The 104,814-nt window shown below is 70.6% G+C and carries 87 protein-coding genes; 55 read left to right on the top strand and 32 right to left on the bottom strand.

Annotated features, from left to right (window positions below; all coding sequences use genetic code 11):
* From ACZ55A_RS34340 to ACZ55A_RS34325, 4 genes are all read left to right on the top strand, one after another.
* Positions 1 to 1,077 (top strand): FGGY family carbohydrate kinase (locus tag ACZ55A_RS34340; RefSeq protein WP_468848654.1); only part of this gene is annotated, 1,077 nt, incomplete at its 5' end.
* Between the two features lie 7 nt (positions 1,078 to 1,084).
* Entirely contained in the window at positions 1,085 to 2,677 is a 1,593-nt protein-coding gene (locus tag ACZ55A_RS34335) for a glycerol-3-phosphate dehydrogenase/oxidase (protein ID WP_468848653.1), read from the top strand.
* Positions 2,678 to 2,681: 4 nt separating this feature from the next.
* A complete protein-coding gene (locus tag ACZ55A_RS34330; RefSeq protein WP_468848652.1) occupies positions 2,682 to 3,359 on the top strand; it encodes a zinc ribbon domain-containing protein in 678 nt (225 codons plus the stop codon).
* Positions 3,360 to 3,599: 240 nt separating this feature from the next.
* Positions 3,600 to 3,986 (top strand): ATP-binding protein, encoded by a 387-nt coding sequence (locus tag ACZ55A_RS34325; protein WP_468848651.1) that lies wholly within the window; start codon positions 3,600 to 3,602, stop codon positions 3,984 to 3,986.
* Positions 3,987 to 4,085: 99 nt separating this feature from the next.
* On the opposite strand, the gene ACZ55A_RS34320 is transcribed toward ACZ55A_RS34325, so the two are convergent.
* The 4 genes from ACZ55A_RS34320 to ACZ55A_RS34305 all read right to left on the bottom strand — a co-directional run bounded on the left by ACZ55A_RS34320 (position 4,086) and on the right by ACZ55A_RS34305 (position 10,229).
* On the bottom strand, positions 4,086 to 5,984 hold the full coding sequence (locus tag ACZ55A_RS34320; protein WP_468848650.1) for an ArnT family glycosyltransferase: 1,899 nt from the start codon (positions 5,982 to 5,984) through the stop codon (positions 4,086 to 4,088).
* 84 nt (positions 5,985 to 6,068) lie between these two features.
* Entirely contained in the window at positions 6,069 to 6,551 is a 483-nt protein-coding gene (locus tag ACZ55A_RS34315; protein ID WP_042158699.1) for a poly-gamma-glutamate biosynthesis protein PgsC/CapC, read from the bottom strand.
* On the bottom strand, positions 6,548 to 7,885 hold the full coding sequence (gene pgsB / locus ACZ55A_RS34310; RefSeq protein ID WP_468848649.1) for a poly-gamma-glutamate synthase PgsB: 1,338 nt from the start codon (positions 7,883 to 7,885) through the stop codon (positions 6,548 to 6,550). The genes ACZ55A_RS34315 and pgsB overlap by 4 nt, the downstream gene beginning before the upstream one ends.
* 13 nt (positions 7,886 to 7,898) lie before the next feature.
* Entirely contained in the window at positions 7,899 to 10,229 is a 2,331-nt protein-coding gene (locus ACZ55A_RS34305; RefSeq protein ID WP_468848647.1) for a HAMP domain-containing protein, read from the bottom strand.
* Positions 10,230 to 11,247: 1,018 nt separating this feature from the next.
* On the opposite strand from ACZ55A_RS34305, the gene ACZ55A_RS34300 reads away from it, so the two are divergent.
* Both ACZ55A_RS34300 and ACZ55A_RS34295 read left to right on the top strand, forming a co-directional pair.
* A complete protein-coding gene (locus tag ACZ55A_RS34300) occupies positions 11,248 to 12,558 on the top strand; it encodes an alpha/beta hydrolase family protein (RefSeq protein WP_468848646.1) in 1,311 nt (436 codons plus the stop codon).
* A 209-nt stretch (positions 12,559 to 12,767) separates the two neighbouring features.
* Positions 12,768 to 14,339: a DUF5722 domain-containing protein gene (locus ACZ55A_RS34295; RefSeq protein WP_468848644.1), complete on the top strand. Its 1,572-nt coding sequence runs from the start codon at positions 12,768 to 12,770 to the stop codon at positions 14,337 to 14,339.
* A 113-nt stretch (positions 14,340 to 14,452) separates the two neighbouring features.
* On the opposite strand, the gene ACZ55A_RS34290 is transcribed toward ACZ55A_RS34295, so the two are convergent.
* Entirely contained in the window at positions 14,453 to 15,598 is a 1,146-nt protein-coding gene (locus ACZ55A_RS34290; RefSeq protein WP_468848642.1) for a PP2C family protein-serine/threonine phosphatase, read from the bottom strand.
* A gap of 486 nt (positions 15,599 to 16,084) precedes the next feature.
* Between ACZ55A_RS34290 and ACZ55A_RS34285 the strand changes: the two genes are divergently transcribed.
* From ACZ55A_RS34285 to ACZ55A_RS34275, 3 genes are all read left to right on the top strand, one after another.
* Positions 16,085 to 17,839, top strand: a complete 1,755-nt coding sequence (locus ACZ55A_RS34285) for a PKD domain-containing protein (protein WP_468848640.1) — start codon at positions 16,085 to 16,087, stop codon at positions 17,837 to 17,839.
* A 517-nt stretch (positions 17,840 to 18,356) separates the two neighbouring features.
* Positions 18,357 to 20,582 (top strand): hypothetical protein, encoded by a 2,226-nt coding sequence (locus ACZ55A_RS34280; protein WP_468848638.1) that lies wholly within the window; start codon positions 18,357 to 18,359, stop codon positions 20,580 to 20,582.
* Positions 20,583 to 21,276: 694 nt separating this feature from the next.
* Entirely contained in the window at positions 21,277 to 21,978 is a 702-nt protein-coding gene (locus ACZ55A_RS34275) for an IclR family transcriptional regulator (protein ID WP_468848637.1), read from the top strand.
* 95 nt (positions 21,979 to 22,073) lie between these two features.
* On the opposite strand, the gene ACZ55A_RS34270 is transcribed toward ACZ55A_RS34275, so the two are convergent.
* Together ACZ55A_RS34270 and ACZ55A_RS34265 are read right to left on the bottom strand one after the other, a co-directional pair.
* Positions 22,074 to 22,967, bottom strand: a complete 894-nt coding sequence (locus ACZ55A_RS34270) for a class I SAM-dependent methyltransferase (protein WP_468848635.1) — start codon at positions 22,965 to 22,967, stop codon at positions 22,074 to 22,076.
* A gap of 74 nt (positions 22,968 to 23,041) precedes the next feature.
* The gene (locus tag ACZ55A_RS34265; protein WP_468848634.1) at positions 23,042 to 24,313 is read right to left on the bottom strand and encodes an aspartate aminotransferase family protein; all 1,272 of its coding nucleotides are present in this window, start codon (positions 24,311 to 24,313) and stop codon (positions 23,042 to 23,044) included.
* A 276-nt stretch (positions 24,314 to 24,589) separates the two neighbouring features.
* Here ACZ55A_RS34265 and ACZ55A_RS34260 point away from each other — a divergent pair, with 276 nt between their 5' ends.
* The 14 genes from ACZ55A_RS34260 (at position 24,590) to ACZ55A_RS34195 (ending at position 37,887) form a co-directional block, all read left to right on the top strand.
* Entirely contained in the window at positions 24,590 to 25,633 is a 1,044-nt protein-coding gene (locus ACZ55A_RS34260) for a hypothetical protein (RefSeq protein ID WP_468848632.1), read from the top strand.
* Positions 25,630 to 26,208, top strand: a complete 579-nt coding sequence (locus ACZ55A_RS34255) for a hypothetical protein (RefSeq protein WP_468848630.1) — start codon at positions 25,630 to 25,632, stop codon at positions 26,206 to 26,208. Before ACZ55A_RS34260 ends, ACZ55A_RS34255 begins: the two co-directional genes overlap by 4 nt.
* Entirely contained in the window at positions 26,198 to 27,184 is a 987-nt protein-coding gene (locus ACZ55A_RS34250) for an ABC transporter ATP-binding protein (RefSeq protein WP_468848628.1), read from the top strand. The genes ACZ55A_RS34255 and ACZ55A_RS34250 overlap by 11 nt, the downstream gene beginning before the upstream one ends.
* The gene (locus ACZ55A_RS34245) at positions 27,177 to 27,959 is read left to right on the top strand and encodes an ABC transporter permease (protein WP_468848626.1); all 783 of its coding nucleotides are present in this window, start codon (positions 27,177 to 27,179) and stop codon (positions 27,957 to 27,959) included. The genes ACZ55A_RS34250 and ACZ55A_RS34245 overlap by 8 nt, the downstream gene beginning before the upstream one ends.
* 97 nt (positions 27,960 to 28,056) lie before the next feature.
* Positions 28,057 to 28,710 (top strand): HAD family hydrolase, encoded by a 654-nt coding sequence (locus tag ACZ55A_RS34240; protein ID WP_468848624.1) that lies wholly within the window; start codon positions 28,057 to 28,059, stop codon positions 28,708 to 28,710.
* A gap of 273 nt (positions 28,711 to 28,983) precedes the next feature.
* Positions 28,984 to 30,153: an acyl-CoA dehydrogenase family protein gene (locus ACZ55A_RS34235; RefSeq protein WP_468848622.1), complete on the top strand. Its 1,170-nt coding sequence runs from the start codon at positions 28,984 to 28,986 to the stop codon at positions 30,151 to 30,153.
* A 41-nt stretch (positions 30,154 to 30,194) separates the two neighbouring features.
* Entirely contained in the window at positions 30,195 to 30,641 is a 447-nt protein-coding gene (locus ACZ55A_RS34230; protein ID WP_468848620.1) for a type II toxin-antitoxin system RatA family toxin, read from the top strand.
* The gene (locus tag ACZ55A_RS34225) at positions 30,638 to 31,654 is read left to right on the top strand and encodes an NAD-dependent epimerase/dehydratase family protein (protein ID WP_468848618.1); all 1,017 of its coding nucleotides are present in this window, start codon (positions 30,638 to 30,640) and stop codon (positions 31,652 to 31,654) included. Before ACZ55A_RS34230 ends, ACZ55A_RS34225 begins: the two co-directional genes overlap by 4 nt.
* Before the next feature lie 136 nt (positions 31,655 to 31,790).
* Positions 31,791 to 32,858 carry a hypothetical protein gene (locus ACZ55A_RS34220; RefSeq protein WP_468848617.1) on the top strand — a complete coding sequence of 356 codons (1,068 nt, stop codon included), beginning with the start codon at positions 31,791 to 31,793 and terminating at the stop codon, positions 32,856 to 32,858.
* Positions 32,859 to 32,890: 32 nt separating this feature from the next.
* Positions 32,891 to 34,081 carry a methionine adenosyltransferase gene (locus tag ACZ55A_RS34215; RefSeq protein WP_468848615.1) on the top strand — a complete coding sequence of 397 codons (1,191 nt, stop codon included), beginning with the start codon at positions 32,891 to 32,893 and terminating at the stop codon, positions 34,079 to 34,081.
* A gap of 23 nt (positions 34,082 to 34,104) precedes the next feature.
* On the top strand, positions 34,105 to 35,085 hold the full coding sequence (locus tag ACZ55A_RS34210) for a hypothetical protein (protein WP_468848614.1): 981 nt from the start codon (positions 34,105 to 34,107) through the stop codon (positions 35,083 to 35,085).
* Complete coding sequence (locus ACZ55A_RS34205) at positions 35,082 to 35,870, top strand: SDR family NAD(P)-dependent oxidoreductase (RefSeq protein WP_468848613.1); 789 nt, start codon at positions 35,082 to 35,084, stop codon at positions 35,868 to 35,870. The genes ACZ55A_RS34210 and ACZ55A_RS34205 overlap by 4 nt, the downstream gene beginning before the upstream one ends.
* A 4-nt stretch (positions 35,871 to 35,874) precedes the next feature.
* The gene (locus tag ACZ55A_RS34200) at positions 35,875 to 36,684 is read left to right on the top strand and encodes a histidinol-phosphatase (RefSeq protein ID WP_468848611.1); all 810 of its coding nucleotides are present in this window, start codon (positions 35,875 to 35,877) and stop codon (positions 36,682 to 36,684) included.
* Between the two features lie 66 nt (positions 36,685 to 36,750).
* Entirely contained in the window at positions 36,751 to 37,887 is a 1,137-nt protein-coding gene (locus ACZ55A_RS34195; protein WP_468848610.1) for a hypothetical protein, read from the top strand.
* 32 nt (positions 37,888 to 37,919) lie between these two features.
* On the opposite strand, the gene ACZ55A_RS34190 is transcribed toward ACZ55A_RS34195, so the two are convergent.
* Entirely contained in the window at positions 37,920 to 38,903 is a 984-nt protein-coding gene (locus ACZ55A_RS34190) for an aminoglycoside phosphotransferase family protein (RefSeq protein ID WP_468848608.1), read from the bottom strand.
* Entirely contained in the window at positions 38,900 to 39,469 is a 570-nt protein-coding gene (locus ACZ55A_RS34185) for a P-loop NTPase family protein (protein WP_468848606.1), read from the bottom strand. Before ACZ55A_RS34185 ends, ACZ55A_RS34190 begins: the two co-directional genes overlap by 4 nt.
* A gap of 161 nt (positions 39,470 to 39,630) precedes the next feature.
* Here ACZ55A_RS34185 and ACZ55A_RS34180 point away from each other — a divergent pair, with 161 nt between their 5' ends.
* A complete protein-coding gene (locus tag ACZ55A_RS34180) occupies positions 39,631 to 40,398 on the top strand; it encodes an SDR family NAD(P)-dependent oxidoreductase (RefSeq protein ID WP_468848604.1) in 768 nt (255 codons plus the stop codon).
* Between the two features lie 150 nt (positions 40,399 to 40,548).
* Positions 40,549 to 41,646: a hypothetical protein gene (locus ACZ55A_RS34175; RefSeq protein WP_468848602.1), complete on the top strand. Its 1,098-nt coding sequence runs from the start codon at positions 40,549 to 40,551 to the stop codon at positions 41,644 to 41,646.
* Here ACZ55A_RS34175 and ACZ55A_RS34170 read toward each other — a convergent pair.
* Complete coding sequence (locus ACZ55A_RS34170; RefSeq protein WP_468848600.1) at positions 41,603 to 42,100, bottom strand: NUDIX domain-containing protein; 498 nt, start codon at positions 42,098 to 42,100, stop codon at positions 41,603 to 41,605. The two genes, ACZ55A_RS34175 and ACZ55A_RS34170, sit on opposite strands and share 44 nt — an antisense overlap.
* 89 nt (positions 42,101 to 42,189) lie before the next feature.
* Between ACZ55A_RS34170 and ACZ55A_RS34165 the strand changes: the two genes are divergently transcribed.
* The 6 genes from ACZ55A_RS34165 to ACZ55A_RS34140 all read left to right on the top strand — a co-directional run bounded on the left by ACZ55A_RS34165 (position 42,190) and on the right by ACZ55A_RS34140 (position 49,955).
* Positions 42,190 to 43,293, top strand: coding sequence for a hypothetical protein (locus ACZ55A_RS34165; RefSeq protein WP_468848598.1), 1,104 nt, complete (start codon positions 42,190 to 42,192; stop codon positions 43,291 to 43,293).
* Positions 43,294 to 43,332: 39 nt separating this feature from the next.
* Positions 43,333 to 45,072 carry an asparagine synthase (glutamine-hydrolyzing) gene (asnB, locus tag ACZ55A_RS34160; protein WP_468848597.1) on the top strand — a complete coding sequence of 580 codons (1,740 nt, stop codon included), beginning with the start codon at positions 43,333 to 43,335 and terminating at the stop codon, positions 45,070 to 45,072.
* Between the two features lie 82 nt (positions 45,073 to 45,154).
* Complete coding sequence (locus ACZ55A_RS34155; protein WP_468848595.1) at positions 45,155 to 45,784, top strand: histidine phosphatase family protein; 630 nt, start codon at positions 45,155 to 45,157, stop codon at positions 45,782 to 45,784.
* A gap of 147 nt (positions 45,785 to 45,931) precedes the next feature.
* Positions 45,932 to 46,993, top strand: coding sequence for a M20 family metallopeptidase (locus ACZ55A_RS34150; RefSeq protein WP_468848658.1), 1,062 nt, complete (start codon positions 45,932 to 45,934; stop codon positions 46,991 to 46,993).
* A 121-nt stretch (positions 46,994 to 47,114) separates the two neighbouring features.
* The gene (locus ACZ55A_RS34145) at positions 47,115 to 47,855 is read left to right on the top strand and encodes a hypothetical protein (RefSeq protein ID WP_468848593.1); all 741 of its coding nucleotides are present in this window, start codon (positions 47,115 to 47,117) and stop codon (positions 47,853 to 47,855) included.
* A 1,101-nt stretch (positions 47,856 to 48,956) separates the two neighbouring features.
* Complete coding sequence (locus ACZ55A_RS34140; protein ID WP_468848591.1) at positions 48,957 to 49,955, top strand: serine hydrolase; 999 nt, start codon at positions 48,957 to 48,959, stop codon at positions 49,953 to 49,955.
* 165 nt (positions 49,956 to 50,120) lie between these two features.
* Here ACZ55A_RS34140 and ACZ55A_RS34135 read toward each other — a convergent pair whose 3' ends face one another.
* Together ACZ55A_RS34135 and ACZ55A_RS34130 are read right to left on the bottom strand one after the other, a co-directional pair.
* A complete protein-coding gene (locus tag ACZ55A_RS34135; RefSeq protein ID WP_468848590.1) occupies positions 50,121 to 50,483 on the bottom strand; it encodes an HAD-IA family hydrolase in 363 nt (120 codons plus the stop codon).
* Positions 50,471 to 51,568, bottom strand: coding sequence for a zinc-dependent alcohol dehydrogenase (locus ACZ55A_RS34130; RefSeq protein ID WP_468848589.1), 1,098 nt, complete (start codon positions 51,566 to 51,568; stop codon positions 50,471 to 50,473). Before ACZ55A_RS34130 ends, ACZ55A_RS34135 begins: the two co-directional genes overlap by 13 nt.
* Positions 51,569 to 51,716: 148 nt before the next feature.
* Between ACZ55A_RS34130 and ACZ55A_RS34125 the strand changes: the two genes are divergently transcribed.
* Together ACZ55A_RS34125 and ACZ55A_RS34120 are read left to right on the top strand one after the other, a co-directional pair.
* Positions 51,717 to 52,556 (top strand): SDR family oxidoreductase, encoded by an 840-nt coding sequence (locus ACZ55A_RS34125; protein ID WP_468848587.1) that lies wholly within the window; start codon positions 51,717 to 51,719, stop codon positions 52,554 to 52,556.
* Positions 52,557 to 52,929: 373 nt separating this feature from the next.
* A complete protein-coding gene (locus ACZ55A_RS34120; RefSeq protein WP_468848586.1) occupies positions 52,930 to 53,949 on the top strand; it encodes an HAD family hydrolase in 1,020 nt (339 codons plus the stop codon).
* Between the two features lie 34 nt (positions 53,950 to 53,983).
* Here ACZ55A_RS34120 and ACZ55A_RS34115 read toward each other — a convergent pair whose 3' ends face one another.
* Positions 53,984 to 54,817: an alpha/beta fold hydrolase gene (locus ACZ55A_RS34115; protein ID WP_468848584.1), complete on the bottom strand. Its 834-nt coding sequence runs from the start codon at positions 54,815 to 54,817 to the stop codon at positions 53,984 to 53,986.
* Between the two features lie 161 nt (positions 54,818 to 54,978).
* Positions 54,979 to 56,028 (bottom strand): HD domain-containing protein, encoded by a 1,050-nt coding sequence (locus ACZ55A_RS34110; protein WP_468848582.1) that lies wholly within the window; start codon positions 56,026 to 56,028, stop codon positions 54,979 to 54,981.
* A gap of 352 nt (positions 56,029 to 56,380) precedes the next feature.
* Here ACZ55A_RS34110 and ACZ55A_RS34105 point away from each other — a divergent pair, with 352 nt between their 5' ends.
* A complete protein-coding gene (locus tag ACZ55A_RS34105) occupies positions 56,381 to 59,299 on the top strand; it encodes a helix-turn-helix transcriptional regulator (RefSeq protein WP_468848580.1) in 2,919 nt (972 codons plus the stop codon).
* 42 nt (positions 59,300 to 59,341) lie between these two features.
* Here the strand turns inward: ACZ55A_RS34105 and ACZ55A_RS34100 are convergent, their stop codons facing one another.
* Complete coding sequence (locus ACZ55A_RS34100; RefSeq protein WP_468848579.1) at positions 59,342 to 61,870, bottom strand: SpoIIE family protein phosphatase; 2,529 nt, start codon at positions 61,868 to 61,870, stop codon at positions 59,342 to 59,344.
* A 608-nt stretch (positions 61,871 to 62,478) separates the two neighbouring features.
* On the opposite strand from ACZ55A_RS34100, the gene ACZ55A_RS34095 reads away from it, so the two are divergent.
* The 3 genes from ACZ55A_RS34095 to ACZ55A_RS34085 all read left to right on the top strand — a co-directional run bounded on the left by ACZ55A_RS34095 (position 62,479) and on the right by ACZ55A_RS34085 (position 65,362).
* Entirely contained in the window at positions 62,479 to 63,609 is a 1,131-nt protein-coding gene (locus ACZ55A_RS34095; RefSeq protein WP_468848577.1) for a hypothetical protein, read from the top strand.
* A 429-nt stretch (positions 63,610 to 64,038) separates the two neighbouring features.
* The gene (locus ACZ55A_RS34090; RefSeq protein ID WP_468848576.1) at positions 64,039 to 64,623 is read left to right on the top strand and encodes an RNA polymerase sigma factor; all 585 of its coding nucleotides are present in this window, start codon (positions 64,039 to 64,041) and stop codon (positions 64,621 to 64,623) included.
* On the top strand, positions 64,616 to 65,362 hold the full coding sequence (locus ACZ55A_RS34085; RefSeq protein ID WP_468848574.1) for a hypothetical protein: 747 nt from the start codon (positions 64,616 to 64,618) through the stop codon (positions 65,360 to 65,362). The genes ACZ55A_RS34090 and ACZ55A_RS34085 overlap by 8 nt, the downstream gene beginning before the upstream one ends.
* 22 nt (positions 65,363 to 65,384) lie before the next feature.
* Here ACZ55A_RS34085 and ACZ55A_RS34080 read toward each other — a convergent pair whose 3' ends face one another.
* Both ACZ55A_RS34080 and ACZ55A_RS34075 read right to left on the bottom strand, forming a co-directional pair.
* On the bottom strand, positions 65,385 to 66,338 hold the full coding sequence (locus ACZ55A_RS34080; protein ID WP_468848572.1) for a serine/threonine-protein kinase: 954 nt from the start codon (positions 66,336 to 66,338) through the stop codon (positions 65,385 to 65,387).
* Positions 66,335 to 68,197: an ABC transporter ATP-binding protein gene (locus ACZ55A_RS34075; protein WP_468848571.1), complete on the bottom strand. Its 1,863-nt coding sequence runs from the start codon at positions 68,195 to 68,197 to the stop codon at positions 66,335 to 66,337. Before ACZ55A_RS34075 ends, ACZ55A_RS34080 begins: the two co-directional genes overlap by 4 nt.
* 410 nt (positions 68,198 to 68,607) lie before the next feature.
* Between ACZ55A_RS34075 and ACZ55A_RS34070 the strand changes: the two genes are divergently transcribed.
* Genes ACZ55A_RS34070 through ACZ55A_RS34060 form a run of 3 tightly spaced genes read left to right on the top strand, consistent with a single transcriptional unit; the run spans position 68,608 to position 70,885 of the window.
* On the top strand, positions 68,608 to 69,252 hold the full coding sequence (locus ACZ55A_RS34070; RefSeq protein ID WP_468848569.1) for an ABC transporter ATP-binding protein: 645 nt from the start codon (positions 68,608 to 68,610) through the stop codon (positions 69,250 to 69,252).
* Positions 69,249 to 70,118: a metal ABC transporter permease gene (locus ACZ55A_RS34065; RefSeq protein ID WP_468848567.1), complete on the top strand. Its 870-nt coding sequence runs from the start codon at positions 69,249 to 69,251 to the stop codon at positions 70,116 to 70,118. The genes ACZ55A_RS34070 and ACZ55A_RS34065 overlap by 4 nt, the downstream gene beginning before the upstream one ends.
* On the top strand, positions 70,067 to 70,885 hold the full coding sequence (locus tag ACZ55A_RS34060) for a metal ABC transporter substrate-binding protein (RefSeq protein WP_468848565.1): 819 nt from the start codon (positions 70,067 to 70,069) through the stop codon (positions 70,883 to 70,885). Before ACZ55A_RS34065 ends, ACZ55A_RS34060 begins: the two co-directional genes overlap by 52 nt.
* Before the next feature lie 82 nt (positions 70,886 to 70,967).
* Here the strand turns inward: ACZ55A_RS34060 and ACZ55A_RS34055 are convergent, their stop codons facing one another.
* Positions 70,968 to 72,692 (bottom strand): class I adenylate-forming enzyme family protein, encoded by a 1,725-nt coding sequence (locus ACZ55A_RS34055; protein ID WP_468848564.1) that lies wholly within the window; start codon positions 72,690 to 72,692, stop codon positions 70,968 to 70,970.
* Positions 72,689 to 74,440, bottom strand: coding sequence for a CoA transferase (locus tag ACZ55A_RS34050; protein ID WP_468848657.1), 1,752 nt, complete (start codon positions 74,438 to 74,440; stop codon positions 72,689 to 72,691). Before ACZ55A_RS34050 ends, ACZ55A_RS34055 begins: the two co-directional genes overlap by 4 nt.
* A gap of 314 nt (positions 74,441 to 74,754) precedes the next feature.
* Between ACZ55A_RS34050 and ACZ55A_RS34045 the strand changes: the two genes are divergently transcribed.
* The gene (locus ACZ55A_RS34045; RefSeq protein WP_468848655.1) at positions 74,755 to 75,903 is read left to right on the top strand and encodes an acyl-CoA dehydrogenase family protein; all 1,149 of its coding nucleotides are present in this window, start codon (positions 74,755 to 74,757) and stop codon (positions 75,901 to 75,903) included.
* 80 nt (positions 75,904 to 75,983) lie between these two features.
* Here ACZ55A_RS34045 and ACZ55A_RS34040 read toward each other — a convergent pair whose 3' ends face one another.
* The 3 genes from ACZ55A_RS34040 to ACZ55A_RS34030 form a co-directional block, all read right to left on the bottom strand.
* Entirely contained in the window at positions 75,984 to 77,141 is a 1,158-nt protein-coding gene (locus tag ACZ55A_RS34040; RefSeq protein WP_468848561.1) for a sugar ABC transporter permease, read from the bottom strand.
* Positions 77,138 to 78,286, bottom strand: coding sequence for an MFS transporter (locus tag ACZ55A_RS34035; protein ID WP_468848558.1), 1,149 nt, complete (start codon positions 78,284 to 78,286; stop codon positions 77,138 to 77,140). The genes ACZ55A_RS34040 and ACZ55A_RS34035 overlap by 4 nt, the downstream gene beginning before the upstream one ends.
* A 214-nt stretch (positions 78,287 to 78,500) precedes the next feature.
* Positions 78,501 to 79,991, bottom strand: a complete 1,491-nt coding sequence (locus ACZ55A_RS34030) for a PepSY-associated TM helix domain-containing protein (RefSeq protein WP_468848556.1) — start codon at positions 79,989 to 79,991, stop codon at positions 78,501 to 78,503.
* A 214-nt stretch (positions 79,992 to 80,205) separates the two neighbouring features.
* Here ACZ55A_RS34030 and ACZ55A_RS34025 point away from each other — a divergent pair, with 214 nt between their 5' ends.
* The 3 genes from ACZ55A_RS34025 (at position 80,206) to ACZ55A_RS34015 (ending at position 82,993) form a co-directional block, all read left to right on the top strand.
* Positions 80,206 to 80,859 (top strand): helix-turn-helix transcriptional regulator, encoded by a 654-nt coding sequence (locus tag ACZ55A_RS34025; protein ID WP_468848553.1) that lies wholly within the window; start codon positions 80,206 to 80,208, stop codon positions 80,857 to 80,859.
* Entirely contained in the window at positions 80,856 to 81,989 is a 1,134-nt protein-coding gene (locus ACZ55A_RS34020; protein WP_468848551.1) for an aminotransferase class I/II-fold pyridoxal phosphate-dependent enzyme, read from the top strand. The genes ACZ55A_RS34025 and ACZ55A_RS34020 overlap by 4 nt, the downstream gene beginning before the upstream one ends.
* A 62-nt stretch (positions 81,990 to 82,051) precedes the next feature.
* Positions 82,052 to 82,993: an ornithine cyclodeaminase family protein gene (locus tag ACZ55A_RS34015; RefSeq protein ID WP_468848548.1), complete on the top strand. Its 942-nt coding sequence runs from the start codon at positions 82,052 to 82,054 to the stop codon at positions 82,991 to 82,993.
* Between the two features lie 190 nt (positions 82,994 to 83,183).
* On the opposite strand, the gene ACZ55A_RS34010 is transcribed toward ACZ55A_RS34015, so the two are convergent.
* The 3 genes from ACZ55A_RS34010 to ACZ55A_RS34000 form a co-directional block, all read right to left on the bottom strand.
* The gene (locus ACZ55A_RS34010) at positions 83,184 to 83,432 is read right to left on the bottom strand and encodes a hypothetical protein (RefSeq protein WP_468848546.1); all 249 of its coding nucleotides are present in this window, start codon (positions 83,430 to 83,432) and stop codon (positions 83,184 to 83,186) included.
* 250 nt (positions 83,433 to 83,682) lie between these two features.
* Positions 83,683 to 84,492 (bottom strand): alpha/beta fold hydrolase, encoded by an 810-nt coding sequence (locus ACZ55A_RS34005; RefSeq protein ID WP_468848543.1) that lies wholly within the window; start codon positions 84,490 to 84,492, stop codon positions 83,683 to 83,685.
* Positions 84,493 to 84,559: 67 nt separating this feature from the next.
* Positions 84,560 to 85,342, bottom strand: coding sequence for an alpha/beta fold hydrolase (locus tag ACZ55A_RS34000; RefSeq protein ID WP_468848540.1), 783 nt, complete (start codon positions 85,340 to 85,342; stop codon positions 84,560 to 84,562).
* A 159-nt stretch (positions 85,343 to 85,501) separates the two neighbouring features.
* Here ACZ55A_RS34000 and ACZ55A_RS33995 point away from each other — a divergent pair, with 159 nt between their 5' ends.
* Entirely contained in the window at positions 85,502 to 86,407 is a 906-nt protein-coding gene (locus ACZ55A_RS33995) for a LysR family transcriptional regulator (protein ID WP_468848538.1), read from the top strand.
* A gap of 165 nt (positions 86,408 to 86,572) precedes the next feature.
* On the top strand, positions 86,573 to 86,773 hold the full coding sequence (locus ACZ55A_RS33990) for a DUF2191 domain-containing protein (protein ID WP_468848535.1): 201 nt from the start codon (positions 86,573 to 86,575) through the stop codon (positions 86,771 to 86,773).
* Positions 86,774 to 86,904: 131 nt separating this feature from the next.
* Here ACZ55A_RS33990 and ACZ55A_RS33985 read toward each other — a convergent pair whose 3' ends face one another.
* Positions 86,905 to 87,306, bottom strand: coding sequence for a hypothetical protein (locus ACZ55A_RS33985; RefSeq protein ID WP_468848532.1), 402 nt, complete (start codon positions 87,304 to 87,306; stop codon positions 86,905 to 86,907).
* Positions 87,307 to 88,240: 934 nt separating this feature from the next.
* Between ACZ55A_RS33985 and ACZ55A_RS33980 the strand changes: the two genes are divergently transcribed.
* A complete protein-coding gene (locus ACZ55A_RS33980) occupies positions 88,241 to 88,693 on the top strand; it encodes an RDD family protein (RefSeq protein ID WP_468848530.1) in 453 nt (150 codons plus the stop codon).
* A gap of 565 nt (positions 88,694 to 89,258) precedes the next feature.
* Complete coding sequence (locus tag ACZ55A_RS33975) at positions 89,259 to 89,639, top strand: hypothetical protein (protein WP_468848528.1); 381 nt, start codon at positions 89,259 to 89,261, stop codon at positions 89,637 to 89,639.
* A gap of 201 nt (positions 89,640 to 89,840) precedes the next feature.
* Here the strand turns inward: ACZ55A_RS33975 and ACZ55A_RS33970 are convergent, their stop codons facing one another.
* The 5 genes from ACZ55A_RS33970 to ACZ55A_RS33950 form a co-directional block, all read right to left on the bottom strand.
* Positions 89,841 to 90,467, bottom strand: a complete 627-nt coding sequence (locus tag ACZ55A_RS33970) for a CBS domain-containing protein (RefSeq protein WP_468848526.1) — start codon at positions 90,465 to 90,467, stop codon at positions 89,841 to 89,843.
* Positions 90,468 to 90,778: 311 nt separating this feature from the next.
* Positions 90,779 to 90,967 (bottom strand): hypothetical protein, encoded by a 189-nt coding sequence (locus ACZ55A_RS33965; RefSeq protein ID WP_468848524.1) that lies wholly within the window; start codon positions 90,965 to 90,967, stop codon positions 90,779 to 90,781.
* Positions 90,968 to 91,089: 122 nt separating this feature from the next.
* Entirely contained in the window at positions 91,090 to 92,487 is a 1,398-nt protein-coding gene (locus tag ACZ55A_RS33960; protein ID WP_468848521.1) for a flavin monoamine oxidase family protein, read from the bottom strand.
* A 193-nt stretch (positions 92,488 to 92,680) separates the two neighbouring features.
* Entirely contained in the window at positions 92,681 to 93,697 is a 1,017-nt protein-coding gene (locus ACZ55A_RS33955; RefSeq protein WP_468848519.1) for a DUF3995 domain-containing protein, read from the bottom strand.
* Positions 93,698 to 93,855: 158 nt separating this feature from the next.
* Positions 93,856 to 94,722 (bottom strand): dienelactone hydrolase family protein, encoded by an 867-nt coding sequence (locus tag ACZ55A_RS33950; RefSeq protein WP_468848516.1) that lies wholly within the window; start codon positions 94,720 to 94,722, stop codon positions 93,856 to 93,858.
* Between the two features lie 274 nt (positions 94,723 to 94,996).
* On the opposite strand from ACZ55A_RS33950, the gene ACZ55A_RS33945 reads away from it, so the two are divergent.
* From ACZ55A_RS33945 to ACZ55A_RS33925, 5 genes are all read left to right on the top strand, one after another.
* Positions 94,997 to 96,409: a vanadium-dependent haloperoxidase gene (locus ACZ55A_RS33945; RefSeq protein WP_468848513.1), complete on the top strand. Its 1,413-nt coding sequence runs from the start codon at positions 94,997 to 94,999 to the stop codon at positions 96,407 to 96,409.
* 371 nt (positions 96,410 to 96,780) lie between these two features.
* Positions 96,781 to 98,076, top strand: a complete 1,296-nt coding sequence (locus ACZ55A_RS33940) for an AMP-binding protein (RefSeq protein ID WP_468848510.1) — start codon at positions 96,781 to 96,783, stop codon at positions 98,074 to 98,076.
* 56 nt (positions 98,077 to 98,132) lie between these two features.
* Positions 98,133 to 99,722: an acyl-CoA carboxylase subunit beta gene (locus ACZ55A_RS33935; protein ID WP_468848508.1), complete on the top strand. Its 1,590-nt coding sequence runs from the start codon at positions 98,133 to 98,135 to the stop codon at positions 99,720 to 99,722.
* Positions 99,723 to 99,897: 175 nt separating this feature from the next.
* The gene (locus ACZ55A_RS33930; protein ID WP_468848505.1) at positions 99,898 to 101,115 is read left to right on the top strand and encodes a cytochrome P450; all 1,218 of its coding nucleotides are present in this window, start codon (positions 99,898 to 99,900) and stop codon (positions 101,113 to 101,115) included.
* A gap of 50 nt (positions 101,116 to 101,165) precedes the next feature.
* A complete protein-coding gene (locus ACZ55A_RS33925; RefSeq protein ID WP_468848503.1) occupies positions 101,166 to 102,248 on the top strand; it encodes a Gfo/Idh/MocA family protein in 1,083 nt (360 codons plus the stop codon).
* Positions 102,249 to 102,258: 10 nt separating this feature from the next.
* Here ACZ55A_RS33925 and ACZ55A_RS33920 read toward each other — a convergent pair whose 3' ends face one another.
* A complete protein-coding gene (locus tag ACZ55A_RS33920) occupies positions 102,259 to 103,134 on the bottom strand; it encodes a 1,4-dihydroxy-6-naphthoate synthase (RefSeq protein WP_468848500.1) in 876 nt (291 codons plus the stop codon).
* 145 nt (positions 103,135 to 103,279) lie between these two features.
* On the opposite strand from ACZ55A_RS33920, the gene ACZ55A_RS33915 reads away from it, so the two are divergent.
* Entirely contained in the window at positions 103,280 to 104,362 is a 1,083-nt protein-coding gene (locus ACZ55A_RS33915; protein ID WP_468848498.1) for an arylcarboxylate reductase, read from the top strand.
* Between the two features lie 63 nt (positions 104,363 to 104,425).
* Positions 104,426 to 104,814 (top strand): radical SAM protein (locus tag ACZ55A_RS33910; protein WP_468848495.1); only part of this gene is annotated, 389 nt, incomplete at its 3' end.

Genomic DNA, 104,814 nt, shown 5'->3' with positions numbered 1-104,814 from the left:
CTCGACAACGTCGAGGGCCTGCGCGAGCGCGCCGAAGCCGGCGACATCCTCTTCGGCACCATGGACTCCTGGGTCATCTGGAACCTCACCGGCGGTCCGTCCGGCGGTGTCCACGTCACCGATGTCACCAACGCCTCGCGCACCCTGCTGATGAACCTGCACACCATGGAGTGGGACGAGCGCATCCTCGCCTCCATGGAGATCCCGGCCGCCGTCCTGCCGGAGATCCGCTCCTCCTCCGAGGTGTACGGCATCGCCGGCGGAGTCCTGTACGGCGTGCCGGTCGCCTCCGCGTTCGGCGACCAGCAGGCGGCGCTGTTCGGCCAGACCTGCTTCTCCGAGGGCGAGGCCAAGTCCACGTACGGCACCGGCACCTTCCTGCTGATGAACACCGGCCACCAGCCCGTCAACTCCCACAGCGGACTGCTGACCACCGTCGGCTATCAGATCGGCCGGCAGACGCCGGTCTACGCGCTGGAGGGCTCCATCGCGGTCACCGGCTCGCTGGTCCAGTGGATGCGCGACCAGATGGGCCTGATCCGCACCGCCGCGGAGATCGAGACCCTGGCCACCTCGGTGCAGGACAACGGTGGCTGCTACTTCGTCCCCGCCTTCTCCGGCCTGTTCGCCCCGTACTGGCGCTCCGACGCCCGCGGCATGATCACGGGCCTGACCCGCTACGTCACCAAGGCGCATCTCGCCCGCGCCGTGCTCGAAGCCACCGCCTGGCAGACCCGCGAGATCGTCGACGCGATGCACAAGGACTCCGGCGTCGCCCTGACCGCGCTGAAGGTCGACGGCGGAATGACCTCCAACAACCTGCTGATGCAGTCCATTTCGGATTCCCTGGACGCGCCCGTGGTGCGCCCACTGGTTGCCGAGACCACCTGCCTCGGCGCCGCCTACGCCGCCGGCCTGGCCGTGGGCTTCTGGCGCAGCACCGACGAGCTGCGCGCCAACTGGCGCCGCGCCTCCGAGTGGACCCCCCGGATGGACACCGCCACCCGTGACCGCGAATACAAACTCTGGCTCAAGGCCGTCGAGCGGACCATGGGCTGGATCGAAGAGGAGAACTGAGGACGTCATGAGCACCCTGTCGAGCAATCAGCCGCTGGGCGCGCATCCGGGCCCCGGCCGCGCCGAGACCCGTGAGCGACTGTCCCGGGCGACCTACGACCTCCTGGTGATCGGTGGCGGCATCCTGGGCATCTCCACCGCCTGGCACGCCGCGCAGGCCGGGCTGCGGGTGGCCCTGGTGGACGCCGGTGACTTCGCCGGCGCCACCTCCTCCGCCTCCTCCAAACTCGCCCACGGCGGCCTGCGCTACCTCCAGACCGGGGCGATCAAGTTGGTCGCGGAGAACCACCACGAGCGGCGGGTGCTGGCCAAGGACGTGGCCCCCCACCTGGTCAGCCCGCTCACCTTCTACCTGCCGGTCTACAAGGGCGGTCCGCACGGCGTGGCCAAGCTCGGCGCGGGCGTCTTCGCGTACTCGATGCTGTCGGCCTTCGGCGACGGCGTCGGGCGGGTGATATCCCCCGCCAAGGCCGCGGCCGACAACCCCGGCCTGCGCACCGACCACCTCAAGGCGGTCGCGGTCTACGGCGACCACCAGATGAACGACGCACGCGTGGCCGTGATGACCGTGCGCGCGGCCGTCCGGTCCGGTGCGGTCGTCCTCAACCACGCCGAGGTCAGGGGACTGCGCTTCACCCAGGGCCGGGTGACGGGCGCGGACGTCCAAGACCGCCTGGACGGCACCGAGTTCGGCGTCGACGCCCGCCTGGTCGTCAACGCCACCGGCCCGTGGGTGGACCATCTGCGCCGCATGGAGGACAAGGGGGCGGCCCCCAGCATCCGCCTCTCCAAGGGCGCCCATGTCGTCCTCAAGCGCAAGGCCCCGTGGAAGGCCGCGCTGGCCACCCCGATCGACAAGTACCGCATCACCTTCGCCCTCCCCTGGGAGGACATGCTGCTGCTGGGCACCACCGACGAGGAGTACGAGGGCGACCCGGCGGACGTACGCGCCACCGAGGCCGACATCCAGAAGATCCTGGACGAGGCCGCACTGTCGGTGCGCGACGAACACCTCTCGCGCGATCTGATCACCTACGCCTTCGCGGGTCTGCGGGTGCTGCCCGGCGGGCCGGGCGGGGTGGAGTCGGCCAAGCGCGAAACGGTCGTCACCGAGGGCAGTGGCGGCATGCTGTCGGTCGCGGGCGGCAAGTGGACGACGTACCGCCACATCGGCCGTACGGTGCTGCGGAGAGTGGCGCAGCTGCACCACTCGCTCGCCGGCGACAGCAAGCCGCTCTCCCGGCTGACACGACGGGTACCGCTGCCCGGGCTCGCCGATCCCCATGCGGTCGCGCACCGGCTGCTGGCGGGCCGGGAACCGGCCGCGCAAATGGACCCGTTGACCGCGCACCACCTGGCCACCCACTACGGCGCGCTGGCCTTCGACATCGCGCACCTGGTCAGCGAGGACCGCGCCCTGGGCGAGCGCATCCACCCCGACGGCCCGGAGATCTGGGCGCAGGTCGTCCACGCACGGGACCACGAGTGGGCGGAGACCGTCGACGATGTGCTGCGCCGCCGTACGACGCTGACGATCCGCGGTCTCGACACCGAGGAGGTCCGCGCCGGCGTCCAGGACCTGCTGGTGCAGAAGGACTGAGGCGATGAAGGGGCCTGTATGGGGAGTGCGCACGACCTGGCGCACGGTCGGCGACGGTGAGTTCTTCTGTCCCGGCTGCGGCGGCGACCGCAGCTACCTGCGGCGCACCCGCCGCCACCGGTTCGCTCTCCTCGGCATCCCCTTCCGGCGCGGCACCGTGCGGCCCGTCGTCGAATGCGCCGCCTGCGGGAGCTGTTTCGGGACCGATGTCCTGGACCACCCCACCAGCACCCGCCTTGCGGCGATGCTCCGCGATGCCGTGCACACCGTCGCCCTCGCCGTCCTCGCTGCCGGTGGCTCCGAGGACCGAGCGGTGCGTGAGGCCGCGGCCGGCGCGGTGCGCGGCGCCGGGTTCGCCGACTGCACCGAGGAGCAGTTGGCCGTCCTCCTCGAAACGCGGTCCGCCGGCACCGGGTGGCTGCCCGGCGAGCACACGGACGGCATCGAGGACGGCAGCACGTCGCTCACCCTCGAACTCCACGAAGCCCTCGAACCGCTCGCCCCCTACCTGGCCCGCGCCGGAGGTCAGGGCCTCCTGCTGCGGGGCGCCCGCATCGCCCTGGCCGACGGGCCGTACACCCCCGGCGAGCACCGGGCCCTGGCCGCGGTCGGCCGGGCCCTGCTCCTCAGCCGCGAGGACACCGAAAGGCTGCTGGCCGTCGCGGCCCGTACGCCGTCATGAGGTGCCGTACGGGCCGGGTCCCCTGACCGGCGCGCGCAACGAAGCGTGCAGCCGGCATCAACCCAAGGAAGACAGCATCAGGAAGCACCACGCCACCGCGACGGGAGAAGGACCCCGCCCATGCACCATGCACACGCCAGTCCCTCCGTTACGTTCCCCGCAAGGTCCCCGGGGCGCGCTCCCGCCGGCGCATCGGCGCTGCGGCCGCTCCCCCTTCCTGAACCGGCGTGCCGGCACGCCGTGATCTCCCTGCCGGCCGAGGAGAGCCAGGTGCGCCTCGTACGCCGCTTCGTCCTGACCCATCTGAACCGCTGGGGTGTGGCCGAAGAAGACCGGAACCGCATCGAGCTCATCGTCGGGGAGCTGGCCGGCAACTCGGCCCGCCACGGCAGGTCCGAGATGACGGTGCATCTGTCCCTGGCCGGTCAGGACGTGTGCATCGACGTCCTCGACACGGGCCAACCAACCAGGCCCTGCCCGCACTCCACCAGACCGTGGGACGAACGCGGCCGCGGTCTGGGCATCGTCAGCGTGCTGTCCGACTGGACCGACACCCGGCACCAGCGGCACGGCCGGCGTGCCCGCGCCGGTCTCCGCGTCGCTCTGCCCGTCTGCGCCGCGGCTTGATTCGTCCACCGCATGGCCGGCCACGGGTGTGCGCGTGGTGCGGGAGCCGTGGTGTGCCGGTGCGGCGGATGTGCCGCGGAACTCCCCTCGTCCGGCAGGTCAGTTGGCTCGTCGCGCGCAGTCGTAGAGGGTGAAGCTTCCGTCCGCGGTCCGGCCGTAGGCGCTTGGGGCGACGCGGGTGCAGTTTTTCTTCACCCAGGTCGATGCCGGTGTGGGCGAGCGGCGCTTGGTCAGCAGGGCGTAGCGCAGTTGGTGGGTGGAGACCAGCTCACTGAGCTGTGGTGCGGCCGGATAGGGGGTCAGGCCGGTGAAGCCGCCCATGACCATGATGGGTTGGGAGGTGGCGCGCAGCAGGGGCTCGGCACCGTAGGCGGCTTGGGTGGCGAGCAGGTACTTCTCCCCGGAACGGTGCGCGGAAAGGTACTTCAGCAGTGCGGCGTCCCGCGCGGACGGCGTGCTCAGGGGGTATCGCCGGAATTTGGGCCGGTGGTGGGGGCTGTCGCGGTAGTCGGGTCCCACCGGTCCGGCCAGCGGCGACATCGGTGAGCCGGCGTACTGCGGGTCCAGGCAGGAGGCGGCCCAGACCGCCGGGGCGAGCAGTATGGACGCGAGGGAGGCTGCCAGGGCGCTGTGCACCGCCCGTTGCGTGGTGCGTGGTCCGCGGGTGCACAGGCCGACGGTCCCGCACAGACCGAGCATCAGCACCATCGGCAGCAGCCAGGGCGCGAATTCGCTGTGCCGGCCTTCGATTGCCACCGCCCACAGCGCCGTGAGCCCGATGGCGAGGGGCAGCGCCGCTCTACGCCGGCCGCCGGCGCTGTACTCGGCCCAGAAGAGGGCGACTCCGCCACCGGTCAGCGCGGCGAGGGCCGGGGCCAGTACGGCGGTGTAGTAGCCGTGGTTGCCGTTGGAGTTGCTGAAGACCAGGACGTGCACGGCCAGCCAGCCTCCCCAGAGGAGGTACCCCGCCCGCGGCCCGTCGGTGCGCGGCTGTCCGGTGCGCCACCACACGCCCAGCGCCAGCGCCAGTACGGCGAACGGCAGGAGCCAGGCGATCTGCGGGCCCACGCTCTCGTTGACCAGCATGGTCCAGCCGGTGTTGTCGGTGGTGCGGCTGGCCGCGGTGCCGGCGACGGCGCCCAGCGCGTTCGGGTCGTCGCCGAAGCGGCTCAGCCCGTTGTAGCCGAAGACCAGGGTGAAGGGGTTGTTGTTGGTGGTCGCGTCGATGTACGGACGGTTCGCTGCGGGGGTCGCCCACACCAGCAGCAGCCAGGTACAGGAGACGAGGAGTGCGGTGGCCCCGGCGAGCAGCAGCCGCCAGGCCCGGTTCCACCGGGAGCCGGGCGCTGCCATCTGGTACACCGCGGCGAAGACCGGCAGGACGAGCCACGCCTGGAGCATCTTGGCCTGGAAGGCCAGTCCCACCCACGTCCCGCACAGGAGCAGCGGCAGCAGCCTCCCGGTGGCGACCGCCTTCTGGAACGATCCCGCTGCGAGGACCAGCAGCAGGACGAGCAGGGTGTCGGGGATGGTGTGCCGGTCGAGGACGACGGTGACCGGGGTGAGGGTGAGTGCCAGCGCGGCGAGCAGCCCTGCCACCGGGCCGGCCCAGGCACGGACGATCCGGTGCAGCGCCCAGACGGCGAGTACGCCCTCCAGTACCTGCGGCACCACCGCGGCCCAGTTGTACGGTCCGAAGAGCTTGAGGGAAAGGGCCTGCGGCCACAGCGCACCGGGGATCTTGTCCACGGTGATCGAGCCGCTCGGGTCGAGCCCGCCGAAGAAGAAGGCGTGCCAGTTCGCCGCCATCGACCGCGCGGCCGCGCTGTAGTACGGGTGTACCCCGGCACGGTCGATGCCCCAGGCGTAGAGCACCGCGGCAGTGGCCAGGATCAGCAGAAGGGCGGACACCTCCCAGCCGGCGATGAGGCGTTGACGGAACCCGGTGGTGCGCCGACGGCGGTGGGCGGGGTCCCGGGTGAGGGTGGTCGTGGCCATGGCGGGGTCTCTCATGGGACGTCGGGCAGGGGTTCGCCTCTTCGGCGTGCGGAGGGCGCGGCGGACGCGGGCGGTACGGCGGGATCAGCCGATGGGCAGCGCACCCAGCAGCAACCCGGCGACGAGCACCACATATGTGCCGAGGGTCACCGCCGTGGTGGAGATCACGGTGGCGGCCAACGGTTGGCGGACCAACTGATACGCGATGAGGCCGGGCACGATGAAGCCCAGGGTCTGGGCGGTGTAAAGGAGGGGGAACTCGTGCTGGAGCGCGAGCAGCACCGTGGTCTGGAGCAGTACCGCGGACAGCACCACGGCGGCGAACAGCCGCTTCCCGTAAAGGATCACATGGCGCTGAAGGACCTTGGTCGCGAGGAAGGTGAGCGCGGTGACGCCGATCACCATGGCGGCCCGGACCACATCGGTGACGAGGGTCAGCGCCAGCCAGCCGGGGGTGATCATGCCACCGGGAGAGAGGTTGGTGGTCAGATAGCACACCAGCGAGAAGACCAGTCCGAGGGCTATCCCCAGCGCGATGGTCTGCGGAGTGACGTTGACGGGGATCACAGCGAGTTCCTTGTCGGCTGGTGCAGGGCGTCGGCATGGACGGAGGCGGGGCTGGGGAAATGCGGTCCTGGCACGGGGCGGTTCAGCGACGCCACCCAGCTGTACGGCTCCGGCTCGGGCGGGTGCGCGACCGGAAGCGGCTCGTCGGACTCGTCGGAGGGCAGTTTGGCGAGGTGCTCCAGGAACAGCTCGCCCTGGCCGTGGATATTGCCGACGGCCACCAGCGAGGAATCGGGGCCCAGTTCGGCGAGGATGGCGCGGGTCAGCTCCTGGGCGTCGCGCCGGTCGCCGCCCAGGTCCACCACCCGGCCCGACGACCAGCCCTGCGGGATGCCGTCGCGGGCGCTCTTGGTCGGGTGCCCGATGAGCAGGACCGTCTCCGGGTCCAGGGCGGGGACGATCGCTCCCATCTGTCCGTTGCGTTCGACCCGGTCCGGGCGGCAGTTGATGACCACGTTCAGCGGGCGGCGGATCGCACCGAGCTCCTCCAGCTGACGGACGTTCATCAGCGTCGACTCGGGGTCGTTGGCGGCGAAGACATTGGCGAAGCGCAGCCGTTTGCCGTCCGGTGTGCGGTAGCGCTCGACGGAGAGCACGCCGGGGTCCGGCGGCGCTTCCCACATGCCGCGCAGTGCGGTGGCGCGGTCCACACCGAGCAGTTCGGCCACTGCCAGCGCGATGGCGACGTTCTCCTTGAAGGTGAACCAACTGAACCCGCGCAGCTCCTCATCCGTGACCGACTCCGGATCCACCGAGATCAGGCGGCACCTCCGTTTGTCCGCCTCCTCCTTGAGAATGTGCAGCCGCTCCTGCTCGGCGGTGACACAGACCCCGCCGACCGGCATCGACCGGGACAGCGAGCGGGCCACATCGTCCAGCGTCGGCCCCATTTCGGCGAGATGATCCTCGCGGACGTTGCACAGCACGCCGATGGTGGAACGGATCAGCTTCTCCTGGTTGATCTCCTGAAGCGCCGGCTGCACCGCCATGCACTCGATCACCAGAGCGTCCGGCCGGTAGGCCGCCCCGCGCCGGACGATGCCGATCTGCTCGACGACATTGGCGATGCCCAACTTCCGGTACACCGGTTCCTCGGTGGCATCCGGGTGGATGAACCGGGCAGCGGTGCCGGTGGTCTTGGCCACGGTGACCAGACCACCGCCGCGCAGCGCCCCCGCGCACAGCCGCGTGATCGAGCTCTTGCCGCGAATGCCGTTGACCAGCACCCGAGTGGGGACCTGCGCCAGCGCGGCGTAGTGGCGCCGCTGCTCCAGCACCCCGGCGACCAGCAGCACGGCACAGCTCAACAGCAGCACAACATAGAGAAAAAGCACGTCAGTTGGTCCTTCACTGCTGCGGCGGGCCGCCGCTTTGGAACGATGGGGCAGGGACAGAGGCCACATGAGCTCGCCCACCGCCGCGGTCCCGCTCCGCCAGCGCCTGCCGGAGCAGTTCCAGACTGCGGGTGACCGAGCCGCACTCGTCGTGGTGGACCGGGTACAGCACGGTGCGACGGTCACCGCCGGCCAGCCGCTCCGCGCATCCGGTGACGGCGCGCAGCGGCCTGACCACCACGATGTGCAGCCAGCTCAGGCATGCGACGCCCAGGGACAGGGCGAGCAGACCGGCCAGCATGGTGCGTGCTTGCAGCTGATATACCGCCAGTTTGAGCGCTGCGGCAGGCTCGGCGGAGACCACCCGCCAGCCGAGTCCGGCGATGGGCCCCTTCGGTGCCAGTGGCGCCGCGGCCGCGACCGACGGGCCCTCGCCCGGGGCCGTCCCGGCGTGCACCACAGCCGATGCCGGGCTGCCCGCGCCGCCAGGTGCTGCCTCGGTCCTGGCCGCCAGACGGGTGAGGCTCCGGTGGGGAAGAGCCTGGAAGGCTTGGAAGCCGACGCTCGCCGCGAGCACCCTGTGGCGGTTGTCGGTCAGCCACACACTGCCGAGCCCCTGCCGCTCGACCAGAGAGTTCAGCGCGTTCACGCCGATCTCGGCGACGACGACCTTTGCGGCGGCGTCCTTGGCGTTCCCGGCCTTCCGGGCCGCCGGGATCTGGGCGTAGGCGGCGATCGCGGGGATCGGGCCCGACGTGTTGACCTGGGCGATTCCGTCGCCGGTCGGCGCATGGGCGAGGGTGCGCAGGGGCTGCTTGCCGACCCGCAGCACGACGGCTCCGGTGCGGTCCAGCACATACAGCGACCGGAACGTGGGGTGGTCGGCCTGTTCGCGCCGCAGCACCTGCGCCGCCCGTTCGCGCGGCGCGCCGGAGAGGGCTGACGCCGCCGCCGCGAGGTCGGTGGAGCTCCGGCCGAGGGACCGCCGCACCCGGTCGGCGGCGGCCTCGGTGCGTGCCTGCTGGTCGGCGACGGCGGCCGGCGGTACGGCCTTGGCTGCCGGTACGCGGTTGAGCAGGAACAGCAGCGGCATCCCCCACACGGCGATCACGAGTGCGCAGACGAGGACCAGCGCCCGGGCACCGGGGCGGCGGCGCACCGGCCGCACGGGCTCCGGTACTGTCTCGCCGAGCAGTTGGCGGCGTATCGACTCCAGCGCCCGGCCGGCCCTGCCGGGCTCACCGAACGCCACCACCGGCACCGGCCGCGCCAACTCCGCGCGGTCGATGGGTGTTTCCCCGACGCCCCTGGCCAGCCGGGCAGCGGACAAGTGCAGCCGCAGCAGCGGTCGCTGTAGGCAGCCCCACAGCACCAGGGTGACCAGCACCGCGATGACCATCAGTCCACCCGCGGCCACGAGGGCGAACCACGTGTGGTCGGCTTCCTCCTTCGCCGGCGGCACCTCCCTGGCCGTGAGGACAGTCAGCCCCAGGCCGGAGGTGTCGGCCTTGCCGTCCGCCGCGGCGACCGATGCCCACCCCGTGACCCTGCGCAGCCCTTTCTGACCGTCACCGAGCACGCTGCCCGAGACGTCGCCGGTCTGGGGACCGGGGTTCGCGGCGTTCGCCGCGGCGGCGGGCAGAGCGCTGTGGTCGGTACGGGGCGCCAGATCCTTACCGGTGGTGGCGGCGGTGGCCAGCACCTTTCCGTTCCGGTCCACCAGTTGACCGGTGCGCCCGTCGCCGTACACCGCTGGAGCAGCGACCTTTTCCGAGACGACAAGCAGGAGCTCGCGCCCCTCGGCGTCCTGATCCCCTTTCAGGTCTCCTGCCTGATCGTGGTTCTCGTCCTGCTGCTTGGCGCCCGGAGCGGGGGCGGCCACCCGGGCGAAGAGCAACAGCCGCGGTTCGCCACGGCCCGAAAGGACCAGCCGGGGTGCGATCTTCGCGGTGCCGGGCCGCATCATCGCCGGCACATCCACCCCGGTCAGCGGGATCGTTTCACCACTGGCCGCCAGCGGTCTGCCGGTGCGCGGGTCGAGCAGCGCACCGCCCCCCGCAGGGTGCCCGGACGGGAGAAGGGACCGCAGCAGTGCCGCCGGAGTGCTACTGCCGGCGGGCGCCTCCGACGCCGCGGCGCGGCGCACTGCCGTGACGCGTGCGCTGATGGAGGTCCCGACCGAGTCGGCGGCATCCTCGGCGATCTGGCGTTCCGCGTCGCGTATGGCCTGGGGGACATCCTGTTCGTGAACGGTACCGAGACCGAGTGCGGTGAACGCGGCAACTGCCAGCAGGGCGCAGAGCAGTGCGGCGATCGGTGGACGGACGCCCCCGAGCAGAGGCATGTCGGCGCGGCGTCGGGTGCGGTGCGGACGGGGCGCGCGGGCAACAGCGTGCAGGACAGCGTCCTCTCGGCATGTGTGGGGAATGGCCGTGCGGCAACTCGACCAGTAGGAATACTGGGAGCACAGGATAATCACAAGTTCGTTCGTGCTGGGTCCCTGTATACCGGCTCGCAGGAACTGCACTCAACTCCCCCTTGGGAGAGGTCGCTTAAACGTCCCCGATCCAGCCCCGGCGTGGCGCAATTCCCAACCCACTGCCGGACCCGGGCGATTGACCGTACCTTTCCGTCCGCATTCGCCGCGTCACACACAGTCGCGGGGGACCTCAAGACCGCCCCCGAAACTGCCCCTTCTCAAGGAATCCGCAAACCCACAGGGGGCGGTTGGCGAGGCTCAGCGATCACGAACTGACGCGTAACGAAAACGCTCAGTGAAAACGCGAGCAACGCCGACGAATTCTGGATCCGATGGCCACCATCCGGCGATGGCGTGAATCAGCCACCTCCCGCGGAGGCCTTCTGACCGGGGACAGTGCCCCGTCAGCCGCCACATCAAGGCAACGGAACAGCCGCTCACGTCGGCCCTTTGCCTGCTTGGGCCTTTGCTTCTGCGACGGGTTCCCCGACGATGCCGAGTTGCGAGGCGTTGACAACTGTCACCGGCCGCAGCAGGGTATTTCTCCTGCGCGTGTCCCGTATCGGCAGCCGACGCCGCTCAACTCGGTGGCCTGCTCCACGAGCGCCGACAGGCCGTTCCCAGCACCTATACGTCCAGGGAAATGGCCGGTCACAGAGGCAGGCAACGGACGGGGCGCGAAGCTGGCACCATGCATTTCCGGGCGCGTCAGCAGCGCCCATCTCGCCAACCGCCATGGGCATAACTCCCCGCCCAATCAGAGTGGTTGGCACGACCATGGCAAATTGCCTATACGATGATCGCCAGCCGATCGCCGGTCACGTCGCGATCGCCACCATGGAGGGGGCTGCCCATGAAGCACGCAAGAAGGCGGCAGAGCCGGTTGCGCACCCGGGTCGTCGGCACCACAGGACTACTGACCCTCGCCCTGGGTGCCGCGGTCGCGCCGGCCACCGCCGCCGAGAAGACCGCCAGTGCGCCCACGACCACGGCGGCGGCCTTGGACGACGCGGGGCAAGCCCCGGGCCAGTTGGTGGCCTTGGACGACGCGGCGCAAGCCCCGGGCCAAGCGGTGGGCTTGGACGACGCGGCGCAACACCCGCGCCGGGCGGCGTCCTTGAAGGTGGCGCCGGCCCCGGGCCAGCTGACTCTCCCCGCCCCGACCGGGCGCCATCGCGTCGGAACGGTCGATCTCCACCTGCGCGACTCGAAACGCATGGATCCGTGGGTGCCCGGACAGCAGCGCGAGTTGATGGTCTCGCTGTGGTACCCGGCCACACACACCTCCCGCTACCCCGCCGCACTTCTCCCCAACAGCCAGCAGGTGCTGCCGGGCGGGGTTACCCTGCCCACCACTGCCGGGCACACCGGCGCCCCCGTTGACAGCAAAGCCGGCAAGCTGCCGGTGCTGCTGTACTCGCCCGGCGGGCGTGGGAACCGTGCGACGGGCACGGCACTGGTTCAGGACCTGGCCAGCCGCGGCTACTTGGTCGTCACCATCGACCACACCCACGACACCGGCGATGTGGTGTTCCCCGGCGGGCGACATGAGGTGAGCATGCTGCCGCCAGGCACCAAATCGCGCGACTTGATCGACGTCCGGGCGGCGGACGCCCACTTCGTCATCGACCAGCTGGCCGAGATCGCCCGCGGCCACAACCCGGATGTGGAACACAAGCAGCTCCCCCACGGGCTGACCCAGGCCGTGAGCACGAAGCGCGTCGGGATGTTCGGCGCTTCCCTCGGCGGAGGATCGGTGGCCGCTGCCATGCACGCGGACTCCAGGATCGACGCCGGCGTGAACCTGGACGGCCAGCTCTTCGGCTCGTCGGAATACAAGCGGCTCGACCGCCCCTACATGCTGTTCAGTTCCGAGCACCACAACCGCAACACCGACGGGAGCTGGCGGCGGCTCTGGGAACACCTGCACGGAGAGCGGCTCGACCTGAAGCTGCGCGGCTCCGGGCACAACTCCTTCGTCGACAACCAGGTCCTGTTCCCCCAGGCGCCGGGCGCATTCGGGATAACCCCGGAAGTAATGCAGCAGGCGCTCGGCACGATCGACCCCAATCGCTCCATCGAGGTCCAGCGCACCTACGTCGCAGCCTTCTTCGACAAGCATCTGCGCCACAGGGACAGGAGCCTGCTCGAGGGTCCCTCGCGCCATTACCCGGAGATCGACTTCGTGCGCTGAACGCCGTTCCGCTGCGCAGCGCCCCCAGCGCCGTCCTCCCCGGAGGGCGGCAAGGTCGCCCCGAGCAGCGCCCGCAAAGAGCAGGCAGACAACCGTAGGACCGCCCCCCTCCACTGCCCCCTCCAGGGACTCTCTCGCTGAGGGGGACGGGCCCGGTGAGCTGCGGGCGCGGGCCGATTCACCATCACGCCAAGCGCATCAGGAGAGTCATGGCCAGGCCGGCTCGGTATCTCACCGCCCTCATGTTGCTCATGTTCGCCCTTGTCCTTCCCGAGGCGCTCCAGCCCACTGCCGGCGCTGAGACGGCTCCGCCGCCGTACCCGACGCGATCCGACTACCGCATCAAGGGCATCCAGCCGGACTTCTGGTCCAGCAAGGACGAGCTGGCCGGCAACAACGCCGGCGGCGTGTCCATGAACCTCGTCTGGGCGGACTGGCAGCCGAGCGCCAAGGCGGCCCCGTGCGCTGCCGGTGAGCAGACGTTCGACGGTCGCTGCTTCACCCTCCGGCCCGAAGTGGACTCGGCCATCAAGGAGTGGACCGACCGGGGCCTGGTGGTCACCGCCATCGTCTACGGCACGCCCGGCTGGGCCCGCCAGGGCCGGCCCTGCGAGCCCGCACCCGGCTATGAGTTGTTCTGCGTACCCAACGACCCCGCCGACTTCGGACGGTTCGCCGGAATGCTGGCCCAGCGTTACGACGGACTCCACGGGCACGGCCGGATCGCCGACTTCGTGATCAACAACGAGGTCAACACCAACACGTGGTTCAACATCGGCTGCGGCCGGGGCAAGCCCTGCGACACCGCGCAATGGCTCGATCAGATCGCGGCGAACTACAACGCCGCCTACGACCGCATCACCGCCCAGCAGCCCACCGCCAAGGTACTGACCTCACTGGACCACCACTTCGGTACGGCATACGACCGTCCCTCCGACCAGGACGCGATGCTGTCCGGCATGACCGTGCTCAAGGGCCTGGCCGCCCGGACGGGATCGCGCCAATGGCGCGTCGCCTACCACCCCTACGCCCCGGACCTGTTCACCTCTGCCTTCTCCGCCGACGACTTCCCCAAGGTCACCTACGGCAACATCGGCATAGTGGTGGGCTGGCTGCGCCAGCAATTCCCGAACACGCCCTCCGCCTGGACGATCCAGCTCACCGAGAGCGGCATCAACTCCGGAGACCGGTCCAGCGAGTCACAGCAAGCCGCAGCCGTGTGCGACTCCTTCCGCAATGTGCTCGGCACACCGGACATCGAGAGCTACATCTACCACCGGATGCAGGACCACCCCGCCGAGGGCGGCCTCAAGCTCGGCCTCCGGAGGCAGGACGGCTCGGCCAAACCCGCGTGGTCCACCTGGGCCCTGGCCAACCGCAACGATCTGCCCTCACCCCAGCTCTCCTGCGGCTTCGAGCACCTGCCCTACACCCTCCTGCGCCGCGGCTACAACCCCGACCGGGGACACATCGCCTCCTCCCGGCTGCTCCCGCCCGGATTCACCGGCGAGCAGAACTGGAAGCTGCTGCGCCACCAGGCTCCCGACACGGTCATGCTCTACGAGTGCAAGGTATCCGGGCACACACTGCTGACCCGCGACCCCGGCTGCGAAGGCCAGTTCCCCATGGGCCCCGTCGGCTACCTCCACACCACCCAGGTGACCGGCTCCGTACCCCTCTACCGCTGCTACGTCCCCTCCAACGGAGACCACTTCGTCTCCAGCGCGGCCAACTGCGAGGGCCACACCAGGGAGTCCGCGCTCGGCTACGCGTTCCCGTAGTACGACCCGGCCGTGGCGGGGAACGGCCCTCGAAGTGGTCGACGAACGCGAGGAGGTGCTCGGGCTTGCGTTCGTAGCACCGCGTCGCACGTCACCCCGGTAGGGCCGGCCCCTCAACCCTGTTGCCCACGTGGCTCCCCCTCCCTCCGGCGCAAAAACGTGCCGTCTTCCTCGTCAAGCCGTTCGACAAGGAGCATGGCGGCGTCATCCGCCAGGTGGCCCTGGGAGTGCTGGAGCAATGCCGGGTGCAGTTGCTCCAGGAACTCCTGGGGGGTAGCGGCGTTCACGGCCTCCATGGCCTGGGGAAGGTCGAAGAAGTCGTTGTCGCGGTTCCGGGCCTCGATGACGCCGTCGGTGTGCAGCAGCAGGCGGTCGCCAGGGGCGAACGGATAGCTCTCCGCCTCCGGAGTGGGCCCGGTGATGAGATCTTCCAGCCCGAGGGGCGGCAGCGGGGTGGTGGGCATGAGGGCATGGGCCTTGCCGTGGTGCAGCACCAGCGGGGGTGGGTGGCCGCGGTTGACCAGCTGGACTTCATGTTTGTCCGCTGACAGCTGGGCCACGAGCGCAGTGACGAAGCCTTCCATCTGGACTTCCTGGTCAATGCCGGGCATGGCGCGCTGGCGCTGGAGGGCGGAGGCGCAGTGGTTCATGACTTCCGCAGGATCGTCGTCGTAGTGCACGGACTCCCGGAAGGCACCCAGTACGGCGGCAGCGGCACGTACGGCGGGCAGCCCCTTGCCCCGGACATCCCCCACGATCATCCGGACCCCGTACCGCGTCTGTACGGCCTCGTACAGATCTCCGCCGATCTGCGCCCCGGCCTCGGCGGCGAGGTACATGCCGGCCGCCAGTACGGGCCCCAGCCGGGCGGGTACGGGCGGCAGCAGGACCTCCTGTGCGGCCACCGCGATCCTGCGGACCTGATCGAGCTCGGTCTGCCGCCTCCTGCGCATAGCGTTACTGGTCGTGACGCTCGCCACCGAGACCACGAGAAGCCCCAGGAGGTTGCTGTAGCCCTGCATGCCACCCCACGCATCGTGAATGGTGGTGGTGGTGAGACTGACGGCCAGCGCACCAGCCGCGGCCGAGAGCGTGCCCTTGGGGCCCATCGTCAGCGCGGCCAGCGCCGGCATCGCGGTGAGCAGTGGGCCCGTATACAGAAAGTGCGCGGGCGAGAGTTCGATGCCCAGTCCGACCAGGATGATCGCGAAGGGAACGCACTGCGCGAGTCTGAAGAGGATCCGGCTATGACCAGCCACTCCAGGCCGAAGCGATGAGCGGAACCGCGACCGCATGTGTAAAGCCTGCCTCGCTGAAGGGCAGCGGTCCACCCATGGCCCCCTGAGGGCGGCCCGGAGGTGACTGAGCTCCAGCAGTGGCTGAAAGCGAGCCGTCTTCCTCGGCACGTCGCAATGCCCGCTATCAGCAAGCCCGCGGCGGCCGCTGGCTCCGCTATCAGCAAGCCCGCCGCAGCCGCCGGCCGCTCGATCTGTGACCCCTTACTGCCTAGCACTTTGGCACGTAACTGCGGGTAAGTGATCAGTTTCACTCAGTATGGGACCCCGCTCGCAGTCCATGCCGGTCTCCTGCCTGCCATCATCCCTACCGGTGCGGGATGCAGTTGGCTCCGCACGGACCGAAATGACAGCGAAAACAGGGGTGTTGGCGTGAGATTAGCGTGGTCGCGGTGGGTCGTGCCAAGGCGGGCGGGCACCGGCGCGGGTTCCGTTCCGAACGGGCCGGGGGTGGTGCGTCGTGCGTTCGCGGCGAGGCGGTTCGCGGCGGTCGGTACAGCCGCCGTGCTCCTCGGCCAGCTCCTTGGCGGGACCCCGGCCGCGGCGCAGACCATCGCCTTGCCGGGATCGGCGTTCCCCCTCGTCCTCGACGTGGACCTGACGCCGAATCCGGTGTGCAAGGGACCCGTACGCGGCCGGGTGCAGGTCTACGACCCCGCCGCCGCGAAGGCCGGAGCCACCGTGGAGTGGCGTGTGCGCGCCGGCGAGAAGCAGTTGGCCGGCGGACGCCTCGACATGGCCGCCCATGTCGGCACGGCGGAGTTCAGCATCCCCTTCGACCGGGTGCCCGCGGCCGAGACCGCCCTACAGATCGACGCCCGTATCGCCGCCTCGTCCGGCGGCCATACGCCCGGCCGCTATGGCAAGGTCTGGCGGGACACGGCACGCCGGGGGTGCGACCCGGTGCGGGTGGCGTCCGTCGGTGACTCCGTGGTCTGGGGGCAGGGCCTGGACCACGACCAGAAGTTCCCTTATCTGACGGGGCAGTTGCTCGGCCGTGAGACCGGCCGGGGCTTCCAGCACATGGACTATTCGATCTCCGGCGCGGTGCTCGACGCGCCCGAGCTGCCCGCCGGCAGCCATGACGCGGCCTGTCTGGACACGACGGAGAAGCAGGACCCGGACGGCGACGGGGAGATGGAGTTCGGCGAGGTCACCCAGCAAATGCCGGATGTGTTCTGCCAATTGGAAAAGGCGGGCGCGCAGGCGCGGACGGGCGGCTACGGTCTCGATCTGGTCGTGATCAACGGATGCATCAACGACCTCGATCCCTTCTTCGGCATCGGCGTCGGCATCACCCCCGGCTCGAAGAACCTGCCCGAGGCGGTGAAGCGTGAGTGCTCCGGCATCGGCGCGGCTCCGGAGAACCCGGCCAAGGACGTGCCCTACTTCAGCGGCGCGAAGGTCGGATACGGCGGACGCGGGATGCAGGCGGCGATCAAGAAGGCCCATTCCCTGCCGGGGCGGCCGAAGGTGATCGTGGCCGACTTCTACTACGCGTTGAGCCGCAGCAGTTCTCCGATCCCGGTGAAGCGCTGTTCGACCCCGGGGGTCGCCGGGGCGCGGCTGGCCTTCTGCAAGGGCGCCCTCGGCAGCGTGTCCGAGCGCTACGAGCAGTACACACAACTGGCCAATGCCGCCTACCATCAGGCGGCGGCCGCCGCCAACAAGGCGTCCAAGGACGGCCCGTACGCGGTTGCGGCCGACGGACTGTTCACCGTGGACAACGCCGTACTCACCCGTGACTCCAAGGTCTGGAACACTCCGGTGACCGACCCGGCGTTCCCGCTGCGCACCCGGGCCTGCCCCGAGCTGAGCGCGACTCCTGCACAGTGTCTGAGCGCGGCCGTCGGCCACCCCGACATCGAGGGCGCCCGCCAGTACGCCGACGCGTTTCTCCTCAACCCGAGTGTTCGGAAGTGGTTCCACCTCCCCCGGCAGGGGCCCAGCGCGCAGCTGAACGTCCCGAAGGACGCGCACGTCGGCAGTGAGGTGCCCATGTCGGTGACGGTGCACGGAAAGCCGCCCGCCGGCGGATACCACTACCACTGGTACTTCGGCGACGGTACGCAGCAGGAGACGAGCGAGGCGGCCGTCACCCATGCTTACGACCATGAGGGGCCCTGGCTGCCCCGGGTCGTGATGACCGGTCAGGATGGAAGGAAGGTCCTCGTCGAGGCGGCCCGACCCCTCACCGCGGACTGAAGGCTCCGTCCAAGGGGGCGGCTCGCAGGCGCGGGCCGCCCCTCGGGGTGGACGCCGTGCTTGTGCTCGACGGCACCCAGATCAGGACGCTTGAGGGCTTCTGGCGAGTCATCGGTGGGGCCATCAACGGTCCCTGCTCGTCACCGCTCGGCAGTCGGCCCGCGTTGGCCGTTCGCGTGCCGAGCACTCGACAGCGCGGCCTTGGATGCCACGTCACAACGGGCGGTACTTCCGCCCCATTCGCACATGCCGTCCTGTCTGGATGCCCCGGGCGCTTGTGTCCGACCCCGACCCCACCTCTTCCCGCTCCTTGCTGAAATGGCAAGGGACATTGCCATCGGGTCGGTGCGGGGGCGCAGAGGGTGCTGGCATGACTGATCACGCGGTGTGCCACACCGTGTGAAGACGCCACCCGGACAGGGGCGCTCGGCATGACGCTTCCCCGGCGGCGTGCTCGGCTGTGAGTACCAGGCCGATCTGACGGACTTTGGTGCCCGAGTAGAGGAGCACGAACCGTATGGCAGTCATAACCGACCCCACGTCGCTCGATGGACAGAGTCAGCCGCCGCAGGTGTACGAGGTCGAGGACCTGATCAGACCGTCCGAGGTGGAACAGCTGACGGAAGCGGCATCCACACGGCCCCAGGGGCCGGAGCAAACGGTCCAGCTTCAGGCGCAGGTGGCGCAGCTGGAGGCACACACCGCGCTCAGGGATGCGGCAGCGCCCGTACCCCGGCTGGTGCGCGGCCGCTATCGCAGTACCGATGCGGGGCACCAGCTGGAGCTGCGGGTGGATGTGGACGGCTTCCGGCCGACCATGCGGGTGAGCGGCGACTTCTTCCAGAGCAGCGGAGCCACCACCAATTTCGTCGGATCCTTCGTCGTCGAGGCGCCGACCATCACCACGGAGCCCGGAGTGGTGAAGCTGGAAGGGCAGGGGAGGTTCAGCTTTCCCGTGGCCTCACGCCATGTGCGGGTGACCATTCCGCGTGCGACCGGGCTCCCGCCACGGCCGGGGATGGCGACCGTGCAGTTTTCGGCAGGTGCCGCGGCCGCCGGCGCGACCGCGACGTTCGTGTGCTCGTTCGTGTCCCCGCACTTCCGCAGCGTCCTCCTTGAGCAGGATTCCGTCGCCGGGACGGTTCCCTTCCTCGCGTACGACACCGGTTCTCTGCCGCAACCCCCGGCGAGCCCCGCGCGCACGCTGACGGTGCCGAAGGCGTATGAGGAGGCCGGCATCGAGATGCAGATGGCCGGGATTCCCAATGTCGTCGACACCTCCGCCGCCGGATCGAACGCCAGGTGGGACGACGCCGAGCTGCACAATGCGATGGTCAACCACTTCAGCCTCTGGCGGAATGCTCCGCTGTGGCAGGTGTGGCTGCTGGTGGCCACCTCGTACATGAGGGACGACGTCCGAGGGATCATGTTCGATGCCGGCGGAGCGTTCCAGAGGCAAGGCTGCGCGGTCTTCCACGACAAGATCAAGGGTTCCGACCCGGCCAGCCAGCGGGCGCAGCTGCGTACGTACGTCCATGAGCTGGGCCATGCCTTCAATCTGCTGCACTCGTTCGACAAGGACCTCGCCGATCCGCCACAGCCCCTGGGCCCCAACGGCGGTTTGGGCGACCTGTCGTGGATGAACTACGTGGACCGGTTCCAGCCCCCGCCGCCCGCCCCCGGCGGCCCCGCCGCCTACTGGGCCGCGTTCCCGTTCCAGTTCACGGAGAATGAACTCATCCACCTCAGGCACGGCTTCCACCGTGACGTGGTCATGGGCGGGAGGCCGTTCGGTGCGGGCGCTGCGGAGGTCGACAGGGGCATCTTCGCCGATCCCGTGGTCGACAACTCCGGCCTCGCCCTGGAGCTGCGCTCCGACCGCGCCTTCCGCTTCGGACAGCCGGTCGTGGTCGAACTCAAGCTGTCCACCACCGACCAGCGCGGACGCACCACTCACGGGCGGCTGGATCCCAAGGACGGTTTTGTCACCGTCGCCATCTGCGGCCCTTCCGGCGAGATCAGAATGTACCGGCCGCCGCTGAAGCGGTGTCTGGACGGAGGCGCCGAGATCCTCCTGGATGCCGAGCGGCCGGCGATCTACGAGAGCTGCTACATCGGGTACGGCAGCGACGGCCACTACTTCCAGCAGCCCGGCCGGTACAAGCTGCGCGCGCAGTACATCGCGTCGGACGGCTCCCGGGTGCTCTCCCCGGTCCACCAGGTGACGGTCCGCTCGCCCCGTACCGACGAGGACGAGGATGTGGCCGAGCTGATGATGGGCGACGAGCAGGGCATGCTCTTCTATCTGCTCGGCTCGCACAGCGAGGCACTGAGCTCCGGGAACGCGTCTCTTGACGAGATGCTCGACCGGTACGGCGACCACCCGCTCGCCGTCTATCCGCGCCTGGTCAAGGGCGCCAACGCGGCCCGGGACTTCAAATACCTCAGCCCGGACAAGACCCTGAGCACGAAGGCCGCCAATCCCCAGGAGAGCATCGGCCAACTGGACTCGGTCGTGCGCGCCTCGCTGGAGGAGCGGGGCGTGGACAACATCACGCTGGGCTGGGTGATGAGACGCCGTGCCCGCATGGAGGCCAGGGCCGGCGACCCCGAGCGGGCCAGGCGGACGATGGACGAGATGGTCGAGGTGTTCCGCGGCAGGACGAGCAGCCCCTCCGTCCAGCGGCACATCGAGGCGCAGGCGGAGCGGGTCAAGGAGGCGGTGACCCGCGAGAGCCGGTAGCGCCCGGCGGCGGGTCCCGTAACCGACCGCGCCGAGCGGCGCACGGCAGCGGAAGAGCGGTACCCCGCCGTGGCGGTGACGCCGGCACGGCGGGGTACCGTGCGTCGCTGACGGACGGGCGCGGAGAGGGCCTGCGGGCGGCCACTCTGCGGACACCTTTGCGCCAGGCCGCGGTCACGTCCTGGAAATTGACCGGTTTTCCACGCTTGGTCTGCCGCTGACGGCTCCTCGTTCCGGGGATGGGCGCTCTGCCCTGCATATTCTTGCAGCGACGGCGGTCCCGCCGTCCTGAACTCCTGTCAATAACCGTGTGCGGATTGACCAGATCGCTCGCATAAGCCCTTTTGGGCAATGCCCGCGCTGCTACAGTTTTCTTTCTGTACAGTTGCCGGCCTCCGGGCTCTGACGACGCCGGTTTTCTGTCTGACTGTCCGGCGCTGACCACGCCGGTAGTGAACGGGGGAATCGGCGAAGTGACAAAGCGTTCCGCCGAATGGCCACATACCGCTTTCCAGTGTCCTGCGCAGTACCTGCTCCTGAGGCCGCAAGGGCTGCCGTGCTCCGTCTCAGCACGTCACCGGGGCGATGCCCATAAACGCAGAGGTCTGCCTGAGGGTGCCGTTGCATGCTCTTCACTGCTCCCCCAGACGCCTCGGAGGAGGTACCTTTGTCCGTTCAGAAACACTCCCGTTCCATGCTCGCGCGCGGCCTGAGCATTCTGCGTTGCTTTCGGCCAGGCGAGCCGGAACTCCCGCTCTCCGAAATAGCGCGCAGAGCCGACATGCCCAAAGCAACCGCTCACCGGATCATCGCCGAACTCGTCAAGGAAGGCATGCTGGAGCGGGGGGAGAGCGGGCTGAGACTCGGTGTCACCCTTTTCATGCTCGGCGCGCGAGTTCCCCTACAGCGCAAGCTCAGGGACGTGGCTTTCCCATACGTGGAACAGCTGCATCACCTCACGCGCGGAAGTGCCTTCATTTTCATTTCCGACGCCTTCGGTCCCGACGCGGCGCTGGTGGACGCGGTACGCCGGGTGTACGGGGCGGGCACTGCGCTCGGCGCCGAGGAGGAGACCTGGGCCTCGGCCCAGGCCGCGACCAGGATCTTCCATGCGTTCGGCGGGAGCGCGGCCCTCCCCTCGCGGGTTGCGCTGGCGGCCGACGGGGAGGTGGACCGGGTGCAGCACCAGGGGTTCGTGGCCGTTCGCGGCGCGACCGGCGCCGTCGGTATCGCGGCGCCCGTGCTGACGGCGTCGAGCACGGCGGTGGGAGCGTTGGCCGTCGCGGGTCCGCAGGGCCGGTTACCGGTGGTCGGGGCGGCCTCGCATCTGCGGGCCGCGTGCGCCGCCGTCTCACGTGCCCTCCAGCGCAACCCCGAACTGGTGCCCCTCCGGTGATCCTCGGTGAGCCGCCGCCCGCGGTCATGGCCCGGGACCCACCGGGCAGCCGACGGGGCGGTTCCGGACGCCCGGGCGGCTGACGCGGTGCCATGTCAGCCCCGCCGCGCAGTGAACAGCGTGGGCAGCAACCGGCCCGCCAGGTACTCCTCGCGGGCCGCCATGAGGGTGTCCCGGATGCGGTCCGCCGAGGCGGACCCGTAGATCCCGGCAACGCTGCCGCGGAAGATCCGTACCACCTTGAGCCGTTCGGCGAGCAGCGCCACGGCCCACTCCGTCAGATCGCGCCGTTCCACGTCGACGAAGCCGGCGTGGTCGAGCTGGCGCAGGCGGTCGGCGAGGGGGGTGGTGAAGAAGACCTCGCCCGGGTGGGTCGCGCGGAAGGCGGCGGACGGCGCCCGGTCGCCGGGCGTCAGGCTCACCTCCTCGGTGACGACCAGCAGTCCGCCGGGACGCAGCAGCCGCCCGGCTTCCCGCAGGACCTCGCCGGGTGCGGGGAAGTGCGGCATGGAGCCCGTCACCACCATGACGTCGAGCGAGGCGTCCTGGAGGGGCACCGCGGTGGCGGAGGCGCAGATCTCCGTCATTCCCTCGCGTCCCTGAGCGCTGCTGATGCGGCGGCTGACCGCGCAGTGCTCGGCGACGAGATCGACGCCGTAGGCGCGCCGTACGGTGACTCCGCGCGCGGTGAGCCGGTCCACCGTGTACCGCAGCGCACCGCCGAAACCGCTGCCGAGCTCGCACAGTTCCACCGTGGCACCGCCGTGCGCACCGTCGCACCCTGCGACGACGGCCTCGGCGACCAGGTCGCAGCCCTGGGGTCCGAAGTGGCCCATCTGGTCGAGGCCGAGCAGGCCGGCCGGACCCTCCTCGCCGGTGAACTCGACGATGGACCGCTCGGTGCGCTCCCAGTCGTGCAGCGCGGGGAAGAGCTCCCGGTGGTAGCGGTACTGGACGCCGCGCTGGCCGTGCGTTTCGGTGTTCGGCATGGCGTCGCTCCTCGGTGCGTTCGGTCCTGCGGTCGGTCCCGGGTCAGGGTTCCGGCCCGGGGGTGAGGCCCGGCTCAGGGCGTTGAGGGGGCCGGAGGGCGGAATTCGTCGGGCACCGCGACGCAGACGGCGTCCAGGAGGGCCAGCGCCTCCTCGGCCTCCTCGTCGGTGGCGACCAGCGGCGGAAGCAGCCGGAGCACCTCCGGCTGCCCCAGGCACGGGGAGACCACGAGGCCCTTGCGGCCGAGTTCCAGCAAGATGTCTCCGGCCACGGCGGGAGTGGCGAACTCCACGCCCCACAGCAGGCCCCGGCCGCGTACCTCCGTGATCAGGGTGGGGTGGCGCCGCGCGAGACCGGCCAGGCCGGCGGCGAACTGCTGCGCCAACCGTTCGCCGCGCGGGGCAAGTTGCTCCACTGCCGTGAGCGTCGCGACGCCGGCCGCCGCGCCCAGCGGATGCCCGGAGAACGTCGTGGTGTGCACGAACGGGTCGGCGGTCAGCGGCGCGTACAGCTCCGGCGTGGCCACCACGGCGGACAGCGGCTGTACACCGCCGCCGAGGGCCTTGCCGAGCAGTACGGCGTCGGGCCGTACCCCGGCGTCGGTACTCACCAGCCGGGTCCCGCATCTGCGCAGTCCGCTCTGGACCTCATCGGCTATCAGGAAGGCGCCGTGCTCATGCGCGGCGTCCGCGAGGGCCCGCAGGAACCCGGTCTCCAGCGGTCGTACGCCGCCCTCTCCCTGGACGGGCTCGACGAGGACGGCGGCCACCTCACCGTCCGCGAAAGCGCCGGGGAGCGCGGACGTGTCCGCCGCGAGGTGGGTCACGCCGGCGAGCAGCGGTTCGAGCGAGCGGCGGTAGCGCGGGTTCCAGGTCGCCGCGAGGGCGCCGAGGGACTTGCCGTGGTAGGCGCCCTCGACGGCGAGGACGCGGGTGCGGCCGGTGGCCAGGCGTGCCAGCTTGAGCGCCGCCTCGACGGCGTCGCAGCCGTTCAGCCCCAGCCACACCTTCGTCAGCCGCTCCGGGTCGGCCCAGGCCACCAGCTTCGCCGCGAGATCGGCGGTCGTACGGTTGCCCAGGACCCGGGTCGACACCGGCATCAGGTCGAGCTCACGGCGTACCGCGGCGAGGACGGCGGGGTGGCGCTGTCCGAGCAGGGTCACCGCGTAGCTTCCGAAGTCGAGCGCGCTGCGGCCGTCGGAGAGCCGCAGTCGGGCGCCCTCGCCGCTCATCTCGATCGCGCCCGAGCCGTTCATGCCGTAGACGAGGGCCAGTTGGGGCGAGAGGTGTCGGCGGGTGGCGTCGAGTGCACTCCGGGCGGTCCCGTGCCTGGCGGTCACGGTCATCGGACCGTCCTCTCCTCGTCCGGCAGATCTGCCCCTGGCCGCGGATCCGACGGACGGCGAGGGGAGTCGCAACCCTTCGGTCAACGTTGTAGCCCCCTTCCGCGCCGGTGAGAAGCCGCGTTCCGGCTGCCGGAACGGTTCGTTGTTCCGGGCCCGCGGCGGTTGAGAGGCTGCGCAGGGCAGCGCGACCACCGTGTCCCCGGAGACCACCGGTGACCCGGCCCGGGGTGGGCCCGCCGCCCGTCGCCGTCCGCATCCGAAAGGTGCACCGACCGCATGGAGACCACGTCAGCACATGCCGTTGCGTTCCCGGATTCCGGCACCCTGGAAAAGCGTCTCGACACGTTCCTGGCGCAGCGCGGCATGGACCGGGACGCCGTGCGCAAGGAGGCCGACCAGGGCGTGGGCACACCGGCGCTCGCGGTCGCCGCCGGATCGGTGCTCGCCGGTTTCGGCAACCACCGCAGCGATCTCGACCTGCTCGTCCTCGTGGAGAACGACCGGCTCACCCGGTTCCCCATCCAGTCCCACGAACACGGCACGCTGATCGACGTCAACATCCGCCGGGCGAGCGCCGTCCGGGACAGCACGGCCGAGCTGACCGCCGCGCCCTGGCCCCGGTTCGGCACGGTCACCGAGGACGCCTGGAACCACCGGCGGCGTGCCCTCAACACCGCGAACCGGCTGGCGCTCGGGCTGCCGCTGGTCGCATCGCCGCCGTGGGACGCGTGGCACGCCGAGCTGCGCCGCCCGTGGCTGGCGGAGGTGGTGGAGCAGTGGTGGACGGTGGAGGCACACCGGCTCGCGCAGGCAGCCCGCTGGCTGCTCGGTGCCAGGCCCATGGCAGCGGCGGTCCGTGCCCGGGAGGCCGTGGTCGCCGCGCTCAATGCGCGGGCCGCGGCGGCCGGGGAGCTGTACTTCGCCGCGAAGTGGGTGGGCGAGAAGCTCAAGGTGCTCGGGGACACCGAGGGCCTGGCCCTGCTCCGCGAGGCTCTGACGCCCCCGCTCGCGCCCCGTGAGCGGGTCCCGCACTGTCTCGCCGCCGTCGAGCGCCTGATGGGTGAGGCCGCGCCGCTGCACGCGGTACTGCGCTGGTCCACCGGCATCGGGACGACGGTGCTCGACGACCGTACGGTCGTGGACCGCTGGCAGCTGCGCGCCTTCGAGGTCCTGCGGCGGGATCTGCCGCCCGAGGACAGCGATGCGGTCCTCTGGTCGGGCCCGGCCGGAACCTCTCCCCCGGACGACCTCCTGCCCCTGTTCGTTCACAACATGGTGTGGCTCGGTGTTGCACACCCTGACCCGGAGGTGCCCGCGTGACGCGCCGCAGCACGCCCGCGACCACCGAAGCGGCGCCGGGGAGGGTCCCGGCGCCGGCCGGCGCGCCCCCAGCCGACCTGCGGCGGCTGCTCACCTTCCGCGCCCATGGCGCGGCCCGGCTTCTGCTCGGCTGCCGGGCGCGTCTGGAGGACATCGAGGGTGCCGTCGGCGCGGGACAGACCGAGGTCGCCGTGCTCATGGCCTACGACCTGGTGCAGTTGTCCCTGTCCGTACGCGGGCTGCGTACCGAGGGCGAACTGAGCTACGGGCGCGACGAGGCGGGCTTCGATCCCTACGCCGGAGTCCCGGCCGAGGAGGTCGAGGCCGGGCTGCTCCTCGCCGCGGAGGGCCGGGAGGCCGTGGGTGAGGAGCGTGGCGAGGCATGGCTGGACAGGCTCCGCGGTCATCTGCGGGACACCGAGGCACTGCTGGGTTACGGCGAACCGCTGCCCGATGTGCGGTCCGGGAGCGGCCTGATGAAGGGCTTCAAGCTGGCCCGCACCTGGCAGCCGCTGCTGAAGCGCGTGGGTCTGCCCGATCTGCTGCCGGACGCCTGGACGCGCCGTGCCGACTGATCCGGGGCCGCAGGGCGCCGGCGGTGACCGGGTACCGGCACTGACCCTGCGCAACGTCAGCAAGCGGTACGGCGCCACGACGGCTCTGGACGATGTCGCCCTCGACATCGCCGAGGGCGAGATCGTGGGTCTGCTCGGACACAACGGTGCGGGCAAGACGACCCTGATGTCCCTGGTGGCGGGGCTGTTACGGCCGGACGCCGGGGAGATCGAGGTACGGGGCGTCTCCTGCGTCCGCGAGCCGCGCCGGGCCCGCCGCGAACTCGGCCTGGCGCCCCAGGAATTGGGCGTCTATCCGCCGCTGACGGTGCGGCAGAACCTGAGGTTCTTCGCGGAGCTGGCCGGGCTGCGCGGCCGGGAGGTCCGGCGGCGGACCGAGGACGTCGCCGCACCGCTCGGGCTTACCGACCTGCTCGACCGCCGTGTCTCCCGGCTCTCCGGGGGCGAACAACGGCGTGTGCACACCGCGATGGCCCTGCTGCACCGCCCGAAGCTGCTCCTGCTCGACGAGCCCACCGCGGGCGTGGACGTGCAGACCCGGGCCCGGCTGATCGCATTCGTCCGGGAGCTGGCGGCCGCCGGTACGGCCGTCTGCTACTCCACGCACTACCTGGCCGAGATCGAAGCGCTCGACGCGAGTGTGGCCGTGCTGGACCACGGCCGCATGATCGCCCGGGGCACACTCCGGGAGCTGGTGCACAGCCACGGGGACAGCGCCGTGGAGCTGACCTTCTCCGGCAGTCCGCCCGCGCTGCACCTGCCGTGGCCGGTGACCCGCAAAGCCACGATGCTGCGCGTCCGCGTCGAGCAGCCGCATCTGGCGGCGCCCGAAGTGCTGTCGTATCTGGGCGAGTCGGCGCGGCAGCTGGTCAACCTGCGGGTGGTGCAGCCCAGTCTGGAGAGCGTCTTCCTGGGCCTGACCGGACGGTCGTACGCGGACGGGGACCGGACCATCGGGGCGGGACACCATGGGTGACGGTTCACTGGGCCGGATCGCGGCCCTGGTCAGGCAGGACGGCCGGCTCCTGGTGCGCGATCCCGCGCCGCTGATCGTCCGTACGGTCATGCCGCTGCTCATCATGGGCTTTATGCAGCCGCTGTTCCGTGCGGCGCTGCGGGCCGACGACGTACACGGTGCCAACGGGGCCGAACAGGGCGTGCCCGGCATGGCGGTGATGTTTCTGTTCTTCCTCGTGAACATGGTGGGCTTCGCGATGTTCCGGGAGCACGGCTGGAACACCTGGGACCGGCTGCGGGCCGGACCCGCGCGGCCGTTCGAGCTGGTGGCCGGCCGGCTGGTGGTGCCGCTGGGGGTCGCGGTGGTCCAGCTCGCCGTGGTCTTCGCCGCGGGCGGGCTGCTGTTCGGGCTGCGGGTGACCGGCTCGTACCTGGCGCTGGCCGTGGTAGGCGTGCCGCTCGCGTTGTGCGTGGTCATGGTCGGTATGGCGCTGGTGGCGCTGTGCCGCACGATCTCCCAACTCAGCGTCCTCGCCAATCTCTTGGCGCTGCTGTTCGCCGGGCTCGGCGGCGCGCTCACCCCGCAGTCCGCACTGCCGGACTGGGCCCGCCCGCTCGCGCCGGGGGTGCCCAGCTATTGGGCGATGCGCGGCTTCTCCACCGTCATCCTCGACGGCGGCGGCGTGGGCGCGGTCCTGCTTCCGGCCGGTGTGCTGTGCGCCTTCGCGGCGGGTCTCACCGCCGTGACCCTGGCCTTCTTCCGTACCGGCCACCGCAAGCTCTCCTGGTCCTGAAGCGGCCGGTCTCCGCGCCGTGCGCCGGTGCCCGTCCGGCGACGCGCCACAGCAGCGGTCGTACGACATCGGCCGTGCGACCTCGGAAAGGACTGCCATGCCCGCCGTCGTGGTTTTCGACTGCTTCGACACCCTCGTCATGTCCCGGCCCCTGCCGGGCCCCGAGGAGTTCACCCGATGCCTCGCCGAGGTACTGGCGCTGGACCGGCGGTGCGCGGGCGAGGTCGTGCACACGGTCTTCAACGCCGTGTTCGCGGCGATGGCGGACCGGTCCATGCTCCAGCCGCCGACCATGGGCCTGCTGGACACCGCCCTGCGGGAGCGGGGAGAGCCACGGGAGCGGGCCGACCTGGAGAGGGCGCTGTGGCATGCGCTCGGCTGCGCGGACCACGACCGGTACACGCTGTGCGCGCCGACGGCGGACGCCATGCGCCGGACCGCCGCCGCCGGCCACACCGTCCGGCTGCTGTCCAACTGCTATCTGCCGGGCAACCTGATGCGGAGGCTGCTGCACCGGTTGGAGGTGCCCGAGGTGTACGACCGGACGCTGTTCACCGCGGACGGCGGGCCGAAGAAGCCCGACCCCCGCGCGTTCCGGCTGATCGGCGAGGGCGATTTCGAGCGGCGGGTGATGGTCGGCGACTCCGAGGAGCTCGACCTCGCGCCGGCCGCCGCACTCGGCTGGGACACCGTACGCGTGGATCCCGGCGCTCCCGATCTGACCGGCCTCCGCGCCCTGTTGGAACGGTGAGAACCGGCGGTTCCGCGCCGACCGCCGGCACCCGGTGCGAACCGGCGTTCCGCACAAAGAAACGGCCGCTGATTTCGGCCGCCCGCTCTGCCTAGGGTTTTCCCGTTACCGCCCGCTGATTCCGTTCGGGCACCCATTCCGCTGTCTTCACCCCTGCGTCGTCACCCGTCCCGCACCGTACGGAAGGAGCCGATACATGCAGTTTCTCCCACCCTCGGCCGCCTTCCCCGACGCCGCGGGATCCGTCGTGCACGGGCCCCCGAAGGGAGAGGCATGACCACGGCAGCCAAGGACGGAGCCGGGCACCGCGACGACGGCGAGGCCCCGCACCGTGCCCTGCTCGACGCCGGCTGGAGCACGGCGTGGCGGCCCGCGCCGGCCCGCGCGGACGCCACCGGCGCCGAGCGCATCCGCACGCTCGCCACCAGCGGTTACGCGGCACTGCCGATCCCGCAGGAGTTCGGCGGCGCGGGCGCGGGACTCGTCGAAGTGGCCGCCGCCCAGCGCGCGTTGGGCATGGCCGACCCCTCGGCGGCCGTCGCGCTGAACATGCATGCCTTCACGGTGGGGCTGATGGCCGACTACTGGAAACGGCACCGGGACACCAGCTGGATGCTGCTGGAAGGGATCGCCGGGTCCGGCGCGCTGGTCGCGTCCGCGTTCGCCGAACCGGGTGGCAGTCCCAACTTCATGAGCAGCCGCTCCGAGGCCGTCCCGACCGCCAAGGGCTACCGGGTGACGGGCGTGAAGTACCCCTGCTCGCTCGCCACCACGGCCACCCTGGTGTGCCTGACGGCCCGCGTCACCGGGACCGATGAGACGATCCTCGCGCTGTGCCCGCGTTCCTCCCCGGGCCTCACGGTCGAGGGGGAATGGCCCTCCCTCGGCATGACGGATTCCGACACGGCCCGGCTGGTCCTGCGCGATGTGGAGCTGGACGACCGGCTCGTCATCCACCGCGGCCCCGCCGACGTCATCGACGACAACGTCGTCTCCGGTATGGCGTGGTTCGCGGTGCTGCTGAGCGCCACGTACCACGGTGTCCTCAGCGGGCTGCTGGACGTGGCGTACCGCCAGGTGACCGGTGCCGGCACGTTCGGGCCGAGGACCGCCCTGCTCGGCCGCGCCACCCGGGAGCTGCTGACGCTCGGCGGCGCGTGTCGCCAACTCGGCGCGGACGTCGAGTCGGAGGCGATCGGCGGGCAGGCCGCGCTGGCCGCGGCGGTGGGGCTGCGCGCCTCGCTCAGCGACACCCGGGACCGGGTGCTGGCCGCCGTCACCCCGGTCATCGGCAGCCGCCTCTACGGGCGCGGGCAGCAGGCCGCCGGCCTCCTGGTCGACTCGCTCGCCGTCCACCACCATCCGCCGTCGCTGCTGACCTGCGACGAAGCGGTCGGCGCCTTCTGCACGGGGCGTGAGATCAGCTTCGACCCGGCCGGCTGAGCCGCCCGGCCCACCCTGCGCGCTTAAGGAGACACACAGCCATGCCCCATGTCGAGGTCAATCTCCCGATACATGCCCCGGCGGCCGACGCCTGGCGGGCCGTCACCCGGCTGGAGGACTACGCCGCCTACATGGAGAACGTCGAGTCGGTGTCCGTTCTCGGGGAGACGGAGACCGGCACCCGTACCAGCGAGTGGTCGGTGCTGCTGAAGGGGTCCGTCCTGGAGTGGGTGGAAGAGGACGAACTCGACGAGGAGAACCGCGTCATGTCGTTCACCCAGGTCTCCGGCGACCTCGACGAGTTCAACGGCTACTGGCGGGTGACGGACGGCGGGGACGGGACCTCGGTGGTCACCTTCTCGGTCGACTTCGAGATCGGCATCCCGCTGCTGGCCGACATGCTCAACCCGGTCGCCACCAGGGCGCTGCGGGAGAACTCCGAGCAGATGCTGCGCGCCATCGAGCGGCGGATCACGGCAGTCTCGTGACCGCGCCGACCCGCATCCTGGTGACCGGCGCCACCGGCGCGGTGGGCAGCGCGGTGCTGCGCGCGCTGGACGCGGCCGGCCACCGGGTCTACGGCGTGAGCCGCCGCGGCGGAGCGGGTCCGCGGCAGTACGCCTGGCGGGCCGGACAGCAGGAACCGCCTCCCGAGCTGCGCGGCCCGTGGAGCGCGCTGGTGCACTGCGCCGCCGACACCCGCTGGAACCTGCCCGCCGAGCAGGCCGAGGAGGCGAACGTCGCCCCGCTGCGCGCCGTGCTGTCCCTGATCGGCCCCGAGACCCACCTCGTTCATCTGTCGTCCTCCTACGTCACGGGCCTGGAGGGCGACATCGCCTCGCACTCCGGGGACGCCTACCGCAACTCCTACGAGTGGTCCAAGGCCGCGGCCGAACGTCTGGTGCACGCCGAGCGGGACAGCGCCGACATCGTGCGGTTCCCCATCGTGATGGGGACCAGGGCGGACGGCGCCCTGGACCGCTACAGCGGCTTCTTCTGGCTGCCCTCCTCGCTGTGCAGCGGCGCCGTCCCCGCTCTGGTGGCGGAGAAGGAGGCGCTGCTCGACATGGTCAGCACCGACGACGTGGCCGACCATGTGGCGAGGCTGATCGCCGTCGGCCCACCGGCGGGCCGACGGCTGTCGGTCCTGGGACGCGGTGACCGGGCCCAGCGGGTGGAGGAGGCGTTCGACACCGTCCTGGACGCCCTCAACTCCTGGCGCGCCGAGCACGGTGTGCCCGCTCTGGAGCGCCTTCCCTATGTGACGCCCGAGCAGTGGAACCGCTTCTACCTGCCGTTCGCCGAGGAGTACCTGGACCGGGCCCAGCTGCTGCGGGTCACCGCCTTCCGCGCCTACCAGAGCTATCTGTCGGTCACCGAGCCGTTCGAGGTCACCGGCCGGGTCGCGGACACCGCGCAGGTGCTGTTCCGCTCCATCCGGCGCTGGGCCGACAGCCATGCGGCCTCCGCCCGCCGGGTTCCGCGGCCGTGGACGGCCTGACGTGCCGCGCAGGGCGCGGCCCCGCGCCGCGGAAGCCGTCGGCGCACATTCTTCCTCCCTGCCCGGACGGGCCCCAAAGCGCGGCCGGAGCAGCCGAGTTGGAGTTGGTGTTCAGCGTGGAAAGGAACAACCTGTCATGAAACCCGTACGTGTTGCGCTCGCCGGCGCCGGAAACTGCGCATGGAGCTTCACCCAGTTCGTCGCCCTGGCCCAGGCGGACCCCGCCACCCGGCTCCCGGGCCTGATGTGCCACACGGTGGGTGGCTACCGGCTCGCGGATGTGCGGGTCGTCGCGGCGTTCGACGTGGACGCGGCGAAGGTCGGACGTCCGTTGGCCGAAGCCTTCACCGCTCCCGCCATCTCCGCGACCGCCTTCACCGGGCTGGGCGACGACAGGGACGCCCCGGTCCTGCCGGCGCCGGTCCTCGACGGCCTCGCGGGACCGCTCGGCGCCGTCGTGAAGCCGGCCGCCGCCGCTGAGGACGCCACCCAGGAGCACGTCGCCAAGGCCCTCGTCGAACACGACGTGGACGTCCTGGTCATCGCGCTGCCCACGGGCGCCGGCCAGGCCATCCGGATGTTCGCGGACGCCGCCCTCGCCGCCGGGACGGCTGTCGTGAACTGCACCCCCGAGGAGCTGGCCCGGGACGACAGCCTCAGCCGCCGGTTCGCCGACGCGGGGGTCGTTCTCCTCGGGGACGATCTGCGCAGCCACCTCGGTGCCACCTGTCTGCACACCGCCCTGATCGAACTGCTGCTCAGCCGCGGTCTGGAGCTGGCGAGCACCTACCAGCTCAACGTCGGCGGCAACACCGACTTCCTGAACCTGGCGGACGCCGGCCGCTCGGCCTCGAAGTTCACCTCGAAGGCCAATGCGCTGCGCGCGGCCGGCATGACGGACGTCGACGGGGTGGCAGGCCCCACCGGCTACATCGGGCACCTCGCCGACACGAAGGTGTGCTTCGCCAATCTCACGGCGAGGTCCGTGCTCGGCTCCGAGGTGCAGATCGACATCAAACTCACCGTGGAGGACAGCCCGAACGCCGCCGGTGTCATCGCCAATGCCGTACGCGCCGCGAAGACCGCCGCCGACCGCGGCCTGTCCGGCCGGGTGGACGCCCCCTCCCCGCTGCTCTTCAAGAGCCCCCCGCGCGGTCTGCCCGAATCCGAGGCGAGGACCGCGTTCGTGGACTTCGCCTCCTGACATCCGCCGGTCACCGAAGAGAGAGACGGTCAATGCTGTCGATACAACGGGACTCCCGATCGGTCGAGGACCTGCCCTACGAGCTGGTCGAGCGCAAGGGGGTGGGACACCCGGACACCATGTGCGACGCCATGGCGGAGCGCATGTCCCGCTCCTACTCCCTGCACTGCCTCCGCGAGTTCGGTGGCGTCGCCCACCACTGGTTCGACAAGGTGACGCTGTACGGCGGCGGGGCGGACACCGACTACGGGCGGGGCGAGCTGACCTCGCCGTACCGGGTGAAGGTCTTCGGTAAGGCGGCCTTCCGGGTCGGCAGCGTCGAAATCCCCGTGCAGGAGCTCATGTTCCGTGCCGCCGCCGATGTACTGGCGGAGGTCACCACCGGTTTCGACGCCGCCCGCCACCTGGTCGTCGAACTGGGCGTGGTGGACCACCAGGGATCGGGCCGCGGCCGCTCGCGGTACCAGCCCGCATCGGCGGGGGACCTGGTCCCGCTGCGGTCCGGCGGACTGGTCTCCAACGACACCAATCTGCTGCACGGCTACGCGCCGCTGTCCCGCCTGGAGAACGTGGTGCTGGGGCTGGAGAACCTCATCAACGGTGCCGCCTTCAAACAGCGGCACAAGGACACCGGCTGGGACGTCAAGGTGTTCGGCAGCAGACGGCAGGACGCGTTCAGCCTGGTCGTCAACATGCCCTTCCTCGCGGCCCGCATCGAGTCGATGGACCACTACCTGGCGCGCAAGGCGGTGATCCAGAAGGAGCTGGAGGAGTTCGTCGGCTCGCTGGGCATCGGGGACTTCCGGATGCTGATGAACGCCACGGACCGCAACGGCCGCCCCTACCTCACCGCGCTCGGCTCCGTCGCGGACACCGGCGATGTGGGCGTCGTCGGCCGGGGGAACCGGGTCAACGGACTCATCACCCCCATGCGGCCGATGAGCATCGAGGCGCCCGCGGGCAAGAACCCGCTGGACCACACCGGCAAGATCTACAACGTTCTGGCCATGCGGCTCGCCCGGCAGGTGCACGAGGAGTTCGGCGGACCGGCGCAGGTGCACATCTTCACCTCCAAGGAGGCGCCGCTGGAGCGCCCGGACGAGGTCGTCGTGACCTCCCCCACCGCGGACGAGCCGGCTCTCAAGGCCCTCGTGGAGACCGCGGTCGCGGGCTCGGGAGACCTGACGGTCGAGCTGATCGAGAAGGGCATCACCCTGTGGTGACCGGTGAGGAGGCGCGGGCCCTCGTGACCGGGACGCGGGCCACCGGCCGGCGCTCGGACACCGGGCCCCCGCGGGCACCGGCGCCGCAGACCGGCAGTCACGTCGTGGTCCTGGTCAAGCCCGAGGTCATGACGGCCGTCCACGCGGCCGACGCACTGGCGGAGACGGTACGGGTGCTCGGCCAGGGGGACGTGACCGTCCTGCGCGGCGCCGTGCTGCCGGCCGGGGACTTCGGCGGGCGCGGGTATCTGCTGCTGCACTATCCGCGGCTGCACCGGGTCGCCATGGACGGGGCCGAGGCGCTGTCCTCCGGTGCCCGGCGGGAACTCGGGGCGCTCATGGCCGGCTCGCGGACCGACGACGTCCTCGGGCCGTACGAGGCGATGACGCGCGAGGCGGACCTCTCCCCCACGGCCCTGGAGGAGCGTTGCCGGGCGGCGGGCATCCACAAGCTGGGCTCCGGCTCGTACGCCTCGGTGACCGAGCTGAACGGCTGCCCGGCCGTGGTGCTGAACGGCTTCCTGCCGGCCCTGACCGCGGGCTACACCCGTCCCGGGGCCCTGGTCGGCCTCCTCGAATGCCACAGCCACCGCGAGATCGACGAACTGCGCGGCGAGCTCCTGGGGGCACTCCACCCGGCCGAAGCGGCCCCGGCGTCGCTGCGCGGCGCCCTGGGCAACCTGGCGCGTGAGCACGGGATCGCCCTCTCCGAGGGCCGCAACGCCGTCCATCTGTCGGCGGGCCACCTGGAGGGGATGTTCCAGGTCTGGCGGTACTTCGCCGCCCTCGACGGACGGGGCATCGAGAGCACCGCGTTCGGCCGGTCGCTGGCCGCACGCGGGGAGTCCCCGGCGGCGGTGGCGGCGCTGGCCGCCGACCGCAACCTCACCGAGGACTCCGGAGAGACCGTGGCCCCGCACGGGGCCACCGAGAACCTGCACCGTGACGCGGTCCTCGCTCGTGTACGGCACTGGTGCGCCATGGGAAAGGGGTGGGGAACATGACCGGTCTCGCGCGCGGGCTCGCCGGGCGGACCGCGGTGGTGACCGGCGGTGCCCAGGGGATCGGTGCCGCGGTCGCCGACCGGCTGTGCGCCGAGGGCTGCCGCGTCCTGATCTACGACAAGAGCGCCGAGCACGGCCGGGCCGCGGTGGACGCATGGCGGGCGCGGGGCCATGAGGTGCGGCTGGCCGAGGGCGACGTGACGGACCCGGAGGCGGTGGCGGCGGCCTTCACGGGCCTGCCCGCCGACTGGCCGAGGCCGACCCTGCTGGTGAATCTCGCCGCGGGCTTCGTCTTCAAGGGCCTGGAGGCGACCCCGGAGGACTGGCACGCCGCGTTCGACCCCACCATCGTCGGACTCTCCCTGGTCACCCGGGAGTTCGTGGCCGGGCTGCCGGCGCGCGACGCCGACGCCGCGATCGTGAACATGGCCTCCATCTCGGCGCATATCGCCCAGAGCGGCTATCTGACGTACAACACCAGCAAGGCCGCCGTGCTCGGCTTCACCCGGTGCACCGCCGAGGAGCTGGCCCCGCGGGGCATCCGGGTCAACTCGGTGAGCCCTGGGACCGTGTGGAACGCCAACAACGAGCGGTACCACCGTGAGGCGCTCGGCCTCGACCGGGCGGCGGCCGAGGCCGCACCGGAACACGGCGGCAAGTTCCTGCTGAAGCGGTTCGCGGACCCGGCCGAGGTCGCGGCGCCGATCGCGTTCCTGCTGTCGTCCGAGGCCAGTTTCATCACGGGTGCCGATCTCCCGGTAGACGGCGGATACTTGGCGGTGTGACGACGTGATCGATCTGCATACGCACCACAACCGCTGCGGGCACGCCACCGGCTCACTGCGGGACTATGTCACGGCGGCGCTGGACAAGGGCGTCAAGGTCCTGGGGCTCTCCGACCACACCCCGATGTTCGCGGCCGAGGAGGACCATGCGCTGCCGCGGGTGGCGATGCCCAAGTCGGAGTTCCCCTCCTACATCGCCGAAGCCCTGGCGCTGAAGGAGGAGTTCGCGCACAGCATCGAGATCCTGGTCTCCACCGAGGCCGACTTCTTCAGCGGCCGCATGGACCCGTACACAAAGGCGCTGAGCGGCTTTCCGCTGGACTACGTCATCGGCTCGGTCCATATGTTCGAGGGCCGGGACATCTTCGACGTCACCCGCTGGGAGACCGTCGAGGACGACGAGGTCGCCGCCGTCAAGGCACGGTATTTCCGGACGGTGGCCGCATGCGCCCGGTCCGGGCTCTTCCATGTGATGGGGCATGTGGACGCGCTGAAGGGAAACTTCCCTGAGCTGCGTGCCGTCCCTGCGCCCGCCGCGGCCGACGAGATGCTGCGCGCGATCCGGGACTCCGGTGCCGTGATGGAGATCAACACCTCGGGTGACACCAAGAGGTGCGGCGGCTGGTATCCCGAATTCGACCTCCTCGAACGCGCCCACCACTTCCAGGTCCCGATCACCTTCGCCTCCGACGCGCACGTTCCCGAACGCGTCTGTGACCAGTACCCGGAAGTGGTCAAGGTGCTCAGCGAGATCGGGTTCCGCACCTGGACGGTGTTCCGCCGCGGTACCGCCCGGCCCTGCCCTCTGTTCTGACCACAGTTCCGCCGCTCTGCTGGTGTTCCGGCCGGCCGGACCGTTCTTTTGGGAGCCTTCATGCGTGTGAGCGAACTTGCCGCCGGTGACCCGGCCGGCGCCACCACCCGGTATCTGCTGGTCCGCGACCAGCCGTTGAGGATCGTCACCACCTCCGCCGAGGCCGACGGGCTGGTGTCGGAGACCTTCTTTCCGCCCGGGATGCTGGGCGTGACCGAGCCCTCCCACGAGCCCGAACCCGACCTCACCGTGGTCGATCTGACCCGCGACCCCACCGAGATCCACGATCTGCTGCATGAGGTCGCCGCCACCGCCACGCCGGGCGAGTACGAACTCACCCGGCACTACCGGCTGCCGTGTTTCGACGCCGGCACCGGCACCGTCTTCACGCTCCAGGACGTGAACTCCGACGAGGTGGCCGCCCTGATACGTACCGAGCGGCGCATCACCCTCGTACGTCCCCGGTCGTCTCTGGGCGACCGGTGGCTGACCCGGATCATCCGCGATGTGGCCACCCGGATCGCCAAGGCCGAGGGCTCCCTGATCCTGCACTCCTCGGCGTTCGTCCACGACGGCGGCGCCTATCTGGTGATCGGGGACTCCGGGGCCGGCAAGTCCACCACGGCCATCGCGCTGGCCCGGCTGCTGCCCTCCTCCGGCTGGATGGGCAACGACCGTATGCATCTGGACCGGCGGACGCACGGCTACGAGGTGACGGCCTGCCCGCTGCCGCTCGCCATCAACAAGGGGTCACTCGACGTCATGGGCGTCACCGACTTCGGCTCCTGGTCCGTGCGGGCCGGCTTCCCGCCGCCGGAATCGGACTGGGACCGCTTCCAGGGCGAGGAGAAGCTGAAGCTGAGTTCGCAGGAGGTCAGCCGCTATCTCGGCGTGCGCGTCGTGCCGAACGCCCCGCTCGCCGGTGTGCTCCTGCCCCGGGTCGATCTCACGGCGGGCTACTGCCTCGAACCCGCGACGCCCGACGACACCGCCGCGGTGATCAGGAGGAACTGCTTCTCCCTCGACGACAACCTGTACAGCGAGGACTGGCTGAACGTCCCCACCCGACGGCGTGCCGCACCCCCGTCCCTCGACGCCTTCCTGGACCACCTCACACAACTGCCCGTGCTGCGCTGCTCCGTGGGCAGCGCAGCCGACGTGGCGAAGCTGGCGGACGAGTTCCCGGACGCCGCGCGGAAGTGACCGGCTCTCGGGGCGCGGTACGGACGTGACCGTCAGCGGCCGCGGTCCGCGTCCGTGCCGAGCTCCGCCGCCGTCTCGGTGAGCAGGTCCAGGTTCTGCCGGAACCGCGCCCAGAAGCGCGAGACCCAGTCCAGGTACCACGGTCCCAGGCTCGCGTCGCGCTGCCCGAGCAGCCTCACATGGCCATGCCTCGGCAGGAACCACAGGGCCCCGAGCCGCGCCAGGTCACCGGCGCTCGCGTACGGCATACGCAGCCGCGCATGCAGCTGCGTAAGGAAGCGGCGGAGCGCCTGCGGGTCCAGTACGAAGTCACCGCGGCCGAGGCGGCAGGAGAGCCACAGCGCCTTGCCCGCGTCGGCCGGCCGGCGGGAGAAACCGGCCTCGTCCCAGTCGATCACGGTCAGCGGCCGGGAGCCGCCGGAGATCAGGTTCCGGCCGTGCAGGTCGCCGTGGTGGATCAGCAGGACGTCCGGACGTGTCAGCCGCACCGCACTGTCCCGGAGTGCGCCGAGGTTGTCGTCCATGGCCCGCGCGAGACTCTCCCACGCGCCGGTGAGGAGGGGGTCCACGAGCGCGCGCTCCCGCTCCGCGCCGGACACCCACGGCGAGGCGTAGTCCCCGACCAGGTCTTCCCCGGCCTCCACGCCGTCTGCCCGTGCCGCCAGTTCCGCGAGGACGTCGACGACCTGGTCCAGGTGCTGGCGCGCATCGTCCGAGGGGGTGCCCGGCACGTACGGCCGGATCACCACCAGCCGGGGGCGATCCGCCGCGTGGAACCCCATGTCGAGCACCGGCGGGTACCAGGCCGTGCCGCTCAGCGCCGCGTCCACGCGCTGGATGCGCCGGAGCTCGGTGGCGGAGGAGCGGTCCGCACAGTGCACTTTCACCGAGAGCGTCCGGCCGTGTGCGGTGACCCGGTAGGACGAGTTGAGGCCGCGGCCCTCAAGGGCCTCGGCGGCACCGGCCAGGACGAGCTCCATGGCGTGCCGGACGGTGAGGGGTGCGGGGCCGGTCATGGCCGGCGGTCGCCCGTGGCCAGCTCGCCGCCGAGCCAGTCGGTCACCGCGGCGACCAGCCGGTCCACCGGCTGGGTGCTGTCGAGCCGCAGCACCGGGCAGGTGAGCTGCGCCAGCCAGCGCTCGTCCTTGGCCCGGCGGCCCGGGCCCTCGGCGTCCTCGTAGCCCCGTGCCCAGTCCATGAAGTCGTGGTGGGCCGCCTCGCGGGTGCCGCCGCGAGCGATGGTGTCGCCGTACCGGACGGCCTCACGGCGCAGCAGCCGGTCCATGCGGGTGTCCGCGTCGACGGTCAGGAACACCACACCGTCGGCCTGTGCGACGACGCTGTCGCCCCAGCCCCGCAGCGACCCGGTCAGCACCCAGGCGTCGCGCGGCACGAACAGGGCGTTCATCAGGGCGAGGCGTTCCTCGACGGGACGCTTGTGGGTGTAGGGCGGAGAGGTCGGCAGCCAGAGGTAGTCGTCCACGTCCGCGTGCGGTACTGCCCACAGGGTCGCGAGCGAGCGGCCCAGGGTCGTGCTGCCCGCTCCGCTCGCCCCGGTAACCAGCAGTCGGTGCCCGCGCATCCGCCGCCTCCTCTTCCTCTGATGCCCCGGCACGGCGCAACCGGCCTGCGCCGCGGTCTCGTTGAGCAAACGACGTACAAGAACGAGGCTCGTCGCCCGCTCCCGTCGGACCAGCTTCTCACCGCAGACAGACCGGCGGCGAACCGGCTACGCTCGCCGGCATGCCGAGCGCGTTGGTCACCGGTGTCTCCCGCGGCCTGGGGGCACACCTGTGCCGCGCCCTCAAGGCGGCCGGCTACCGCGTGCTGGGAGCCGGCCTGGCCGCCTCACCGCAGAGCGACGCCCTGGACGACTACCAGGTGGTCGATCTGCGCAAACCGCTCGCGGACGGCCTGTTCGCCACCGAGGACATCGATGTGCTCGTCAACAACGCCGGGGTCTACCTGGACGACCCTCGCGGCGGATACGGCGACCTCTTCGCGCTCTCCCTGGCCGATCTGCGGGACACCTTCGAGGTCAACCTCTTCGGCACCGCGCAGCTGGTCCTGAAGTACGCGCCACACATGCTCGCGCGCGGGTCGGGCCGGATCGTCTGTGTCTCCTCGGGCATGGGGAGGCTCCAGGACGCCGACGGGGCGTCGTTCGCCTACCGTTCGTCCAAGCTGGCGGTCAACTCCCTGGTCCTCACGGTGGCCCGGCACTTCACGGCCGGCGGCGGAGACCTGTCCGCCTTCTCCTACTGCCCGGGCTGGATCCGGACCGACATGGGGACGGAGTCCGCTCCGCACCGGCCCGGCCCCGCAGCGGACGATCTGGTGCGGCTGCTGAGCCTTCCCGGCGCGCGGTCCAACGGCAGATTCTTCCGTGGGCAGCGCGAATTGGGCTGGGACACCCGTGGCCCGATGGTGACGGACGAGGACCCAAGTCCCTTGCGTACGACGGAAAATGGCGGCCCGGGTCATATGTCCCCCGCGCCCGAGGGGAATTGACGGTTCACCTCACCCCACGCCCGTTCCGCTCAGCGGAATCGGTCCGGACAGGGCCCGGAGATCTTGTCATGATCGACCGAGCGGCCCAGGTCCTGGCATCCCCGCCGACCCCTCACCGGGCCGTACACAGACACGGGGGTGAGACACACCATGGACCCGAGCAGCCCGACGCACCGGTACACCGTGCGTTCACGCTTCGCCACCACCGGCCTGACGTGCACACCGTCCGTCGCCGAGCGCATCGACCGGCTCGCGAGCCCGTATCTGACCCTCGCACCGGGAGCCTCCGCGCCGGGGGCATGGCAGGTGATCGCGGACGCCGCTCCCCCGGCCAGCGCGGTGCCGGAGTCGGTCGTCGCACAGGGCGAAGTAGCGGTGGACTACGCGGTCGATCACGCCCGCAGGACCCTCTTCCACCTCGCCCCCCAGGGTGAGGCGTGGGTCACCCAGTCCCTCCTACGGGCCACCCGGGCGGTGCACCGCTCGGCAGCGAGCCGGCAGGGTGTGCTCTTCCTGCACGCCGGGCTGATCGAGCTGAACAGCCTCGGCGTCGCCCTGGTCGGCGGCAGCCGGGCGGGCAAGACCTCCTTCATCATGGCCGGCGTGCTGCACGGTTCGGGCGTCATGGTCTGCAACGACGATGTGAGCCTGACGGCGGAGCAGGACGGGGACGGTGTGCTGGGTGCCGGCTGGCCCCGGTCCATCTCGGTCCGGCTGGACACCCTGGACCTGCTTTTCGGGCGGGACCGGGCGCAGGCCGTCCGGTCCTCGCTGACCCACCCCGCCAACCAGACGCTGCTGAGCCTGCGGGAGTCGGGAGTCGAGGAGCACGGGACGGCTCTCATCTACCCCTGGGAGTACGCGGATCTGCTGCACACGAAGATCGGGCAGTCCGCCAGGGTCGATGCGCTGGTGCACCTGAGTCTCGCCGACGACCCGTCAGAGGCCGAGCTGGCGCCCGTACCGCCGTCCGAACGCGAAGGGCTGCTGGAGAAGCACGTCCTGCGCCTGCCGAACAAGCACCTCAACATCTTCGGCCACGAGCCCGCCCCCGGAAGCCTCCGGCACACCCGTGACGCCCTGACGGCGCTGCCCACTTTCCGTTTCCGCTACGAGTTCCGCGAGGTGCGCCGGCAGGTCGAACGGCTCGCCGGCCATCTCCGCGCGCATGTGCCGGGGCCGGGCCGGGCACCGGCTCACCGCCTCACAGGCCGAGCCGTACCGGGCGGGCCGGAATCCCGCCGGTGAGCAGCGCGGTCAGCGGGGTGCCGAGATCGCGGGGCGAGAAGAGGTCCGGGCCGCGGTGATCCACGATGTCCGGTGCCCGCCACCAGCGCGTACCGCTGATGTTCTCCGCGGCGAGCTGCTCCTCTGTCAGGTCCCCGCGCGGGGTGAAGGACGCGGTGCGGACGAGGTAGTAATCGTTGACGACGCCGTCGTACCCCGCGCTGATGCCGGGATCGACGACCTCCTGGTGCCACACATGAGGCGGATCGCAGGCGACAGTCAGGCCCACCTCCTCGCGCAGCTCCCGCCGCAGGGCACCGAGTGGGGTCTCCCCCGGTGCCACGCCTCCGCCGGGCGCGGCCCACAGCACGGTCGTCCCTGCCGCTTCCCGGAGGACGAACCGGCAGAGCAGCATGCGCTCGTCCTCGTCCAGGACGATCGCCCGCACCGAGTGTCGAAGATTCAGCGAAGTCACCGGGACACGCTATCCGGCATCCCGGGCCCACGGCCGGTGCCGGCAACCGCCGAGCACACTCCACACAGGCAGAGAGGGGCAGAGCAGCCGTGCTCTCCTTCCGTGCACACCTTTCCGCGGTCAACGGTATGGACGACGTCGACGAGGAGGCCGTCCTGGCGAAAATCCATCTCGTGGACAGCGACATCCTGATGCTGTCCGGCTCGCTCGTGGACGGATCCGGCACCCCGTCGTCGGACTTCGACTTCTGCGTCATCGCGCAGTCGAAGGACGAGAGGTTCCACCGCAACACCTTCCCCCGCGCAAGCCACATGAGGTACTACACGAGCGGTGACCGGGTGAGGGCCAGCTTCGACTACCTCCCCAACAGCCTGCTCGGGGTGGACGTCGAGTACTGGACGGTCCACGAGATCGCGGACATGCTGGCCGCGCACGCGCAGCTGTACGCGCACATGAAGAGCCGCGCCCGCAAGTCCTCCGGCTTCGCCGCCTCGGCCGTGGACTTCCGTCTGCTGTCCCGCCTCACGTACGGTGTCCCGCTGACGAACGCCGCGGAGTTCGAGAAGGTCGCGAGTGCGGTGCGCCCGGGTGAGGTCGCGTACACGGCGTTCCGCACCGCGGTCGGCAGCTATCCGGACTTCCGCGACCTGGCCGGCATGTGGGCCCAGGGCGACTACGAATCGGCGCTGATCGCGGCCCGCAAGCTCGGTGTCGACACCTTCCGGGGCCTGACCCACGTGTACGGCAACACCAACCGCAACCCGAAGTACCTGGCCCGTTTCCTGGCCCGGCTGCCCGCACCGCTCTCCGGGCTGACCGACCGGTTCCGCCACCTGAACGCTTACGGTGTGGCGGATCCGGCCGCGGCGGCCGACACCGTCCTGGAGTGGCTCGACCTCATCGATCTGGCCTTCGCCGAGATCCGCCAAGTGCGCGACGAGGCCGAGGCGTTCGTCGGCCGGCAGGACTTTCTCGGCCTGCTGAAGAGCGAACTCCATCAGACGATGAGCTGGAACGCCGAGATCTCGAACGAGTACTGCTTCCGCGCCCGCGAGGCCGAAGCCGGCGTTCCGTCGTTGCGCGAGCTGCTGACCGCCATGACGGCGCGGGCCGCCGCCGAGCACCGGCTGCCGCTCCAGGAGTGGGCCGCCGGCCGTACGGCGCCCTCCGGGGAGAACAACAAGTCCGCCTGAGAGGCCCAGCCTTCGCCGATCGCCAGGGGGGAGACGCACGTGTGCCGGATCTACGGCTACTTCGGACCTGATCTCGAGGTGACCGCTCTGGACGCGGCCCGGGACGCCCAGCTGTCGGGCGGCCCGGATCAACAACACTACGCCCGAGGGAAGAACTGGGGCCTGGGCTGCAACCGCCTCTCGATCCAGGACCCGTCCCACGGCCGCCAGCCGTTCACCAACGCCGACGGCTCGGTGTACGCGGTCTTCAACGGCGAGATCTACAACTTCCGCGCCATCAGGAAGGAACTCGCCGGACACGGCGTGCACATCGACGGCGATTCGGACGGCTCGGTCCTGGTGCCGTACTACGAACTCCACGGCGATCGCTTCGTGGACCGGCTCGAAGGCATGTACGCCATCGCCCTGGTGGACCTGCGCTCCGGGCCCCGGCTGAAGCTGTGGTGCGACCCGCTCGCCGTCAAGAGCCTGTACTACGCGGTCACCCAGGACGGCATCACGTTCTCGTCCGAGCTGCGCGGTCTCACCGCCCTGCGCACCAAACCCCTCGACGTGGACCCGCTCGCCATCGACCACTACATGAACTGGCAGTGCCTGCCCCCCGGTTCGTCGTGGTACACCGGGGCCTCCTCCCTGCACCCGGGTGAGCACCTGGTCCACGACGGCAGCACCACCGCCGTCCGGCAGTCGCGGGACACCGCCGCGCCACCGACGGCCGACGGATGCACACCGGACAGCCTCGCCGCCCTGCTGACCCGGGAAGTGGCGCAGATGTCCCAGCAGTCCGCGCCGGTGGCTCTCCAGGTCTCGGGCGGGCTCGACTCCGCCATCCTCGCCACGCTGCTCAGCCGGCGTCGCGCCGATGTCACCGGCTTCCATGTGACCCACGAGGGCAGCCACACCTCGGACGAGGAGAGCTACGCACGTCAGGCCGCGGCACACGCCGGCATCCCGCTCGAAGTGGTGGAGATCCGCGTCGCGCAGCTGCCCGAGCTGATCCCGGCCATGGTGACGGCGCTGGGCACCCCGAACGCGACACCACACGCCCTGAGTGCGTACGTCCTGTTCCGGGAGATCTCGAACAGCTCGTTCCGGGTCTGCTTCGTGGGCGACGGAGCGGACGAGCAGTTCGGCGGCTACCGCCGCTACAGCACGGCCCTCGCGGCGGACGACGCAACCTGGCAGGCCAGCTACCTGGACCGGCTGTCGCTGATCCCGCAGGCGCAGTACCGGCAGCTCTACACCCCCGAGTACCGGGCGATGCTCGACAACGGTGTGAGCAGCCGGCAGCGGTCCCTTGAGCTGCTGAACCGGCCGGCTCCCTCACGTCTGGAGCAGCTGCTGACCTTCGACCGGCTGCACAAGCTGCCCAGCCTCAATCTGCGCAAGCTCGACCACCTCTCCATGGCGCACGCGGTCGAGGGCCGCGTGCCCTACTGCCAGCCGTCCGTCACCGGGTTCGCGCAACGCACCCCCGACGCACTGAAGGTCAAGGCGTCCCTCCGCAAACAGATCCTGTGGGACGCCGGCAGGGGGCTCATCCCACGGGCGGTCCAGGAGCGGCAGAAACAGCCGTTCACGTTCCCCGTCGGCGCCTTTATGACACCGGGCACCACGCTCTGGGACTTCACCACCGATGTCCTGACCAGACCCCGGCTGTGCGCCTCCGGCTTTCTGAGCCAAGCCGCCGTACGAAGAGTCCTCACGGAACATGCACAAGGCCAGGACCACGCCCGCCTGTTGTGGGGCCTGATGGTTCTGGAGCTCTCCCTCTCCTGAATCCCGGCTCCCCGGCCCTCCCATACGGTACGGTCCGGCGTCAGGCAGGACAGAACCCCCTTGACCAGAAAGGCACGCGCTGGTGCGCAGTATCCACGTCGTCACTCACCCGGAGGCGAGCCACCACGTCGAGGGCCTGGTCGGAGGGTGGCACGATTCGCACCTCACGCCGGCCGGCCTGAGCGAAGCCGCCGCCATCGCCCGGGCACTGCGGACCGAGATCCCCGAGGACGCCGACGTCGAGCTGATCTCCTCGGACTTACTACGGACCCGGCGCACGGCCGAGGAGATCGCCGCACTGTTCGGCGTCGAACCCGTACTGGACCGCAGGCTGCGGGAGAAGTCCTACGGCGAGGCGGAGGGAAGGCCCCAGGAGTGGCTGGACAAGCGCTTCGCTCCCCCGCCCGCCGCCGGTGACCGGATGGGCCATGACGAGGGCGTTCCCGGAGCCGAGACGAAGGCGGCCTTCGCCCGGCGCGTCTACGCCGCCATGGACGAGATCCTCCAACACCCCTACGAGCACCAGATCATCGTGACCCACGGTTTCGCCCTGACCTTCGTCGTGGCGGCCTGGATCAGAATGCCGATCGACTCACTCGGCTATGTCAATCTCCGGGCGCCCTCGGGCAGCATCACCCACCTGCGCGAGGACGACTTCTTCCACAACCGCCAGCTCGCCCGCCTCGGCGACACCCGCCACCTCGAAGACTGACGGCCTCCCACACCTCGACGAGAACAGGCACCAGGAAACCGTGCCCCGGACAGGCAACAGCTGACTCCACTCCGTCACGGCATACCCAGCACCCAGTACCCTTGCCGCGTGACGACGCACAAGACCGTCAATGTGAGCGTTGACGCGATGATCGAAGACCTCAGGACACTCGTCGAAATCGAGTCTCCCTCGCGCGATCTCGACGCCTTGACGGCATCGGCCAAAGCCGTCGCCGCTGTCATCGAGAGCCGCCTCGGCGGACAGGCCGTCCTCGTGGAGAGCGAAGCCGGGCCGCACGTCCACTGGTCAGCCGGTGGCGATCCCCAAGTACTGATCCTCGGTCACCATGACACGGTGTTTCCGCTCGGCACCCTTGAACGCCGCCCGTTCATGGTCGAAGACGGGCAGGCAACCGGCCCCGGGGTCTTTGACATGCTTGGCGGTTTGGTACAGGCCGTTCATGGCCTGGCGACGCTCGATGACCGGTCAGGTGTCGAGATCCTGGTGACCGCCGACGAAGAGGTCGGCTCCCGTTCCTCTCGGGCGCTCATCGAAGAACGAGCCCTTGCCTGCGGCGCTGTCCTCGTGCTCGAGGGCGCCGCGGACGGCGGAGGCCTGAAGACCGGCCGTAAGGGCTGCGGCACGTTCCAGGTGTCTGTCGCGGGCCGGGCCTCGCACGCAGGCCTTGAGCCCGCAGCCGGGGTCAACGCCCTGATCGAAGCATCACACCAGGTACTGGACATCGCGGCGCTGGGTCGGCCCGACATCGGCACGACCGTCACCCCGACCGTTGCGTCCGCAGGAACCCTCGACAACGTCGTTCCCGCGGAGGCGACCGTCATCGTCGACGTCCGGGTCGAGTCGGCCGACGAGAAGGAACGCATCGAATCGGCGTTCGCGGCACTGGCTCCACACCTCGACGAGGCGGAGATCGCGGTTCAGGGCGCCATCAGTCGGCCCCCGATGCCCGAGTCGGCCTCGACCGAGCTCTTTGCGGTGGCCAAGCGGCTGCTTCCGGACCTCGAAGGCAAGGCGGTCGGCGGCGGAAGCGACGGCAACTTCACGGCCGCACTGGGCGTGCCCACACTCGACGGCCTCGGAGCAGTCGGGGGCGGCGCCCACGCCGACCACGAGTACCTGGTGGTCGACGCCATGGCCGAGCGGGCGCACCTCGTCGCCGGACTGGTGAACGCGATTCGGCACACCTAGTGCTGCGACGGCACCATCGGCTCCGTGGCCCGGCCGCCACTCCGTAAGGGCACCGCCTCTTCCTCCCACGGCACGCCGTTACAGCACGGCCGGATTACCCCGGGGCAGGGTAGGCAGCATCATGGGCGATGTGGACCTGCCCTCCGCCGCGATTGGACATGACGTGCCGATGCCCAGCCCTCTGCCGGCTCCCGAGGGGCGCGCCCGGGCGGCACTGCGGGTGATCGCCTTCACGCTGGCGTCCGCGTTGTTGCTGTTGACCGGTTGCACCGGTGTCGGCGAGCCCAAGAGCGCCGGCCGCACGCGGCCCGTTTCGGCCCCCAAGCAGCTGTGGACCACCAGAGAGGCCCCGCCGCCGCTCGGCGAGCCCAATTCGGAGCTCTCGGACGATGTGCCGTCACGGGTGCGAGGGCTACCGCGCGTGCCTTCCGGCGACATCCACCGGGTCTCGGCCCTCGCCATCGCCAAGGCCCACGCCGCGACGCTGACCACACCCCTCGACGAGGAGGGCACGGAAAAGAAGATCAAGGCCTGCAAGACCGCCGGACAAGAACCGTGCCCCGTCCAGACGCCGCAGTACTGGGACATGAACGGCGACGGTAAGGACGAACTGCTGCTCGGCATCGCGTCGGGGCGTTACTTCCTGTTCCTGTGGGCCTTCACCGTCAAAGACGGCCGGGTCACCGTGATCCTCGACCAGGGTGAGCGACCCCGGTCCGTGGAGTTGTCGGGCCACGACATCATCGTGCAGGAACCGGCCGACAGGGGTTACGACATCCGCCGTATCTACTCGTGGGACGAACGCAAGCAGGCCATGGAAGAGCGGGCCTTCGAATACGTCGAGTCACGCCCTAGGAAATGAGCCGACGAAGCCAGACCGAACGGTGAGGGCTCCGGCTCCCCTCACGTCCCGCTGATCCTGCCACCGCCTCCGCCTCCGCCTCCGCCCCCGCCCGCCCCGCTTCGGCGCCCGGCAGGCCGCACGGCGCGCCCCCGACGATCCGGTCCACTCTTTGAGTTGTGGAAGCACTGTCCGTCGCGGGCTGCTCCTCCGTGGCGTACGAACACCGGCTTCACCGACGTCGAGCCGCTGCCGTTCGACCACAGCAAGGCGGTTGACACTGCCGAGTCAGCGGGTTGCTGGCGTCGAGCGCAGCAATTTTCGCGCCGCGTGTCCGGAAAAGCACCGGTATATACGGGAGTTCGTGCTCCGCAGAACTAACGACTCTTAGTTACTTCTTAGAACCACATGGCATCCAAGTAGCGAGAGGCTCTTGTTGAGCGCCTGGACCAGCACCGGTCCCTTACCCGTACCCGCACGACCACGACCACGACCACGACCACGACCACGACCACGACCACGACTGCAAGTTACCGATTCGTTTTCGGAACCCTGCGGGGGAAGGCGACATCTCCTCAACCGTGGAAGGAGGAGCCGCGCCGCCGTGCACGTACCGCTGAAGGCAGCAGACAAGCCCCGTGTACCGGCGCGAACAGCAAGCGGCCGACGCCTGGTGGAAAGCAAAAAGGAGATCTCCGTGTTAACAACGCTGCGCACAGTCTCTGCTCGAGACCGACGGAGAAGTGTGATGGCAGGTGCCCTCGCCACCGCTGCCCTTACCAGCCTGTCGCTGATCGGCTCCCCCACCTCTACCGACCAGAATCACCCCGCGCCTCTCAGGGGGAGCGCCGAGCATCTGTCGAAGGGCTGGCCAAACGGGAAAGGGCCCACCGTCACCAGCCCGCAAACCGGTTCAAGCGGCTGACATCCGCAGAGGAAATCCCGCCAGGCGGCCTTGCACACCCGGCAGTTGCTCTCCATCACGCTCCCCCGTCTGCCCTGCCCGACGGAGAGGGCCAGGGCCATGCCATGCCATGCCATGCCAGCGATGCTTCCGACTTCCCTCCCCCCACATTCCCTCAACCCGCGGGTTCAGGGAACTTGAAAGGACAGTGATCAGATATGAGATGGGCACCCACCTTCACCGCAGTGGCCATAGGAGCTGGAGCGGTGGTAGGGCCCATCGCGGCGGCTACACCTTCCGCCGCCGCAGCACCGCAGAGGGCCAAGGCGGTCTCCTCGACGGTGCGATGCACCTCCAAGGATCAAGAGCTGGCCAGGAAACTGTCCAGCGATATAGCCGAGGCGCTGGCAAGCCGGAAGAGCATGGCGTCGCTCTCCTTCTATGACCGGAACACCAATACCCGGTGCACCTCCGACGCTTCGAAGAAGTACGACTCGGCCAGCGTGGTGAAGACGATAATCCTCGGGGCCTTGCTGTATCAGAAGAGCGGCAACCTGACCGAGACAGAAGACGCTCTCGCGCGTAAGATGATCACCGATTCGGACAACGCATCCGCGACCACGCTGTGGAAGCAGTTGTCCGATCTGAAGGATCCCGCGAAGCCGAACCCCGTCAAGATCCAGGAATTCCTTGACAAGGCCGGGATGGACAACACCGTCCTCGACAAGGAAGGATCCTGGGGGCTCACCCAGGTCACAGCACACGACCAGGCCAAGCTGTTGCGCATATTCTCGGGTCACGACGACTCGGTCCTCGGTGGCAAGGCTCGCTCTTACGCTCTTGAACTCATGAATCAGGTTCAGAGTGTCCAGAGGTGGGGAGCCACGGCCGGCGCTCCGGTGGACTCCGTGATCCATGTGAAGAACGGCTGGTTGCAGCGTAGCCAGAACCCTGACGTCGACGCTTTTGACAGAGGCGACTGGAAGGTGAACAGCATGGCAGTCCTCACGGAGAACGGTTACGACTCCGGGCTGGTCGTGCTCACCGAAAACAACAGGGTTCCCGAGGGACATCCCGCAAACGAAGGGTGGGATTACGGCATTGAAACGATAGAGACCATATCCCGCGCCATATACCGGGACGTTTACCCTGACGCTGAAGGCTATGACCCCAGCAGGCCGACAATTCAGGCCACCAAGCCACCCACGGCAGCGTAGAGCGCTACAGCGGTGGCTGCTTTTAACCCTGAGCCGTGAGTTGATGAAGATCGGGTCACGTTGCCGACGGGGAGGGCGTCGGGCATCCCCGTCGGCCACCCCGTCGTCCCGGCACATCGGGACGATGCCCGACCGCAGCACCCGCAGCAACGGCGCCCAGCTCCTTCACCGGTATCCCGCCTCGGCGATGGCCTGGCGTGCCGCGGCCGGGCCGGTCCAGTGGTGGGCTGGTATCCCTGCTGCGCGGGCGCTGTCGATGTTGAGGGGCTGGTCGTCGAGGAACAGACAGTCGCCGGGGGTGCAGCGGAGGCGCTGGAGAAGGAGTCGCCATATGCCGTCTTCCGGTTTTGCGACGCCGACCTCTCCGGAGAACACCAGGTGGCGGAAGAGCGCGGACCACGGCTGTCGGCGGAAGAACTGGCCGTGCGAGCGGGGGGCATTGGACAGCAGGGCCAGGGCGGCCAGTTCCGGCACCACCTCAGTCGGCTTGCTGATGACATTGCCGTAGTCGAAGATCAGCCAGCGCAAGGGGAGGCCTCCCTCGCCTGGTCGCCGGGGAGCAGGAGGACCTTCATGGCTGCGTAGGAGGAGGCCGTTGCCGGCTCGGTGGGCGCCAGGGGGACGTTGAGGGCGGCGAATGCCTTGGCGTACTGGTGGAGCGGCAGTGTATGGGTGACCAGACCCTCCAGGGGCAGGTCGTGTGCCAGGTCCAGCGCTGTCTGGAACAGGTGCGGGGGGTAGGGGCCGGCGCCCACGAGGCGCACTCCGCGGGTGACGAGGGACCGTACGGGCAGCGTGACGGTGGCCGTCTCCCGCTCTCCCATGGCCACGACCGTTCCGCCGGTCGCGACGGCCTCCAGGGCGTCGGCAAGCAGGGCACCCGTGGTGTCGACGACCACATCCGGCCCGGAGTCCGCTCTCCCGGTCGCCGGCCATAGCTTCCCTGGGTGCGCCGGCAGCACCCGTGCCGTGGGAGGAAGGAGCTGACGCGCCAACTCCATTCTGACGGCGTCGCGTTCGACCACGGTGACGCGGTGCCCACGGTAGGTCAGCACCAGAGCGCAGAGCGTTCCGATGGGGCCGGCACCGATGACCAGGCAGCGGTCGGTCCAACGCAAGGACGCGGCAGTGAGGTTGTTCAGCACGCACGCCAGCGGCTCGACGAGTGCGGCGCGGCGGTAGGAGACTCCAGGCGGCAGCGGGTGCAGGAAGGGCGCCGGGATCACCACGTACTCCGCCAGTGTGCCGTCACGGTCGACGCCGACCTCGCGCCCGTCCTTCGACGTACAGTGGGCGGCCATCCCGCGACGGCAGCATCGGCAACTGCCGCAGTAGTAGGTCGGATTGATCACCACACGCGTGCCCGGGGACAGGGCGGTGACGGCTGGACCCGTTGCAACGACGTCGCCGGCGGCCTCGTGTCCGAGTACGACGCCGGAGCGGGCGGGGAAGTCGCCCAGGAGGATGCTCCGGTCCGTTCCGCAGATACCGCTGGCGGCGACCCGGACCATGACGTCGTCCGGATGGGAGAGTGCGGGCAGCGGACGGCTGGACAGGCGTAGTCCCTCGCCCGTTGCGAACACCAGGGCCTGCATTGTCGTGGGAACGTCCAAGGTTCATGCTCCTCTGGCTGGATGTATGGTCTGGGCTCTTGCCGGTTGTTGTTGCCAATCGGAGGCGTGGTGCGGACCGGTGTCGGTAGCGAACCGCCAACTGTGGGCCCGCCGGCGGGCTCAGAGATCCAGGACCGGGTGATGACTGATGAGAATCCTGCTGCTCGGTGCGTCGGGCTACGTCGGCGGAGCACTGTGGCGGAGCCTTTCCACCCGCCATACGGTGGTGGGCACCTGCACACACCGGGCCGTGCCTGGCCTGGTGAAGGTGGATCTGCGCGACGAGGCGGCGCTGTGCGAACTCGTGGGCCAGGGCTTCGACCTGGTGATCCACGCCGCCGGTCTGGTTGATCTCACCTCCGCCGAGCGTCAGCCCGCACTCGCCCATGCGCTCAATGTCCGCTCCGTGCAGGTGCTGCTCACGGCGGTGCAAGGCACCGGGACGAAGATCCTCCTCCTGTCCAGCGACAACGTCTTCGACGGCACCGGGGAGGTGTACACCGAGGAGGACCCGCGCTCGCCCGTGAACGTCTACGGGCGGACCAAGTGCGCGGCGGAGGATGTGCTGTTGGGGACGGGCGGCCACCTGGTGGTACGCATCCCGATGGTCTTCGGCCGCAGCCCTTGGGCAGACAGGTTCATGGCGCGTTTTTCCGGCCCCGTCACCCAGGCGCAGACGGACATCGTCTGCGCTCCGGTGTATCTGCCGAGCCTCGCATCGGCGTTGGAGGAGCTCTGGCACCGCCAGGGACTGCTGCACTTCGGCGGCGCCGAGGTGGTGACCCGCTTCGAGCTGATGTCGAGAGTTGCCGAGGCGCTGGCGCTCCCCACCCAGGTCGTACCGGTCCGGAACGGCGACGCTTTCGCCTGGCCGCGCCGTCCCGAACGGCTGGTGTTGCGCAGTGTTCATCACGGGCTCCTGGGTCCTGATGTGGCGACGGCTCTCGCTGACATGGCGAGCGGCGGCGGCACGGAGGGAACGGCCTGAGTCTCGCGGCGAAGACGCTGTGAGCCGGCTGTCTGCTCGTTCTCTCCTTGGTGCCTGCTTGTTGCCCTGCTTGTTCTGAGCTCGTTCTGTGCTCGCACCCCGCTGCGCATCCGGACGGGCCGGAGTGGCGCCCCGGAGAGCGGCTCCAAGGGCGGGAGAGATCCTTCACCGTATGGCTTTCACCGCCGGCCGCCCCCGGCGCGGAGGGGAATGCCGAGGTCGGGCTGTGCTGCTTGTGGTGCGGTGACCGGCGACCTCGTGGTCGCGAAGGGCCGAGGTTACGGGGTGGCCGAACTATTAGGCGTTTCTGGTTGATTCGCTGCTGGGCGCTGCTTTCAATGAGGGCCATTCGAGCCGCGGGTGGCCGACTCTTGTGCCGCCGCTTCTTCCATCACGGGGGTCCGCCTTGCCGCATCCGTATCCGTCCGGCATCTCCGCTGTGAGAGCGCTCCCATTGCGCGCCGTCCTCTTCGACTTCGACGGCACATTGTGGGATCCCGAGCCTCATATCTTCCACGCGTACGCGGAGGTCTTCCGCCGGCACGGACAGGTCCTCACAGGGAGCACATGGTCAACCGTGGTGGGCACGGTCGGGTTCGACCTGTGGACCGAACTGGAGCGGCTGACGGGCGGCCGGGTCGACCGGAAGGCGGCCGATGCCGTGGTCTCGCGCAGCACAGAGGAGCGGCTGGCGGGGCTCGGCTCGCGCCCGGAAGTGCGCCGGTGGCTGGCCGAGGTGGACCGCTCGGGCCTGACCCGGGCGCTCGTCAGCAACAGCCGCAGGCCCTGGATCGCCCGGTATCTCCGGCAGTGCGGCATCGAAAGGGGGTGGCAGGCCATACACAGTTCGGAGGGGGACCCGGACCGGGCCAAGCCCGCGCCGCATCTGTACCAGGAGGCGCTGGACCGGCTGGGGCTGCGGCCGGACGAGGCGATGGCGTTCGAGGACTCGCCCAGCGGCATCGCGGCGGCCAAGAGGGCCGGCCTGTGGTGCGTCGCGCTCGCCGACCGCGCGGTCGCGCGCTGGGGTCCGGTAGCGGTCCTGCGCTGGGGAGCATCGACGGCCGCACTGGCCGTGACGGTGGTGGCGTTGTCCCGCTCGGTCCCCCTGACCCTGATCGGCTGGACCGTGTTCGGGGCCGGACTTGCCGGCTGCGTCCCTCAGCTCTTCAGCGCGGCAGGCCACGCCGACCGCGACGCCACCGCAGCCAACGTCTCCCGCGTCGCCGGCCTCGGCTACCTCGGCATGCTCGCCGGACCGGCCGTCGTAGGCCAGCTGACCCACTTCGCACCGCTCAACCTCACGTTCTTCCTGCCGGCCGGATTCTGCCTCCTCGCGGTCGGCGCGGCCGGCCTCCTGCGGGACCGGGGCACGGCTCCTCGCGCTCTCTAGTGCCGTGACCGGGACTTCACCGGGTCGGTGGGCGTTACCGCGGGTTCTGGAGGAAGGCGAGGAGAGCGGCTGTGAGTTCGGCGGGTGCGTCTTCTTGGACAAGGTGGCCCGCTCCGGCGATTGGCTCAAGTCGCGCGCCCGGGATGCGGGCGGCGAGCTCCCGCCCCTTCGCCATCGGAATCCAGGTGTCGTCCTGGCCCCAGCACACCAGCGTCGGGATGTCGATCTCGCCGTACCGGTCCTGCACCTCGTCGGTGTAGCGCTGGTCGGCCTGGGCGATCTGCCGGTAGAAGGCTGCCTGGCCGAGGTCGCCGAGCCAGGGCCGGACGAGCCGGTCGAGGACTGTCGGGTGCAAGCCGGGACTGCTGGCCGAACTTACGTACTCGCGCACCAGGGCGTGGTGCAGCGCGGGCGGCAGCTGTTCGAAGACCTCGGAGTGTTCGCCGACAAGCCGGAAGAACGGGGACCCCCACGGCGCCAGCGCGACCGGGTCGATCAGAGCGAGCGCGCGATAGCGGGCGCCGTGCAGCAGATGCGCCCGCAAGGAGACGGCACCGCCGAAGTCGTGGGCGACCACCAGGGGTTCCGCCAGGTCCCAGTGCACCAGGAGTTCGGTGAAGGCCCTGCCCTGGGCAGCCAGGGAGACATCCTGGCCGGCGTACTTCTCCGATGCTCCGTAACCGGGCATGTCCCATACGAATACCTGGTGGCGGCGGGCGAGTGAGCGGGCCACGGCCCGCCAGACATACGAGGAGAAGGGTGTGCCGTGGAGGAGCACGACCGGATCCTGGCCGGGTTGTCCGAGGCTGCCCCAGCGGACGTCCCCCGACGTGCTGCGGAATGTCTCGGCCAGTTGCCATTCACTCACGGGTGCTGCTCCTCTCGATTGTTGCCTCCGGCCCAACCGGGTCGATCAAGCGGGGTTCAGCCCGGACGGCACCGTCACAGGTCGTCAGCGCCGTGCTCGGGCGGAAAATTTCGCCCAGTTTCCTGGTCACACGGGGACGGCCTCCCTCCCGCTGAGGGACCTCAGCTCCACCACACGCGGAACTCGGTGGACAACGACCTCAGAGCGTCCAGCTCAGCCGCCAGTTCGGGCGCGGCCACCTCGATCCGCTGCCCGTCCACCAGCGGCGCGGAGCTGTAGATCTTGCGTAGCGAGAAGTCCCAACCGGAAGGTGCCCCGGGAGTACGTCCGGCCATGACCTTCAACCGGTGCGGCTCGTACCGGATCATGGTGCTCTCCGCTCGCGTGAGGGCACAGGAGTCGAACGCGGACCACAGTTGCGGATCGGTCATCCGGGCGAGCTCGGCCGGGGTGAGGGCCGTGTGGTCGAGCAGTTGGCAGGCCAGGCGCCGGACCACCGAGGCCGGGCCCACGTTGTCCCACGAGGTGTGCAGCCGTGCTTCCGCGCAGATCAGGCCGACAAGTGAGGCGGCGGTCACGCGGTCGGCCGACACCGCGGAGTCCTTGAGAGCGAGCCGGCGCAGCACCACGGCCGGATCGGTGTCGAGACGCCCGGCGGCACGGCCACTACGCACATAGGAGTCGAGATGGTCGAGATTCAGCAGGCCGGTGCGGTTGGTGAGGGGCGAGGGCGGCTGTCCGCCGAGTGCGGCGATGACCGCCTCGGTACGGATCCCGTGCTTCTCCAGCACAGGGTGGATGGGGTCGGTCCGCAGCAACTGCAAGCCGATGGCGTGGTGGTTGAGGCCGGCAACGCCTTCGAAGGTGTGGCTCAAGGGCAGATGGCCGATGTCATGCAACAGCGCCGCGACCCGGAGAAGTTCGTCCTGCGGACGGAAGTGCGCCACCAGCGCGAGTACACCGAGGGTGTGCTCAAGCCTGGAGTACGACTGCAAGGTGCTGATCGTCGAGGCCCCGCCGTGCGCGACGAAGTGCAGGCGCCGTAGCGGTTCGGTACGCAGCAGGGCGACTTCCACGGGGTTCAGGCCGACGGATATCCGCCACAGCGGGTCGGTGAACTCCGAGGACAGGCCCACCACATTGGTCGGGACGGGCCGCGCGGCGGTATCCCCGGAGCCCTGCGTCGAGCTCTGGTCCATTTGACTGTCCACCGGGCCACCCTAGGGCGGACACCGGTGCAGGTGCCGGTCGTCGGATGTGCCGGGCAAGAACGGATGGTGCCACTCCGGTTAACGTTCCGTGACCGCCCGGGACCCAAGGCGTGCGCCGTACCACCACGTACGGTGTGCCACCTGCCCCACTACGTATACGGCTTCCACCTCGCCCAACAGGGCAATCTCTGTCCAAAGAAGATATCCGCCGTCGCACTGGCAACCTGCGTCCCCGAGCGGGCGTCTAGCAGACCGAGCGACGGAAAGTGAGCACCGGATGGACAGGCGCCGACGCGATACGACGAATCCGGATCACCAGGGCCTTTCCTCCGAGCCGGCGGCTTGGCCCTTCGTGGGACGTGCCAAGGAGCTGACTGCGCTGAAGGCGGCGGCCGAGAATGTCCGCACAGGGCGGTTGCAGGTCGTACAGCTCGACGGGCACGCCGGCATCGGCAAGACCGCCCTGCTCCACCACTGGCTCGACGAGCTCCCCGACTTCCTGGTCCTGCGGGCGCGTTGCCGCGCGCTCGAGCGTGATTTCGCCTTCGGTACGGTACGCCGGCTGCTGCGTTCGCTGCTCGCCGCCGCCTCCGACGTCGAGCGCAGGACCCCGTTGAACGGCGCCGCAGAACCGGTGGTGCACATGCTCTCCCCGGAGAACCGCCCGCACCACGACGTCGCCGCCCGCACCGACGGGGCCGAGACGCTACTGAGCCTCAACCACCTGGCCTTCCACCTCTCGCGTCATCAGCCGCTGGTGCTGGCGATCGACGATGTGCAGTGGATCGACCCGCCGTCGCTGCGGTGGCTCGCGGGCCTGGTGCACCAGGCGGACGCACATCCCGTACTCCTGGCCGTCACCACGCGCACCGGCGAAAGGCCCACGCCCGAGCCGCTGTTCAACGAGCTGGCCCACCCCTCGGTATGTCGCACCATCCCCCTGAAACCGCTCGCACCGACCAGCGTGGAACGCCTCGTGGCGGAGGTGTTCGACAACCAGCGGGTGGATCCGTCCTTCAGCTCCGCCTGCCACGCCGCCACCGACGGCCACCCGCTCTTTCTGCGGGCCCTGCTGTGCGATGCCCGGCGCAGCGGCATACAGCCCGACGGCAAGGGCCGCGACAGTATCAAGACCTTCGGTCTGCACACGCTCCATCAAGCGATCATGCACCGGCTCTGCCAGGGGTCGAAGGACACGCTCACACTGGCCCGTGCGCTGTCCGTACTGGGCGATCGCAAGCCACCCGAGCTGCTGGCGGCCTACTGCGGCAAGGGCGAGGCCGTGATCCGGTGCGCCGCTGCGGAGCTGCACTCCCTCGGCCTGCTGCGCGCCGGCGACGACCTGTGCTTTGTGCACCCCGTCGTCCGGGACACCGTACTGGCCCAGTGGTCCCCCCAGGAGGTGGGTGAGGCCCATGCCCGGGCGGCACGGGTGCTCCACCTCGGCGGGCGGCCCGACGAGGAGGTGGCTGCCCATCTCCTGGCCGCCGGTCCGGTCCAGGGCGGCTGGGCGGTGGCCGTGCTGCGCCGGGCCGCCGAAGTGGCGGTGCGCAGGGGCGCCGCCGAGACCGCCGTGACATATCTGCGCCATGTGGTGCACCAGCCGTGCGCGCCGGAGGAACGGGCACAGCTCCTCCTGCAACTCGCCATCGCCTCCAGCCGCTATGACCCGGGCCTCGCGGTGTCGTACGCGGCGGCGGCGCTGGAGGGGCTGACCGACGGCTCGCTCCGCGCGAAAGCTGTCGGCGTCCTCACGTACTCCTCTCTCCTGTCCCGAAACCACCGCGGGCCGGCAGCGGGGCTGGACAGCCTGACCGCCGAACTGTCCACACCGGCGGTTCCCGCGCCCAGTGCCCGCGAGCGGCGGCTGCGCAAGGAGGCGCTGCGCTGGTGGCTGGAGTTCGAGCGGCCCTCCCTGCGGACCGCATCAGGGCAGTCGGGCGCTCCGCTCGACGTGGACCTGACGGGCAGCACTCCGGGGGAACGACAGCTGCTGGGCATCCGGGCGTTCGACGCCCTGCGGGCGGGCAAACCGGCCAAGGACGCCACCGAGCTGCTCAACCGCGCCTGTGTCAATCTGCCCATGTTCTCCCCCGACCTGTTCCCGCTGCACTACTGCGTGGCTCGCTCCCTGCTCCATCTCGACCAGCTCGACCGGGCCGAGCAGTTCTGCGCGCACCTGCTGCGGGAGACCAGGGCAAGGCGCCTCGACCTCCTGTCGTCGTCCCTGCTCGTCTACAAGGCAAGCATTCTGTTGTCCAGGGGCGACATCGGGGAGGCAGCCGCCACGGCCCGCGCGGCGGCCGAAGGACCGTGTCCGAACGGCGAACCGCCGTACCGGCTGTCCTTGGACACCATCAGAATCGACACGCTTGTGGAGCAGGGCGATCTCGAGAGGGCCGAGAGCATCGCTGCCAGGCACTCCGGCACCGACCCTGCCGATATCTCCTGGGAGTGGACCCGTTTCCTGATGAGCCTGTCGGCGCTGCGCACCATCCGGGGCGACCTCCACGGAGGCCTGTCGCTCCTGCGGGAGTGCGGTCATCACCTCACGACGGCCGGCACCCTCAGCCCGGCGATGCTCCCATGGCGCTCCCGCGCCGCCGCCCTCCACCTGGCACTGGGCCGTCGTCGCGACGCACATGCCCTCCTGGAGGAGGAGCATGATCTCGCGAGGCGCTGCGAGATCCCGCGCGCCATCGGACTGGTGCTGCTCGCCCAGGGGACGATGACGGACGGGACGAGAGGCCTCGACCTGCTGGCTGAGGCGGTGAGCACGTTGGAGCGTACGCCCGCCCGTCTCGAACTCGCCCGCGCTCTGCACGCTTACGGGCGTGCGCTGATGCAGCGCGACGACAAGGCCGGTGCGCGTACCGCTGTACGTCGCGGGCTGGACATCGCCACCGCATGCGGGGCCACCTCGCTCGCACAGCGCCTTCAGCAGAGGTTGCACGACGCAGGCGGCCGAGCCACCACGCGCATGCCGCACCCCGGTGGCGATTTGACGCTCAGCGAGGAGAGGGTCACCGCCTTGGCCGTCCGGGGCTACAGCAACAAGCAGATCGCGCAACAACTGTTCGTGTCCCTCCGGACCGTGGAGACCCACCTCACCCGTGCCTACCGGAAGCTGCACATCGCAGGGCGCTCCCAGCTCGTCGCCGCGCTCAGCGACGTCGCACACGACGCACCGTCGCGGACCGGCGATCACGGCCGGCACGGATGGTCCACGGGAGAATCCGGGCGGCGTTACGACGGGGGCTCCTTCCACTGACGGCAACTGCCGGCAACTGACGGGAGGCAGGGCGGGTTGTCGTCAGGGCCCGGCCGCCGAGTCGGGATGACGGTCGGCACGAGTCCTGGCCGAGGGGTCGTCCCGGTGTCCTGCCGCGGAGCCGCATTCGGTGAGGAGCAGGGCGATGTCGTCGGCCCGGTAGGAGGAGCGCCGGGCGTTGTGCAGCAGCCGGTCGGCGAGTTCGTCCAGGGAGTCCGCGCGGGCATGGGCCAGGGAGGCGCGGAGGCGGTCGATGCCTACGTCGATGTCGGTTCCGGGTTCCTCGACCAGACCGTCCGTGTAGAGGGCGAGGACGGATCCCGGTGGCAGGTCGATCCGGGTTGTGGGGTAGGCGCTTTCGCGCTCCACGCCGAGGAGGGGACCGATGTCCAGGTCGAGGATGGCGGTCCTCCCGTCGGGGCGGCGGAGCAGGGGTGGCGGGTGGCCGGCGGTGACGGCGTGGGCGTGGTGGGTGTGGGGGTCGAGGTGGAGGTAACAGCAGCTGGCCAGCAGCCCGGGGTCGAGGTCGAAAAGGGCTCGGTTGGTGCCCGCCATCACGTCGCCGGGGGGATGGCCCACGGCTGCGAAGGCCCGTACCGTACTGCGCAGTTGGGCCATGGTGGCCGCGGCGGCGATGCTGTGGCCCTGCACATCTCCGATGACGAGACAGACCCCGTCGCTGGTGAGGATGACGTCGTACCAGTCTCCTCCGATGTCCATTTCGCTGGTGCCGGGCAGGTAGCGCGCGACGGTGCGGATGCCGGGGATCGCCGGCAACCGGTGTGGCAGGAGCGCGTGTTGCAGGCCGCGGGCGACGGCGAACTCCGCGTCGTAGAGCTGCGCCCGTTCCAGGGCCTGGGCGATCAGGCCGGCGAGTGCGGTGAGGACGCCGCGGTCTCGCTCCGTGAACCGGTGCATGGTGTCGAAACCCAGGACGCAGATGCCGACAGGGCGGCTGGAGGCGATCAGCGGCAGGTACGCCCAGGAGTTCGCCTCGCCCGTGGGGGTGCCCGGATAGTTCTGGGAGAGGTCCTGCCGCGATTCGATGAAGAGCGGGGTGCCGGAGGTCAGGGCCTCCGTACCCGGCCGGCGGGCGTGCAGCGGTGCGCCCTCCAGCCAGTCGAGGAAGTCTTCGTGCTGGCCGGTGTGGAAGAGCCGGTGCATCGCTTTGTTGCGGACCACGTAGATCGCCAGCTGCTGGCCTCCGAAGGCGGGCAGGAGCTGGTCGGAGACGACTTCGCAGACCTCGCGTGTGGTGACCGCCTCGGTCAGCGCGCTGCCGAGCTGGAGGACGTGGTGCATGACGCCCAGGCGCGTCGGGGTGGCGGCGGTTGTTGACTCGGCCGAGGAGGCGGCGGGCGTGGAGGCCGAGGGTGGCTGGCCGAGGGGTGCCACCCGGCCGGTCACTCCGTCCGCCTCAGGGTGGAGGGAGAAGGCGAGCCAGCGGTCGGGCGAGGGGCTGGCCAGGAAGGAGCCCGGCGCCTGCGAGATCATCGCGGACCGGTGCCGGGACTCGACGTCGGGATCGGAGAGCCACGGCAGCACGTCCCAGAGCACCTGACCCAGCAGCTCGTCACCGGAAACGCCCAACAGCTGTAGGGCGCTGTGGTTGGCGTAGGTGACCCGCCCGTCAGGGGCGAGGGAGAACACTCCGTCCCGCAGCCGTTCGACCGTCGCGACGGCCGTGCTGCCGGCATGGGCGTCGACAACCGCGCCGACCAGGTGGGTACCCGCCCGCGCGCCGTCGGCCTCCGGTACGCGGCCCCACAGCTCCACCGTGCGGTACCGCTCGCCGCCGTCCCCACGATCCCGAACGCGCAGGCGCCGCGCGGCGATCCGGGCCCCGGCAGCGGCGTCCCGGGCCGCGGACAGGAAGGCAGCGAGATCACCGGGGTGCAGGCAGGCGGCGAGCGTTTCGGCCCGTCCGTCGAAAGCGCGTGGGTCGAGGCCGAAGATCGCGCAGAACTCGTCGTCCACGGAGAGGATGCCGGAGTCGACGTCCCAGCCGAACAGGCCCACCCGCACGGCCGCCGCCGAGGGAGCCGGCGTCTCGGCGGGAATCGTCTCCAGGTCGCCTTCAACAGGATCGCCGGTACGGGCGCGGAAGGCGACGAGGGAGTCCCCGAGCCGGTTGGCGACGGCCCGCACGTGGCGGCGCCGGGCCCTGGAAAGCCCTTCGCTGCCGGGCGTCGCCGCCCAGACGATCGACAGCGCCCCGAAGGTCTCCCCACCTGCGGCCACCGGCACGGAGCAGGAGCCGAAGGCGTACGGCAGAGCCATCGCGAGCTGGGGATAGCGGCGCGCGGTGTCCTCGGCGTCGGCCAGATGGACCGTGCGGCCCGAGCGGTACGCCGTGGCGACCGGGATGGGACTGCTCACCGGGATGAGGCGCCAGCCGCCGAGCAGGGAGGGCGGCACCCCGTACGTCGCGGCGAGCACGAGCGACCGGCGGTCGCAGGAGCGGAGAAAGGCGCTCCCCGCGTACGCGCTGGTTCCTGCGACGGCTTCGACAACGGCTGTCGCGAGCAGACCCTCCCGCTCCGCCGTCTCGCCGACGGTCGTCCCGCGCATACCTCCAGTGTGCGCCCGAGCCGTGTCCCGGGCCGCGCGCCTCACGGCGTGCACCGTCCGCCGGACCGACCACATCCCCGAATTCCCCTACCAGACGACTCCGGCCGGAATTCACGGAAAGGCGAGGTCCGGCCCCGGGCCGTCGGACGAGGAGAGCGCGGAATCTCTCCATTCCACGGCCGCCTCCGGTATCCGCCGGAAACGGACCCGGACACTCCCGGACGATTTCCGGCCATTGGCCGGCGGAACCGTCCCGCATTGTCATGGGTGCGGTAGGAAAGGGGCCGGTCCGCGGAACGGCGTCCGGCCCGCCCCGCGGGCCTGAACCGTCCGCCCGTGGAGCGGTGTGCACCGTCCGGATGCCGTGGCGCCTTTCCCTCTGATCTCCCGCACTGATTCCGGAAGCTCCCGTAAACCACGGGACGGGAACCTCCGGAAAGCAAGGGGATGTCCCGGGAAGCCATGGGATCCCGGGAAGGCCGGGAAATCCGGGGAAGCCAGAGGATATCTGCGAAGGTCGGGGGAATTCCCGGCCCACCACGGCCGTGATGGGGCTCATTCCAATGTTGACGGTGGTCATTCCAGTGTTCTCGGAAACGGAGATCATGATGCGAAGACACATCCGTGCCGCGGTGGCGGTTGTCGCGACCGCGCTCCTCACTCCCCTGCTCACGGCGAGCCCGGCGCCGGCCTCGCCGGCCCGGCCCACCGACGGCGTCCGCAAGCCCGCGGACTGCCGACCCGCCCTCCAGGTCCTGGCCTCGCTGCCCGGTTCAGGAGGCAGCCAGGTCAAGGGACTCGGGCCGAAAGCCCTGGCGGTGGGGGCGTCGCGCGGTCTGCCCGTGTACTGGACCGGTACCCGGGTGCACCGCGTACCGCTGCCCGCCGGATTCACCGGCGGTGAGGTCGCGGCCGTCAACGCGAAGGGGCTGATGGTCGGGTCGCTGCGCGGCGCCGGCCGTACCGCCGCCTTCAGCTTCCGCGCCGGGGCCCGCACGGTGACCCTGCTGCCGGAGGGAGCCCACGCGGCGGACGTCAACGACCGGGGTCTGATCGTCGGCGACGCGGTCAGGAGCGGCACCCTCGTCGGTCTCGAATGGGAAGGCGCCCGGATCCACCGCCGGCTCGCGCCGCCCGCCGGCTACTCGCTGACCTCGGTGACCGCCATCAACAACGCCGGGCAGATCGCCGGTTCCGGCGAGGCCGTCAAGGACGACGAATCGTGGTCGGCGGGTCTCTTCTGGTCCGCCCGGAGCGGCGCCGCGGCCGTACCGCTCCAGCGGTTCTGGCCCGCGGGAGTCCCCTACGACTTCTGGTACCCCCGGGACATCGACCGCGCCGGACGGATCGTGGGCACCCATGACTTCACCCGGCTGGACACCCGGACCCCCACCCAGTGGCTTCCGCCGTACACGACCGAGAGCGAACCGGGGCTGCTCGGGAAGCGCACCAGCGGCACCTTCGAGGCCATCAGCCCCACGACCAATGTGAGCGTGGGCACCGCTCTGGACAGCTACGTGGTCGGGCCGTTCCCGCCGGAGACGGCGCCTCCGGCACAGGCCCAGATATGGCCGGGTACCGGCCCCCTGCTGGCGCTGCCCCGGCTCTCCCCGAAGGGCGCCTCCGAGGCGTATGCCGTCAGCGACGACCAGCGCGTCGGCGGCTCCGCGGTCGACGCCGCGTCGATTCCCCGTGCCGTCGTCTGGACCTGCGCGCTGCGGCAGGCGTACCGGCCCTGACTCCCGGTGCCGGTCATGACTTCCCGGTGCCGGCCGTGACCTTCCGGTGCCGTAGATGACGTCCGGGGCGCCCGGCGGGCGGGCCGACGCCGGGCGCCCCGCCCCCACCGACCGACCGACAACTCCGCAAGAAATAAATCTGGTTGACCGCCGCAGAGCAGAACGCGGAAGGCGGTGAGCCGGCATCGCGGCAGCTGCGCTCGGGGTCCTCTTCGTGCGGAAGCTGTACCACATGCAGCACACGCGATGAGATCCGCCCGGCACGTTCAGTAACCGCCGTCGCTCTTCGGAGATCAGCCCGGAACCGGACCCGCGTGGCCATGGGAGTGACCGCCGAGGTGGACCGGGGTGGAACCGGAGGACAATAGGAGGGTGGTTTCCCGCCGTCGCCAGGCAATCCGCCGGCCGGGACGGTCCGTATATACGGGTATGCAGGGGTTTGGGTTCCCAGTAGGCCGCCTCCCGGACGAGGCTCTGCTGTCCGGACTGGCCACCGGCGACCCAGAACTCGCGGTCACTTTCGTACGGCGGTTCCAGCACAGGGTCTTCGGTGTCGCCCTCGCTGTCCTCGGCGATCCACAGCTCGCCGAGGACATCGCCCAGCAGACGTTCGAGCGCGCATGGCGGCACGCGCAGATCTATGACTCCCGCCGGGGATCGGTGGCGACCTGGCTGACGACCATTGCGCACAACCTCGCCATCGACGCCATGCGCTCGCGTCGGCCGGAGCCGATGGCACCCGAAGATCTCGACGCGCTCCTCGGTGTGGTGACCGAGACCCCGGAGCAGCAGGCGCTCGCCGACGAGGCGTCGTCCAGGCTGCGGGCCGCCGTGGCCCAACTGCCGCGCGAACAGGGCCGCGCCCTGGTGATGGCGGGCATCTACGGAATGACGGCTCAGCAGATCGCCGACCGGGAGAACATCCCTCTGGGCACGGCCAAGACGCGGATCAGAACGGCGATGGGGAAACTGCGGACCACGCTCGCGTCTCCGAAGCGAGGCGACCATGTCTGAGAACGTGACCTGCCAAAAGCTGCTGGAGGTCGGCGCCGAGCTGGCGCTGGGAGTTCTCCCGGCCCGAGAGCGGGCCGAGGCGGTGGCGCATCTGGACCGCTGCGCCCACTGCCGGGAGTACGTGGGGCAGCTGACGCTCGTCAGCGACGGGCTGGTCGGCCTGCTGCCGGGCCGTGAGCCGCCGGTCGGGTTCGAGACCCGGGTGGCGCGGTCCCTGGCCCGGCCCGCGGCGACGCACGACGGTCGCCGGCACTTGCGGGGGCTCCGTCGCAGGCGCATGGGGCGCCGCGGGCGGGTACGGCTGCGGTTCGCCTCCGCCGTTGCCGCCTCCGCGCTGGCCTTCGGGTTCGGCGGCTGGGCCGTCGGTACGGCCATCGAGAATGCGGCAGCCCCTTCGCAGTCCGTGGTGGTCGGTTCGGGAATGCTGCGCGGGGATCTGATGGCGGCCGGTGCCGATCGACAGCCGTCCGGTGAGATCTTCGTGCATACCGGAGCGCCGGCCTGGTTGTACATGTCCGTCGACCTCGACGACGCCGGGATCCCGTACAGCGGGAAGGTCACGTGTGTGCTGGAGCGGACGGACGGCACCACCGTGCGGGTCGGCACATTCGCCCTCCACGACGGCTACGGCTACTGGGGAGCCCCCATACCGGTGGACCCGTCCACCGTCTCGGGCGCTCGCCTGACCTCGGCCGACGGCACCGTCCTCGCCACCGCGCACTTCCAGTCGACGCCGTAGACGTACAGGCATGCAGTAACCGTCATGCGTGTGCCGCGTGGCGCCGCTGCCACGGCAGGACGGCGTCGAAGGCGGCGGCGAGTTCCCGGACCGGGGGCCGGGCGGCCGGATCGGGCCGCAGGCAGTCGTCGACGGCTGTGGCGAGAGCACGCGGCAGGCGTCGGCGGGACCCGATCGGCGGGGCCACTTCCTCAAGCTGCGGATACCGGTCGTCCGGGCCGGTGGCGTCGTCACCGGTGCCGTCCGGCCACTCCTCCCCCGCCTCGTCCACGTCCTCGTCCTCGTCCTCGTCCGCGTTCTCATCCACGTTCTCGTCCATGGGCTCACCGCAGTCGAACGGCAGGTCACCGGTGGCGACTTCGTACAACGTGACGCCGATCCCCCACACATCGGCGGCGGCCGTCAGCGGCCCGCCGCGCGCCTGCTCGGGAGCGAGATAGCAGAACGTGCCGACACCGGCAGGAGCGAGGCCGGGCGGCCGCGCGACGCTGAGGTCGAGCACCTTGGCGTGCCCGCAGTCGACGACGACGTTGGAGGGCTTGAGGTCGAGGTGCAGCAGGCCCTGACCGTGGAGGTAGTGGATCGCGGAACACAGGTGCACGCCGAGGAGGGCCACGTCCTCGGCCGACGGCCGGCGCCGCAGCCGGTGGATGAGATGGGACAGCGTCTCGCCGGTCAGCGTCTCCAGCACGACGAGCGGCTCGGGCGACTCGAAGGTCTCGTACGCGCGGACCAGGTGCGGATGGCTGAAGGCCCCCAGCCAGCGGCCCTCGCGCAGCAGCCGCTCGCGCAGCCGCTCCTCGTGGCGGCGGTCGGGGCGTACGACCTTGAGCACGCACCGGCAGTCCCGTTCCTCGCTCCAGGCGTCGTACAGGTCGAGCCAGCCGGTCCGCGCCAGGTGCGCCAGGACCTCGTAGCCCGGGGCGGGCCTCTGGCCGGGTGCCAGGGGCGGAGCCGGTGGTGCGGTGGCACTCATGACGGCACCTTGCCCGTGAGCGGGGCGCCCGAGAGCGCGGGACCGGTCACCGCGTTCAGGCGGTGCAGCCGGGCGTAGGTCCCGCCGTGCGCGAGCAGGTCGTCGTGTGTGCCGCGCTCGACGACCCGGCCGTGGTCGAGCACCACGATGCAGGTGGCATCGCGGACGGTGAGCAGATTGTGCGAGATGACGATGGTGGTCCGCCGGGCCATGAGCCGGCGCAGCGGTTCCATGATCCGGCGGCCGGACTGGGCGTCGAGCCCCGTGGTGGGTTCGTCGAGCAGCAGTACCGGGGCGTCTCTGATCATCGCGCGGGCGATCGCGAGGCGCTGGCGCTGCCCTCCTGACAGGGTCCGGCCGCGCTGGCCCACCACGGTGTCATAGCCGTCCGGAAGCAGCCGGATGAACTCGTCCGCATCGGCGGCGCGGGCCGCGGCCACGATCTCCGCCTCCGTCGCGTCCGGGCGGCCGTAGGCGCTGTTCTCCCGCACGGTGCCGTGGAAGACCAGCGTCTCCTGGAGTACCACCGCGACGTTCTCCCGCAGCTCGGCCAGCCGTACGTCCCTCAGATCGGTCCCGTCGAGGCGGACCACGCCCTGATCCGGGTCGTAGAAGCGCAGTTGCAGCTTCGCGACCGTGGACTTGCCGGCGCCGCTCGCCCCGACCAGCGCCAGCGTCCCGCCGGGCGCCACGTGGAAGGTCACCCCGGACAGCGCCCACCGGGACGTGCCCGGATAGCGGAAGGAGACGCCGTCGAACGCCACGTCGCCGCGGGCCCGTCCGAGCCGCCGGGCGGCGGAGGCCTCGACGACCTGTGGGCGCTGGTCCAGCAACTCGATGATCCGCTCGGCCGAGGCGGACGCCGCGTAGAACGTGTTGCTGAGGTGGGACAGATCGCGGAGCGGACTGTAGAGCTTGCTGATCAGTGCGAGGAAGACCAGCAGGCCGCCCAGTGTGAGCTGCCCCTGTGCCAGCTTCCAAGTGCCGAGGGCCATGACGGCCAGCGCGCCGCTCACCTCGATGACCTCGACGATCGGCCCGTAGACCGCGCGGATCCGGGCCGACGTCATCGCCGCCCGGAACTTGCCCACGCTCTCGCGCTCGAACCGGCGCTGCTCCCAGCCCTGCCGGTTGTACGCCTGCACCAGGGCGACGTTGCCGAGCGACTCCTCGGCGATCGCGCTGATCGAGCCGCTGCGGCGCCTGCGCTCCCGTGACGCGTCCTTGATCAGCCGGGAGAAGTGGCGGGCCGCCCTCCAGAAGAGCGGCGCGATGACGAGCGCGAGGAGGGTCAGGTCCCACCGCAGGTAGAAGAGCAGACCGAGGAAGACGCCCACCTGGACCACGTAATAGAGGGCGTTGGCCACGCCCGAGAGGAGGAACGTCTCGACCGCATCGACATCGCCCGTGACACGCGACAGTACGTCCCCCAGCCGCCGTCGTTCGAAGAACCCGAGCGAGAGGCCCTGGACGTGCCGGAACACATCCGCCCGCAGGGCCAGCAGAAAGCGCTCACTGACCCAGGTGGACGTCACATCGTCGGCGAACCCCAGAACGCCGGAACCGATGACGAGTCCCAGGTAGGCCAGCGCGATCCACAGGAAGGGGCCCAGATCGCGCGGGACGAGCACCTCGTCCACCACGACCTTGAAGAGCCAGATCTCGGCCCCGTCGAGCACGGGCCCGAGCATGCTGAAGCAGAGGAGGACAACCAGCCAGCGTCGGCCACCGCGCGTATAGGGCCAGAAGCGCCGGAAGATCCCACGCAGGGGCACCGGTGGTGCGGCAGCGACGATGGCATCGGGATCCTCGCCCACCGACAGCAGACGCCGCAGAACATGCCGCGGGACACGCGCCATGGGCATGCATTCCTCAAAGATCGCGGGCCCAGCGGACCGGAGCTCAGGGCTCCGGCCCGCTCAGCCGTCCTGTGCGGTTACCGGCGCCCATGGGTGCTGGTACGGCGACGGCGGTGACGACGACGGCGGCGCTTGCCACTGGTGTCGCTGCGCCGTGAGCTCGTGTCCTTCCTGTGGTGATCGTGTTTCGCCGGAATGAGGTAACTGAAGATCGCCATGAGCTTCCCTCCTGACCCACCCCCCATTGGGAGATACGACTGAGAGCACGCAATGGATCGCGCCTCAGGGAAGTTTTGGGAGGCCGGGCGGTGAAGAAGTCGTCGGTTGGCGGGAACTCGTTGCGGCGTCGGGCCGACTAGTGGGCTGTGGAACGGAGCGAGCAGCGGGCAGGGCCCCCGGAGGGGCGGCAGATGAGCGGTGCGGGCGGACTCGAGGTGCGGCTTCGGGGGGTGGTGTGCCGGCATGGCCGGCTGGAGGCGGTGCACGGCGTCGATCTTGAGGTGCGGGCCGGTGAGCGGGTGGCGCTGACCGGTACGAACGGGTCGGGCAAGACGACGCTGCTGCGGGCCGTGCTCGGTCTGCACCGGCGGTTCGAGGGGGAGATTCTGGTCGGCGGGCGGGGCAGTCGCAGCGCTGCCGAGTGGGCGTGGCGGCGGCGGGCGTGCGGGTGGATTCCGCAGCGTCCTGCGGCCGGGCGCTTCCCTTTGCTGTCAAGGGAGTTGCTGGCGAGCAGCGGTGCCCCGGCGCAGGCGGCGGAGGCGGCCGACCGGCTGGGGGTGGGCGGACTGGCGGACCGGCCGGTGGGCACCCTCTCGGGCGGGCAGTTGCAGCGTATGCACCTGGCGCGGGCCGTGGGGTGCGTGGCGGCCGGGGCGGGCGTACTGCTCGCGGACGAGCCGACCGCGGCGCTGGACTTCGCGGGGCAGGAGGAAGCCGCGGAGGTGCTGACGTCGCTGCCGGTGACGCTGCTCGTCGTGACGCATGACCGGGCGATGGCCGCGCGGTGTGACCGGACGCTGGAGATGGCGGCCGGTCGTGTGCGGGAGGTGGCGTGAGCGGGTGGGGGCAGGTCGGTGACCTGTTGCAGCTGGTCCCGGTGCAGCGGGCGGGGATCGGGCTGTTGCTCGCCGCCGCCGGACTGCCCGTCGTCGGAGTGGTGATCGTCGGCCTGGACATCATGCCGGTGCGCTTCGCGATGATGCATGTGGCGCTGCTGGGCATCGCGGTGGGGCAACTGGCCGGCCTGGACCCGGTGTTGTGCGCGCTGGTGGCGTGCGCGCTGTCCGGGGCGGGGGTGGCTCCGCTGGCCCGTACTCCCGGCGGCCTGTCGGGGGCGATGGGGCTGCTGATGAGCCTGGCGATCGCTGCCGCGCTGCTGATGCTGGCGCTCTCCGGGGTGAATGCCAACGGCGCTTTCGCGCTGCTGTGGGGCTCGATTCTGGCGGTGCGCCCGGCCGATCTCGTGGTGCTGGGCGCGCTGGCGGTGGCCGTACCGGGGCTGTTCATCTGGCGGCGCCGCGAGCTGGCGCTGCTGCTGCACGACCGGGAGCTGGCGATGTGTTCCGGCGTGGCGGTGCAGCGGCTGACCGTGGTGCTGCTGGTCCTGGTGGCGGTCGCGGTGGCCGGTGCGCTGCGGCTCACCGGCGCGTTGCTGGTGGATGCGCTGACGCTGCTGCCGGCCCTTGCCGCCCGCCGCCTGGGCCGTTCCCTGACGTCGATCACGCTCTGGGCGATCGGCATCGGCGTCGTCGTGAACGTCGTCGGCTTTCTGATCTCGCTGGCCTGGGACCTGCCGCCCGGTCCGGTGCTCGTCCTCGCCGCGGGGGCGGTCGCCCTCGTGGCACATCTCATCCCCGAACGGAGAACCTCATGGCGCACGTCCGCGTCCTCTTCCGCCCCCTCGCCGCTCTCACCGCACTGAGCGCGGGGCTGACCCTGCTGACCGGCTGCGGCGGTTCCGGTAAGGACGGTTCGGACACGGCGGACAAGCCGGGGGCGGGGTCGTCCGGCCCCGTCGTGGTCGCCACCTCCACCTGGGAGGCGGCGCTGGCGAAGGCCGCCGGTGCCAAGAACGTCAAGCACATCGTCCCCGCCTCGATCCGCCACGCGCCCGACTACGACCTGAAGCCGTCCGACCTGACTGCGGTCGCCGAGGCCGACTATGTGCTGTACGCCTCGTTCGAGCCCTGGGCCGGGCGGATCAAGGAGGCGGTGGGCTCCAAGGCCAAGCTGATCGAGCTCAACCTGGACAACACGCCCAAGGCGACCAAGGCCGAAGTGACCAAGCTGGGAAAGAAGTTCGGCACGGGAGAGGCCGCCGCCAAGTGGAACACCACGTTCGGCGCGGAGTGGGACTCCCTCGCCAAGCAGGTGAAGGCGACCTGGCCCGGCGGCAAGGCACCGACGGTGGCGTCGCAGATGTTCACCACGTGGGCGGCGAAGCTGGCCGGGGCGAAGGTGGTCGGTACGTACGGTCCCGAGGCGGTGACGCCCGCCCAGCTGTCCGCACTGTCGGCGAAGAAGCCCGCGTTCGTGCTGGACAACGAGAACATGTCGACCGGGACCGTCCTGCCCGGATCGGGCGCCAAGCAGCTGAACATCGTCAACTATCCGGGGAAGGACCTCGACCTGCTGGGGGTCTACCGCAAGGCGGCCCAGCAGATGGAGAAGGCGTTCTCGGCGTCCTGACCGCGGTAACGGTGTTCTCCGCGTCCTGACCGGGTGCCGGACCGGGGAGGGCTGTCGTACGCGGCGCCCTCCCCGGTGGCGTTCAGCCCACCTGCACCCGCTCGGCGCCGTGCCACTCCGCGGCCACCTTCTCCCGCAGCGCGGCACGGTCGGGCTTGCCCGCCGGGGTGAGCGGCAGGTCGCCGGTCACCAGCAGCAGACACTCCGGGTGCTTGCGGCGCTCCAGCCCGCGGGCGTCCAGATGGGCGCACAGGCTCTCAAGTACGGGCTGCCGACCGGGCCTTGGCACCACACACGCCGCAAGGCGCTCCCCCATCAGCGGATCGGGCACGCCGACGCACATCACGTCCCGTATGTCCGGGTGGGAGGCGAGCTCGCCCTCGACCTCCGCCGGGCTGATGTTCGCCCCGCCGCGGATCACGATGTCCTTGAGGCGGCCGACGACGCGCAGCGTTCCGTTGGCGTCCAGCAGGCCGAGATCTCCGGTCCGTACCCAGCCGTCCGCCGTGCGGTAGCGCCGGTTCAGCTCGGGCGCCCCGACGTAGCACAGCGGCGTCATCGGGCCGCGTGCGAGGATCTCCCCGGCTTCCCCACTGCCGGCCTCCCGCTCCCCTGGGGCGTCGCCGTCCAGGCGGGCGATACGGATCTCGCAGGCGGCGGGATCCGGCCTGCCCACCCTGATCCCCGGGCCCTGCTCCGCGCCGTCCTCCGGGCCCGAGCGCTCGGCGAGGCCGCTGTGGCAGTTGACGCCGTCGGCGGAACCGTAGAGGTTGACCACCGCGCAGCCGAAGGCCTGCCGGGCCTCTTCGCGGGTGGCCGCGTCGAGGGCGGAGCCGCCGAGCACCAGGGCGGTCAGCCCGGGCGGCAGGGGGCGTTCGTCCGGCATCCGGTCGAGCATCATGCGCACCATGGTGGGCACGCCCAGTACGTGGGTGGGCCGGTGGGTGCGGAGCGCGTCGAGGGCGGCGTCGGGCGTGAAACGGTCGAGCAGAACCAGGGTTCCGCCGTGCCGGGCGAGTGTGACGGCGGTTCCGTAGCTGCCGAACGCGGACGCGAGCGGTACCAGGAACAGCGCGCGCGGCGCCGTGCCCGCCCGCAGCAGCGTGGTGAACGCATTGCCGCGGCCGCCCACCAGCGCATTGTGTGCGTACGCCACCATCTTGGGCTCTGCCTCGGACCCGGAGGAGACCAGAATCCGGGCGGCCGTATCGGGGTCGGGGCGGGCGGGGGAGAAGGCGCTCGGGTCGGTACGGAGCAGACCGGCCAGTGAGCGGCAGCCGTCCGGGGTCTGGCCGGGGCCGGCCGCGATCACCGTGCGCAGCGCGTGCAATTCCTCGCATGTCGCGGCCAGTTCGGCCAGCTCGCGTGCGTGCTCGACACCCCGGTACACGGACGCGGCGATGACCGCGACGGCGCCGGAGCGGCCGAGCAGCGACAGCGCCTCCCGGCCGCCGCGCCCGACCGGGAAGGGCAGCGCGACCGCGCCGAGCGCGGCCAGGGCGAGGTCGGCCGCCACCGCCTCTCTGCCGTTGGGGAGTTGGATCCCCACCACGTCACCGGGGCGGACGCCGGCGTCGGCGAGCCCGGTGGCCAGACATCGGGCCTGGTCGTCCAGGTCGGCGTAACTGACCTCGCCCTGTGCGTCGATCACGGCCGTGCGGTGCGGGTGGGCGATCCGGTGTGCCCGGAACAGCGCGTACACATCCAGGTCGGGGCAGTGGCCCGCGGCGGCCCAGGCGCGGCGCAGCGCCGCGGGGACCAGATCGTGGAACCGCGGCGCTATCGGGGAAGGGGACGGGCTTGTCATGCGAACCTCCAGGGCGAGGGGACGACGAGGGAACCGTGCCCGTCGCGGGTGAAAACCCCCTTCAGGCGCGGGTCCTCGGGCAACGCGCCGAGATCAGCGGTCACGGCGGTGGCGGTCCGGCCCTGCGCGCGCAGCGCGGCGACCGCCTGATGTGACGTCAGTTCGCGCAGCCGCGCCGACTCGGCCGCCGCCGCGTGCGCGGCGTCATCGGCCGGTGCGAGCCAGCCGTCGGCCGTCGGCAGCGGGCGGCGGAATCCGGCCGGCCGGCGCGGGTCCCGGCCCGCCGCGGCCCGCCGCACCGCGGGCGCGGTGAGCGTCTCCGCGGCCCCGAGCAGCGAGGACTCCACCTGGACGCCGCGGCCGGTGCGGGCACGCAGCAGCAGACCGGCCAGCACGGCCTCCGCGCCGACCAGCCCGCCGAGCACATCGATCAAGGTCATCAGGGAGGGGGCGGGCGGCTCATCGGCGGGCCGGGCCGCCTCGCCGACGCCGGTGCGGGCCTGCACCATGAAGTCCGTGCCCATCGGGGCGCCGGGCAGCCGGTCCGCCCAGCCGCTGGTGTACGTGTACACCAGGCCCGGGTTGACGGACGCCAGACGGTCGGCGCCCAGCCCGAACCGCTCCGCCTTCCCCGGGGCCCAGTTGTGCAGAAAGACGTCCGCGCCGGCCGCCAGCTCGCGCAACTCGGCCTGTCCGACGGGCGACTTGATGTCGATCTCCACGGCCCGCTTGCCCCGGTTGAGGGCGAGCCAGCGGGCGGAGATGCCCGACGTGCACGGCGGCATACCGCGCAGCGGATCCCCGCCCGGCGGCTCGATCCGTACGACGTCGGCGCCGAGCAGACCGAGCAGATGGGCGGCGAGCGGGGCCTGGATGCGGCGGCCCGCCTCCAGCACCGTCAGACCGGACAGGGGCAGGTCGCCCGCGAGCGGCGAGCCCGGGGACGGCACCGGCGCCGCCCCGGCGTGCGGCGTCAGGGTCCACGGTGCGGCGGGGGCCGCTTCCGCCACCCGCCCCGCCAGCGTGCGCAGCGCGCAGACCTCGGCCCCGGACGCGGCGGCGGCCTCCTCGATCCGCGCCCAGGAGGTGGCGCCCGCCGTCCGGTGCAGCGCCTCGGGCAGGGGCGCACAGGCGGTCGCGTAACGGAACTGGAAGGCGGGCCAGCCGGTGCGTATCGCGTCCTCGGGCGCACCCAGTGCGCGCCAGAACCGGGCCCAGGGGGCGGGCTCCAGCGCCTCCAGCTCGAAGCGGGTGCCATCGGCGGCGGTGAACGGCGGGCCGCCGGGCGCGGAGGAGACCGCCTCCGCCTCCGGCGCGTTCGCCGCCGCGAGGTACTGGGAGATCGTCAGCAGCGCGGCCCGGTCGGCCCCCGTGGCGACCTCCCCGCCCGTACCCCCGCCACGGGCCCGGCCCAGCAGTCCGGCGAGCAGGCCCTGCACGGTGAGGACGGAGGCGCAGGTGGCGGCGTAGTCGACCGCGAGGCCGCGCGGTGCGCCGTTGCGTCTGCCGTGCACCTGCATCATCCCGGTGACCGCCTGGACGGTTGCCTCGTCGGCGGCGTCCGCGGCCGGCAGCACATCGGCCCAGGCGGCGTGCGCGGTGACCCCGCCCGGTCCCGGACCGGTTGCGGCGAACCGCGCGGGCCCGGTCCGCCCGCCCGGCGACTGCTGTGTCCGCGCGCCGAGCGCCCGCAGGTGGGCCAGCGCCGGCGCGGTGAGCGCCGCCGGGCCCGAAACCCGTACGTCCATCTCCTCCAATGGCTGGTTCGCGCCGATGACAGTGGGCTGACCCGCGGCATTCACGGCAATCCTCTCCGGCGGCAGTGCGCCGCGATCTCGCACGGACAGAGACGTACGGGAACCAGACGACGACCGGGGCCGACCAACTCCACGGCCAGTAAGTCGGACTGTGGGTTCACCGAGTTCCCGGTGAATGCGGAGCAAAGCCGTGCACTCTGCGGCGGAGGAAAAGCGTGAACTCTGCGGAGGAAGCCGTGCACTCTTCGAATCGTGACCAGGGCACGCCGGGCGCGGAACCGTCCCCGGACCGGGGCCGGTTCGGGCTGCCGGACTGTCCGCCCGACGTCGCCGAACTGCGCGGGCGGGTGGCGGAATTCGTCCAGCAGCGGGTGATGCCCGCCGAGCCGGTGCTCGACGCGGGCGGGCCGGCCGCACGCGCCGAACTGACAAGGCTCCAGGCGGAGGCGAAGGACGCCGGGCTGTGGGCGCTGCCACTGCCCGCCGAGTTCGGGGGTCAGGGCCTGCCGCTGTCCCGCTACGCGCATCTGGCCGAGGCCGAGGGGGCCAGCGACCACGGTCCCGCGGCCCTCGGCTCGGCTTCCCTGCTGGACGTGCTGATGCTCGCCCGCCACGCCACCGCACCCGTCCGGGAGCACCATCTGCCGCGTATCGCGGCGGGCGAGCTGCGCACCTGCTACGCGATGACCGAACCGGACACCCCCGGTACCGACCCCGCAATGACCGCCACCCGTGCGGAGCCCGGACCCGACGGGGCGTGGACCTTGTACGGCCGCAAGTGGTTCATCACGGGCGCCGGCGACGCCGACCTGGTGACCGTGCTGGCCCGCACCGGAGACGACCTGTCACTCCTGCTGACGCCCACCTCCGCGCCCGGATTCCGGGTCGTGCGTGAACTGCCGGTCCTCGGTGCGGGCGGCCAGTGGGAGATCGAACTGGACGGTGTCACCACACCCCCGGACCACCTGGTCGGCGCGCGCGGCCAGGCGCTGCGGATCGCCGGGGAGCGGCTGCGGCTCGGCCGCGTACTGCGGTGTCTGCGCTGGCTCGGACAGGCCGAGCGGGCCTTCGACCTGATGTGCACACGGGCCCGGTCGCGCACCCAGACGTCCGGTCCGCTGGCCGACCGCCAGCTCGTCCAACAGCTGGTCTTCGACGCCCTGTTGGCGATCCGTACGACCAGGCCGCTGGTGTACGAGGCGGTGGCCCGCCTGGAGGCGGGTGACGACGCCCGGCTGGAGACCGGGCTCGCCAAGGTCGCGGCGGCCCGGATGCTGCAACAGGTCGCCGATGCGGCGATCCAGGTGTACGGGGCGGCCGGGCTGGGACCGGACAGCGCGCTGCCGGGCCTGTTCCGCATGGGCCGCGCGGCGCGGCTGCTGGACGGCCCGGACGAACTGCACATCGCCGCGGTGGCCCGGCGTGTGCTGCGCGGCTACGAGGGTACGGTGTGACCTGCTCCGGGTCGGCCGCCGCGGCGTGACCTCAGGGCGTGACCTCAGGGCGTGACGTCACCTCATGATGAGTGCCGTCGTCAGGTCGCGAAGGGCTCCACCAGCCCGGTGACTACTGCCAGTCCCCACGCGAGGAAGAAGTCCCCCCAGATCAGCTCATGGTGCATGGCGAGGCCGCGGCCGGCGTCGTAGCAGCCGTCGAGCAGGGCGCCTGACGGAGACAGATGAGCCGACGTCAAATGCCGCAGGATCAGGCCCCCTCGTTGCGCCAGGCGCTCGCCCTCCTGCCGGTCGCCCGCCGTCCGCGCGAGCGCGGCCAGCTTCAGTGCGGCCACCGCCTCGATCGCGGCGGCGGAGGTGTCCACGGGGCCCTGTGGGTGTCCGCTCCGCGCCCATGGGACGAGCCGCGCGCCGGAGGAGAGACGCAGCGCGGCCAGCCGTCCCGCCGCCTCCCGCAGCCGGCCGTCCTCCCCCAGCCGGTGGAGCCCGTCGGCGACCCCCAGCAGCAGCCACGCCTCCGTACGGCTCCAACCGGGAGCGGGCTCCGCGTACGCCGTCCACGTACCGTGCGGCCCGGCCTGCCACGCGGGACGCGGCGGGTCCTCGGACAGACACAGGTCGAGGTGCCGGGTGAGATGGCCGTACGCGGCGGCCACCCCGCCGCCCTTCGCGCGGGCCAGCAGCGGTACGAGCCCCGGCACCCCGTCCGCCCGTGCCAGCAACCGCGGCCCACCGAACGCATCGCCCCACGGCACCAGCCCCCAGTCCGGCTCGTACGCCGCCAGGCAAGCCCGCGCCGCATCGTCCCTCAGCGCGGCCGCCGCCTCGTCGCCACCCGGCCCGGCGGCCAGCGCGGTGCCGTACCAGAGCACCAGCCCGCGGGTGGCGGTGTCCTCCTCGACCCAGTACCGCAACCGCTGGGTGCAGTCGGCCGCCGCGGCCCGATGCGCCGGATCGCCCGAGGAGAGCGCCCGCAGCCACAACAGCCCGGCCCAGAAACCGCCGGTCCACGACCCACGGGAGGTGGTCCGCCACGATCCGCCGTCCGCGCCCCTGCCCGCACCCGCGTAGAGCGGAAAGCGCGGACCGGCCTCGTCCACCGTCACCGAGACCCGCGCCAGAAGCGACGCGAGCGCTTCACCGGCCCAGGCCGCGTCGTCCGACGACGTACTCGATGTGCTCGGCCTCTTGGACGTGCTCGACGTGCTCGATACCTTCGATGCCTTCGATGTGCTCATCCCGTCTCCCCTCCCCCACTGCGACGGGACATCAGCGGTACCGCAACCGCCACCGCCGCCCCGAACTCGGCTGCCACCAGCAGCCATCCCGGCACGTACCCGGAGGCCGAGACCAGCGTGCCGAACAACGGCGGGCCCACCGCGAACCCGGCGAAGAAGCCCGCCGACACCAGCGCGGAGTCCTGCCCGGTACGCCCCGGCGCCGCTCGCTGCATCACCAGGACCATGGACACCGCATTCGCCGACACCGCGAACGAGCCGACGGCGATCGCTGCCACCCACACCAGCGGATGCGCCAGCGCCGCCACGGCGAGCAGCAGCGCCGCACCCACCGCTCCGGCCGCCAGCAGCGCAGGCATCGACTCGGCCCGTCCCGGCCGCCCCGCCAGCCGCGACCACCCCACACGCCCGCCGATGCCCGCCACTCCGAGTACGGCCACCAACGCGGCGGCCGTGGTCGGCGAGAGTCCCAGCCGCTGTGAACCGAACAACGCCAGATAGGTGTTGACCGAAGCGATGCCACAGCCGAGCAGCAGGGAGAAGACCGCCAGCCGCCTCGTCACACCGTGCGAGGACGAGGCGGGGCGGGGACCCGGGGCCTTCGTGTCCGGGTCCTGCGGCAGCCCCCAGGCGGCCCACCCCGCGGCCACCGCCGCCGTGCCGGCCGCCGTCCACACCGCGCCACGCCAGCCCACCCCCGCCGCCAGCAGCGACAGCGGAAGCCCCGCCACGAAGGCGCCGAACTGCACACCCGACTGCTTGAGTCCGGTGACCCCACCGCGCCGCTCGGCCGAAAAGGCCGCCAGGATCACCTTGTTGGTCGCCGGGTTGGCCAGCGCCTGCGGCAGACCGCCGAGCGTCACCGCCAACAGCAGCGCCGTCGCCCCCGGAGCGGCCCCGATCAGCGCCAGCGACACGGACGCGAGCAGCAACAGCGCCACCAGACAGCGCCGCGGACCGACCCGGTCCACCAGCCGCCCGGCCACCGGCGACAGCAATGCCGCCGCACCGAAGCCCGCCGTCGTGGTCAGGCCCAGCACCGTACGGGAGATTCCCAACTCACTTACCAGGCGCGGCCCGAGCGCTCCGATCAGGAAGAGCTGCATCATCGAGAACGCCATTGCGGACGTCAGCAGCAGTGTCACCGATATCCCAGACGGTGACCCAGATCCAGAGCCTGATGGTGATTCCGTTTCCGTACCACGCTTCGCCGGCACCGCAGCCCTCCCGATACTCCGTCCCCAACCGGGGCCCGGTCCAGTCAGTCGTACGGGCCGGGCCACCAGTTCCCGCCCACCGGGCCGGGGCCACCGGTCCATGCGGGTGTCACTCCCCACGGGCGTCAGTCCCACAAGTGAGTCAGTCCACCGGCGCGGGAACAGCACGCCGCCGCGCAAGCGCCCCGAGGACGATGTCCACGACCAGGAAGCCGACGAGCGAGACACCGAGCAGCGGCACCACCCAGCCCACCACCCCGACGGCGAGCACCACCGGAATCAGCACGGGCAGCGGAACCTGCCGCCACGCACCGCGCGGAATCGGACGTCCGAAGGACAGCGCACGCTCGCGGGTGGGGCGGCGCTGCCACCACATCCGGTAGCCCCAGATGATCAGGAAGATCAGGGCGAGGGCGAGCGCCGCCAGGGCGAGCTGATTGACGAGGCCGAACAGGGTGCCGGTGTGCAGGTCGATGCCGTAGCGGGTGAGCTTGGCCAGCACGGGGTAGTCGGCGAAGCGCGAGACGTCGGTGACCTTGCCGGTCGCCGGGTCCACGGCGGCCGCGTCCTGCTTCTCGGGCCAGCTGCGCTGGACCTGCTTGACGACGTACGCGGTGCCCTTGGCCGCCGGCAGAGCGATCTCGACGGGATCGGACAGCCCCTCGGCGCGGGCCGCCTTGAGCACCGCGTCGATCCCCACGTCCGAGGAGGCGGAACCGCCCGGCGCACTGCTCTTCCTCCCGGCCGGGCCGCCATGGTGGGCGTGGTCCTCGGCCAAGGCCGTGGAGACGGTCGGGGTCGCCTGGCCCAGGGCCTCGCGGAACGAGCCGATGTTCTCCCCGGCGTACGCGGACCAGGTCAGACCGGTGGCGGAGAGGAAGATCAGGCCGACCGCGGCCCATACGCCGACCGTGCCGTGCCACGACAGGGTCCGGCGGCGGCCGGTGGCGGTGCGGTCCGGCAGCGCGAGGGTGCGGAGCGTACGGTTCTTCCGCCGGCGTCCGAGCCACAGCGCGAGCCCGCCGCCGGCGACCACCCACAGCCAGCTTGCGGCCAGTTCGCTGTAGAGCCGTCCGTTCTCGCCGAGGTGCAGATCGCGGTGGAAGGCGTCGAGCCAGGTGCGCAGCGGCAGCGCACCCGTGGAGCCGTACGTCGGCAGCGCCCCGCGGACCTCGCCGGTGTACGGGTTGACGAAGACGGCGAGTTGGTGGTCGGCGGGCACCCCCGGCACGTCGGAGAGCAGGACGCGCGTGGTGTCCCCCGGCTCCGGCGCCGGGCGTACCGCAGTGATCCTGCCCTCCGGATGCGCCGTACGGGCGTCGGCGACCTGTTGTGACAGCGGCAGCGTGCGCGTGCCGACCGGGACGCTCAACTCCTTGTCGTAGACGATCTTCTCCGCCTGGAACGCGCCCGCGTAGAGCAGTCCGGTGACCGCGGCGAGGAGGAAGAAGGGGGCGACGAGGACACCGGCGTAGAAGTGCAGTCGCAGCACCAGCGGGCGCAGGACGGCCCACCCGGTGCGCCGTGCTGCTGCCGGCCGGCGCGCGTCGGAGCCGACGGCGTCCGGGGCATCGCCAACGGTGTCCGGGGCATCGCCGGCGGTGCTCGCTGCGGGACGTTGTTCAGTGGGCACGCGGGCGCTCCCAGGTCGGAGGTGAGATGACTCGGCGGGCTGCCATGCCACCTCAGGGAGTCGGACAGACGGAGGGGCGAGTTCCAGCGGTGTGGTGTGAGCTGCCCCATACGACGCAAGCCGCCACGTGCCTGGCGTGCCTGGCGTGCCTGGTGTGCCCTAGCGTGCACCCCCGGCCTGGACATCGCGTCCAGTCTGGATGTAAAGTCCAGCCATGGCGATTGCGGAGGAGGGCCCCGACCCTCGTGTGCGGATGTGGGCACCGGCGTGCCAGGCCGTAGCGCTGCTGCTCGGTCCGTACGCCGAGGTGGTCCTGCACGATCCGGATACCGACCGGATCCTGGAGATCTGGAATCCGATGAGCTCGCGCGGCCCGGGGGATCCGTCGCTGCTGGGTGAGTTGGACGCCCTCGATCCATCGGCCCGGGACGTGTTCGGGCCGTACGAGAAGCTGCTCGCGGACGGCCGGCGGCTGTCATCGGTGAGCGCGGTCCTGCGTGATACGGACGGGAAGGCTGCGGCGGTGCTGTGCGTCAATCTCGACCGCACACCGCTGGAACAGGCCGCGGCCGTACTGTCCGCGTTCGGCGCTCCGACCGTGGCCCGCCCTGAGCCGCTGTTCGAGCAGGACTGGAGCGAGCGTGTCCAGCACATCGTCGGCGCCTATGTGCGCGAGTGCGGCCGCCCGGTGGAACGGCTGACCCGCGCCGATCGCCTGGCCGTCCTTGGGCAGCTGGACGAGGCCAAGGTCTTCGCCGTGCGCCGTGCCACCCCGGTCGTCGCCCGCGCCCTGGGGGTCTCCCGATCCACCCTCTACAACCTGCTCGCCGAGCTCAGGGCACCGAACGCAAAGGACCGGACGCGATGACCCGACTGCCCGACTTCCGCCTGGAAACGTACTTCTCCCGGTGGGAGTTCACCGCGCGCCACCATATGACCGCCTCCGACGTGCAGACCATGACGCTCAGCGAACTGCTCGCCCTGGCTGACGACCAGGACCGGACCGCGTTCGCGAACCTGTCGCTGGGCTACACCGAGACCTACGGGGATCCGGCCCTGCGCGAGGCGATCAGCCAGATGTACGAGCGGGCGGACGCCGCGGACATCATCTGCTTCGCCGGCGCCGAAGAAGCCCTGTACCTGGCGATGAACGTCCTGCTCGACGCCGGGGACCACGCGGTCGTGGTGACCCCGAACTACCAGGCGGCCGAGACCGTGCCGCTGGCGCTGTGCGAGGTGACCGGCGTCGCTCTCGACCCGGACCACGACTGGGCGTTGGACCTCGACCAGATCCAGGCAGCGATCCGGCCGAACACCCGGGTGGTGTCGGTGAACTTCCCCAACAACCCCACCGGCAAGGTCATCAGCGCCGCCGACTTGACCGAGCTGGCGCGGCTGTGCGACGAGCGTGGCATCCATCTGTTCAGCGACGAGGTCTACCGCGGCCTGGAGCGCGATCCGGCCCGGACCCTGCCACAGGCCGCGGACCTGTCGGAGCGTGCCCTGTCGCTGAACGTGACCTCCAAGTCCCTGGGCCTGCCCGGTCTGCGGATCGGGTGGATCGCCTGCCGCGACCGCGCCCTGCTCTCCCGGCTGGAGCGGGCCAAGCACTACACCACCATCTGCAACTCCGCCCCCAGCGAGGTCCTGGCCCGCATCGCACTCAAGGCCCGCACGACCATCCTGGACCGCAACCGGGCCCTGATCGCGCGGAACCTCCCGCTCTTCGACGCCTTCTTCGCCGAATTCCCGGACGTCTTCACCTGGCAGGCGCCCGATGGCGGCTGCGTCGCCTACCCCCGCTATCTCGGCCCTGAAGGTGTCGAGGAGTTCTGCACCCGCCTGGTGGAGGAAGCCGGCGTCCTGCTGCTGCCGGCCGGCATCTACCGCTCCGAACTCACCCCCACCCCCACCGACCGGTTCCGCATCGGCATCGGCCGCGCCCATCCCGAAGAGGGCCTGGCCGCGTTCGCCCAGTGGATGCGGGAGCACCGATGACCCGCCCGGTCTTCGATGCGGGAGCACCAATGCTCCGCCCGGTCTTCGATGCGGGAGCGCCAATGACCCGTACGGTCTTCGATGCGGCCGCCATCGAGCGGGCCGCCACCCCGCATCTGGTCCTCGACACCGTCCGCGACGCGCTGATCGCCCACGCCCACGGCCACACCACCGTGCCGCCACCGATGCACCTGCAATTCCCCCAGGCCGACGGCGACTGCCACGTCAAAGCGGGCTGGGTCACCGGTGCCCCCGACTTCATCGTCAAGATCGCCACCGGCTTCTACCACAACCCCGCAGCCGGCCTGCCCTCCAACCACGGTCTGGTCTGCGTCGTCAGCGCCCGAACCGGCCAGGTCCAGGCGATCCTCGACGATCAGGGGCTCCTCACCGCCTGGCGCACCGCCGCCGCGGGCGCGCTGATCACCCACGCCATGGCCCGTCCCGGTGCGACGACCCTGGCCGTCTTCGGCACCGGCGAACAGGCCCGGCTCCAGGTCGAATGGCTCGCCACGCTCCGCCGGATCAGCACGGTGCTCGTTCACGGCCGCAGCCAGGCCAAGGTCCGTGCGCTGTGCGAGGAGTTCACCGCGCGCGGCCATCAGGCCCGGCCCGCCTCCGCCGAAGAGGCCGCGGGCGCCGACATCATCCTCACCACCACCCCCGCCTCGGCCCCGGTACTGGAAGCCGCCCATGTCCGGGACGGCGCGCATGTGACCGGGATCGGCACCGACATGCCCCACAAGAACGAACTCCCCCCGGCGCTCTTCGGCCGTGCGGCACTGATCGCGACCGACGACCACGACCAGTGCCTCCACCACGGCGACTTCGGCCACGCCGTCCGCGCCGGAACCGTCACCGCCACCGACGACACGCCCGTCGGCTTCCTCCTTGAAGAACCTGCCGAGCGGCCGGACGACGCGATCACCGTCGCAGACCTGACCGGCGTCGGCGCGCTCGACGCAGCCCTCGCCTCAGCAGTCCTGCGTGAACTGACCCGGTAGATACGTGCGTAGCGTCCGCGGCCCGGGGCAGCCCGCCCGGCGTGCGGGGGCGTCGTCAGCTGCGGCGCACGGCCGGGCCCCACCGGAAACAGAGAGGTCGAGCTGCTTCTGTCAGTGGGCGCCCCCAGAAAGCCCAAGGACACTTCCTCCTCATGGGCTCTTCAAGGTTTGCCGATGTCCCTGCGTGCGGTCAGCGGTTGGCTCCGGGGTGGAGGCCGAGCCAAGTGGGGCTCGGCGCCCCTTGCACCTCGCCGACGTACAACGTCAGCGTCTGCCGCCAGCGTTCGACCTCGGCACGGTCGTCCATGAATGCGGCGAAGCCGTCGAGGTTGGCGTTGTCGTACTTCCAGATCGGCTTCAGGCCTGGTGCCGGCCGTACGTCGGTGCGCACCGGCCAGCCGAAAGCATTGTTCCTGGCCTGCATATCGGTGGACAGCAACCAGTTCAGGTAGAGCTTCGCCGCCGCGGTGTGCCGGGCCTTGGCGAGGATCGCGGCGCGCTGCCCCCACGCCGACGCCGACGAGTCCGCGTCAACGCAATACCTCTCGGCACCATCTGACGGGCATTCACCCAGCCTGCCCGGTCGGTGAGTGAGGCCGGCTGCGGCAGGATTCTGGTGGCCGCCCGCTGTGCCCAGGGGTGCTGCTGTTCAGTTCATGACGGGCCATGGTCCTGATGGTGTGTACGGGTCACCCGACCTGGTCGAGGTGTTCGGTGACCTTGGTGGTGAGGAGCGCCGGGTTCTCCGCAGGGAGCCCATGTCCGCCCGGCACACGCAGGAACCGGGCGTGCGGGATCCTCTCGGCCAGTTCGAGCTGGTGGTGCGGAGCGACGATGCGATCGTCGGCGCTGGAGATGATCAGCGTCGGGGCGGTGACGTTCGGGAGGAGGTCGGTGATGTCGATGGTCATGTTGAGTTCGGCCTGCCGGGCGAAGCCGTCCTGGGCACCGTTCAGCAGCTGGGTGAAGGCGGCAGCCGCCTGCTCGAACGTGGCCGTGTCCCAGGTGCGCAGGGTGTCCTTGCCCATGGCTGTGAGCAGGAGCATCCGCGCCATTGCGGCCGGGTCGGTGCGTACCAGTTGCTTCCACAGTTCGAACTGGAACGCCATCTGCGCATCGGACCGCGCCCATCCGGCGTGAGTGGTCAGAGAGTCGACCAGGTCGGGGTGGAGGGCCGCGGTGGCCGTGGCCACGACCGCGCCGAGCGAGTGCCCGACAAGGTGGAAGTGGTCGAGGCCGGCGTCCCGGGCCACCGTCACGATGTGGGCGACCAGGTCGTGGAGGGTGATCGGCCCGCCGGAGTCACGGGTGCCGCCGGAGCCGGGAAAGTCCGGGGCCACGATCGTGTAGCGCTCGCTGAGGGCTTCGATGAGACGCCCCCAGTTGCCCTGGCCCGTCGCACCGGTGCCGTGCACCAGTACCAGGCCCGGGCCGTTTCCGGTGACGAGGTAGTTGGCCTTGCTGATACCGCCGGAGACGGCGACGTCGACAACAGGCATGATGCTCTCCTCCATGGCGTCTGGTCGTGACCAAGGGGTGTTGGGGTGAACCGGGCAGCCCGGCCCGTCAGTTGGTGGGGGCCGTCCAGCGCAGGGCTGCGCGGAGCGCCTGGTTGAAGCGCTCGGCCTGGTCCTGCTGGGACATATGGCCGGCGCCTTCGATGACCGTCAGTTGGGCGCCGGGAATGAGGTCGGCGCACTCCTGGGGAACCGAGAGCGGTACCTCGGTGTCCAGCTCGCCGTGCAGGAAGTGGGTGGGAACCCGCATGCGGCCCAGCCGGTGGCGCGGGTCATAGCCGGCCTGGTCGACGACGAGCCGGTCGACGAGGAATGTGGAATCCAGCAGCTGCCGGACAGTCCAGTCGATCATGGCGGCGCTGGCCCCCGGGCGGTACCAGTGCGGGACGACGTCTGCCAGGGTGCCCGCCCGGTCGGCGCGCAGGTCCACCAGCAGCTTGTCCATCGCGTCCCGCATCCCGGAGAAGTGGTGGACGCCCGCGTCCACCGGGACGATCGCGCCGATCCGTTCCGGGGCGGCGAGGGCGGCCTCGATGAGGAAGGCGCCCGCGATCGACGATCCGATCAGCACCGGCCGGTCCAGCTCCAGGGCGTCGATGAACTCCAGGATGTCGCGGGTGACATGGGCGATGCTGTAGCCGGTGGCCGGCCGGTCCGATCTGCCGCAGCCCCGCCAGTCCACGGTGATCACGCGGTGGTCGGTCATCAGGTCGGCCGCCTGGGCATCCCACACCCGGCCGCTGGTGCCCCAGCCGTGCAGGAACACCAAGGGCCGGCCGGAGCCGAGGTCCTGGTAGTGGAGCCTGGTGCCGTTGACCGTCGCGTAGCTCATCGTCTCGCTTCCTCGTCCCTGCGACTCCGCCGGTGGGACCGGTGGAGCCTCCCTCGCTGAGCTGGTCTGACGTGGGCCATTCCAGCGGACGGGCCGGTGATGACCAAGGAGCGGTCCGCTCTTAGACTGATCAAGGATTGTGATGAATCGGGGGGCGACGTGGAGTTGCGTCAGGTGCGCTACTTCGTTGCGGTGGCCGAGGAACTGCACTTCGGACGCGCCGCCGAGCGGCTGCACATCGTGCAGCCGACCGTCAGCCAGCAAATCCGGCGGCTGGAGCGCGAGTTCGGCCTGGAGCTCTTCGACCGCACCACCCGCACCGTGACGTTGACCGCCGCAGGCCGTACCTTCCTGACGCACGCGCGCGCCATCCTGCGGGCCGAGCGTTCGGCGACCGAGGCGATGGCCGCCTTGCAGGCCGAGCGGGACTCAACCCTGCGGGTCGGTACCAGCGTCGGACTCGGACTGCGCCTGGACGCGGTACTGACCGCGCTGACCGAGCGGGCCCCACAGCTGATGGTGGAGCTGGTCAGCGCACCCCAGGCGACCAGACTCCAGCAGGTCCGCGACGGCGAACTGGACGCCGCCTTCATCCGGGGCGTCGACCACAGTCCAGGCTTGGAGCTTCTGCCCCTCTGGCACGACGTCCTGGTCGCCGCCCTGCCCGCCGGACACCCGCTGGCCGCCCAGCCGAGCGTCGCCCTCGCCGACCTGGCCGGCCTGCCCCTTCGGATCACGCCCCGCGACACCAACCCTCAGCTGGTCGACACGGTCCTCGGCGCCTGCCGCGCGGCAGGCTTCGACCCCGTCATGGGTGCCGCATTCACCACCGACCAGGACACCCTTGCCGCCATCGCCACCGGCAGGCCGAGCTGGACGGTCTACTTCGCCCCTCAGGCCAAAATCCAACCAGCTCCCCGCATCTCCTTCCGCCCCTTCACCGCCCCCGCCCCCACCCTCCAGACCTACCTGGCCGTACGCCCCGACCCTCCTTCCCAGCAACTGGCTTCCCTCCTGGACGCCTGCAACGACATAGAGCGGTCGGAGCCCACACACATCGACTGAGGGAGCATCAGAACGGAAATGAGCAGCGGCGCAGCAATCTCCCCTTCAGACGGCAGTCGCGGAGGACAGACGGCAGTCGCGGAGGACCTTCCAGGCCTTCATGCAGGCAAAGGAGTGCTCAACGCGGGCACGGCCGCTAGAGTGCGGATGCGATGAGGGGGCACTGTGGCCAAGGTCAACGTCAAGCTCGACGCCGAACTGGTAGTGGAAGTGATGGTCCTGGCTGGGATCGGCTCGCCCCAGGACGCAATCGAGGCGGTCGTGCGGGACTACATCGCTCGCGGCCACCGCACGGAGGCCCGCACCGAGCTCAAGGATCAAAATCTGCGCGAGCTCGATGCCAAGCCGCAGGAACCTCAAGGCTGATTCCCCGGCGCCTAGGGCGCGTCTCCCCGATCGAGAGTCATTCCTGCTCCTGCTCAAACGCGTTGCGGTAGTCGACGTCAGTGCGCGGCGTGGCCGATCGAATCGAGGAGTGCCAGCACCTGGGCGGCAGCTCAGTCGGTGATGTCCGCCATCTCCCGGCTGCGGCCTGCCCACTGGATCACATACGGCATGGCGAGACCGGCTGCGACGAACACACCGCCCATCACGAGCCAGCCTGGCGCTCCCCAAGTCACGCAGAGCAGGCCCAGCAGGCTCGGTGCGACCACGTAGCACAGGCCCATGCCCATGCCGAACACTCCGGAGTACTGGCCCTGGGCGTGTGCGGGAGCCAGCCGGAACCGCAGCTCCAGCGATCCGGCCGCATGCCACAGTGAGCCCACCGTATGGATGGCGACGCCGACCATCATGATCGTCACGGCGACCCAGCCGGGTACTCCGGAGGCTGTTGCTATGACCGCCATGCCCATCAGGAACGCCAACCCGGCGCGGCGGGTGGCCCGGCCGGCGACCATGCCGCCCTTGACCCCGCGACTGGTCCGGATCTATGGACAGGTGGATCACCCGCAGGGCGTACAGCGGCACGCTCGCCAGGAAGGCTGCGGTGCCGAGCTGGTTGACGAAGCCGGCGAGGGCCAGCCTCCACTGAGGGCCGGACTCCAGTAGCAGTCCTCGCCGTACTGGCCAGGACCGGTTTGCGTCGCCGTTTTCCCCACGGGTGCTGTCGGTTGACGTGGTGGGGGCTTGATTCACCCGGTACTCCAATATCTGTCGATCGTGCCGTGCCGTGCCGTGCCGAGAACAGGGATGTGCATGTGAAGCCGGTGTGCCACATGGCTCCGCTGCGAGGATCGCGAGAGGGCAAGCCGATCGTTGAGAGGCTGAGCGATCACGGTCGCTCCTTCCCAACACCCCCCGCACCGGGCAGGTTTGAGGCGCGGCAGGCGTGGAGTATGCCCAGGTGAGAGCCATGATGAGAAGGCACCTGGTGTTGGGGGAATGTCACAGCGAAATCGGGAATCTGCGCACAGCACACCCGGTTATGGGTAGTGGTGCTCCCCTCTCATGAACTCCTGTCACGAGCGGAGCTCATCTTGGCCGATGCGCCGGTAATAGGCAGCGAGTTACCCATAGCGCCAGGCTTGGTAGTCCTCTCCCCCACGTGTGAACCATTCGAGGCGTTCTCGCGCAGGCTGCCGCAGGAGAAGCGTGTCGTACTGGGTGCGATTCAGGTCAAGAGGTGCAGTCAACCCCGTGCGCGAAGATCATTTCGATAAGGAGTCGTTAATGTCCCGCGGGACAAGCAGGGAATGGACACTGGCATATACTTCGCGCCTGTTCGCCCCCTCCGTGGCCGAGAAACGGCTACAAGATCGAAAGCGTGAAAGAGAAATGCTCGGACGCATGTCATCGGGCGACGACCTCGGTCCGCTTCAGCCCTTTCCCTGGATGGCTGTCGGATCCCGTTCGCTGCCCGGTTCTCCGGCCGACGTCATGCGGCGTGGCTTCGCCGTGGCCATCGACCTGGCCATCGCCGTCGCCGTGATCCTGGGCCCGCTGATCGGCCTCGACCGGATCCTCGAGGCAGCCTCGGCGGAGAGCCTCTGGCTGCCCTCGGCCGCCGTGTGGACGCTCGCCTTCCTGCTGCTGTACTCGCCGCTGAGCGTGTCCCGCTGGGGCGCCACGGTGGGCAAGAGGCTCCTCGGCATGGAGGTCGTCCGGGACGCCGATGGCGGACGTCTCTCCTTCGGTGCCGCGCTGGTGCGCCACCTGAGCAACCTGGTGATGGCCACGGTCCCGGTGTTCGCGGTCGTCAACGCGACGGCGGCCGGCCTCAGCGAGAAGAGGCAGAGCCTGCCCGACCGGCTGGTCGGCAGCAGGGTGGTCATGCGCGGCCGGTGAGCAGCAGGCACGGGCCTCGCCACCATCGCGCTCAGTCTCCATCGGATCGACGGCATCGCCGGGCCAGCCGCCCTCGTCCTCAACGGGCGCTGGAATTGACCTTCGTTGAGAAGACTTCAGTGTTCGCGTGATCCTTGCGCGCTTGAGCCGCAGCACCATGCCTCTACCTGGAGATTACGTGTGCTTGGCTCAGCCCCGCATTCCCGACAGCGTCCCTCAAGTACGAAGGATGGTTGAGCGGGCAACCCGCCCAGCTGGCTCCACCGCATCGAAACGCATAGTATGCGTAATAAATACCTTTCATTACCGCTGCTCTTTTTGACGAGGAGCGCGGTCGTTGGCGAGGGAACTGCTGGCGCGAGGCCCCACAACCAGTGCCTCGCCAACACAGCACAGCGATGGACCAGTTGAGCGCTGCTTGGGCGTGCGTGCGGCCACTCCCGCCGGCTTGCGGAGAGTTGGCGACCCGGGACACCCGGCAAAGCCTGCCGGGTGTCGCCGACCCCTGGGGCGTGGGGCTTTGGCTGGGGATTCCGTTTCGCCGGGCTAGGGAGGCAGCACACGTATGAGCGTCCTGACGTGGATCGTTACTCTGGCCGCAGTGGTGGGCGCAGCCATCATGCTGGGGATCGGCATCTGGCAGGAAAACAGATACATCAAGCCCGTGCGCTCGGCAGCCACAAAGGTGGTGGAAGTCGGAAGGGACGCGGTGGAGCGGAACGCCGAATTGATATCTGAGACCCAGGAGAGTTACGCGGAGAAGGCTCCGGAAACCTTGGAAGCCCAGTCCAGGGCACTTGACGCCTTGGGGAGCACTCTCGAAGGTGTGGCGAGGTTCGCTGATTCCCTCAAAGAACTCGATGCCGCCACCCGCGCATACCTGATCTCTGTGGTGTTTCTCCTCGTGGCGACGGTGTGCGTTTCCGTAGCGCAATTTGCGGGGTAGTTGACGCGAGATTTGGAGGGGAGGGCTCGTGTCGTGCGGCGGTCCAGGGGCGGGGAGCGCTAGGTAGCTGGGGCGCGTGGCCGCGGTGGTTTCGTCGCCCGCCACCCCACGCCCCCTTCGTCACTCTCAGTGAAGCCGCGAGGGGGCAGTGCTGCGGCCGGGCGGGCGGGGCGGGGGCCCGTCGCCTGCTCCTCGGCCCTTTCAGGGAGGGGAAAACCCCGTGTCCTGGGCGGCGGTGTCGTCCCGGACGAAGGTGAGCCGGTCGATCACCTCGACCACACCGTCGACGCTCTCGCACAGCCGCACAGCGATGAGGATGAGGCTCTTGCGCTCCACGGTGCCGCTGAGCGTCACGGTGCCATGAGCGACATCGACCGTGACGGCTGACGGGGCGACGCCCAGTGTGCGCGTCAGTACGTCCTCCAGGATCTCCTCCTGGATCGCCCGGTCGCGCCGCAGGAAGAGCTGCACGAGGTCGCTGCGGCTGATCACACCGATGAGGCGGCCGGTGTCGTCGACCACGGGCAGCCGCTTGACCTTCTTCTCCTCCATCGTCCTGGCAGCCTGCACGGCGCTCCACTCGGGGCGGGCCACGATTGCCGGGCTGGTCATGATCGCTTGGGCGGTACTCCGGCCGTGCTTCCCGGGTTCCCGACGCAGCAGATCGGCCTCGGACACCACACCTACCGGACGCTCGTCCTCGTCGAGGACCGGTACGGCGGTGATGCCGTACTCATCGAGCAGATGTGCGATCTCCCTGAAGGGGGTGCCTGGCTGGACGGCGACGGCATTGGGCGTCATCAGGTCGGCAACGCTGCGATGCCTCATCTCTGGCCAGCCTTTCCGGATTGCGCCGCGACCGGTTCCGAGTGGCCCTCCGGGTGGGGAGCCTTACGCTCACGAGCGTGCCCCGCACCGTGCTCCATGGGTAGGGCCGGGTGGGACCCGTCAGGGTCTGGTGGGCCCTGACGGGAGTGTTGCCGGTCTGGTGGAGACCGAGGCCTCGCCTGCTGCCGGGCCGAGGTGGCGGTGGGCGCCGGCCTTGGCTTCGGCGGAGTCCTGCGCGTCGGCTCCCGTTTTGCTGCGGCGTGCCTCAGGGTGCTGTGGTTCTTCGACGTCTTGCCACCGTGCGGCGGTGGTCAGGCCGGGTGGGCGGGGTCCTTCATGACCCAGGTACCGCCCGAGCAGTCTTCCGGCAGGGGCGGGAAACGGTGGCCTTTGACGTCGGTGCTGGTGCTCCACCGGTGGGCCTTTCCGCAGTCGCATTCGTAAATGCCGCTCTGCGGCACCACCTCGCCGGGGCGGTACGTCTCCTGATTCGTGTCCATGGTTCCTGTCTACGGCCCCTGTCGTCGTCGCGCGATCCGGGAGGGTGGTGCCGCAGGCCATGGGGGCGCCATTGAGGTCAGGCCACAGCGGTCGTGGTGCACGGCCGGTCCGGGCGAGCGGGTCAGGGAGAACGGTCCTGCTTGCCGGCGGCGTGCTGACCGGGAGACAGCGCGGCCAGGACTTCCTGGGCGGCTCGCTCGCCGGAGCGCACCGCGCCCTCCATCAGGCCGTGCATCACCGTTGCCGACTCGGTGCTGGCCCAGTGGATCCGGCCCACCGGCTCGCGCAGCGCGCTGCCGTAATTGGTCAGGGTGCCGGTCGGGAAGTGGCCCATCATCCCGCCCAGCGACCACTGTTGGGAGGACCAGTCGGTCTCCAGATACTGGAGGGGGCGGCGCGCCTGGGGCCCGAACCGCTCGGCGAGCGCGTCCAGCCAGACCTCTCGCCGCTCGGTGGGGTCCAGGCGCCCCAGGCGCAGGGCTCCGGTGCTGAACGCGTAGCTGCTGAGTACTCCTGGCCGGCCCGACTGCGGTGTCTGGTCGATCGTGACCGGGACGGGCGTCTGGGGCGCGAAGGTCTGTCCCGACAGGTGGTGCTCGCGCCAGAACGGCTGTGGGTACACGGTGTGCACCCGGATGATCGCCCCCGGCGCCACGCGCTGCAACAGATGGCTGTGCGTGGTGGGAAGCGGCGGGTCGAAGGCGATCCGTCCCGCCAGCAGCGGCGGCGTTGCCACGATCACGCGGTGTGCCCGCACGGCGAGCGAATCGGAAACGATCTTCACGCAGGTGCCGTCGTGTGCGATCCGCTGAACGGGCCTGGACAGGTGCACCCGTTCTCCCAGGTGCTCGGCCATGCGCCTCGCCAGTTCGGCGGCTCCGCCGTCCACGAGATGGGTCTCGGTTCTGCGGGAGTCGGTGTAGTAGCCGAAACCTCCGCCGCCCCGGGCCAGGGTGAGGGCGCCCAGCAGCGAGACCTCCGCCGGGTCGGCGCAGAACAGCAGATTCATGGTCGACCTGAGCATGGTGCGGGCGGTGGCCGAGGGCACGTTGAGCGGGTCGGAGAGCCACTGCCCGAGTGTGCGGGCGTCCCACGTGCGGGCGCGCCGGGCGCGCCAGGGGGCATCCGCCGGGAGGCGCCGCGCCATCACGTACAGACGGGCGAGCGCCAGGCCGAGGGCGATGAGCGTCCGCGGGCCCGTGGAGGGGATGCCGCCGTGGTAGCGGTGGTTGACTCCGTCCAGGCGCAGGAGGTGATCGCCCCGCTCGTACTGGGGGTACACCCCAAGTCCCAGTTCCCGGCAGAGCTGGAACATGCGGTCCTGCCCCTTGCCCAGCCAGGTGCCGCCCGCCGACACCACGGTCCCGTCGGGAAGCTCCCGGTTCCACACCCGTCCGCCCACCCGGTCCCTGGCCTCGAGTACGACCACCTCATGGCCGGCTTGGACCAGTCTTCTCGCCGCTGCGAGACCGGCGAAACCCGCGCCCACCACGCAGACGTCTGCCTTCAGCTGTTCCATGATCCACCTCCATGGCTCAGCCTCGCCCACCGGGCCCGGCTCCGCCCGGCGAGTGATCCATAAGGGCGCTGTCCGTGTGGCCGCGCCGGAGCCCGTGGCGACCTCTGCCGCACCCGTGGCTTCCACAACTCCGAACGGCCCCACGGCGTCGGCGCACCCCCGTCGGGCAGCCGTGCAGGAGACCACAGCGGCGTCAGCGGCGCCGGTAGTGCCAGGCCGCCACGCCCCAGCACGTGCCGAAGAGCAGCCAGTACGGCGACCACAGGACGAGGTCCCAATGAGCCTGGAAGCGTGCGAGATCCGCGTGGGCCACGGGGACGGAGGACGGGTCGGCCAGCAGTCGCAGGTCGTGGACGAACCCGTAGCCCAGGAGGCCGACCGCACGCGCCACCATGAAGGCGCACCCCGCCCAGGAGCCGATGAGCAGCAGCCTTCGGCGGATCTTCCCGTGCGGCCGGAAGCGGCCGGAGAGATGGAGCGCGGCCGCCATGCCCACCAGGGCCAGCGCCACGGACACCCAGTGCTGAAGGACCGCGCCGCCGGTGCGGGCGAGCAAGTCCTCCCCGGTGGCAGGGGGCAGCGGGGTCTGACTCATCAGGAATTCGCCGCCCAAGGCCCAGTTGAGCTTCATCGCGCCGTAGGCGAGTGCGCAGCCGAAGGCCAGGTAGGCCGCTGCCGTCCGCACGCGACGGGTGGCCTCCGGGGCGCCGGGCCCGCGGGTGCGTGCGTAGTAGGAGAGCGTCAGTACGAGCCAGGCCGCGAGCTGGATGGATCCCTTCAGCAGGTCGGACACGCTGTCCCAGCTGGGTCCTGCCAGGTCGAAGTCCGGACGCCGGACGGTCATCACCGCCCCCAGCGACTGCATCACGAGGGCGAGCGTCAGAGCGCAGAGCAGCATCCATCGCGGGATGCGGGCTCCCCACCGCGCCACGGTCGCCCACGCCACCAACGCCGCGAGCACACCGAGCGAAGCGTTGGCCGCCTGGGCGAGCACGGCATGCTCGAACTGCGCTTGCACGGTGTCAGGAGCGGGGTGTCCGGGCATGCCGATCTCGCCTCGCAGCGCCATGTACACCTTCTGCCCGGCGTACACCAGCATCGCGGCGGTCCCCAGGCCCGCGGCCAGCCGGGCGAAGAGCCCCGCGGGCGCCGGCCGGGCGGGCCTGAACAACGTACGGCGGATCACGGCGAGGTACCCATCAACGGTCATGGCTCCCATGCTGTGCAGCGCCGGCGCCACCCGCTTCCCGCCGCAGAACCATCACGCTCCGCCGAGCGGACGAGAGGCGAGTCCGCCTACGGATCGAGGCGCGTGAGGGTGCCGTTCCGCCGCCAGGCCGCCCGCCCGCGGCCGCTGAGCCTGGTGGGTCATGCCCCTCCTGGGGTGGCCGGGGTGTCCGCGGCCGTGTCGCGGTGCTCGTCGAGCAAGCGCGTGCGGAAGAGGTCGAGCACCTGGTCCAGCGCGTCGCGGGTGGGCTGGCCGGGTTCGTCGATGAGGTGCTCGGTCAGTACCGAGTGCGGCGGCAGCGCGGCATCGGGATTCGCGGCGGAGTCGTCGAGTTCGACGGCGGTGAACGCCTCGCCAAGTTCGCGGCGCAGAAAGGCGAACCGGTCGGCAGGCACCAACCGGTCCCCGCGGAAACGCAGTCCCATGACCTGAAGGCCGTCACGCTCGCAGCGGCCCCGGACGGCGGCGAGGTCTTCGGCGGAGATGTCGATACCGGCGGCCCGGCTTCTGGTGAGCGCCAGCGGCAGGGACGGCTGGGACAGTACGGGCGCGACAAGGCGCTCATCGGCGGCCATGGCCAGGGCGAAGCCGCCGGTGAGACACATACCGACGGCCCCGACGCCAGGACCGCCGCAGCGCTCATGCTCGTACGCGGCAAGGGCCCGTAGCCAGGTCACCACGGGTGAGGTCTTCCCGGTGGCCAGCACGGTGAACTCCCGGCTCACGCACGCCTTTGCCATCGACGAGGCCCCGTAGAGACCGGACCTCAGCCGGCCATCGGCTGCCGGGTGGGCACCGCGGCCGGGGGTGCCGAAGAGCACCGGGAGCACGGCGGTGCAGCCGATCGCGGCCACGCGTTCCGCGAACGCCAGCACCTTGGGCGTGATGCCCGGGATCTCCGCCATCACGATCACTGCGGGCCCCGTGCCACGCCGCAGAATCCGGCGCGTCACTCCGTCATGGGTGAAGGTGCTGCGGTCAAAACCGGTCAGGTCGTGATCTGCCATGGATGATTACCACCGTCCTGGTCGGTTGCTCGTCGATTGCCGGTCGGGGCTTCCGGTCCGGCGCGCCCTCGCCCCCGTCCGGCGCCGGCCACCGCGAGACTACCCATCGGTAACGCCCGTGCGCAGCCGGACCGTAAAGCCGCAGACGGTCCAGAAGGCGGCGAACACCGGCAGACACCGGCAGACAGCCGCCGTCGGTACGAGGAGCGGCAGCTTCGGGGGCGCTGACGGCCCGCCAGGGTGACCATTCACCCGATTGGCCGTTAAATCGGTTATGGATACTTCTCGTTCGAGCAGACGAGTCGCCCTCGCCACACGGGCCGCCCTCGGCGCTGTCGCAGCACTGCTGCTCCTCGCCCTCACAGCCGTCACCGGCCCCACCGCCACGGCAAACACCGCCAACACCGCCGCCACCGCCGCCACCGCCGAAAGCCACTCACCGCCTTCGGCGGACCCCGCGGCGATCCGCGAATGGAACGCCATCGCCACCGACACCATCGCCACCAACCTCGGGCCCACCCGCCCCTCCGGGCAGGCGGTCATCTGGCACGGCTTTGTCTCGGCCGCCGTCTACAACGCCGTGGTCGGCATCCAGGGCCGCTACGCCCCGTACAAGTGGCGGGCGCACGGCCCCGCCACCGCCTCACCCGAGGCGGCGGCCGTGACCGCCGCACACCACGTACTGCGCACCTACTTCCCCGCCTCCCAGGCCCCGCTCGATGCCGCGTACGCCGGGTCCCTCGCCAAGATCCCCGACGGCAGGGCGAAGCGCCAGGGGGTGGCCTTCGGGGCACGTGCCGCCGACCACCTCATCGCTCTGCGCGAAGGAGACGGCCGGTTCGCACCGGTGGAGTTCACCACTCCCCCCGCGCCCGGTGTCTGGCGGCCCACCCCGCCCGGCTACCTCCCCTTCATCGACACCTGGCTCGCCAGGCTGCGCCCCATGCTGCTGACCTCCCCGGCCCAGTTCCGTCCCGGGGGTCCGCCCGCACTGACGTCGGCCCGCTACGCCCAGGACGTGAACGAGGTGAAGACCATGGGGGCGAAGACCGGCTCGCCCCGCACCGCGCACCAGACCGAGACCGCCCTGTTCTTCGGGGGCAGTCTGGTCGTCCAACTCCAGACCGCCCTCCGGGACCACACCGCCCGGCACCACCTCGGCATCGCCGAAACAGCGCGGATCTTCGCCGCGGCGAACACCTCGGCGACCGACGCCGTGGTCACCGCATGGGACTCCAAGCTCCACTACGGATTCTGGCGGCCGATCACCGCGGTCCAACTCGCCGACACCGACGGCAATCCCGCGACCGAAGCCGACCCGCAGTGGCAGCCGCTGCTCGTCACGCCCCCGCACCCCGACTACCTCAGCGGCCACACCACGGTCGCCGGCGCCGTGACCCGGACCCTGACCGGGATCCTCGGCACCCCCCACCTCGACCTCAATGTCCCCTCCGAGATCACCGGCACCACACGGCACTACGCATACGCCGACCAGTTCAACGAGGACATGATCAACGCCCGCGTCTGGGCCGGAATCCACTCCCGTACCGCGGACGTGGTCGGCTGCCGAGCCGGTAACCGCATCGGCGCCTGGACACTCACCCACTACTTCCAGCCGCTGCACCACCCACGCCCGTACTCCGCAGCACCGACCGGGCCGACCTGCCCGTCCGGCAACGCGAGCTGAGCGCACCCGCCCACATCCCCGCTCGCCGGTCACCGAACGGGCGTTGCGCGCTCTCCGTGTCCGTACTCCAGCCGTCGCCCATGAGTACCAGCAATTCTCCTAGTTCCCCGCATATGGCCTTGTCCGGCGCCGAAACCTGCGGCGAGGCTGTCGGACACGGCCGATGGTTCGTTCCGGTGGCGGAGGCTGTCCGGGGCGTGCAGCGCCTGAGGTCGCACCGGCTTGTCCGTTTCCGCCGCGGCCGACGGAATCCCTTCCCCGGCTCCGCTGTGACGCCAGGTCCCCGGGTCGAGCCATGACGGCGCACCGGGATTTCCGCAAGGAAGTCACGCGGAATTCCTTCCGTGGGGTCGGCACGAAAGGGGAACGAAGTGGTCGCTCCACAGACGCTGTCCGACCGGAGCAGGTCCGGGCCGGCGGAACCGCGGGCGTACCGGCGGCGGGGCCCGCAAGCTCTGCCGCTCACCCTTGACGGCCTGTTCACCAGGATCGCGCAACGGTGGCCGGCCGCCAGAGCCGTTCAGGAGGGCGAGCATCACCTGACGTACGGCGAGGCCGAGACCCGGGCCGGTCAGCTGGCGTCGGCGCTGGTACGCAGCGGAGTGCAGCTGGGCGATCCGGTGATCGTCCACTGCGGCGACCACCGGCAGGCCGTGGTGGGCCAGCTTGCGGTGCTGAAGGCCGGCGGGGTGTGCGTCCCCGTCCCCGCGGCGGCGCGCGGGGCGCGGCTCGACCGGTTCACCGAGGTCAGCGGGGCCCGGGTGGTGTTGTGCAGTGCGGTGACCCGCCCGCTGTGGAACTACCGCTGTATGTCCTGGGTATTGGACGACCCGACCACCTGGGGCAAGATCGCCGTCCAGCAGCCGGACCCCGCCCTGCCGCGCTCCGGGCACACGGAGGCCGCCTATCTGCTGGTTCCCGAGGCGGACTGGCAAGGGGTGGGCGGGTTTCTGACCGACCACCGCGCGTGGCAGCTGGCGCTGTCGGCCAGGATCCGCCGGGTCGGCAGCGCCGAGGACGGGGTGCTGGTGCATCACCCTCCGGGCCGTACGACGACCGTGCCCGCGATGTGGTGGGCGTTCGCCTGCGGGGGCACCCTTCATGTGCCGTCGCGGTACGGGGGTTTCGCCGGCTCCCCGGCGCCGAAGCGCCATGGCGTGGCGGTCTTCGGGCCGGATGAGTATGCGCGGCTTCTGCAGTCGTTCTCGGTGGCGTCCCGGCCGCTGGCTCCGCGACCGACCGTGCTGATCGGCGGTCCCTGTCCGCGCGCGGTGATCGAGCGGCACTTCGAGGTGCTGCCCCGGGCGCCGCTGTGGGTGGAGTTCGCCGCCGCGGACGGTGCCATGCCCTGGACGGTCCGGGAATTCAGCCCCGACGGCCCGTGGCCGCGGGAGCCGGGAGGGAACCGTCCGGTGCCCGGCGTCCATGTGCAGGTGGTGGACCGGGACGGCTGTCCGGTGCCGGCCGGGCAGACCGGTGAAGTCCGCGCCGCCGGGCCGGCGTTGCCCTACGGGAGCATCCGCCGCGCCGATGGGGCCTGCCTGGCGGAGGAGAACGGGACGGTGATGGCTTCGGGCCGGCTCGGCCGCTGGAGATCTGACGGGCTGCTGGAGTTCTGCGCCCCGGCCGCGGTGCCGGCACCGGCCGTACGGCTGCGGGACCCGTGAGGGGCGTACGCGGAGCTTCGTGACGGCGCCGATGCACAGAGCTGGAGTTGCTTTCGATGACCTACCGCGAGAACCTTCCCGCCCGGCACGCGCCGCAGGACGCCCGCGGGCGGGTGGCCGATCTCGACGCCCGCCACGAGCAGGCCCGTAACGGCCCCGGGGAGCGTGCGACCGCGGCCCAGCACGCCAAGGGCAAGCTGACCGCCCGCGAGCGGATTGCTCTGCTGCTGGACGAGGGGGCCTTCACCGAGATTGAACCGTTGCGCAGGCACCGGGCCACCGGGTTCGGTCTGGAGGCCCGCAGGCCGTACACCGACGGTGTGGTGACCGGGTGGGGGACGGTGTTCGGCCGGACCGTGTTCGTGTACGCGCATGACTTCCGGATCTTCGGCGGGGCGCTGGGCGAGTCCCATGCCGCCAAGATCCACAAGGTCATGGACCTGGCCCTTCAGGCCGGTGCGCCGCTGGTCTCGCTCAACGACGGGGCCGGGGCCCGTATTCAGGAGGGTGTGGTGGCGCTGGCCGGCTACGGCGGGATCTTCCGGCGCCACACCAAGGCCTCCGGGGTCATCCCGCAGATCTCGGTGATGCTCGGGCCGTGCGCCGGCGGCGCCGCCTACTCCCCCGCGCTCACCGACTTCGTCTTCATGGTCCGCGGGACCTCACAGATGTTCCTCACGGGTCCGGATGTCGTCCAAGCCGTCACCGGCGAACGGGTCAGCCAGAACGGCCTCGGTGGCGCGGAGGTGCACGCCGAGCTCTCCGGTGTCTGCCACTTCGCCTACGACGATGAGCGGACCTGCCTGGAGGAGGTCCGCTATCTGCTGTCGCTGCTGCCGGGCAACAACCGTGAGCTGCCGCCGGCGGTCCCCAGCACCGATCCGGCCGACCGCCGCTGTGACCGGCTGCTGGAGCTGGTCCCGGAGGACGGCCGTAAGCCGTACGACGTCTGCGAGGTGATCGAGGAGATCGCCGACGACGGTGAGTTCATGGAGGTCCACGAGCGCTGGGCGACCAACGTGGTGTGCGCGCTGGCCCGTCTGGGCGGCGAGGTGGTCGGCATCGTCGCGAACCAGCCGCGGTCGCTGGCCGGGGTGCTGGATGTGCACGCCGCGGAGAAGGCGGCCCGCTTCGTCCAGCACTGCGACGCGTTCAGCATCCCGCTGCTGACGCTGCTCGACGTGCCCGGCTTTCTGCCTGGTGTCGGTCAGGAGCACGGCGGCATCATCCGCCACGGCGCCAAGCTGCTGTACGCGTACTGCAATGCCACCGTTCCCCGCATCCAGCTGATCCTGCGCAAGGCCTACGGCGGCGCCTATATCGTCATGGATTCCCGCTCGGTGGGCGCGGATCTGTCCTTCGCCTGGCCGACGAACGAGATCGCGGTGATGGGCGCCGAGGGGGCGGCCCAGGTCATCTTCCGCAAGGAGATCGCGGAGGCCGACGATCCGGAGGCCCTGCGGGCCCGGATGGTCAAGGAGTACAAGTCCGAGCTGATGAACCCCTATTACGCCGCCGAGCGCGGTCTGGTGGACGATGTCATCGACCCGGCCGAGACCAGAGCGGTGCTCATCCGCTCCTTCGCGATGCTGCGTACGAAGCAGGCCGAGCTGCCGCCGCGCAAGCACGGGAACCCACCGCAGTGAGCCGCCCGCGCCGGGCAGGGCCGCCGCCCGGTCCGGCAAATTCCCTAGAGATCCCGCGCCTCGCTGGCTCCCTCTCCCCGGTCCGTGCTGGGCTGTTGTTGGCCTCGGCCTCGGGCACCGCAGGGTGGAGTCGCCATGGGATCCACTCCGGTCCACCAACAGCAACGGAGGAGTCATGGTTCACGAGCCGAAAGCGCCGGTGATCCCGTACAAGCGGAGCTGTCCCTTCGATCCGGCGGCGGAGTATGCGCAGCTGCGCGAGGAGGACCCGATCAGCCCGGTGACCTTCGAGCTCTCGCCGCGTGAGAAGGAAGGCTGGCTGGTCACCCGTCATGATCACATCCGCCAGATCATGACGGACCCGCGGTTCAGCCACCGCAGTGAGCTGCTGGCGCTGGTGCACTCCCCGCCGTTCGACGTGGAGGACTACTCCCCCGAGCCGTCCGCGCCCGGCAACTTCGTGCGGATGGACGCGCCGGAGCACACCCGGTACCGACGGCTGCTGACCGGTTTCTTCACCGTACGCAAGATCCAGCAGTACGAGCCCACGCTGGAGCGGATCATCGACGGTGTGCTCGACGAGATGGCGGAGATGGAGCCGCCCGTGGACCTGGTGAAGGTCTTCGCGGAGAAGATCCCCGCCAGGTCGACCTGCTCCATCATGGGGGTGTCGGAGAGCGATCTGACCTCGCTGGCGGAGCACTTCTCCGTCATCATGCGGATCGACTACACGCTGGAAGAGTTCATCCACCACAACACCGAGCTCAATGCGACGCTCGAGCGGATGATGGCCGAGCGGTTCGCCGGCGAGCCCGGTGACGACCTGCTCGGTCAGCTCATCGCGACCGGTGAACTGACCGAGCAGGAGATGTTCAACATCGCCTGGATCGCCATCGGCGGGGCGCTGGACACCACTCCCAACATGTTCGCGCTGGGCACCTTCGCCCTGCTGGAGCACCCCAAGCAGCTGGCGAAGATGCGGGCCCGGCCGGAGCTGATGGAGAACACGGTCGAGGAGCTGCTGCGTTATCTGACGATCTCTCACTTCGGGGCGAGCCGGGTGGCCTTGGAGGATGTCGAGATCGGCGGGCGGACCATCAAGGCAGGCCAGACGGTGGTGCTGTCGCTGCCGTCGGCCAACCGTGATCCGCGGTACTTCGAGAACCCCGACGAGTTCGACATCGACCGCCCCTCGCGCCGGCATCTGGCGTTCGGCTTCGGCATCCACCAGTGCCTCGGACAGCACCTGGCCCGCGCCTCGCTGCGCATCGGCCTGCGGAAGCTGTTCGACCGCTTCCCGGATCTGCGGCTCACGGTGCCCGCGCAGCAGGTGCCGTTGCGGGAGACCGCGATGCACTACGGCGTGTACGAACTACCGGTGACCTGGGGCTGATTGCCCCGCCCTGCCGCCCTTCCCCCTCCAAAACCCCCATGGATGCTCCCGTGTCAGCTCAGCGCACCCCTCCCCCACCGCCGCCCTCGGAACGCACCGGCCGCTCCCCCGGCGGCGACGCGGCGGAAGCCGCCGCGGCCGCCCCGGTACGCTTCGGCGCGCTGGGTACCTCGTCGATCGCCTGGCGGCGGGTGCTGCCGGCGATGGCGGGCTGTCCGCAGACCGACCTGGTGGCGGTGGCGGGCCGCAGTCCGGAGCGGTCCCGGCGCTTCGCCGACCGTTTCGGCTGCGCCGCCGTCACCGAAGCGGCGCTCCTGGAGCGCGACGACATCGACGCCGTGTACATCTCCCTGCCGCCGTCCCTGCACGGCGAATGGGCCGCCCGGGCGCTGCACGCGGGCAAGCATGTGCTGGTCGAGAAGCCGATCGCCACGACGGCTGCCGAGGCGCGGGCGGTGGTGGCGCTGGCCGAGGCCCATGACCTGGTGCTGCGGGAGAACTTCATGTTCCTGCACCATCCGCAGCATGACGCCGTGGCCGCCCTGCTCGCCGAAGGGCGGCTCGGTGGACTGCGCTCGTTCCGCGGTGCGTTCTGCTTCCCGCCGCTGCCCGCCGAGGACATTCGCTACGTTCCCGGGCTCGGGGGCGGCGCGCTCCTGGACGCGGGGGTGTATCCGCTGCGGGCGGCCGGGATGCTGCTGGGCCCCGGCCTGCGGGTGGCCGGGGCCACGACCCGGGTACGGCGGTCCGACGGGCTCGAACTGTCCGGCCAGGCGCTGCTGGTGTCCCCGTCCGGTGTGCTGGCGAGCGTCGAGTTCGGCTTCGAGCACGCCTACGCGTCGTACTACTCCCTGTGGGGCGAGAAGGCGCGGGTCACGGTGGACCGGGCGTTCACCCCGCCGGCCGGGTACCAGCCGGTGCTGCTGCTGGAGGAGCAGGACCATGTCGAGAAGTTCACGCTTCCGGCGGCGGATCAGCTGGACCGGTCCCTGGCCGGTTTCGCGGCGGCCGTCGTGGCCGGGGGCGCCGCGGCCGATCCGGGGGAGGCCCGGTGGCGGCGGGACGCGGTGGCCACGATGGAGCTGGTCGATGCGGTCCGTGCGCAGGCCGTGCCGGTGACCGTCGAGGGGTAGGTCCCTGTCGTCAGTCTCCCGTCCGCCCCGGGAAGTCCAGGGCGCCGGGAGCGACGGGTGGGAGAAGTCCCTCGGTGGCGGCCCGGCCGAGCAGTTCCCGCACCGCCGCGTACCCGTCCTCGCCCAGTTCGGCGGTGTAGCCGTTCACATACAGCCCGATGTGCTGCTCGATCACGTCCGGCGCCATCTCCTGGGCGTGCTCCAGGACGTAGGAACGGGACGCCGCCGGGTGGCGCCAGGCGAACCGGACGGAGTCGGCGGCGGCGCGGGCCACCGTGCGCAGCTGGGCCGTGCCGAGGTCGCGCCGGGCCACGATCGCCCCGAGCGGGATCGGCCGGCCGGTGGCGGCCTCCCAGGCCTCGCCCATGTCGGCGAGGTGGTGCAGACCGTACTGCTGGTAGGTGAAGCGGGCCTCGTGGATGACGAGCCCGGCGTCGACCGCACCGTCCCGGACGGCGGGCATGATCTCGTCGAAGGGCATCACCACAATGTCCCCGACCCTGCCCGGTACGGCTCGCGCGGCCCACAGGCGGAACAGCAGATACGCGGTCGAGCGCACGCTGGGCACCGCCACGCTCCGCCCGGCCAGCCGCGCCGCACCGGCCGGGCCGTCCTCGTCCCGGGTGAGCACCAGCGGCCCGCAGCCGTGGCCCAGTGCGCCGCCGCACGGCAGCAGCACATGGTCGTCCAGCACATAGGGCAGCGCCGCGTACGAGATCTTCAGCAGGTCCGGGCCGCCGCGCTCGGCGAGGCCATTGGTGACGTCGATGTCCGCGATGGTCACGTCGAGTCCGGGGGCGTCCGGGAGCAGCCCGTGCGACCAGGCGTGGAAGGCGAAGGTGTCGTTCGGGCACGGTGAGTGGGCGATCGTCAGCCGCTGGGCCATGGGTCCTCCCGGGTTCGTTCGGGCTGCCGGCGCGGGGGGCCGGCGCCGCGGCTCCCAGGAAACCCGTTGTGGGTGTGGGGATTTCCCCAGAGTGGCCTCGGCGAGGATGGGACTGCCCGGCCTTCCCGGCAGGAAAGGAACGGCGATGCTGCCGACCACCGCTCCCCTGGACAGCTCCCGCATGGAGCACTGGCTGTCCATGGATCTCGATGCGTGGACGCGGCATGTCGTACGACGCCACTTCGATCCGGCGACCGGAAGCCCGTTCTGGCTCAAGCGCCGTGCCGAGCTGGACTTCGAGCCGTTCGACCTCACGCGCTACGCCGAACTGTCGGCGTTCGGGCACTTCACGCTCGCCGCACTGCGGGACCTCGACCCGGTCGATCTGGTCCCCCAAGCGGTGCCACGTCCGCTGGCCGGCCGGGTCTTCGATTCGGGCGGCACCACCGGCAGGCCGTGCCGGGTCTTCTACACCGGGACGATGCTCGAACACCATGCCCGGTGGCGGCGGTTCGGCCTGGTCACGGCCGGCTTCGCAGCCGGCCGCAGCTGGGTCTACGCGACTCCCGGAGGGCCGCATGTGGTGGGTGAGGGCGCCGCGCAGATCGCCCATCTGCATGCGTCGGTGGTCTACGGCATCGACCTCGACCCGCGCTGGATCAAACAGCTCATCCGGGCCTGCCGGCTGGCCGAGGTCAACCGCTATGTCGATCATGTCGTCGAGCAGATCGCGGACATCCTGAGCAGCCGCCGGATCGACTATCTGGAGACCACCCCCGCGCTGTTCCAGGCGCTGGCCGGGCGGCGTCCGGAACTGGTCCGGCAGCTCGACGGGGTCGGGCTCGGCGGTACCCAGATCGTGCCGACGATGTACCGGGACATCGTCGCGGCGCTGGGCGGCGGTGTGATCGGGACGGCCTACGGGAACACCTTCGGCTGCGCCATGGGCCTGCCGGCGGAGGACGACGGCGATGTGCTTCCGTACGTCCCGCACTACCCGCAGGTGACCATGGCCGTCGTCGACAAGAACGATCCGGCGCGGACGGTGGGCCACGGAGAGGTGGGCCAGGTCCGGCTCACCGTGTTGCACGAGGATCTTTTCCTGCCGAACATCCTCGAACGCGATCAGGCCGTGCGGTACCGCACCTCGGCCGACTGGCCCTGTGACGGCGTGGCGAATGTGCAGCCGTTGCAGGTCTCCCGGGCCGCTCCCGAAGGAATCTACTGAGGCGGCGACACCGGCGCCGAGAGCACTCTTTGCCAAGGTCAAGTACGAGGAAGGTCATTGAGGATGGACGCAGGACTCAAGCGTGAGCTGGAGGCGAAGGTCCACGCCGGGGAGCGGCTGACCCGCGAGGACGGTATCGCCCTCTACGGGTGTGACGACCTGGCGTGGCTGGGCGGTCTGGCCCACGAGGTGCGCACCCGTAAGAACGGCGATGTCGTGCACTTCAACGTCAACCGTCATCTGAACATGACGAATGTGTGCACCGCGTCGTGCGCCTACTGCTCCTTCCAGCGCAAGCCGGGTGAGAAGGACGCGTACACGATGCGCATCGAGGAGGCCGTGCGCCTGGCCAAGGCGATGGAGCACGAGAACCTCACCGAGCTGCACATCGTCAACGGTCTGCACCCGACGCTGCCGTGGCGCTACTACCCGCGCTCGCTGCGTGAGCTGAA

The sequence above is a fragment of the Streptomyces sp. NPDC034111 genome, from assembly GCF_055575375.1.
This window is presented reverse-complemented; position numbering and strand designations above follow the sequence as displayed.

What these genes read in the sequence shown, in the direction of transcription:
- ACZ55A_RS34335 (WP_468848653.1), top strand. Translation starts at nt 1,085, where the DNA reads ATGAGCACCCTGTCGAGCAATCAGCCGCTGGGCGCGCATCCGGGCCCC.
- ACZ55A_RS34330 (WP_468848652.1), top strand. Translation starts at nt 2,682, where the DNA reads ATGAAGGGGCCTGTATGGGGAGTGCGCACGACCTGGCGCACGGTCGGC.
- ACZ55A_RS34320 (WP_468848650.1), bottom strand. Translation starts at nt 5,984, where the DNA reads ATGGCCACGACCACCCTCACCCGGGACCCCGCCCACCGCCGTCGGCGC.
- ACZ55A_RS34305 (WP_468848647.1), bottom strand. Translation starts at nt 10,229, where the DNA reads ATGCCTCTGCTCGGGGGCGTCCGTCCACCGATCGCCGCACTGCTCTGC.
- ACZ55A_RS34295 (WP_468848644.1), top strand. Translation starts at nt 12,768, where the DNA reads ATGGCCAGGCCGGCTCGGTATCTCACCGCCCTCATGTTGCTCATGTTC.
- ACZ55A_RS34280 (WP_468848638.1), top strand. Translation starts at nt 18,357, where the DNA reads ATGGCAGTCATAACCGACCCCACGTCGCTCGATGGACAGAGTCAGCCG.
- ACZ55A_RS34275 (WP_468848637.1), top strand. Translation starts at nt 21,277, where the DNA reads ATGCTCGCGCGCGGCCTGAGCATTCTGCGTTGCTTTCGGCCAGGCGAG.
- ACZ55A_RS34270 (WP_468848635.1), bottom strand. Translation starts at nt 22,967, where the DNA reads ATGCCGAACACCGAAACGCACGGCCAGCGCGGCGTCCAGTACCGCTAC.
- ACZ55A_RS34265 (WP_468848634.1), bottom strand. Translation starts at nt 24,313, where the DNA reads ATGACCGTGACCGCCAGGCACGGGACCGCCCGGAGTGCACTCGACGCC.
- ACZ55A_RS34260 (WP_468848632.1), top strand. Translation starts at nt 24,590, where the DNA reads ATGGAGACCACGTCAGCACATGCCGTTGCGTTCCCGGATTCCGGCACC.
- ACZ55A_RS34245 (WP_468848626.1), top strand. Translation starts at nt 27,177, where the DNA reads ATGGGTGACGGTTCACTGGGCCGGATCGCGGCCCTGGTCAGGCAGGAC.
- ACZ55A_RS34240 (WP_468848624.1), top strand. Translation starts at nt 28,057, where the DNA reads ATGCCCGCCGTCGTGGTTTTCGACTGCTTCGACACCCTCGTCATGTCC.
- ACZ55A_RS34235 (WP_468848622.1), top strand. Translation starts at nt 28,984, where the DNA reads ATGACCACGGCAGCCAAGGACGGAGCCGGGCACCGCGACGACGGCGAG.
- ACZ55A_RS34230 (WP_468848620.1), top strand. Translation starts at nt 30,195, where the DNA reads ATGCCCCATGTCGAGGTCAATCTCCCGATACATGCCCCGGCGGCCGAC.
- ACZ55A_RS34220 (WP_468848617.1), top strand. Translation starts at nt 31,791, where the DNA reads ATGAAACCCGTACGTGTTGCGCTCGCCGGCGCCGGAAACTGCGCATGG.
- ACZ55A_RS34215 (WP_468848615.1), top strand. Translation starts at nt 32,891, where the DNA reads ATGCTGTCGATACAACGGGACTCCCGATCGGTCGAGGACCTGCCCTAC.
- ACZ55A_RS34205 (WP_468848613.1), top strand. Translation starts at nt 35,082, where the DNA reads ATGACCGGTCTCGCGCGCGGGCTCGCCGGGCGGACCGCGGTGGTGACC.
- ACZ55A_RS34190 (WP_468848608.1), bottom strand. Translation starts at nt 38,903, where the DNA reads ATGACCGGCCCCGCACCCCTCACCGTCCGGCACGCCATGGAGCTCGTC.
- ACZ55A_RS34185 (WP_468848606.1), bottom strand. Translation starts at nt 39,469, where the DNA reads ATGCGCGGGCACCGACTGCTGGTTACCGGGGCGAGCGGAGCGGGCAGC.
- ACZ55A_RS34180 (WP_468848604.1), top strand. Translation starts at nt 39,631, where the DNA reads ATGCCGAGCGCGTTGGTCACCGGTGTCTCCCGCGGCCTGGGGGCACAC.
- ACZ55A_RS34175 (WP_468848602.1), top strand. Translation starts at nt 40,549, where the DNA reads ATGGACCCGAGCAGCCCGACGCACCGGTACACCGTGCGTTCACGCTTC.
- ACZ55A_RS34150 (WP_468848658.1), top strand. Translation starts at nt 45,932, where the DNA reads ATGATCGAAGACCTCAGGACACTCGTCGAAATCGAGTCTCCCTCGCGC.
- ACZ55A_RS34145 (WP_468848593.1), top strand. Translation starts at nt 47,115, where the DNA reads ATGGGCGATGTGGACCTGCCCTCCGCCGCGATTGGACATGACGTGCCG.
- ACZ55A_RS34140 (WP_468848591.1), top strand. Translation starts at nt 48,957, where the DNA reads ATGAGATGGGCACCCACCTTCACCGCAGTGGCCATAGGAGCTGGAGCG.
- ACZ55A_RS34125 (WP_468848587.1), top strand. Translation starts at nt 51,717, where the DNA reads ATGAGAATCCTGCTGCTCGGTGCGTCGGGCTACGTCGGCGGAGCACTG.
- ACZ55A_RS34100 (WP_468848579.1), bottom strand. Translation starts at nt 61,870, where the DNA reads ATGCGCGGGACGACCGTCGGCGAGACGGCGGAGCGGGAGGGTCTGCTC.
- ACZ55A_RS34095 (WP_468848577.1), top strand. Translation starts at nt 62,479, where the DNA reads ATGCGAAGACACATCCGTGCCGCGGTGGCGGTTGTCGCGACCGCGCTC.
- ACZ55A_RS34090 (WP_468848576.1), top strand. Translation starts at nt 64,039, where the DNA reads ATGCAGGGGTTTGGGTTCCCAGTAGGCCGCCTCCCGGACGAGGCTCTG.
- ACZ55A_RS34085 (WP_468848574.1), top strand. Translation starts at nt 64,616, where the DNA reads ATGTCTGAGAACGTGACCTGCCAAAAGCTGCTGGAGGTCGGCGCCGAG.
- ACZ55A_RS34080 (WP_468848572.1), bottom strand. Translation starts at nt 66,338, where the DNA reads ATGAGTGCCACCGCACCACCGGCTCCGCCCCTGGCACCCGGCCAGAGG.
- ACZ55A_RS34075 (WP_468848571.1), bottom strand. Translation starts at nt 68,197, where the DNA reads ATGGCGCGTGTCCCGCGGCATGTTCTGCGGCGTCTGCTGTCGGTGGGC.
- ACZ55A_RS34070 (WP_468848569.1), top strand. Translation starts at nt 68,608, where the DNA reads ATGAGCGGTGCGGGCGGACTCGAGGTGCGGCTTCGGGGGGTGGTGTGC.
- ACZ55A_RS34060 (WP_468848565.1), top strand. Translation starts at nt 70,067, where the DNA reads ATGGCGCACGTCCGCGTCCTCTTCCGCCCCCTCGCCGCTCTCACCGCA.
- ACZ55A_RS34055 (WP_468848564.1), bottom strand. Translation starts at nt 72,692, where the DNA reads ATGACAAGCCCGTCCCCTTCCCCGATAGCGCCGCGGTTCCACGATCTG.
- ACZ55A_RS34050 (WP_468848657.1), bottom strand. Translation starts at nt 74,440, where the DNA reads ATGGACGTACGGGTTTCGGGCCCGGCGGCGCTCACCGCGCCGGCGCTG.
- ACZ55A_RS34040 (WP_468848561.1), bottom strand. Translation starts at nt 77,141, where the DNA reads ATGAGCACATCGAAGGCATCGAAGGTATCGAGCACGTCGAGCACGTCC.
- ACZ55A_RS34025 (WP_468848553.1), top strand. Translation starts at nt 80,206, where the DNA reads ATGGCGATTGCGGAGGAGGGCCCCGACCCTCGTGTGCGGATGTGGGCA.
- ACZ55A_RS34020 (WP_468848551.1), top strand. Translation starts at nt 80,856, where the DNA reads ATGACCCGACTGCCCGACTTCCGCCTGGAAACGTACTTCTCCCGGTGG.
- ACZ55A_RS34015 (WP_468848548.1), top strand. Translation starts at nt 82,052, where the DNA reads ATGACCCGTACGGTCTTCGATGCGGCCGCCATCGAGCGGGCCGCCACC.
- ACZ55A_RS34005 (WP_468848543.1), bottom strand. Translation starts at nt 84,492, where the DNA reads ATGCCTGTTGTCGACGTCGCCGTCTCCGGCGGTATCAGCAAGGCCAAC.
- ACZ55A_RS34000 (WP_468848540.1), bottom strand. Translation starts at nt 85,342, where the DNA reads ATGAGCTACGCGACGGTCAACGGCACCAGGCTCCACTACCAGGACCTC.
- ACZ55A_RS33985 (WP_468848532.1), bottom strand. Translation starts at nt 87,306, where the DNA reads ATGGTCGCCGGCCGGGCCACCCGCCGCGCCGGGTTGGCGTTCCTGATG.
- ACZ55A_RS33980 (WP_468848530.1), top strand. Translation starts at nt 88,241, where the DNA reads ATGGCTGTCGGATCCCGTTCGCTGCCCGGTTCTCCGGCCGACGTCATG.
- ACZ55A_RS33975 (WP_468848528.1), top strand. Translation starts at nt 89,259, where the DNA reads ATGAGCGTCCTGACGTGGATCGTTACTCTGGCCGCAGTGGTGGGCGCA.
- ACZ55A_RS33970 (WP_468848526.1), bottom strand. Translation starts at nt 90,467, where the DNA reads ATGAGGCATCGCAGCGTTGCCGACCTGATGACGCCCAATGCCGTCGCC.
- ACZ55A_RS33965 (WP_468848524.1), bottom strand. Translation starts at nt 90,967, where the DNA reads ATGGACACGAATCAGGAGACGTACCGCCCCGGCGAGGTGGTGCCGCAG.
- ACZ55A_RS33960 (WP_468848521.1), bottom strand. Translation starts at nt 92,487, where the DNA reads ATGGAACAGCTGAAGGCAGACGTCTGCGTGGTGGGCGCGGGTTTCGCC.
- ACZ55A_RS33955 (WP_468848519.1), bottom strand. Translation starts at nt 93,697, where the DNA reads ATGACCGTTGATGGGTACCTCGCCGTGATCCGCCGTACGTTGTTCAGG.
- ACZ55A_RS33950 (WP_468848516.1), bottom strand. Translation starts at nt 94,722, where the DNA reads ATGGCAGATCACGACCTGACCGGTTTTGACCGCAGCACCTTCACCCAT.
- ACZ55A_RS33945 (WP_468848513.1), top strand. Translation starts at nt 94,997, where the DNA reads ATGGATACTTCTCGTTCGAGCAGACGAGTCGCCCTCGCCACACGGGCC.
- ACZ55A_RS33935 (WP_468848508.1), top strand. Translation starts at nt 98,133, where the DNA reads ATGACCTACCGCGAGAACCTTCCCGCCCGGCACGCGCCGCAGGACGCC.
- ACZ55A_RS33930 (WP_468848505.1), top strand. Translation starts at nt 99,898, where the DNA reads ATGGTTCACGAGCCGAAAGCGCCGGTGATCCCGTACAAGCGGAGCTGT.
- ACZ55A_RS33920 (WP_468848500.1), bottom strand. Translation starts at nt 103,134, where the DNA reads ATGGCCCAGCGGCTGACGATCGCCCACTCACCGTGCCCGAACGACACC.
- ACZ55A_RS33915 (WP_468848498.1), top strand. Translation starts at nt 103,280, where the DNA reads ATGCTGCCGACCACCGCTCCCCTGGACAGCTCCCGCATGGAGCACTGG.